Below are 114,121 nucleotides of genomic sequence, written 5' to 3' on the forward strand. Positions count from 1 at the left end.
AGGTTGCGCCCCCGGAAGCGGTACCGCTGCTGGCGGGCGCGTTGCTCAGCGGATCGGACGAGCCGCCACCGCAGGCGGAGAGCACCACGGCGAGGCCAACTCCGGCAGCCAAGCCACCGAATGTCCGCCTGCCGAGGCCTTGTGGTCGGCTTTCTTTCATGATTTACCTCCTTGTGCCACAGACTCCGCAAGGACGGGGTCTGTGCGGTCGACCGTGGCCTGCTGGCCGCGGTGGGATTGCTTCGAGGGCCCTGGGGTCAGGAACAGCCTCTGGAAAAGGGACAGGGCAAGGTCGACGGCGATGGCCAGCACTGCGATGAGCAGCGACCCTCCCAGCATCCGCGGGAAGTCGCTGAGGACGAGCCCGTCGAACAGGTACCTGCCCAGGCCGCCCAGATTGATGTACGCCACCACGGAGACAGTGGCGATCACCTGCAGGACACCGGTGCGGAAACCACCGAACATCACCGTCAGCGCGTTGGGCAGTTCTGCCCGGAACAGGACCTGCAGTTCCGTCATTCCCATGGCGCGGGCTGCGTCCACCACGTTGCGGTCCACGCTGGAAATCCCGGCATAGGTGCCCGCCAGCAGGGGCGGCACGGTGAGGATGACCAGCGCCCAGATGGGCGGCATCAGCCCGATTCCGGCCAGCAGGACAAACAGCGTCAGCAAGCCAAGTGTGGGCAGCGCACGCAGGGCACCGGCGATGGCCACGACCGCCACCCTGCCCTTTCCGGTGTGCCCCACATACAGGCCTGCCGGGACGGCAATGGCGGAAGCGATCAGCATCACGAGTCCGGTGTATTGCAGGTGTTCGGTCAGTCGGGCGGGAATGCCGGCACTGCCGGTCCAGTGCAGGGGATCGGCCAGCCACACGAAGGTATCGGTGAAGACGTTGCTCACGCTGCTCCTCCCCCGGTCTTTGGCTCAGCCAACCGCAGCGCTGCCTCGGCAGCCTCAGCCGGGTCAGTCGTCCACCGCTGCCGGCTGCCCCGCCCGGCCCGTTCCCACGGGGTCAGGATCCGCTCCAGCAGGACCAGGATGGCGTCCATCAGGAGGGCAAGGACCAGGATGGCGACGATGCCCACCACCACTTCGGTCACAAAGTCCCGCTGCAGGCCGTCGGTGAAGAGCATGCCCAGGTTACCGACGCCCAGCAGGGCTGCCACGCTGACCAGCGAGATGTTGCTGACGGACACCACCCGAAGTCCGGCGAACATTACGGGCAGGGACAGGGGCAGGTCGACTTTCAGGAACCGGGACAGGGGCTTGTAGCCCATGGCGACGGCGGCCTGGCTGACGTCCTTGTCCACTGAGTCGAAGGCATCCAGGGCAGCCCGGACAAGCAGGGCCACCGCGTAAATGGTCAAGGCCACCACCACATTGAGCGGATCCAGGATCCGGGTGCCGAGGATGGTGGGCAGGATGATGAACAGTGCCAGCGAGGGGATGGTGTAGAGCAGCGAGGAGGCCGTGAGCACCACCGACCGGAGTACCGGGTGGCGCCGTGCCAGCTGGGCCAGCGGGATGGAGATCACCAGGCCCAGGACCATGGGGACCAGGGCCAGCACCAGATGCTGGCCGGCCCGTTCCAGGACCATGCCGGTGTTGGCCAGGAACCAGTCCATCAGAGCGCTGCCTGCCGGACCTGGCGCGCCTCTTCGATAAGGGCCAGGACTTCCCCGCCCCTGACGACGCCGAGCACCCTGCCTTCGGAATCCACGGCAACACCGAGGCCCGACGGCGAGGACAACGCCGCGTCCAGTGCCCGGCGCAGGCTCTCCCCCGGGCGGAAGAGGGACCCGCCGGGGATGATTCCCGTGCCGGTTCCCGGGCCGGTCCAGCCCAGCGGCCGTCCTGCCTCATCCACCACAAGCTGCCAGCCCGAGCCCGGGCCGGGATCAAAGGCGCCGCTGGCTTCGCGGACCAGGGTTGGCACCTGGTGGAGGGCCACGCCGTCGGACGGTGTGAATCCCAGGTGCCGGAAGCCCCGGTCCCGCCCCACGAAGGAGGCGACGAAATCGTTTGCCGGCGCGCGCAGGATCTCCTCGGGGGTGGCGTACTGCGCGAGCTTCCCGCCGGTGGCGAAAACGGCAACCTTGTCGCCCAGGACGGTGGCCTCATCGATGTCGTGGGTGACAAAAACGATGGTCTTGGCCAGGTCCTTCTGCAGCCGCAGGAGCTCCTGCTGCAGTTCGTCGCGGACCACGGGGTCCACTGCGCTAAAGGGTTCGTCCATCAGCAGGACCGGCGGGTCCGCGGCCAGGGCGCGGGCAACGCCCACGCGCTGCTGCTGGCCGCCCGAGAGCTGCGAGGGGTAGCGCTTGCCCAGTGCGCTGGCCAGGCCAACAACGTCGAGCAGTTCCTCCGCACGCTTGCGGGCTTCGGCCTTCGATACTCCATTGAGCCTGGGCACTGTGGCGATGTTGTCCAGCACCGAGCGGTGCGGCAGGAGGCCGGAAGACTGCATGACGTATCCCATGGAGCGGCGCAGCTGCGGCGCCGGTACGGCGGTGACGTCCTCGCCGCCGACTGTGATGACGCCGGACGTAGGCTCCACCATCCGGTTGATCATGCGCAGCGAGGTAGTTTTTCCGCAGCCGGAGGGTCCCACAAACACGGTGATGGAGCCCTTGCTGATGGACATGGTCAGCTGGTCCACGGCCGGTTGCCCGCCCTGGTACTGCTTGGTGACGCTCTGGAACTCGATCATGGCCTGGTCCATGGTGCGGACTTACCTGTTCTGTTGGACGGCTTCGGAAAGCACCGGAAATTTGTCACAGCACGCTGATAGTTACGGTAACCCAAACCGGGCCGGGCAACACCTGCATCACCCCCCATTTCGGGCAAAGGAATCCACACTGTGACCATTCGGAGCCGCGGCGCCGGTGGATGGGCCTACGCTCGGCGGCGCAGGTGTCCGGCTGCAAGGCGTACCGCGGGGAACCAACCCGGCCTACAGTGGGGAGGTGACCAATTTGGAAGTATCCCCCCAGCAGGAAGTCTGCCCGCCGGCGAGCCCGGAAGGCAGTTCGGGCCCGTGCCTGCAGTTGTGGCCGGAGCGGGAAGTGCCATTGGGCGGCGTGCGGGCCATGAACGTGAAGCGGACACTGCCGCAGCGCGGGTTGCCCACCATTGGGGCCTGGTGCTTCCTGGACAGCTTCGGCCCCGACCGCACCGCCATGTCCGTGCTCCCGCATCCGCATATCGGACTCCAGACCGTCACCTGGCCGCTGGCCGGGACGATTCGCCACCGGGACAGCGTGGGCTCCGACGTTGTTGTCCGTCCCGGCGAGCTGAACATCATGACGGCCGGGCATGGGGTCTCCCATTCCGAGTTCGCCGTGCTCCCTGCCGATGGCGTCCTGCCGCTGCAGCGCGGGCTCCAGCTGTGGGTGGCCCTGCCGAACGGGCAACGGCACCGGCAGCCGGCCTTCGAGCAGCACCGCGACCTTCCAGCGTTAACCGGCGAGGGCTTTACCGCCACCGTGATGGTGGGGGAACTGGGCGGGGTGGTTTCCCCGGCCACGATGTACTCGCCCATCGTCGGGGCAGAGGTCTCCTGCGCCGGCAGCGCCCTAATTCCCCTGAATGAGCATTTTGAGCATGGCATCCTGGTGCTCGACGGCGGCCTGGCGGTAGACGGGCAGGAGATCCCGCCGGGACCGCTGGGCTACTTGGGCATCGGCCGCCGGGAGCTGCAGGTTGAGGCCTCGCCGGGCACCCGGTTCCTGCTGATCGGCGGCGAGCCCCTTCAGGAGGAGCTGCTGATGTGGTGGAATTTCGTGGGCCGCACTCACGAGGAAGTGGAGCAGGCCCGGGACGACTGGGAAGCCCAGGCCGCCATGCCCGCTGCGAAGGCCGCGGCAGCCCGGTACGGGCTGGTCTTGGGCCACGGCCCTGACGCCGGCGCCGAGGCGGGCCGGATTCCCGCTCCCCCGCTGCCCGCCGTGCGGCTTACCCCGCGCAAGAGGGCCGTGTAGGCACTCAGGCCTGTTCGGCCAGCAGCTGCAGCACGCCGAACACCGGATCCTGGTCCAGGACCCGCACGTCTGTCACCCCGCCGTCGGCCAGGGACCGGCGGAAAGCGTCCTGCAGGGGCGCCACGTTCATGCCCAGTCCGCCGCCCAGGATCACCGGGCCCGGGATGCCCAGCTGCCGCAGTACCTGCAGTGCCAGCGCGGCGAGGTCCTTGCCTGCCTGCTCCAGGCATTCCTGGCTTGCTTCATGGCCGGCCGCTGCCGCTTCCACCACGTGCCGGGCCTGCTGCGCCCAGAAGCGGCGGCCGGTGTCCGGGGAATGGAACAAGGCAATCAGCCGGTTCGGGTGCTCCGCTCCGCAGGACTGCAGCAGGGCGGCGGTGAGCTGGTCCACCGGGAGGCCCTGGTTCATCCGCCGCAGGCTGTGCCGCACCGCCTCGCGCCCCAGCCAGTAACCGCTGCCTTCATCCCCCAGAAGGTAACCCCAGCCGCCTGCCCTGGCCTCACCGCCGCCGGCATTCCTGCCCCACGCCGCCGACCCCGTGCCGGCAATCACGGCCACACCGGTGGTGGCGTGGCCGGCAGCCAGCAGCAGCCGTGAATCGTGCACCACTGTGATCTGCGCACCGGGGACGTGCGGTTCAATCAGCGCAGCGAGGGCGGCAGCGTCCTCCTCGGTGTCGATGCCGCCGGACCCGGCGTAAACATGGGAAACACCAGCGCCGCCAATCCGCGCAAACAAACTCGCAAGGTTGCGGGCGGCCTCGTCGCGGGTAACGTTCTGCACGTTCGAGCTGCCCGCAGATTCATCCGCCACCGGGATGCCGTCTTCGAACCGGATACCGTGCGTCTTGGTCCCGCCGATATCCAGGCCGATGACCACCCCGCGCGGGGCGCTGAAGGGCGGGGCCAAAGGATCGGCGGGCAGGGCGTTGGAGTTTTCGGTGTTCGTCACGTCACAACATTACTGGTCGCTGCCGCCATGCACCCGGGACCGCCGTTGGACCAGCCCGGCCAGCAGGCCGGGCCCCTCCGTGAGGACCAGTTCGCGGAACAGCCTGACGCCAAGGGGTTCCAGCCCAGGATTCCGCTGGCGCCAGCTCAGGCCCACGTCGCGGTAGGCCCGGGGCGAGTCCAGTGGTACTTCCACCCAGCCCAGGTTGCCGGTATCGGCGCTGACGCACCGTCCGGGAGCATCCCCGCCCGGAGGCAGGATGCTCACCCCAAGTCCGGCCGAAACCAGGCCCCGTACTGTATGCGTGTCCTGGCTTTCGAAAGCGATCCGCGGCCGGTAGCCGGCTTCGCGGAACATTGCGTCGGTGAGGGACCGCATACCGTACCCGGGACCCAGTGCCACGAACGGCTCCGAACGGATGTCCGCCAACGAAGCCAGCGCGCGCCCTGCGAGCGCGTGCGTGTGGTGGACCACCAGGCGCAGCGGCTCACGGTACAGCAGGGCAGACATCAGGTTCCGCCCTTCGGCAGCGACAGGTGCGGTCAGTGCCAGGTCTGATTCACCGGCCGCGAGCTGGGCCAGGCAGGTATCACGCGCTCCCTGGGTCAATGTGAAAACCGCTTCGGGGTGCCGGCTGCGGAAAGCGCCGATGAGCAGCGGAAGCGTGGACTCACCGAACGTGTGCTGGAAGGACACCGGGATGCGGCCCCGGACAACGTCCGAATCGTTGCGGACAAGATCCAGCCCGGCCTGGAACTCCGCCAGAGCCCGCTCGATGTAGGGCAACAGGGAGCGGGCGGCCGGGGTGAGGCGCACTCCCCTTCCGTCCCTGACCAGCAGTTCAGTCCCGACGACGGCGCTGGCCCGCGACAACGCCCGGCTCACCGTCGACTGGGGTACCCCCAGGAGTTCGGCCGTGCCGGTGACATGTTGCGTCCGGCCCAGCTCGGACAGCAACGGCAGGAGCGGAAGAAGCTGCACCAGCTGCTTATGGTCGGGCTCCATCAGGGCCTCCTGGCTGCGGTCTCAACAAGGAGAGATTGTTCCGGATTTGCTATGAGTCTTGCATAAAAGATGCATTGGAGGCTTCAGTCCGGCCGGGGCTACGCTTGCCGGATGCAGCGCAGTGTCCCCCGCCCCGGTCCCCACGCTTCCGACGCCGGCTGGGACGGGCATGCCAAAGGGTCCAGGGCGTATGGCCGGATCATCCTCGGCCTCGCCTTCGCCGGCGTAGCGACCTTTGCCCAGCTGTACTCAACCCAGGCTGTCCTGCCGATCCTGGCCTCGGACCTGGACATCACCGCTGCCGAGGCCGCGCTCACCATCTCGCTGGCCACTGTGGGCCTGGCGGTCACTGTGATCCCCTGGTCCTTCCTGGCGGACCGGATAGGAAGGGTCAAGGCCATGGCCTGGGGTATCACGGTGGCCACGGTCCTGGGCCTGCTGGTGCCCCTGTCCACCAGCTTCCCCCTGCTCCTGGGCCTGAGGCTCCTCGAGGGCATGGCCCTTGGCGGCATCCCTGCCATCGCCATTGCCTACCTGAACGAAGAGGTCACCAAAGCCCATGCCGCGCTCGCCGCAGGAAGCTACGTTGCCGGCACCACGCTGGGCGGTCTGGCCGGGCGGCTCGTTGCCGGGCCCGCCGGGGAACTGTGGGGATGGCGCGCCGCTGCGCTGTCGGTCTCCGTCCTCGCCACCCTTGCCGCCGTCGCTTTCCTGGTGCTTGTTCCCCGGGCCCGGGGGTTTACGGCCGCCAAGGCGCCAGGACTGCGCGGGGCCGCCCGAACCCTCGGCGGCCATGTGCGCAACATCCGACTGCTCGCGCTGTACGTCCAGGCTTTCCTGATGATGGGCGGGTTTGTGGCCGTATACAACTACCTGGGGTTCCGGCTGTCCTGCGATCCCTTCGGGCTGCCGGCCAGCGTAGTCAGCCTGATGTTCCTGGCGTACCTGTCCGGGACCTTCACCTCCCGCTGGGCGGCGGGGCTCACCATGCGCTTCGGGCGCCGCAAGGTGCTGCTCGCCGGGCTTGCGTTGGCGACGGCGGGGCTCGCCCTCACGCTGACGGCGTCGCTGCCGCTGATCCTGGCGGGGCTGGTGGTCTTCACGGGCGGCTTCTTTGCGTCACACAGCATCGGCGCGGGCTGGACGGGGGCCATTGCGAGCACGGGCCGGGCCCAGGCGGCCTCGCTCTACAACCTCGCCTATTATCTCGGGTCCAGCATTATTGGCTGGGCGGGAGGCCTGCTCTTCCAGTCCCTTGGCTGGAACGCCCTGGCGGCCGCCGTCATGATCCTTGCCTGCCTCACCGCGGCGACCGTCGCCGTCGTCCATCCAGAGGAAGCAGTCCATTCACGGGCAAGAAGCGCAGCCGCCTGAACGACGCCCCGGGGCGTCTAGGATGAACGCAGGAACACTGTGAGGAGCGCCGTGAGCACGAATGCCAGGAACGTCAGGCCGGGGATGCATCTGGAGCCCCTGGATGCCATCGACGAGCGCCTGCTGGCGGCCCTGGTGGAGGACGCACGCATCTCCAACAAGCAGCTCGCTGAACTGGTGGGCATCGCTCCGTCCACTGCCCTCATGCGGACCCGCGCGCTTTCGGAGCGGGGCATCGTGCAGGGTTATGAGGCCAAGCTGAACCTTTCGTCGATCGGCAGGTCCGTGCAGGCCCTGGTCGCCGTGCGGCTTCGGGCCCACGACCGGGACCAGATCGACCGCTTCACGGCCCGTGTTCCGCACCTGCCGGCGGTGCTCTCCACGTTCCATACGTCAGGCTCCGTGGACTACTTGCTGCACATCGCCGTGGCCACAACGGAGGATCTGCGGGACTGGGTGCTGGACAACCTGGCCACTGACCCCGTGGTGGGGCACACGGAAACCACGCTGGTGTTCGAACATATCCAAGGCAACCACGGGCCGCTGCCGGAGTAGCCCGGCTAATCCTGGCTTCGCGCTGCCGGACGCAGCGTAAGGGCCGCGAGGATGAAGGCTGCTGAACCGCACAGCACCACGAAACCTGTAACGGACTGTTCGAGGCCGAATACCCCGGAAGCCCAGCCGAGCCCCAGCACCGGGACCGCGCTGCCCAGGTAGGTGATGACGTACAGCGAGCTGATGGTCTGGGCCTGCCGGGCGGGCTCCACGCGTCCGGCCACGTCATTAAAAACAGTGCGGAAAGCGAGCCCCTGTCCCACACCTGCTGCAAAGCTCGCCGCGACCAGCAGTGCGGCGCTGTTCCAGGCCCCCGCCGCGCCGAGCAGGAGGACTGAAGCGCCCAGGACCGCCAGGCCGCCAGGCACCACGAAACGGCCGCGGGCTGTGACCAGCTGCGTGAGCGCCGAAGCGGCCAGGGTGAGGCAGGCCAGCAGGCCCACCAGTGGGCGGCTCTCCACGGCAAGGATGCGGGCGAAGTAGCCGGGCGCCAGCGAGAGGCAGAAACCGAAGACCGCAAAGCTGAGGAAGCCGACGCCGGAAGCGAGCCAGAATGCCCCCCGCGCGTCCCGCGTCACGGAAGGACGGCGCGGCGCCAGCAGCTGCAGGGGCCTGGGTCCCGCCGGAGGCTGGATGGCCGGGCGGGCCCGCAGCGTGTACAGCGGGACCAGGAGCGCAGCGAGCACCGCGGAATGGACATAGTACGGCGCCGACGTGGCACCGGGAAGGAGGGACAGCAGCCCGCCGATGACCGGGCCTGCCGCCACTCCCCCGGCTGATGCCAGCAGTGTAAAGCGGGAGGCCCATTCCGGCCGTGCGGGGAGCAACTCACGCAGGGCTGCGGCGCTGGCGCCGGTGGCGAGGGCCACCGCAGCTCCTTGCAGTGCACGTGCTGCGCACAGCGCGGCCAGGGTGTGTGCCCCGGCGAACAGCCAGCCGCCTGCAAGGCCGGCAACAACGGCCAGGATGAGGGCGGCCCTGCGTCCGATGTGGTCGGACCAGTGGCCCGCCAGCATAAGCACGGCCACCAGCGCCAGGACGTACGTTGTGAAGGCCGCCGTCACCTCCAGCGGGGAAAGCCCCAGCTGGACCTGCAGCAGGGGATACAGCGGTGTGGCCAGGTTGGCGCCCACCAGGAGCGTGAAAATGACGGCGCCGGCCAGCACCAGGCGTGCGGTGGTGGATGCGTCCCACCCCGCGGTGGTGGCCTGGCCGGACGCATGCGAAGCTCGCTGAAGACCGTCATTTGTGCCGCCTTTGCTGCTTCCGCGGCAGGTGGTCCTTGTGGGAGCCCGGCGCGGATGGATACTGGTAGCTCTAGGGTGGGTCATGATTGCTCTATCGAGCGGCTGTGACCGTAAGAATCGAGCACGATCATCAAAATACTGCTGCGCTCATGACGGAAAGTGATCATTTGAACAATCTGGACGCCACTGACCTGAAAATCCTCCTGGAGCTCATCAGGGATCCCCGGATCCAAATTGGCGACCTCAGCGATTCCCTCGGCGTTGCCCGGAACACCGCCCAGTCACGGGTGCGGCGCCTGCTCCGGGCAGGGGTACTCCGGGCCGGCGGCCGGGAGGTGGACCTCGAGGCCGTGGGGTACGACGTCGTGGCGTTTGTGACCATCGAAGTTTCCCACCGCGAACTGGACGGGGTGGTGGCTGCCCTGCGGCTGATTCCGCAGGTGCTGGAAGTGCACGAAATTTCGGGCCGCGGCGATGTCTGGTGCCGGGTGGTCGCCACTGATACCCATAACCTCCAGGCTGCCCTGCGCCAGGTGCTCAGGATCAAGGGCGTGATCCGGACAGAAACCGTACTGGCGCTGCACACGCATATCCCCTACCGGACCGAACCATTGATCAGCGGCCTGGCCAAGGCGTCCGCGGCCGGCCAACACGTTCTACCCAAGGCTCCCCGGGCCGGCGGCGCAGCGGCTGAGGGCTAGGATTTCCAGAATGACCATTATCGACAACGCCGTTTATGTCAACGGTGTCCGGCACGCTGAACCTGACAGCCTGGAACAGACCTTTGAGACACTGGCGGAGCACGGGGGAATGGCCTGGATCGGCCTGTACCGCCCTACCGCCGAAGAGATGTCGGCGGTGGCTGCGGAATTCGGCCTGCATGAGCTCGCGGTGGAGGACGCTATCTCAGCACACCAGCGCCCCAAGCTCGAACGCTACAAAGACAACCTCTTCACGGTCCTGCGGCCTGCCCGGTACCTGGATGCCACGGAAACGGTGGAATTCGGGGAGCTGCACATTTTTACGGGCAAGAACTTCGTGGTCACCGTCCGGCACGCGGAGACGGCGGGAGTGGCACGGGTACGGCAGCGGCTGGAGGGCAGGCCCGACCTGCTGCGGCACGGGCCCGAGGCCGTCCTGTATGCCTTGCTGGACCGGGTGGTGGATGACTACGCCCCGGTGGTCGCGGGGCTTGAAAACGACATCGACGAAATCGAGGACCAGCTTTTCAGCGGGGACACCGCGGTATCGCGGCGGATCTATGAACTCGCCCGCGAGGTCATCCAGTTCCAGCGCGCCATCCACCCGTTGCCGGACATGATGCACCAGCTCAAGCGGGGTTTCGAAAAGTACGATGTGGAAACCGAGCTGCGGCACAACCTGCGCGACGTGGAGGACCACGTGGAGCGGGTCATCTCCCGGGCAGACTCCTTCCGCGACCTGCTGCAGAACGCCCTGACGCTGGACGGCACGCTCACCGCAAACCGGCAGAACGAGGCAAGCGCAGAACAGAACGAGCAGGTGAAGAAGATCTCCTCCTGGGCCGCGATCTTCTTCGCGCCGTCTTTCGTGGCCGGGGTGTACGGCATGAACTTTGACCACATGCCCGAACTCCACTGGGCCCTGGGCTACCCCATGGCGATCGTTTTGATGGCAGCCACGGCCGCGGCGATGTACGCAATCTTCAAGAAGAAGGGCTGGCTGTAGGCCCGGGTGGAGGAACCTGTGGAGCTAAGGGGATTCGAACCCCTGACCTCTTCGATGCGAACGAAGCGCTCTACCAACTGAGCTATAACCCCGGAACGAGCCGCCCTGCAGCTGCTGGTGCGGCACCGGTGACCTTAGGCTACAAATTTTCCGCGCCCAATGCCAACTGGCACGCAAAAGGCGGCCGGAATGCCCGGCCGCCTCTGCAAAGAATCACGCGCGGCGGCGCTGCAGTACGTCGTCGAGATTGCTGAGCGCGCTCTGCGCCTTGGTGAGCGGCTGCGCTTCGGCGGCCGGTACGGCGGGGACGCCGGCGGCGCCCTGCTTCAGCGACGGCTTGCCGGTGGCCTTGGGCGCCTCGGGCAGTTCAAGGGGTTCGGGGGCGGGACGTTCCGCCTTTGCCGCCTCCACATAGACCGGCTTGGGAACCTCCACTGGCTCCCACGTGGTTCCCGGCGCGGTCTTCACGGCGCTGGTGTCGCCGGCGGCTACCGCAACGGCAAGTGCCGCCTCACGAAGTTCCACCGCCGTCAGGGGTTTAATCTTTGGACGGTCAGCCTCGGCGTCGAACAGGGGGCTTTCGGGCCGCACAGGCGCAGCCTCGGGCTTCGGCGGAACGTGCGTGGCCGCGGGCTTTGTGGCAGGGGCAGACATCGCGGAGCGGAAAGCGGCGTTAACCTTGGCTTTGCGGTCCCGGACGGCAAGGCTCCTGAGCAGCACCACTGCTGCAACGGTCAGGGCGGTGCACGCCAACGGGAGGGCAGGGCTGCCCAGCCCAAAGGCCAGCAGCACAACGGAAACGAACGCTGTCAGCAGGGATAGAAGCCCTACTGCGGCAATGGCGGTGCGGCCGTACCGGATCCTGAACTGGCCCGTTGTGGCGGTGCTGCCTGACGCCACAGCGGATCCGGCGCTCTTCCTGGTGTCCATTACTTTCTCCTGCTGGGCGGCGACCTTAAAAACCATTCCGGCTCGCGGGTCCGGCACGTCCTCGGCAGGGGTGTCTGCCAGGAAGTCGCCGGCGGCCTGGAACTGGTGCCGGCGGTTCCGGAGGACGTAAGGGGCAACCCATACAATCCAGAGCACAACGGCAACCACAAGGATCACTGAGCTGCTAAGGGGGAAGTCCACACTCAAAACCGTATGAGCAACAGCACGGCTGCAGCCGCATTAGCCACGGTGTGTCGTGGCGCCGTTGCAAATGATTGGATTTATGAAGGCCGCGATGCCAGCCAGCGTTTCAACAAGCCCCCGGGGACCTCCTCGGAGGTCAATGCGAAGGTGCGGTGGTCAGCCCACTCGCCGTTGATGTGCAGGAAGCGCGGCCGGTATCCCTCATCCCGGAACCCGAGCTTTTCCACCACCCGCAGGCTGGGCCCGTTCTCGGGGCGGATATTGATCTCCATGCGGTGCAGGCCCAGGTTCCTGAAACAGTGGTCCGTCACCAGCGCCACTGCAGTGGGCGCGATGCCCTGCCCCGCCCGCGTCTGGTCCACCCAGTACCCCAGCGTCGCCATCATGGCCGACCCCCAGACGATCGAGGAAACCGTCAACTGCCCCACGATCACCGGATTCCTGGCCGTAGGTATGCGCTCGGTGATCACGAACGGAAGGGCGGTGGACTGGGCAGCCTGGGCGTTGAGCGAACGGACCATTTGCCGGTAGTCCGGCAATCCCCCGCCAGGATCCGGATTGGAGGCCTCCCACGGCGCCAGCCATTCGCTGTTCCGGGCGCGTACTTCCATCCACTCTTTTTTGTCCCGGTATCTGATGGGCCTCAGGACAAGGTCGCCGCACTCCAGGGTAACGGGCCAGATAGGGCCGGGGCGCACAGGGCTACTTGGACAGGCCGGCAGTGAAACCGGGCAGCCATTCCCGGAGGCCGGGACCGAGGTCATCACTGTCGATGGCGAGCTGGACACAGGCTTTCAGGTAACTGAGTTTGTCGCCGGTGTCGTAACGGCGTCCCCGGAACACCACACCGTAAACACCACTCCCCTCACCTCCTGTGGATGCGAGTTCCTGCAGGGCATCGGTGAGCTGGATTTCGCCGCCGCGGCCCGGGGCGGTGCGTTCCAGCACTTCGAACACGGCGGGGTGGAGCACGTACCGGCCGATGATTGCCAAATTGGAAGGAGCTTCCTCCGGGGAGGGCTTTTCGACCAGGCGGTTGATGCGGACGTAGCCCTCGCCGTCGATTTCCTCGATGTCGGCGCAGCCGTAAGCACTGATCTGGGACTGCTCAACCTCAATGAGGGCGACGACGGAGCCGCCCGTTTTGGCCTGGGCGTCAATCATGGTGGCCAGGAGTTCGTCGCGGGCATCAATGAGGTCATCGCCCAGGAGGACGGCAAAGGCCTCGTTGCCGACGTGCTGCTTGGCACGAAGGACCGCATGGCCCAGGCCGTTCGGGTCACCCTGGCGGACGTAGTGGATGTCACCCAGGTTGCTGGCGGCCTGCACGGACGCCAGTTTTTCCGAGTCGCCTTTGCCCTCGAGAGTGGACTCCAGCGACGGAACGCGGTCGAAGTGGTCCTCCAGGGCACGCTTGTTCCGTCCCGTGATCATCAGGACGTCGTTGAGACCGACGCTAACGGCTTCCTCAACCACATACTGGATGGCAGGCTTGTCCACGACGGGGAGCATTTCCTTGGGCATGGCCTTGGTGGCGGGCAGGAACCTGGTGCCGAGTCCGGCTGCTGGTATGACGGCTTTGCGAACTCTCGGGTTACTGGTAGTCACCCGACTAATCTAACGTCAGCGTCAAGCAATCAGTAATTATTGAAGGGTGGCCCGCCGCGCGGCTAAAGCGGCCGGCCATACCGGCAAGTGATGGAGGAACGGACATGCTGCAGGACGCCAAGGCTGCCAAGGACATCATCCGCAGTGCCCACCGCCAACGACGGGCAGCGTTGACGCCCCCGCAGCTCGAGGCGGCAGGCGCTGCCCTGGCGCGGCACGGTGCGGCGTGGGCCGACACTCTGGCCGGCGGAGCGCCCGCCACGTTCTGCGTGTACTTCGGCGTGGGCGTGGAACCGCCCACGCTTCCGCTGATCAGCACCCTCCATAACAACGGTCACAGAGTCCTGCTCCCCGTGTGCGGGCCGGGCCGGGAACTGGCCTGGGTCTTCTGGGACCCTGATGCCGGCTTCGAACGGAGCCGCTTTGCGCCGATCCTGGAGCCCAGGGGTGAGCGGCACGGGCCGGACGTGGCCGCAACGGCCGCCGGCCTCTTCATCCCCGCCACCGCAGTGGATGTCACGGGCAACAGGATCGGCCAGGGCGGGGGCTACTACGACAAGTTCCTCGGCCACCTGGCCACGGCCGGGAAGAATATTCCGCTGGCCGCCGTTATTTACGACGAGGAACTGCTCCCGGCGGGGCAGATTCCCGAGGAGGAGTTCGACCGTCCCATCCCAGCCGTCCTGGCGCCGTCAGGATTCCAGGCCCTGGGAGGGCACGGCTAGTACTGTTTCCCGGCCCCGCGGAGATGATAGAATTAGCACTCAGGCCCTGCGACTGCTAACGGACGGAACCTCCGACCGGGCAGCACGGGACCTCTCGTTTTGCCCAAGAGGAGGAGCACCAGTGCCAACGTACGCGTACGCCTGCAAGGATTGCGGCCATGCCTTCGACATCGTCCAGTCGTTTTCGGACAGCACTTTGACTTCGTGCCCCGAATGCCAGGGGACGCTGCGCAAGAAGTTCAACAGCGTGGGTGTCGTCTTCAAGGGATCCGGCTTCTACCGCACCGATTCCCGGGACTCCAAGGGGAGCACCGTCTCAGCCAGCACTCCTGCCGCACCGTCCGCGCCGGCTCCGGCCGCGGCACCTGCCGCGTCCACTCCGGCCGCCGCCGCCAGCTAAGCGCCGTCCGCCAGGACCGCTCGACGCCGGCCGTCCGGTTTGTCCACATAGCGCGCCGCGCGCCTGGCGCCGGCAGTCCGGCCGGCCCTAGCGTTGGCGCATGCCTGCAAACCTTCTCCGTCCTGGCCTTCTCCGTGCCAACAGGGGCCAGTCCCGGTATCTGACCGCCACCCGGCACCCCCGTGCCTCCGTGCGCCGGTCAACTGCTTCCCGCCTTGCCGGATGGCTGAGCCGGAACCGCCGGCTGGCTGTGGCCCTGCTGCTGTCCGTGGCCGCCGCGATCACCGTCCATCAGCTCACTCCCGCACCCCTCCAGACCGTTACCGCAATTGCTGCCGCCCGGGACCTCCCTGCGGGCTCGGCGATGGCACCGTCCGACATCACGCGCGTGCAGGTCCCGCCGGACATGGTGGCTCCAGGATTCCTGGACCAGGAAAGCGGATTGGCCGGGAAGCAGTTGGCGGCACCGCTGCGCAAAGGCCAGCTGCTGACGGACGCCCAGCTGCTCGGTCCCGGGCTGCTGGCCGGCACGCCTCCGGGTTCAGCCGCGGTGCCCCTTCGGATGGCGGACCCGTCATCCATCCAGCTCGTCTCGCCGGGGCAGCTTGTCAACGTGGTGCTTACGGCGGCCAACGGCTTCGACCAGCAGGCGCCGTCCGAAGTCCTGGCAGCAGCGGTACCGGTGCTGTGGACCTCGGGCAAGGGCGGGCAGAGCGGGCAATGGCTGGGCACTGCCGAAACGGACGGCCTCATCGTGGTGGCGGCAAGCGCCGAAGAGGCCGCCCGCCTGGCTGGCGCCTCAACGCAGGGGAAACTCTTCTTCGTCCTGGTGGGCCCGTAGCGGTGTGTGTCCCGGCCGAGAAGCTGACGGCCGCGCCGCGGCGCATTGGCAGGCGGCAGGCCTCGGGCTCTTAGCCCCAGTGCGGCGGCTTCTGTTCCTTCAGCCAGGCATCGTGGTCGTCTTCGGCGTCGCCCCAGCGCCGGGGATCGTCTTCCGCAGCCTTGGTGGGCAGGATGCCGTGCGTGCCGGCCTGTCCCGGGTCCTTCACCGGGCCCTGTCCCCTGTGCTGCTCCTGATCCTGTCCCCTGTCCTGGTCCCGGTCCTGTCCCTGGACCGGCTCCAGGCTTTGATCCTGGTCCGTGGCCTGTCCGTCTTGCGGCGCATTGTCGGCCGGGGCGGCCGGCTGCTGCACGGCGTCACTGTTTTGGTCTTCGGTGGCCACGGGGACCGCCTCCTTGCCGTCCTGATGATGTCCCTGGAGGTGGTCCTGGTCCGCGCCGGGCACGTAAAGGGTTGCGCCTTTACCACGCCGGGACCGCTGCTCTCCGGCATGGATGCCGTTGAGGGCCTGGTCCACGTCGTCGTCCAGGAACCCGGTTGACGTATCTGCCCGGCCCGGCAGGACAACCCGCTCGAGGCCCAGGTATCCGGCGATTCGGTCTGCGCAGGCGGACGGGTCGGTGAATACCTCGATGGTCCACAACGGCATGTAACGCCAGCCGAGGCGTTCCAGCAGTTGGGGCCGCAACCGGCTCCGTTCACGCACGCTCATGGTGCGGTACTGCTCGGTGCCGTCGGACTCGATGGCAACCGGCCATGGCAGGTCTGCGTCTTCCTGGCCCATGGTGCCCAGCGGGTCGGCAGCGGCCACCACGTCGATGGCGCCGTCGTACTGGTGCCACACCCGCGCCCCGCGTGCCCGCAGCCTGTCCCCCAGGTCAGCCACCAACGGATCGGCGCCAAGGGCCTGCTCGCTGGCGGCAGCGCGTGAAGCGGGAGTTCCGAGGTCCGTGTTGCCGGCGATCTCGCGGTCCAGCAGCGAGTACAGGTCCACTGCGCCGTGCGTCAGGCGGGTATGGTCCAGGTCCTCCGGCCGGAAGCACGTGAGCACATGCATGGACCGGCGGGCCCGGGTCATGGCCAGGGCAAACTTCTCCCGGCCACCCTCTGCGGAGAGCGGACCGAAGTTATGCAGTGCGCGGCCGTGCGGGGTGCGGCCGAAGCCCGGGGAGAAGATGACGTGGTCCCGCACCAGGCCTTGGGCCCGCTCCAGGTCAACCACGCGGAAGGACTCCGGTCCGGCGCCGAAGAATCCTGCCAGGCCGGGATGGTTCGGCAGCTGCAGCCGGATGGATTCGCCGATCCTGGCGGCATGGCGCAGGCTGGCGGTGACTACTGCCAAGGATGTTCGGGGACGGGTCCGTGCGTGTTCGAATACCAGCTGTACTACACGGTTAACCTCGGCCACCACCGATTCAACGCCTTCATGGTCTGCGCTGGGAAGTCCGGTGCCGTCCGGCAGGTACTCCACCAGGAGCGCGCGGTCCAGGCCGGTGGCGGACTGGCCCTCGGGCAGCCGGCGAAGGCCGCCGTCGTAAAAGTTCCTGCTGAGCTGCAGGACCAGGTCCTCGTCCACCGCGCGGTACATAAAGTTGAGCCGCCACACCGGAAGGACTGCGGACAATGCCTTGAAGGCACTTTCCACCCGCTGGTGGGCCGTCTCCCCTGCCGCCAGGCGCTCCACTCCCACGGTGAAGGTCCGGGGGCTGGCGATCATGGCATCACCGAAGGCGATGACCTGGCCGGCGCGGGCGATGGACGGCAGCACGGCCTGGAGCGACGTTGCCTCGGAATCCAGGATCACCACAGCGTCGAAATGCTGTTCTGCGGGCAGGAGGCCTGTCATCAGGTAGGGGCTGACGCTCCAGACCGGCACCAGGGTCCCGATCAGGTCCGGCGCCTGTGCAGTCAGTGCCGGCAGTGACACCCTGCCGTCCTTGAGCAGGCTCCGCAGCAGATCGGCCTGGCGGGGATGGGCGGCGATGGCAGCCCGCCACCGTTCGGCCAGGTCCCAGCGAAGGCGCGCTGCACCGCTGGCGATGTGGGCGTTGTCCGCCAGCCGGTATTCGGCCTCAAGCTGCCTCAGGGCGTCGCCGTCGGACATCGCCAGGTAGTCATCGCCGCTGATCATGGCTTCGAGGGCGGATTGCCACCACGCCAGTTCAAGTTCTGCCGCAACCGAATGGGCGGGCACCTCGCGCTCCGCCAGGTCGGCCAGGAGTTCACCCAGCCCGTGCTCGCGCATGTTCTCGACCAGGAGCGTGCGCTCGGGCAGGGTCTTGAGGGTATCAGTGTCCGCCACCAGGCGCTCGAGCCGCTCCATGAGCTCCTCGTACCGCACACCGGACAGGTCACCGCCGGCCTCGGTATGCCGCAGCGCCTCGCCCAGCTGTGCCAGCTCAGTATCCAGGGCTCGGTACATCGCACTGATCCCGGCGAGCCCGGACGGAACCGCAGGGTGGCGCTGGGTGGTGGCGTAGCCCGCCCACAGCGCGCGCTGTTCCTGCACCAGGACCAGCGAGCTGTGGAGGTCGGCGATGTGCACGCCCGGCCGGACATATTCCTTGGCAACGCGGCGCAGGCGCGACCGCTGCATGGAGGTCATTTCGATGCCCCGCTCGCGGCGCCAGGCTGACGGCGCGGTTGCGGAAATCAGGTCAGTGACGGGCCGGTCGAAGATGTCCGGAGTGAACTTGTCCAGGCTTCCCCGGACAGCCATCAGGAGCTCGAGCTGTTCGCCCCATTCGGCAAAAGATGCGCCCAGGCGGATTTCGGCGTGCTCTGCCACGGCGTTCATCCGCTCACGCAGGGCCGGCAGGCTCTTTTCGACGGACCGGACCAGGTCCTGCGCTTCCTCTGTTTCCTTCCGCGTGAGCAGCCGGGCGCCGTGCCAGGGGCTGGTGGTGGAAGCCTTGCTGAAGCTTCCCAGCTCTGCCGCGCGTCGGAGCCGTTCGGCCAGCTCGTCGCGGTCCCGGATGCTGTCAAGGACGCTTCGCTTGAGCCGGACGGTGGTGGCCGGCGCTGGGTGGATCGACGTCAGCTCAGCCAGTGACTGCATGGCCTGGTACGGCGAGCAGCCCCAGCGCTGCCGGACGTTGTGCAGTGACGCCACGTGGTCCATCAGGGCGTGCCTGTGCTCGGTCAGGGTGGTGTGCAGGTTCCCCAGCTGGGGCTCCAGGGATTTTTCGTTCCGGACAATCGCCCGGACAAGCTGCCCCTTCAGCTGCTGGGGAGTGACGTTTCCGGACAACTGGAACAGGATGGACTCAAGACCGAGGGTCTCCAGCTGGCCGGACACTTCATTGAGGCTGGCACGGCGGTCACCCACCACCAGGACGGTCTTTCCGGCATCCACCAGGGCGCCGATGGTGTTGATAGCGGTCTGCGTCTGCCCCGTGCCCGGCGGGCTGCTGACCACCAGGGAATCACCCGCACGGGCGGCGTCAATAACGTACTGCTGGTCGACGTCGGCATCCAGCAGGAGCATCTCGTCGCGCGGGTGCCTGCTGTCCAGCGGCGGGAACCGCTTGGGATCGGGGTCCTCGACGTCCACCACTTCGCCGCCGGCGGCGGTGGCAAGTGCGGAGACGATGGGGTTGGTGTCGTTGATCCAGGGGTCGTCCAGGTTCCCGGACAGGTCCGCGAAGGTGGACACCAGGAGGTTGTGCTGTGCCTCGGCACCGTGGATGGGCCGGATGAGGGCAGCCAGCTTGTCCAGCACGGGCTGCGGGTCAAACCGGGCGGTGCTGTAGGCGAGCCGGGTGACGGCGTTGACGTCGAAGACGATGCCGTGGATGTTCTTCAGGTGCCGCACCAACGCAGGGTTGATGTGCGCCTGCTCGGTCAGCTGGAGCTCGTAGTCGTCCTCGCCGGGACGGACCGTGAGGGAAATCGCCGTGAGCATGACCGGCGCGGAGATGCGCTGCGGTTTGCCGCCGACAGCGGAGGTCCACACCACGGTGCCGGCCGAGAGGTAGCCGGCATCGATGCCGCGGTCATTGGCGAGCTCAAATATCTTGGACCGGATGTTCCGGGAAGCCCGGGCGGCCACCACGTACTGCTGGCGGTCCCGGATGAGGGTGGAGAGCCTGGTCCGGCGCCCCGCCATCAACTGGGCCAGGCCGGAGGGGTGGGCGTGGGTCAGGTCGATGGAGCCTTCGGGCGTCTTGGTGAAGCGCAGCATTGTGTCCGCACCGGTAACGGGTTTGAGCCCGGACAGCCATTTACGGAGCTCCTCGGAGCCTTCCGGGTGGCCTTGACCAACTGACACTACTGCCTTCTTTTCTGCGCTTGCGCGTGACGCCCTGGACCATACCGGCATAGATTCGAGAGTAGCCGCTCCGGCGCCGGACTGAGAGACCGCAACACTGGCGGACGCTAAATTGCCGAGGAATTAGGGGATGAAACAGCAGTGGCCGGCCTCATCACCGGAGGCCGGCCACCACTTATGCTGCTATTCCCACTCGATGGTTCCCGGCGGCTTGCTGGTGACATCGAGCACCACGCGGTTGACGCCTTCCACTTCGTTGGTGATGCGGTTGGAGATCCTGGCGAGGAGGTCGTACGGCAGGCGTGACCAGTCCGCGGTCATGGCGTCCTCAGAGGAGACCGGGCGGAGCACGATGGGGTGGCCGTAAGTACGTCCATCACCCATAACGCCGACGCTGCGGACGTCGGCCAGCAGGACCACGGGCATCTGCCAGACTTCGTTGTCCAGTCCGGCTGCGGTGAGCTCGGCACGGGCAATCGCGTCCGCCTTGCGCAGCAGGTCCAGCCGGTCCTTGGTGACTTCGCCAACAATGCGGATACCGAGTCCGGGGCCCGGGAAGGGCTGGCGGCCAACGATCTCCTGCGGCAGGCCGAGCTGGGCGCCCACGGCACGGACCTCGTCCTTGAACAGGGCGCGCAGCGGCTCCACGAGCTCGAACTGGAGGTCCTCCGGGAGCCCGCCCACGTTGTGGTGGCTCTTGATGTTCGCAGCGCCTTCTCCGCCGCCGGATTCAACCACGTCCGGGTACAGGGTGCCCTGGACCAGGAATTTGATCTTCTCGCCGTGCGCGGCAGCCTCGGCGATAATGGCCAGTTCCGCCTCTTCAAAGGCCCGGATGAATTCTCGGCCAATGATCTTGCGCTTCGTCTCCGGATCGCTGACACCGGCCAGGGCGGACAGGAAGCGTTCCTGCTCGTTGGCGACATAGAGCTTCACGCCGGTGGCGGCAACAAAGTCGCGCTCCACCTGTTCAGCTTCGCCTTCGCGCAGCAGCCCGTGGTCCACGAACACGCAGGTGAGCTGGTCGCCGACAGCACGCTGGACAAGCGCAGCGGCGACGGCGGAGTCCACGCCGCCGGACAGGCCGCAGATGACCCGGTCATCGCCGATCTGCTTGCGGATGCGCTCCACCTGCTCCTCAAGGATGTTGCCGGTGGTCCAGTTGGGTTCCAGCCGGGCGCCCTTGAACAGGAAGTTCTCAAGCACCTGCTGGCCGTAGGCGGAGTGCTTGACCTCTGGGTGCCACTGGACACCGAAGAGGCCCTTCTCCTCGTTGGCGAAGGCAGCCACTTCAGCACCCGCCGTCGTCGCCAGCACTTCGAAGCCCTCCGGCGCCTCGTGGACGGAATCGCCGTGGCTCATCCAGGTCTTCTGGTGCTGCGGCATGCCCTCAAGGACTGAGCGGCCCTCGCCCAGGATGGTGGTTTCGGTGGAGCCGTACTCCCGCAGACCGGTCTTGTCCACCTTGCCGCCCAGGGCATTGGCCATGGCCTGGAATCCGTAGCAGATGCCGAAAACGGGAACACCGGCTTCGAACAGGTCGGCCCCAACGCTGGGAGCGCCGTCAGCATAGACGCTGGAGGGGCCGCCGGAAAGGATGATGGCGGCGGGGTTCTTGGCCAGGAGCTGCTCGGTTGTGTAGGTATGCGGAACCACTTCCGAATACACATTTGCTTCCCGGACGCGGCGGGCAATCAGCTGCGCGTACTGGGCACCGTAGTCAACAACCAGCACCGGCTTCTGGGAAGTCTGGGATGCAGTGGGAGTAGTCACCGTAATAGCCTACTTGGCGCCGTTGCACCGGCGCACCTTGAGAAGCCGCGCTGTGACGCAGCAGACGTCCTGCCGCCCGGCAACGCTGGCCTGGAGGTCCTTCAGCCGTGAATCAGTACCGCTGGGGCGCTTGGGGGTTGGCTGCGAGCTCGGCCTCCACCTCGGCATGGAACTTCTTCTCCACGATGAAGGACAGGAACGGGACCACACCGCCCAGTGCCAGCAGGACCAGCTTCAGGAACGGCCACCGCATCAGCGACCACAGCCGGAAGTTGGAGATCAGGTACACCACGTACATCCAGCCGTGGACAATAAGGACGGCCACCGAGAGGTTGACTCCGCCCAGGACGCCCTGGGGTTCAGCGTCAGCGAAGCCGAAGCCGAACGGCTGGCCGGTGACCGCGTTGGTGCCGCCGGCGAACAGGTACTGCCCGAAGCCGTACCTGACGATCAGCTCGGCGCAGAGCAGCAGCAGCATGGTGCCCGTGAGGTAGGCCAGCACCTTGTAGAACTTCAGGGCGGACCGGATCTGGGCCTCGGTGCCACCAAAGCGGCGCTTCTTGCCGCCTGTGTTTTTGCCTGCGGCTGTGTTGGTGCTTCCAGCCGGGCTGGCCGGTTTGGGATCAATCATGGCTGTACCTTTTGCTGGTTCTGTTCAGGTTGCTGGAGCTGGTGTGGTTCGGCGCGAGTATCGCCGTCCCCATCGTCAAGGGCATCTTCGAGGTCCCGGTGGTAGTCGTCCTTGACCAGCCGCCACCAGATGAAGAGCGCGAAGCCGGCGAAGACAACCCACTCAAGGGAATAGAAGAGGTTGAGCCAGTTGATTTTCTGGGCGGGCGGCTGCGGACCGATCTGGAGCGGAAGGATGTCTCCCGGCACCGCAGCGGCACTGACGTCCACGCCATTGGCCACCTCGGCGGTGGCGGCCACAAAGCCGGGATAGCTGCTGACCTCCCAGTAGTTGATGAGCTCCGCCACGGAAACCGCGGTGGCCTGCCCGGGCGCAGCGGCCCTACCGGCCAAGGGTGCCTCGGATGGCAGGAGCCGTCCTGTGAGTTCAACAACGCCCGACGGCGGCGCTCCGACGTCAGCGGGATCAGCCACCCATCCCCGGGCCACCGGGACCCACGTCTGGGGGGAGGCGGCAGCACCGCTCAGGGCGGGCGCGCCGGAGACCGCGAAGGCCGACACCACCCAGTACCCCGTCTTGCCGTCGTGCAGCCTGCCCGGCACCAGGACCTGCTTGGCAGGATCGTAGGTGCCTTGGGCACTGACCATCTGGTCGGCGTCGGCTCCGTGGAAAAAGTCCCCAGGCTGAAGCGTCCCGGTGAGGGGCTGTACCTGCTCGGCGGCCGGATTGACCGGCGCTTCCGGCTGGGTGGAGCGCCCGAACTGCCACTGGCTGAGCAGCACGAAGACCCCGGAGATCACGATCGCAAAAACAAAGCCTGCGATCCACCGGGGTTTAAGGGCTGTTTTCCACACGTCTTAACCGTACTTCGTCCCGCTGTAGAACAACTAAACGCCAGGCACTGTGGCCGTGACGTCAGTGGTCGAAAAACACCAGGCTGGAATTGATGAGTTCCGAGATGACTTCGGGGTCGTAGGCGCGCCGAAGCGATTCGCGGAAGGACTCCTTGGACAGCGAACGGGCCAGGGTGGCCAGGACTTCGAGGTGGTCCGAGAACGAGCTGGCAGGGGTAGCGATCAGCAGGATCACTGTGGCGGGGCCGTCCGCGGCTCCGAAGTCCAGGGCGTGGCCGTACTTGGCGATGCCCACAGCAATCGAGGTGCGGGAGACATATTCGCTGCGGGCATGGGGCAGCCCGATGCCGCCCGGCAGCCCGGTGGCCAGCTGGTGTTCACGGGCGTTGACGTGCTCCAGGAATCCGGGCAGGTCCGAGACGCGGCCGGCGGCGTAAAGGCGTTCGGCGAGCTGGGTGGCGGCGTCTGCCTTGTCCGTTGCCTCCAGCTCCAGGATCACCATGTCAGGGGTGGTGAGGTCGGCATCGTACCGGTCAAGTGGTTCCGCCAAGGCGTATCCCTTCAGTGAGGAGCTGGTGCGGCGGGCCCCTCAGCGCAAGGGCACGATATCTTCCACGCCCAGCCGGGCGGCGTCTGCGGATTCGTCGTCCGGCTGCTGCTGGCTCAGGCGTTCCGCCTCCACCCGTGCAACGTAGTGCCTGATCTCGTTTTCGCGCTGGGCGTCGCTCCAGCCAAGGACGTCACCCATCAGTTTAGCGACTACCGGAACGGCTGCCACACCGCGGTCCCACGCCTCAATCGAGATCCGGGTCCGGCGTGTCAGGACGTCGTTGACGTGGCGGGCGCCTTCATGGGTCGCAGCGTATACCGCCTCAGCCTGCAGGTAGTCATCGGCGCCGGGGATGGGCTCGGCGAGGGCAGGGTTTTCCTTGATGATGGCCAGCACTTCGGGGGTCATGGAGCCGTAGCGGTTGAGCAGGTGTTCTATTCGCGCCACGTGCACCCCCGATTCCTCGGCCGTTCGGTTCCGCCGGTTCCAGGCAGCTTTGAAGCCGCTCGCGCCCAGCAGGGGGATGGTTTCCGTGCAGCTGGGCGGGACCCGTTCGTCCATGGTCCGGGTGGCCTCGTCCACCGCGTCCTTGGCCATGACGCGGTAGGTGGTCCATTTGCCTCCGGCCACCACCACCAGGCCGGGCACCGGATGTGCCACCACATGTTCGCGCGACAGCTTGGCCGTGGAGTCGTTTTCCCCGGCGAGCAGCGGGCGCAGGCCGGCGTAGACCCCTTCCACGTCTTCGCGGGTCAGCGGACGCTTCAGGACCGTGTTGACGTGCTCCAGGATGTAGTCGATGTCCTTGCTGGAGGCGGCGGGATGGGCTTTGTCCAGGTGCCAGTCGGTGTCCGTGGTGCCGATAATCCAGTGCCGGCCCCAGGGAATAACGAACAGCACCGACTTCTCCGTGCGCAGGATCAGTCCCACGGTGGACTGGAAGCGGTCGCGCGGAACCACCAGATGGATGCCCTTGGAGGCACGCACTTTCAACTGGCCGCGTTCAGTCACCATCGCCTGGGTTTCGTCGGTCCAGACGCCGGTGGCATTGATGACCTGCTTGGCGCGGATGTTGAACTGCGTCCCGTCTTCGTGGTTGACCACCTTGGCGCCCACCACCCGTTCACCTTCGCGCAGGAAGCTCACCACGGCCATTTGGTTTACAGCGTGGGCACCGTAGTAGGCAGCCGTGCGGATGAGGTTGGCGACGTACTTGGCATCGTCCACCTGGCCGTCGTAGTACCGGATGGAGCCCACAAAGGCGTCATCCTTCAGGCTTGGCGCAGCACGCAGTGTTCCGCGTTTGGTGAGGTGCTTGTGGAACGGCACTCCCCTGCTGTGCCCGCTGGAGACCGACATGGCGTCATACAGCGCAATTCCGGCGCCGACGTAGGGGCGCTCGATGAAGGGTTTGGTCAGCGGATACAGGAAGGGCACGGGCCGGGCCAAGTGGGGCGCGAGTTCGGAGAGCAGCAGCCCGCGTTCCTGCAGCGCCTCTTTCACAAGCCCAAAGTCGAGCATTTCCAGGTACCGCAGTCCGCCGTGGATGAGCTTGGAAGACCGGGAAGAGGTTCCCGCCGCCCAGTCGCTCGCCTCCACGATGCCCACGTCCAGGCCACGGGTGACGGCATCCAAGGCAGCTCCGGTGCCCACGATGCCCCCGCCGACAATGAGGATGTCCAGCTCCTGGCCGGGCTCGGCCGTCGACCTCAGCCGCCCGATCGCGGCCTCCCTGGCTGCGGGTCCCAAGGCTCCGCCGTTGTCAGGAAAACTCTTCATTGAACGCCTCCACTGCCGCTAGTCCCGGTGTGGAACCACACTACTTCGTTGCGGCACGCTTGGGCAGGGCGGGAAAGGTTCGGGCTGCTGCCCCCTGGGTCAGTTCCCGGAGTAGGGGGAAACGACGACGTCGACGCGCTGGAATTCCTTCAGGTCCGAATAGCCGGTGGTCGCCATGGAGCGGCGCAGGGCACCAACGAGATTCGCCGTTCCGTTGGTGTGGTGGCCGGGTCCGAAAAGCACCTCTTCAAGGGGTCCGACCGTTCCGACGTTGACGCGGTCGCCGCGGGGCAGCTCCAGGTGGTGCGCCTCCTGCCCCCAGTGCCAGCCCTTGCCGGGTGCCTCTTCCGCACGCGCCAGGGCGCTGCCCAGCATCACGGCGTCCGCGCCCATGGCAATCGCCTTAACGATGTCGCCGGAGGTGCCCATGCCGCCGTCGGCGATCACGTGGACGTACCGCCCGCCGGACTCGTCCATATAATCGCGGCGCGCGGCTGCGACGTCGGAGATGGCCGACGCCATGGGCGAGTGGATGCCCAGGGCACGGCGGGTAGTGGTGGTGGCGCCGCCGCCGAAGCCCACCAGCACGCCGGCCGCGCCGGTGCGCATGAGGTGCAGTGCGGGGGTGTAGCCGGCCGCGCCGCCCACGATGACGGGAACGTCCAGCTCGTAGATGAACTGCTTGAGGTTCAGCGGCTCGTGGTCCTTGGACACGTGCTCGGCGGAGACGGTGGTGCCGCGGATAACAAAGATATCGACGCCGGCAGCGACCACCGTCTTGTAGTGTTCCTGGGTGCGCTGAGGGGTGAGGGAGCCGGCCACCGTCACTCCGGCTGCCCGCATCTCAGCCAGCCGTGAGGTAATCAGCTCGGGCTGGATGGGCGCCTTGTACAGCTCCTGCATCCGGCCCGTCACTGCCGGGCTGTTGACCTCGTCCTCGAGTGCGCCGATCTCGTCCAGGATGGATTGGGGATCCTCATACCGGGTCCAGAGCCCTTCGAGGTCCAGCACACCCAGGCCGCCGAGCTTGCCCAGGGCAATGGCTGTTGCCGGGGACATTGCCGAGTCCATGGGGGCTGCGATCACGGGCATGCTGAACTGGTAGGCATCGATCTGCCACGTGACGGAGACGTCCTTGGGGTCGCGGGTACGACGGTTAGGGACAATTGCAATGTCATCCAGGGAGTAGGCACGACGCCCACGCTTGCCACGGCCGATCTCGATCTCGTAAGTCACTGGTCTAGGTTATCCCAGGCGGACGCATCGCCCGCCCGGGTACGTGCCGCCGCGGAGGAAGCTATACCCCTTCGACTGGGCCCACCCCGGCGCGGTTCCCTGGCAGGGCGTGCGAGGCCCGGTCGCCGGTGGGGACGGTGAGCTGGGATTCGAACATGCGGAAGTAGCGGCCGCCCAACGACACCAGTTCCTTGTGCGTTCCCTGCTCCACGATCCGGCCGTCCTCCAGCATGTACACGATGTCCGCCTTCTCGATGGTGGCGAGGCGGTGGCTGATGGCGATGATGGTGCTGCTCCGGTCCGCGAAAAGACGGGTGAAGATGCGGTGCTCAGCCAGGGCATCGATGGCCGAGGTGGGCTCGTCCATCACCATGAAAGAGGCATCCCGGTAGAAGTTCCGGGCCATCGCCAGCCGCTGCCACTGGCCGCCGGACAGTCCACTGCCTTTGCGCCCGCGGGGATCCTCCATCCAGTTGCTGACGTGGTTGTCCAGCCCGTTGGGGAGCTTGTTGATGAAGTCCAGCGCCTCGGCGTCCCCGGCGGCGCGGCGGATGCGGTCGTCGTCCCGCGGAGAGTCGACGTCGCCGAAGTAGATGTTTTCCGCCGCCGTAGCGAACTCGTACTTGAGGAACTCCTGGCTCAGGACTGCCAGATGCCGGTGCCAGGAGGTGACGTCGACGGCGGCGAGGTCCACGCCGTCGAGCATTACCTGCCCGGAATCCGGGCGGTAGAGGCCCGCGAGGATGCGGATCAGCGTGGATTTTCCGGCGCCGTTCTCCCCCACGATGGCGATGTGCTGGCCTTCGCGGATGGTCAGGCTGATGCCGCGGATCACCTCGATGTCGCTGCCCGTGTAGGTGAAGCGGATGTCCTTAAGCTCAACCGTTTTCGGCGATTCCAGCAGCGGCGGGGCATGCTCCGAGTGCACCGGCAACGCCATAAACAGCTCGTAGTCCTTGAGGTTGGCCAGGTCCTCGTCAATGGAGCTGAGGGAGGACACCAGGTTGTTGGCCGTGGACAGCGCCCGGCTCACGATCTGCTGCACGTAGAGGAACTGGCCCACCGGCTGTGCGCGGGTGATGATCTGGCCCACCACCCAGATCAGCGAGACAACCTCCGCGCCGTACTGGAGCGCGTCCGCGGCAAGCTGCTTGGGGATGTAGCGGCGCTGGAAATCAAGACGCCGGCGCTCGTCCGCGTCGCGCAGGCGGGAGCGGAGGTCCATCAGGAAGCCGACGATGCCGTACAGGCGCATCTCCGCAATGTGCTGGGGCCGAAGCAGGTTTTGTTCGATCATCCGGCGCTGCCGGCGCGAGTCCACCTGCGTATTCCAGTGGGCAATCTGCTCCCGCGACAGCTTGAACTGCAGGTACACGCTGGGCACGATGGCCACCAGGACAATCACGGCGATCCACCAGCTGACCAGAAGCAGTGCCCCGATGGCGAGGATGACCGAGACGAGCTGGGTGAAAATCGCGGCAATGCGGTCCAGTACCCGGGCGTACGAGTCGGAGAAGCGCTTGGCACGGTCGTACAGATCCACGGTTTCTTTATCGTCGTAGCGCCAGAACTCGAGGGCGAGGAACCGCTCGTACATCTGGTCGCCCACGATGGCCCCCACCTTAAAGCTCATCAGCTGCTGGATATAGCGGTCCACGCTGTTGAAGGCGCCCCAGAAAAGGCCAAGCGCGGCGGTGATGATCACATAGACGATGGCCAGCTGGCCCGCACCGGCGTCCCCGGCATAGGCGGCTGCCAGCGCCGTGGTGGTGAGCGCGGCGAAGTAGGTGGTCACCAGGGGAAGGACGGCCGAGATCAGGGAGCCGAGTACTTTCATGACCACCGCGCCCGCGGAGGCCCGGAAGCTGACCCGCAGTACCTGGGCTACCGCCCGGGCATAGGGCCGCAGCGCCAACCGGCGCTGCGGGTCGCGTTGGGGGGTGAGTTCCGCCGGATGGCGTGCTGGGGGCATGCCTCAAGCCTAGGACGCGTCGCCGCTTTAAGTAGCCGTGAGGTTGAGCACCGCAGCCAGCCTGCCTGTGCTGTCTGAAGTCCGCCGAGCAACCTATCGGGAAACGGCAAAGGGACGTGACAACGGTGTCTATTGGTCCGTACTAGAAACGGTTTCAGTTGAGTAGATGTGCTCCACTGATCACTCAAGGAGAGTGCGTTGACTTGTCTTCTGGACTTAACTTACGCTCCCTCTCGTATGACATCGTTGTCAAACCAAGCGCGCGACGAAGGGCGGCTTTGCAGTATGCACAGCAAACAAAGTAGAAGTATGCGGATCCTTTCGGCCCTGACCCTCACCGGGTCAATACTGGCGGGAACCTTGGCCGGGGCCGGACCGGCGATGGCAGGAAAGCCGGACGGAAATCCTCCCGCCGGCCCGACCACAGGGAGCACCCTGGGGCAGGAGCAGTACCGGCCCGCGTACCATTTCTCGCCGGCGAAGAACTGGATGAACGATCCCAACGGAATGGTCTACCACAAGGGGGTCTACCATCTTTTCTTCCAGCACAACCCCTCCGGAAACACCTGGGGCAATATGTCCTGGGGGCATGCCACCTCCACTGACCTGGTGCACTGGCAGGAGCAGCCGCTGGCCATCGCCACGGACGACCAGGAAGACGTGTTCTCGGGCAGCGTTGTGGTGGACAAGAACAACTCATCCGGTCTCGGGACCGCAGAGAACCCGCCCCTGATTGCGATTTACACCAGCGCCTACAAGGACGCATCGCCACACCGCGGGTTGCAGGCCCAGTCGCTGGCCTACAGCCTTGACGACGGGCAGACCTGGACCAAGTACAGCGCCAATCCTGTCCTCAACCGGAACTCCGCCAACTTCCGCGACCCGAAGGTCTTTTGGTACGGCACTCCCGACGGCGGCGGCTACTGGGTGATGGCAGCCGTCGAGGCTTTGGACCACAAAGTACTGCTCTACAAATCCACCAACCTCAAGGACTGGAACCAGCTCAGCGAATTCGGGCCGGCCAACGTCACGGGCGGGCTGTGGGAATGCCCCGATCTCTTCCCCTTGGCTGTGGATGGCGACGCCAACAACGTCAAGTGGGTCATGGTGGTCAACATCAACCCGGGCGGCGTAGCAGGCGGGTCGGCAGGCCAGTACTTCGTGGGCAGGTTCGACGGCACCACCTTCACCTCTGAAACCACCAAACCCAGTGATGCATTGCCGGCCGGAACGCCCGTCGCCGGCTTCAACGACGGCACGTACAACGGCTGGACGGTGAACAATGAACCGGGTAACTGGAAGAACGGACCATTCGGGGATGCACCGGCAGCGGGAACACTGCCGGGCCAGAACATCGTGGGCGGATACGCCGGCGCCGGCCTGGTCAACTCCTTCCACGACGGCGACTGGCCTTTGGGAACCATGTCTTCCCCGGACTTCAGGGTGGACAGCGACTACATCAACTTCCTCGTCGGCGGAGGCCAACACCCACGGATCTCCGACAAACTGGACAACACACCCCCGCCTGGAGACCTGTTGTTCAACGGCTTCGAAGTACCTGATGGAACCACGCTCGCCGAAGCCGGCTGGACCGGCACCGGTGACCTCGCGCCGTCGTACCAGCCCGCCACGGCCGGAGGTGACTATTACATCGGCGCCAAACGGATCAACACCTTCGAAACCGGTGGCGCTCCGGGCGACGACCGGCAGGGCACCCTCACCTCTCCCGAATTCACGGTGACGCGAAACCACATCAGCCTGCTGGTCGGCGGGGGCCACCGTGCACCCGAAACCGGGCAGGTTTTGGAGGCCCAGTTGCTGGTGGACGGGAACGTCGTTCGCACCCTCGCAGGAGACGACGCCGGCCAGCTCAACTGGAAGGGCTGGGACGTCTCCGAATTCGCCGGAAAGCAGGCCCGGCTCCGAATAGTGGACCAGGCAACCGGCGGCTGGGGCCACCTCACGCTCGACCACGTTATGCTGACCGATCAGGCGGCGGTGCCCCGGTCCGACGAAACCACGGTAAACCTCGTCGTCGACGGCCAAGTGGTCCGCACGGCGACGGGCGCCAACAGTGAAGTCCTGGACTGGGCGTCGTGGAACGTCGCGGAATACCGCGGCCGCCGAGCACAGATCAGGATCGTGGACAACAACCGCTTCGGCTGGGGCCACATCCTGGCGGACGAGTTCGTTGCATCCCCACGGCCGGCGCAGCCGCGGATCAACACCTACGACTGGCTGGACTACGGCCGCGACTACTACGCCTCCGTCTCGTTCGGCAACATGCCCCAGGACAAGCGTGTGATGCTCGGCTGGATGAACAACTGGGACTACGCCAACAGCATCCCCACTTTCCCATGGCGAAGCGCCATGTCCCTGCCACGCGAGATCGGCCTGACGCAAACGCCGGACGGCCCCCGGCTGAGGCAGCAGGCAGTGAAGCAAGTAGATTCACTGGCGTCGGCGCCCAGCTACCGGAGCACTGCAGGCATGGCCATCGCACCGGGAACCCACGTCCTGCCGTCCCCGGCGTCCGGAAATGTGCAGCGGATCGACGTGACTTTCGCGCCAGGGAGCGCGGCGAAGTCCGGGATCACCGTACTCGGGAACGGAACATCGTCAACGGTCATCGGCTATGACGCCGCCACGAAAGAGGTCTATGTCGACCGCGGGAACTCGGGCAATGCCGGCTTCCACCCGCTGTTTACATCGGTCGATTCGGCGCCGGTTACGGTGGATGCCCAAGGCAATGTGACGCTCCGGATCTATGTCGACAGGTCCTCGGTGGAGGTATTCGCCCAAGGCGGCCTGCAGACAATCACCGATCAGGTCTTCCCGGCCGACGGGGCCAAGGAGGTGGCGCTGTTCGCCGAGGGCGGCGTTGCACAGTTGAAGTCGCTCACTGCCACCCCGATGAAACAGGCCATGTTCCTGGACTCCCTCAAAGCGGTCAACGCCGGAGGGAAGGCCCGGGGCTTACCGGGTAGACTTCGGCAGGCTCAGCCACCGGTGTCCGGTGCCTGGGCCTGCCGAGACCCCAGCGTCACTATTCCACCGGCTGCAGCCAGGTCAGGACCGATCCGTCCCCTTCGATGTGTCCTGCCAGTTCGGCATTGAATTTCGCTCCGTATTCAGCGGTGATGTGCTCCTGGAAGGCGTCGTCGTCCCGGTACACCTCGAAGACGAAGTACTCGCGCGGGTTGGACTCCCGGGTATACGGGAGGAAAACTTCGTTGCCCGGTTCGCGGCGCACGTGCCCGCTCAGTTCCCGCATCATCTCCGCCACCCGCTCTTCGCTTCCGGGCTTAACGGTGAATTCGGCGTACAGGGTTTTGGCCATGGATTTCCTTCTTTCTGTTGTGGTCAGTCCGACGGCGGCAGCTCGCCCGAGCCGCGCACGATCAGTTCGGAGGGGACGACGTACGTCTGGGGAGCGTCGTCGTCGCCGTCCATGCGGGCGAGTAACCGCTCGGCGGCGAGTTTACCGATCCGCTCGGGATGCTGGGCAATGACAGTGATTCCGGGGTCCATCATGTCGGCGAGCGTGAAATCATCGAAGCCCACCAGCGCCACCTTCTGGCTGGCTCCCCGTTCGCGGAGCGCCTTCATAGCGCCGAAGGTCACCAGGTTCTGACTGGAGAAGATGGCTGTGGGCGGGTTGTCGGAGGCAAAGAGCTCATGCGCGGCCAGGCGGGCCAACTCCTCATCATGGAGGCCCTCGCGGACCTGGACACTTGACGTGGCAACACCGGCCCGCGCGAGTTCCTCCATGAATCCCCGCCGCCGCTCCCTTGCGGTCTGAATGTCAGGGCGGTCGCCAAGGTAGGCCACCTTGGTGTGCCCGTGCTTCAGCAGGTGGGCTGCAGCACGCGCGGAGCCGGCTGCGTTGTCCGTCACTACGGCGTCGGCCTCGATCCCCACCGGCTCGCGGTCGATAAAGACCAACGGCAAGTCGCGGGAGTGTTCCGGGATGACGTACGCCTGACTGCGCGCGATCGGTGTTACCACCAATCCATCCACCTGCCGCCCGAGGAATGCAGCAACCAGGGCCTTCTCCCGCTCCGGATCGTCATCAATGCTTGCCGCGAAAACCGCGATGCCCCTCGCCGTGAGCGTGTCCTCCAACGCGCGGTGGATCTCGCTGCTGAACGGGTTGGCGACGCTGGGGAGGAGCAAGCCGATGGACAGGGTCTTTCGGCCGGCCCGCCTTAGGCTTCCCGCCGCCATGTCCAGCTGGTAGTTCAACTGCCGGGAAGCTCCCAGGACCCGCTGGCGCGTGGCTTCAGAAACCCCCGCCTCATCATTCATGACCCGGGAGACGGTTTTGATGCCAACCCCCGCCAGGGCGGCCACGTGGCGCATGGTCGGCCGGCTTTTGTTCATCTCTACTTGATAACGATCTGACATCGTTGTCACAACCTCGCTCTTCATGATCGGTTCTTACTTGACTCTACAGTGTGATGCTGGTTACCTCTTGTTTGACATCGTTGTCAGGCACGGACAGTGCCCTAACACAGGAGATTCAATGTTGAGTTCCAACACCCCGCGGACCGCCGCCACCCGTCTGTTCGCAATGGGAGCAGTCCTGACTCTCGGCGCCCTCAGCCTGTCGGCATGCGGTGGCAACTCGTCTGCCGGCGGATCCACCGAGGGAAGCTCGTCCGATAAAATCGGTGTCTCGCTGATCGTCAAAACCACGTCCAACCCCTTCTTCGTGTCCATGCAGGACGGCGCCAAGAAGGCCGCAGCGTCCGACGGGGTGGACCTCAAGCTCGCGGCCGGCAAGGCCGACGGCGATGAGGATACCCAGATCCAGGCCATCGAAAACGCAATCTCCAAGGGCGACAAAGGGATCCTGATCACCCCCAACGGTCCGTCCGTCGTTGACGCCCTGAAGAAGGCCAAGGACGCCGGGCTGTTCGTCATTGCCCTGGACACTCCGCCGGACCCGGCCGATGCCGCCGACATCACCTTCGCCACCGACAACTTCGCCGCAGGCGAGTTGATCGGCAAATGGACGGGCACGCAGCTTGCAGGCAAGAAGGCCACCATCGCCCTCCTGGACCTGTTTGACGACAAGATCGTGTCCGTGGACTACAACCGCGACCAGGGTTTCCTCTCCGGACTCGGCATCGACACCGCGGACGCCAAGAAGAACGGTGACGAAGCCAAGACCGGCAAGTACACCGCCGGCAAGGGCGGCGAGTACGAGATCGTCGGCAGCCAGGCTTCCGGAGGCAACGAGGACGGCGGCCGCACCGGCATGGAGACCCTGCTGGCCAAGAACCCGAACATCAACGTCGTCTACACCATCAACGAGCCCGCAGCCGCCGGCGCGTACGAGGCCCTGAAGTCGGCCGGCAAGGAAAAGGACGTGCTGATCGTCTCCGTTGACGGCGGCTGCGCCGGTGTTAACAACGTCAAGTCCGGCGTCATCGGTGCCACCGCCCAGCAGTACCCGGTGAAGATGGCCGAACTGGGCGTCAAGGCCATCGTGGATCTCGCCAAGACCGGCAAGAAGCCGGAAAATTCACCCGGCCTGGACTTCTACAACACCGGCGTGGAACTGGTCACGGACAAGCCCGCCGACGGCATCAAGAGCATCACCACCACTGATGCCACCCAGATCTGCTGGGGCAAGTAAGTCCGGACTGTGACAGGAGCAATCGTGACCAAGCAACAGACAGCAGGCCCTCCGGTGACCGGACCGGACCTGGCTGAAGAATTCCTCGACCGCCAAACCCCGCTGAGCCGGATCCGCAATGTCCTGCACCGCTACCCGGCACTGAGCCCGGCGATCGTGCTGCTCGTTGCAGTGGTGGTGTTCGGCCTCCTCAATGACCGCTTCCTCCGGTTCGAAAACCTTTCCCTGATCACCCAGCAGGTTTCCGTCGTCGGGACCCTGGCCATCGCTCAGACCCTCATCATCCTGACGGCAGGCATCGACCTCTCCGTCGGCGCCGTGATGATCCTGTCCTCGATGGTGGTGGCGCAACTGGCGGTCAGCAACGGCGTTCCCGGCCCGCTCGCACTTCTGGGGGGACTCGTCGTCGGGCTGGCAGCAGGTGCGGTCAACGGCTTCCTGGTGACGAGGTTCCGGCTCCCGCCGTTCATCGTGACCTTGGGAACCCTGAACATCTTCATCGCGCTGACGCTACTGTACTCGGGCGGTTCCACTGTCCGCGGCTCCAGCATGCCGGGCCTGCTCACCTGGATGGGCAGCACCTTCCCGGTGGGCCCGGTGCGTATCTCGACCGGCGTGATCATGATGCTCCTGCTCTACGTGGCCGTTGCCTTCATCCTGGGCAAGACCGCCTGGGGACGGCACGTCTACGCAGTGGGCGATGACAAGGAAGCGGCCCGGCTGGCCGGTATCCCCGTGAACCGGGTCCTGATGAGCGTGTACCTTGCAGCGGGCGCCGTCCTCGCGATGGGCGCCTGGATCCAGATCGGCCGTACCAACGCAGCAAGCCCCAACGCGGGCGTGGACCTGAACCTGGACTCGATTACCGCCGTGGTGATCGGCGGAACCAGCCTCTTCGGCGGCCGCGGTTCCGTCTGGGGCTCCCTCCTCGGAGCCCTGATCGTGGGCGTCTTCCGCAATGGGCTTTCCCTGGCCGGGCTGGACGTGCTGTTCCAGACCCTCGCCGTCGGCGTCCTCATCATCATCGCTGTGTCCGTCGACCAGTGGATCCGAAAGGTGAAGTCATGACCTCCACCGGGCTTGAATCCCCCGCCACCGAAACGCGGCAGCCTATCCTCAGGGCGCGCAACCTGGTCAAGACCTTCGGCAGGGTTGTTGGCCTGGACGGCGTCAGCCTGGACCTCTACCCCGGGGAAGTGCTGGCCATCATAGGCGACAACGGCGCCGGCAAGTCCACGCTCATCAAGTGCCTCACCGGCGCTGAAGTCCCGGATTCCGGCGAACTCCACGTCTCCGGGAAACAGGTGCACTTCAAGCGGCCGCAGGACGCCCGAGCCCATGGCATCGAGACCGTGTACCAAAACCTCGCCGTGTCACCCGCCCTGGACGTCGCATCCAACCTCTTCCTCGGCCGCGAGGAGCGCCTGCCCGGACCGCTCGGAAAGGTGTTCCGGGTCCTGGACACCAAGGGCATGCGCCGCAAGGCGAAGGAGGAGCTCACCCGCCTCGGAATTTCGACGCTTCAGGACGTCACCGTCCCCGTCGAGAACCTGTCCGGCGGCCAGCGCCAGGCTGTGGCTGTGGCCAGGGCGGCAGCGTTTGGTTCCAAGGTGGTGGTGCTGGATGAGCCGACGGCGGCACTCGGCGTGCGGGAGTCCAACCAGGTCCTCCAACTGGTCCGCGACCTCCGGGACCGCGGCCTTCCCGTCATCCTGATCAGCCACAACATGCCGCACGTGTTCGACGTCGCGGACCGGATCCACATCCAGCGCCTGGGCAAGTGCGCCGCCACGATCACCCCGAAGTCGCACACCATGACGGACGCGGTGGCCATCATGACCGGCGCGGCCACAGCCTGACCACCGTTTAACCTATCCACCAATTCCCTGTTCGCGGACCTGTTGCCTGCCCGGCGGCAGGTCCGCGTGCGGCTTCACGAAAGTTTGTTCACATGCTCCAGACCCTTGGCTCCGGCTCCAACGCCGGTAATCCCGACGTCATTGTGGTTGGCGAAGCACTCGTCGACGTCGTCAGCACCTCGGAAGGCACGGTGGAGCACCCCGGCGGTTCCCCGGCCAATGTGGCCTACGGCCTGGCACGGTTGGGTGTGCGGACCAGCCTCCTGACCTCGATCGGCGACGACGAACGCGGCGCCCTGATCGAGCGTCATCTCGGCAGCGCCGGAGTTGTGCTGCTGCCCGGGTCAAAGTCGGCAGGCCGGACGGCGTCCGCTACCGCCACCTTGGGTGCTGACGGCTCAGCCAGCTACGACTTCGACATTTCCTGGCAGCTGCCGCCGGTGCACCCCGCCTACCTCCCCAAGGTGCTCCACACCGGCTCGATCGCCAGCTTCCTGGGGCCGGGAGCAAGTTCCGTCAAGAGCCTCCTGGAACAGGCGCACCGCGAATGCCTGGTTTCCTACGACCCCAATATCCGTCCGGCGCTCCTGGGCGGCCACGCCGAGGCCCTCGCTATTTTCGAAGACCTCGCTCCCCTGACGGACGTGGTCAAGCTCAGCGACGAGGACGCCCGGTGGCTCTACCCTGAACTGACGTTTGAGGACGCCGCCGCCCGGATCCTGGAACTCGGTGCCGGCCTGGCCGTGATCACCATGGGTTCAGCGGGTTCGCTCCTGGCAACACCGGCCGCCCGGGTGCAGATTCCTTCCGTTCAAACGGTGGTGGCAGACACCATCGGGGCAGGCGATTCCTACATGGCGGCCCTGATCTACGGACTCCTGTCCCGGAGCACCGATGGTTTGCCGCCGTCCGTCCTCGAAACCCTGGGCAGCACAGCATCAAAGGCCGCCGCCATTACGGTGGGCCGGCCGGGCGCCAATCCCCCTACCCTCGAGGAGCTTTCGCCGGAACTCCAGGCGGCCGTGCAGGGGCATTAAATGCAGGAGGAGGTGGGGAAAGTTCCCCACCTCCTCCTGCATTCAAGCCCGTGGGATCAGCGTGATCCGTAGTTCGGTGCCTCGACGGTCATCTGGATGTCGTGCGGGTGCGATTCCTTGAGGCCGGCAGGGGTAATCCGGACGAACTTGCCGCGGGCCTTGAGCTCGGGGACGGTGGGTGCACCGGTGTAGAACATGGTCTGGCGCAGGCCGCCCACCAGCTGGTAGGCCACCGAAGCCAGCGGACCGCGGTAGGCCACCCGCCCTTCGATGCCTTCGGGGATGAGCTTGTCGTCGCCGGAAACATCCGCCTGGAAGTAGCGGTCCTTGGAGTAGGAGGTGTTCTTGCCACGGGACTGCATGGCGCCCAGGGACCCCATGCCGCGGTAGGACTTGAACTGCTTGCCGTTGACGAAGATCAGCTCGCCCGGTGATTCATCGCAGCCGGCAAGGAGGGAGCCGAGCATCACGGTGTCGGCGCCGGCCACGAGGGCCTTACCGATGTCGCCCGAGTACTGCAGGCCGCCGTCGGCGATGAGGGGAACCCCGGCGGGGATGGCTGCCTTGGCGGATTCGTAGATCGCCGTGATCTGCGGGACGCCCACGCCGGCCACCACGCGGGTGGTGCAGATGGAGCCCGGTCCCACGCCCACCTTGATGCCGTCAGCGCCGGCGTCGATCAGGGCCTGGGCGCCTTCCCGGGTAGCGGCCTGGCCACCGATGACGTCCACGTGCGCTGCCACGGGATCGGACTTGAGGCGGCGGATCATGTCCAGCACGCCCTGCGAGTGGCCGTTGGCGGTGTCCACGAACAGGGCGTCGACGCCGGCATCAACCAGTGCCATGGCGCGTTCCCAGCCGTCCCCGAAGAAGCCGATGGCGGCACCCACGCGCAGGCGGCCTTCGTCGTCCTTCGTGGCCAGCGGGTACTGCTCGGCCTTGGTGAAGTCCTTGGTGGTGATCAGGCCCTTTAGCCGGCCCTGCTCATCCACCAGGGGCAGTTTCTCGATCTTGTTGGTGGCCAGCTTGTGCGAGGCCTCTTCGCGGCTGATGCCCACGTGCCCGGTGACCAGGGGCATCTTGGTCATCACGTCGCTGACAAGCCGCAGCGGGAAGTCGGACTCCGGCACAAAGCGGGTGTCGCGGTTGGTCACGATGCCCAGCAGGCGGTTGTCCTCATCAACGACGGGCAGGCCGGACACACGGTACTGGGCGCACAGGTCATCGAGTTCGCGCAACGTGGCTTCGGGCCGGATGGTCAGCGGGTTGGTGATCATGCCCGATTCGCTGCGCTTCACACGGTCCACCTGGTCCGCCTGGTCGGCGATGGACAGGTTGCGGTGCACTACGCCCAGCCCGCCCTGGCGCGCCATGGCGATGGCCATCCGGGACTCGGTGACGGTGTCCATGGCTGCGGACAGCAAGGGCGTCTGCACGGTGATCCGCTTGGAAATCCGGGAGGAGGTGTCCGCTTCGGAAGGGATGACCTCGGTGTGGCCCGGAAGGAGCAGGACGTCGTCGTAGGTCAGGCCGATGAAGCCAAAGGGGTTGTGTTCGGGCTCGGTCATGAGTGCGCCTCTTACCTTGGTTGCGTGCGGGTAGGGGTTGCAGCCGATGACCAGCCCGTCATTACGGGACTGGCCTGTGCAGAAGAGCAGACCACCGCATGATGCGGCGATCCGGAGGTCAGAAAGTATTGAGTAAATATTAGAACCTCGGCGCCGATCCCCCTATTCCATGCGCCCAATGTGAGCAACCGCACTGCGGCCCACAATTTAGGTCCAGCCGGTCGCGGCCAGGAGGCGCTGCTCAAACATGGGGATCATCGTTTCCACATAGGTGCGGGTGAGGTGGTTGTCGTCCTTATAGACGTACACATTTCCCACCACCCCGGGGCAGATGCCGCGGGCGCAGATGAAGTCGCTCAGGTCCATCAGGTGCAGGCCCTCCACTTTGCCCCGGTAGCCCTCCAGCGGGGACGGTTCCGCCAGGGACTCCTCCACGGGCACGCTGCACTCGTGGGCGTCCGCGCCGTTCCGCTGGACACATTCGGGCATGTTGAACGTGAACCGCGGATTGTCCCTGATCCCCACGATCTCGATTCCCGCGTCAGCGAAAGGCCTGACGCCGTCCAGGTAGCCGGGCACCTCGGTCTCGAACGGTGCTTCCTCATGCGTCAACGAGGCCACCGTGAACACGGCATCCGGACGGTGTTCCAGGACGTATTCGGTGCTGGCCTGGTTGTAGGCGTTGCATTCGGCGTTCCGGGTTCCGGATTCGGCCCCGAAGCGGCAGGCCGGCATCAGCAGCGTCACCAGTTCCCAGCCGCGTGCGGCCGCGATGGGTGCGAGGGCGCCCAGGTACTGCTGTGAGTGCGAATCACCCAGGACCACAATGCGCTTGGTGACTTCCCCTTCAGGCACTTCCTGCCGGCAGCCCTCCAGGATGGGGTTGCCGGTGGCATTGGCCCCGATGCAGGGAGCCTGGATGCCGGCCCAGTCATTGTCCAGCGCGGCGGGGCCCGGAATGATCCTGGCGGCGGGGGCGGGTGCCGCCGCGTTCTCCGGGCTCAGCGCCGCAGCCCCGGGCGTGAGCTCCCGCGGCTGTGCCGCCGTCGCGCTTTCCTCCGCGGTGAGCGTGGTCTGCCAGACCGCCACGGGACCTGCCAACAGCGCGCCGCAGGCAACAATCACGACGGCGGTGCGCCAGGCCCGGAGCTTGGGCCAGTGCCAGTCCCGGAGCGGCTTTTCCACGAAGCGCGTGGTGAGGACGGCCAGGACCACGGAGGCGCCGACAATGGCCAGGCCCTGGCCCAGGTTGGGCGCCTCCACGCCGGTAGCGGCGAGCGCCAACACCAGGACGGGCCAGTGCCACAGGTACAGGGCGTAGGAATTGTCCCCCAGTGCCACCAGTAATTTGCTGCTGAGGATCCTGTCCACGCCGTAGCGGCTGCCGGTCTGCCCGGCGGTGATGATGGCCGCGCCTGCCAGCGTAGGCCACAGCGCGACGTACCCGGGGAAGGAACGGTCCACCGTCAGCAGCAGGCCGCACGAAACCATGGCGGCGAGCCCGGCCCAGCCCAGCACTACGCGCAACGCCCGCCCGGGTTTGAGGCAGGGCAGGGCGAGTGCCAGCAGGGAACCCAGCGCGAACTCCCAAAGGCGGGCACGGGTGTCGAAGTAGGCGTACGCCTGGTTGGTGGCGGTGTGCTCCACCGAGTAGGCAAGCGAAAAAACAAAGACGGCGCCGAGAACCACCGCCAGCAGTCCGCGGTATGTCACGCCCTGGCATGCCGGAGCCCGGCGCAGGAGCGCCAGGAGCCCCGCTGAGCCGGCGAAGATCAGCGGCCAGAGGATAAACACCTGGCCCTGGATGGAGAGTGACCAGAAGTGCTGGAGCGGGCTGGCACCGGCGTGGTCCTGTGCGTAGTAGTCAACTGCGGTGTCGGCGAGCAGCCAGTTCTGGCTGTACAGCAGCGAGGCCCAGGCCTGGTCGAGCACCTGTGGCCAGCGGCTCTGCGGCAGGATCAGCCATGTTCCGGCGAGGACGCCGAGGATCACCACGACGGCGGCCGGCAGCAGCCGCTTGAACAGGTGCAGCCAGTGCGCCGCGAGTCCGAACGGGCGCCCCGCGTCGGCTTTCCGTACGAACGACAGCGTGAGCAGGAAGGCGGAGATCAGCAGGAAAATATCCACGCCGCCGGATACCCGGCCCAGCCACACATGGTAGGCAACCACCATCAGCACGGCGAGCGCCCGGAGCCCCTGCACCTCGGGCCGGAAGGTGGGTTTCCGTTCCTTGGTGCTGGCTCCGGGCAGCGGGTTGGCTGCAGCCTCTGTTCTCGCTATCGACACAAATAGACCTCACTGGTGCACAGGCAAAACATCGATTCTACCCAAAGGGGGTATTTTTCCTGCCAGGTACCGCGCGTCGCGGCCTGCTCCCGGAAGCGTTGCAGATGCCGCGGCGTACAGGAATTCCTGTCCCAGGAAGAACAATCCCGGCACGTTGAGGGCCACTCCGCGGTGCTGCGGCGGCAGCGCGCCGCCGTCGAGCAGCTCCGGATCGATCCAGCTGAAGTCGTTCCGGAACCCGGTGCACCAGATGACGTTGGCGGTGTCCAGCCGGGTGCCGTCCGCAAGGACGGGCTTGCCGTCTTCCACGCCGGCGACCCGTGGCACCAGCCGGACGCCGGCCGCGGCCAGGTCCTTGGTCTTGGTCCTGATCAGGGGCGCGGCGTGTTCCTTGAAAGCAGGTGCTGCTTTGCGTCCCAGCGGCGTGTCGAGGTTGAGGACATGCAGGCCGAGGAAGCGGATCACGGGCAGGGCGAAGCGCGCGGCGGCCCTGCCGTGCTTGACCGGCAGTTCACCTCCGGGCTGGCCGGCAACTGTGGTGGGATGTGTCCGGCTCACTTCGAGGGCAATCTCCGCGCCCGAGTTTCCCAACCCCACCACCAGGACTGGGCCGTCCTGGAGCTGGCCGGGGTTCCGGTAGGCGGCGGAGTGGAGCTGGACCGTGGCAGGTGCCAGCTCCCCCGCGAAGGCGGGAACGTTGGGGGCCTGGCTGACTCCGGTGGCGACGACGGCGTTGCGCGCCTCCCAGCGCCGGCCGTCACGGGAGGCTGCGACGAAGTGGTCTCCTTCCCGCCACAGACGTTCCACCCGGATGCCGTGGAGTACGGGCAGGGCGTTCCGTTCGGCGTAGCCTTCCAGGTACCCGGCCACCTCATCCTTGGTGGGGAAGGACAGGGGGTCCGCAGGGAACGGCTCGCCCGGCAGTCCGTCATATTTTGCGGGGGTGAACAGCCGGAGGGAGTCCCAGCGCTGCCGCCATGCGTCGCCGGTGCGGCGGTTCGCGTCCAGGATGAGGAAATTCCGTTGTTGCTCCTTCAGGTGACGGGCCAGGGTGAGGCCTGCCTGGCCGCCGCCGATGATGATGGTGTCCAGCATGCCGGTCACGTTGCTGTTGTTCATGGCTTTGCTCCTGTTTCACTGGGAAGGGTGCCTGCGGCTGAGCCTTCGTGCTGTCCCGCTGCCTGTAATGCCCTGACGGTGTTGTCCGCTTTCCCGTACCGAAGCCACCAGGCCAGCATCAGCGCGGACGCTGCGAGGTAGGCGATGTGGAGGGCCCAGATGGGTCCTGCCGGAAGGTTGAAGACGTAGATGCAGTGCACGGCGTTGGCCACATTGCTCAGGACCAGGTTCCCCAGGCTGTAGGAAGCAAGGTCCCGCGTACGTGCGGCTTTCACCAGCATTGGCAGCATTCCCGCGGCGAACAGCACCGTGGAAAGCGTGCCGGCGAGGACTGGAAGGTTCATGCTTTGAGGCTACGAGCGGGACAGTGTGCCGCGCGTCGGCCAAACCATGCAACCTTTCCCCAGCTCTGGATGGGTAATTTTGTGCAGGCCCTCTCAGCCTGCGAGCCCGTGCTCGAAGGCATACCTGGTGGCCGCAGCCCTGGAGGAAAGGTCCAGTTTCAGGAAGATGTTGCTGATGTGCCTGGCAACGGTTTTCTCGCTCAGGAACAGTACAGCGGCAATGGCACGGTTCCCCTGCCCGGACGCCACGAGCCGAAGCACCTCCGCTTCCCGGGGCGTCAGCGGCCCTGCAGCTCCGGCGTCGTCCTTCCGCATGAGTGCTGCCGCCCATGTGGCGGCCGGGGCAGCTCCCAGCTCCAGGAACTCCGCGTGCGCGGCTTCAAACTCCATCCTGGCTGACGTTTCGTCCCCGAGGTCGCGGCAGGCCCGTCCGATCAGGACCCGGCAGCGCGCAGCCTCATAGGGCACACCGAGCCCAAGCCAGAGATGCCAGGCCTGACGCAGGGACTGTGCTGCACCACCGGGATCGTGTTCATCCAGCCGTACGGCGCCGTCCGCCTGGTTGGCGAGGGCCCGGATCATGGGCCGGGGGCACTCAAGGGCGAAGCCGGCCAGTTCGTCGGCCCCCTGCCGGGCCGCGGGCAGGTCAGGTACTGCCAGCTCAATGTCCACCAATGCGGGCAGCAGATGCCGGCGGGTGGCAATGTCGGCCAGCCCCGCGGACCTGCGGATCATTGTCTGGGCCTGCTTCGCATCACCGCGCGCAAGGGAAGCCAAGGCGAGTCCGGGCTGTGGTTCATAGCCGCTGCGCGCTGCCTGCATAAACGAAGCTTCCGCCGCATCGAGTTTCCCCGTGAGCCGCAGCACTTCACCCTGCTGGTAATGGCCCCCGTACCGGGCCTGCGGGTCGCCCTGGCCTGACCGTTCCTGGGCCGCCGCCGCTGCCTCAAGCGCTTCTTCCCAGGCTCCGTGCAGCCGGAAGAGCTCGGCCCGGTGAGCCTGGCATTGGCCGCTGAAGGCAACCATATCCGGGCGGTCGCGGCACCAGCGGTCAAGGGTGGCCGTCCATTGCAGGGCCCGCTCCAGGTCGAAGGCAACATGGCAGTTTCCAATCACGGCACAGTAGGCGATCCCCGAGGGGACCGGGGACAGTTCCCCCGCCGTGACCGCCACCATCACCTCGTCGAATAGCCGCAGCCCCTCTTCTGCGCGGCCAAGGGCCAAGGTGGCCTGGCCCGTACCGAGCAGGGCGAGAGCGGACAGGTCCCTGTCCTGGAACCGCTGGCCGATGTCGGCAGCCTGGGAAAACAGCCGGAGGGCTCCCTCCGGATCGCCGCCGTACAGCTTTCCCAGGCACTCCGGGATGAGCAGGAAACCCTGCACCGGGTCAGGTTCCGCAAGTTCAGCTGCCAGCCTCTGGCCCCGCGCCAGCCACCCTCCGGCGCGCGCACCCTCGCCGAGATGAGTCAGGTGCATGGCCATCCAGGCAGCGCACCGGGCAGCGCCGGGGATATCGCCGATCACCAGGTATTCTTCGTGGGCGCGGGTGAGGGAGTCCAGGCCGGCGGCCGCGTTTCCGGTCAGGATTTCCGCCGTTGCGAGGCGTTCAAGGTCCCCCGCCGGAAGTCCTCCGCGCCGGTCCGCATCCCGGAAGCTTTGGAAGGCATCGGTCCAGCGGTGCTCATGGAAAGCTGACCGGCCCTCGTCCAGGCCCGTCTCGGCTGTCACTTTGCCTCCTTTCGGAGTACTTAGCGCCACCGTACGCTTGCCGGACACCTGGGACAAGCAGCCATCCGGCTACGGGCGGAGCAGTCCCCGCAGCGTCTGGATGGTGTCGGCCTCCGCGGCGGTCTTATCGTCCCGGTAGCGCTTGACGCGCGCGAAGCGGAGGGCGATTCCCCCTGGATAACGCGGGGACTGCTGCACGCCGTCGATTGCTATCTCCACCACCGTGACGGGCTCAACCCAGACCGTGCCCGCCGTGCGGCGCACCTCAAGTTCCTGGAACCGCGCGGTCTGCCATTCCAGCAATGCGTCCGTGAGGCCCTTGAAGGTCTTGCCCACCATCACGTAACCGCCCGGCGGGCCGAACTCGCCGGCGGGGTCCAGGGCGCCGAGGTGCAGGTTGGAGAGCAGCCCGGTGCGCCGTCCGGACCCCCATTCACAAGCAAGCACCACCAGGTCGTAGGTAAGCACCGGCTTCACCTTGATCCAGTTGGAACCGCGCCGGCCGGCCGCGTAGGCAGATCCCACTGCCTTCACCATCACACCTTCATGGCCGGCTGCGAGCGCATCGCGGGACACACGTTCGGCAACAGCAGCGTCAGCCGTGATCTCGCCCGGAATGCGATGGCCGGGAGCGACGCGTTCGAGCACGCCGACGCGTGTGGAGAGCGGCTCGTCCAGCAGGTCGCGCCCGTCGATGTGCAGGACGTCAAAGAACCAGGGATGCAGGAGGGTGGTGCGCGCTGCATCCGCCCCAAAACGGGACATGGTCTCCTGGAATGGCCGGGGCCCGCCATCCTCATCCAGGGCGAGGGTCTCGCCGTCGAGGATCACGTCACGCACCGGCAGTCCGCGCACCACTTCCACCACCTCCGGCAGCCGGTGGGTCACCTCGGCAAGGGTGCGCGTATAGATGCGCACCTCGTCCCCCACACGGTGCACCTGGATGCGCGCGCCGTCGAGCTTGTATTCGACCGAGGCTTCCCCCGTAACCTCCAGCGCGGCGCTGACGCTGGCCGCGGTGGAGGCGAGCATGGGCTGTACGGGACGGCCGACGACGAGGCCGACGGCGTCCAACTGGGCCGCCGTCCCCGTCATCGCCAGCAAGGCGGTTTCGCCCAGATCCCCCGACAGCATGGCCGCGCGGCGTACGGCGTCGCCGGGCCGCCCGGCGGCGCGCGCCACCGCATCTGTCAATACTCCTTCCAGCGCCCCGGTCCGAAGTTCTCCCAGCAGCACGCCGGCGATGAATGCCTGCTCGCGTTCGGTGGCTGCCGCGGTCAGCGTCCGCAGGGTTGCGGCGCGCTCCGCTGCGGAGCCGGCACCGGCAGTGGCCAGCAGCCGGTCCAGCGCGGCGTCAAGGTCGGCCACGGTAAGGGCGGGCTCGGCTGCTGGCTCCCCCATGGCTGCCGACATGCCGCGCCACCCGATTCCTACGCGGCCCTGGCGCGGTTTGGCCATCAACAAGCCCACCGTCGTCGCAATCTCCGCGGGCTCCAGCCGGCGCAGCAGGTCCGCCAGTGCTTCCACCTTGGCGAGCCGGGAACGGGTGGACGCGACGGCATCCGAGGTCTTCACAAGCTCGTCGAGCAGCATGGGTTCAGTCTGCCACGCGGCTCTGGACAGGGCGTGAACGCTGCCCCAGACTTGACGCGTGGGAATCATCGTCGCGAACCTGTTCCTTACCCTTGACGGCGTGTACCAGGCGCCCGGCGGCCGCGAGGAGGACACGGAGGGCAACTTCGCCTTCGGTGGCTGGCAGGCGCCCGTGTCCGATGACGAGGCCGGCGCGGCCATTGGCGAGGAGATCGCCAAGATTGATGCCCTGCTCCTCGGCCGGAGGACCTATGACATCTTCGCATCGTACTGGCCCCACCAGTCTGACGAAATCGGCGGCACTCTCAACCGGGTGCCCAAGTTCGTTGTGTCCCACAGCCTCGCCTCTCCTGGCTGGGCCGGTACCACTGTCCTGCCGGATGCCACGGCAGCAGGCAAACTCCGCGAAAAGTATGACCAGGTGCATATGTTCGGCAGCGGCGTCCTCATCCGTTCACTGCTCGCAGCCAACGTGCTGGACCGGCTCCACCTCTGGCTCTATCCGGTGACCCTGGGGCAGGGCAAACGCGTGTTCGACGCCGGGACCATCCCCGCCTCCTTCCGCCTCGCCGAGCCGGCACGCAGCTTCCCGAAAGGAGCGGTATCGCTGGTGTACGAGCGCGCGGGCGGCGTCGAAACACGGGAGATGGGCTGACCGTCTTGGCCAAGGTCATCGCGGCGATCACCACCTCAGTGGACGGCTTCATTACCGGCCCCGACGACGGGCCGGGGTACGGCCTGGGCAACGGCGGCGAACGGCTGCACTACTGGGTCATGGGCGGCCCCTGGACCTACGGCGGCGGACACGCCTTCGCGATGCACGGCCCCGACAAGGACTTTTACGAGGACCTCGTTGCCGGGTTGGGTGCCGGCATTGTGGGCCGCGGGATGTATGACGCTGCCGGAGCGTGGGGCGGGACCAACCCGTTCCCCGGCCCGCTGATGGTGCTCACCCACCGTGTGCAGGACCAGCCCCCCGCCGATTCCGGGTTCACCTTTGTGTCCGGGCTTGAGGATGCCCTTGCACTGGCCATTGCGGGGGCCGGAGGCAAAGACGTGTGGATCGGTGGCGGCGCGGACGTGATCCGGCAGGCGCTGGCTGCCAGGCGAGTGGACGAACTGGTGCTCTCCACGGCACCGGTGATTCTGGGCGCCGGCAAGCGCCTGTTCAACGGCTTCGAGCAGGACGTGGACCTCGAAATCATTAAGACCGTCAGCTCCACATTCGCCACGCACGTGCATTACGCCGTGAAAAAGTAGGGACCTGCCCGGGAGTGGCGCACAACGCGCCATCAGCTTTTGCAGCCTTCCATCCAACGCCCCATCAGCTTTTGCAGCCTTCCATCCGACGCGCCATCAGCTCCTGCGGCTTTTGACTCATCACTCCATCACTTACTGGGAAGGCAGACGGCGGTGCTTTCGCCGGCACTATGGCTTCGGCACCTTCGGTTCATCCCACAGGTGATGGGGCGTTACCCGATTTACTGCAGAACATGATGGAGGGTCCCACATGTGGGCCGAAGGCACAAAAAACCGGCCCAGCAGGTGCTGGACCGGTTTTTTGTTTGCAGTTTCCTGCCGCGGACGCGAAGGTCAGTGGCTGTGGCCTGCGTGCTCGTCTTCCTCGGCAGGCTTCTCCGCGACAAGGGTCTCGGTGGTGAGAACCAGGGCAGCGATGGAGGCTGCGTTGCGGAGGGCTGCGCGGGTGACCTTGACGGGGTCGATCACGCCGGCGGCGATCAGGTCCTCGTACTCGCCCGACTTGGCGTTGAAGCCGTTGTTGGTGTCGAGGTCGGCGACCTTGGCGGTGATGACGTAGCCATCAAAGCCGGCGTTCTGGGCGATCCAGCGCAGCGGCTGGACCAGCGCGCGGCGGACGATGCCCACGGCAGCGGCGGCGTCGCCTTCGAGTGCCTTGACGGCAGGGTCCTCATCCAGTGCCTTGAGGGCGTGGATCAGGGCAGAGCCGCCACCGGCCACGATGCCTTCTTCGAGGGCAGCGCGGGTGGAGGAAACGGCGTCCTCGATGCGGTGCTTCTTTTCCTTCAGCTCAACCTCGGTGGCTGCGCCAACCTTGATCACGCCGATGCCGCCGGCCAGCTTGGCCAGGCGCTCCTGGAGCTTTTCCTTGTCCCAGTCGGAGTCGGTGCGGGTCAACTCGGCGCGCAGCTGTGCCACACGGGCTGCCACGTCCTCAGTCGAACCGGCCCCGTCAACGATGGTGGTGTTGTCCTTGGTGACCGTGATGCGGCGGGCGGTACCCAGCACCTCGAGGCCAACGGTGTCCAGGCTCAGGCCCAGCTCCGGGGACACAACCTGCGCACCGGTGAGGGTGGCGATGTCCTGCAGCATGGCCTTGCGGCGGTCGCCGAAGCCCGGTGCCTTGACGGCAACCACGTTCAGGGTGCCGCGGATGCGGTTGACGATCAGCGTGGACAGGGCCTCGCCGTCAACGTCTTCAGCAATGATGAACAGCGGCTTGCCGGCCTGAAGGGCCTTCTCCAGCAGCGGCAGGAATTCCTGCAGCGAGGAGATCTTGCCCTGGTTGATCAGGATGAGGGCGTCCTCGAGGACGGCTTCCTGGCGGTCCGCATCCGTGATGAAGTACGGGGACAGGTAGCCCTTATCGAACTGCATGCCCTCGGTGAGGACCAGTTCGGTCTGGGTGGTGGAGGATTCCTCGATGGTGATCACACCATCCTTGCCAACCTTGCCGAAGGCCTCGGCCAGGAGCTCGCCAACTTCGTCGCTCTGGGCGGAGATGGCTGCAACGCTGGCCACCTGGGTGCCTTCGACGGGGCGGGCGTTCTCCAGCAGGCGGGCGGCAACGGCTTCCACGGAAACCTCGATGCCGCGCTTGATCTGGCCGGGAGCGGCGCCTGCCGCTACGTTGCGCAGGCCTTCCTTGACCAGGGCCTGGGCCAGGACCGTTGCGGTGGTGGTGCCGTCGCCGGCAACATCGTTGGTCTTGGTGGCAACTTCCTTGGCCAGCTGTGCGCCAAGGTTCTCGTAGGGGTCATCCAGTTCGACTTCGCGGGCAATGGTGACGCCGTCGTTCGTGATGGTGGGCGCGCCCCACTTCTTGTCCAGGACGACGTTGCGGCCGCGCGGGCCCAGCGTCACCTTGACGGTGTTGGCGAGCTTATCAATGCCGGCTTCAAGAGACCGGCGGGCAGCGTCGTTAAACGCAAGCTGCTTTGCCATGGTTCAGTCCTTTCAAGACAGAACCCCGCGCAGCTGACCAGCAGAAGGCATGACCAGCGGCACGGGGATCCGAGAGAGTTACTTTACGACGATCGCCAGGACGTCGCGGGCGGACAGCACGAGGTATTCGGTGCCGCTGTGCTTGACTTCGGTTCCGCCGTACTTGGAGTAGATAACGACGTCGCCCTCGGCAACGTCCAGCGGGACGCGGTTGCCGTTGTCGTCAAAGCGGCCGGGGCCTACTGCAACAACTTCGCCTTCCTGGGGCTTCTCCTGCGCGGAGTCCGGGATGACCAGGCCGGAAGCCGTGGTTTGCTCGGCTTCGAGCGGGCGGACAACAATACGATCCTCAAGAGGCTTAATAGAGACCGACACTCGGACCTCTCCTTTTCGTCAGCAAATTCGTGGACTGGAAAGCTTTCCCGCCCTGGCTGGCAAACCGTCGTCGCGGTGCCGGCAGCAGCCTGGCTGGCAGCTCTTCATGTGTTAGCACCCTCCTAGGGAGAGTGCTAATGAAGACTCTATGTAAGGGTTAGCACTCGGTCAAGGCGAGTGCCAGAGTTTCGTCATGCGCGAACTCTTCCTGTGTACATTTGACCGGTGCGCGCCGCTGTATACCTGATCCTTGCCACCCTCTTCTGGGCCGGAAATTTCGTCGTCGGCCAAGCCGCCATGCAGACCATGCAGCCGCTGCAGCTGACGTACTGGCGGTGGACCCTGGCAGCGGTGCCGCTCCTGGTCATCGCCCATACGGTGGAACGCCCGGACTGGCGGAACGTCCTGCGCCGCTGGCCCGTCCTGCTGCTCCTGAGCTCCTTGGGCATGAGCGCCTACACACTGCTGCTTTACAGCGCGTTGGGCCACACCTCAGCCTTGAATGCCTCGCTGGTGACGGCCGCCAACCCTGCGCTGATCGTGGTACTGGCCGTGGTCCTTCTCGGCGACAGGCCCCGGCCGCTGGGCTGGCTGGGGATCGGCCTTGGCCTGGCGGGCGTCCTGCTGGTCCTCACGGGCGGGGACATCCACCGGCTGCTGACATTCTCCATCAACACCGGCGAACTGCTGATCCTCGCGGCCATCACGGTGTGGGGCCTGTACACGATCCTTGCGCGAAGAGTGGACATCCCCGCCATCACGTCCACCGCTGTCCAGGTGGCGATGGCCGCCGTCGTCCTCAGCCCTGTGGCCCTCGCCACCGGCGCGGGCCTGCCCGGAACGGCCGCCGAGGGCTGGTCCCTTGCCTACATTGCCCTGTTTCCGTCGCTGTGTTCCTACCTGTTGTGGAACCTGGCCCTGAAGCGGACCACGGCAGCGAACGCGGGCAACTACCTGAACCTCATCGCCGTCTTCACCGCCCTTATTACCATCGCCTTGGGCCAGCCCATCACCTTTCCGCAGGTTGCGGGCGGCCTGTTGGTGATTTCCGGGGTCCTGCTGACCAGCGCCGGCCGGCCTCAGCGCCCGAGGTCGTCGAAGTCAACGTCCTCTCCGCCATCGCCCCCGGCGGAATTCCGCGCCCGGTAAAGGAGCGCCCCTGCGGCGGCCGCAGCCAGCAGTGCGGCCACCAGCACGGCGATGCTTCCGGCGCGGGCGCCGTCGTACAGTCCGCGGATGTCCCGCGCTTCCTGCGTATCACCGGAGATATCATTGCCGCCCACCGAGTAGACGGTGGCGTTGAACGTATCCAGGAAGAAGATCACCACCAGGAGCCCGATGCACACGACCGCCACCAAGGCACTGGTAATCAGCGCAGTGCGGGCAAATCTGGCGAGCCCCTTGTCCTTGGCTGGTTCATCGGACTGCCGGGGGCCTGCGCTCTCTTCCATGGTTTCAACACTATCGGCATCCCGCCGGGACCTCCTCCACTAGGCTGGAACCCATGCCTCACGCTCCCCAGGACCAGATCGCGCCGTTGCTCACTCCCGAAGGCTGGGACTTGCTGGCATCCCTGGGACCCTACCGGGAGGACACGTCCTTCGAGCTCAACTCCGCGCTGCGGAAGGCCGGGCACTCCCCCGAATTGGTGTCCGCCGTCCTGACCCAGTCCAGGCTCCGCACCAAGGCCGAAGCGAAGTTCGGCGAATTTGCCCGCCGGATGCTGTTCACCCAGGCCGGGCTGGAGCAGGCCACGCGGCTCAACGTTGCGGCACGGCACGCCCAGCGGTTTGCCGAAGCAGGCATCAGCCACGTGGCGGACCTCGGATGCGGCCTCGCTGCCGACTCCCTGGCGCTGGCATCGCTGGACATTAACGTCACCGCTGTAGAGATGGATGAGACGACGGCGGCCTGCGCCACGGTGAACCTGATCCCCTTTTCCAATGCCACGGTGGTCCACGCGGACGCCATGTCCGTTCCGCTGGACGGGATCGACGGCGTGTGGCTGGATCCGGCCCGCCGGGTCACCTCCACGTCCGGCACCAAACGCATCTGGGACCCCGAGGCCTTTTCGCCGCCGCTGTCTTTTGCCGAGTCGCTGGCGGCGTCCGGCAAAGCGGTCGGGGTCAAGATGGGGCCGGGCATGCCGCATGACTCGGTACCCGCCGAGTGCGAAGCGCAATGGGTTTCCGTGGCCGGGGACGTGACCGAAGTGGCACTGTGGTTCAACGCCGTGCGCAGGCCCGGAATCCGCAGGGCTGCCCTGGTCCTGGGCGTCGCGGGCGCCGCAGAGCTGACCAGCGGCGAGGACTTCGGCGCCGGTCCGGCCGCCCCGCTGGGTCCGGTAGAAGGCTACCTGTACGAACCTGACGGCGCGGTGATCCGCGCAGGGTTGGTGGCCGACGTCGCCCTTCGACTGGGCGGGCACCTGGTGGACGAACACATCGCCTACATCTGCGCCCCGGAACTCGTGGACACACCCTTTGCCCGGGCCTACAAAGTCCTGGACGTGATGCCCTACAACGTCAAGGCGCTCAAAGCCTGGGTGAAGGCGGAGGGCATTGGTGTGCTGGACATCAAGAAGCGCGGCACCGCCGTCACCCCCGAGGAACTGCGCAGGCAACTGCTCCCGGGCGGGAAGGCGGCCGGCAAAAGGGCCGGCACCAAAACGGCCACCCTGGTCCTGACCCGCATCGGGGAGGACCGGGTGGCCATCGTGGTGGAGCCGGTCTAAGCCGCTGCTTCGGGCGCCCGCCGCTACTGGGCGCGCATGAACTCCTCGGCCGCCCGCACCTGCTCCGCGCTGGGCCGGACACCGGTGTACAGCACGAACTGTTCCAGTGCCTGGATGGTGGCCACTTCCGCTCCGGTGATCACGGGCTTGCCGGCGGCCCGTGCCGCCTTGATCAGCGGGGTTTCGGCCGGCAGGGCCACCACGTCGAAGACCACGCGGGCGGCGTCGATGGTTTCCTGCGGGAAGGCCACGGTGTCTGCGTCGGCGCCGGCCATGCCCAGCGGTGTCACGTTGATGATCAGGTCCGCCGTCCCGCCGTCGAGCTCCGGACGCCACTGGAAGCCGTACTGTTCCGCGAGCGCCCGGCCGGTGGTTTCGTTCCTCGCCAGGACGGTGACGTCGGTGAACCCGGCGTCCCGCAGCGCTGCGACGGTCGCTTTGGCCATCCCTCCGGCCCCGTGCACCAGCACGGAGTAGCTGGAGGGGACCTCGTTGGACGCGAGGAGCTGTTCGATCGCGGTGTAGTCGGTGTTGTAGGCCACCAGGTGCCCGTGGGTGTTCACGATGGTGTTCACCGAGTCGATCGCCTTGGCCGAAGGGTCCATCTCGTCAACGAGGGAGATCACGTCCTCCTTATACGGCATGGAGATGGCGCACCCGCGGATGCCCAGCCCGCGGACGCCGGCGATGGCCTGCTCGAGGTTGGTGGGAGCGAACGCCTTGTAGATCCAGTTCAGGTCCAGCTGCTCATAGAGGTGGTTGTGGAACCGGGTCCCGTTGTTGCTGGGCCGGGCCGAGAGCGAGATGCAGAGGGTCATGTCTTTATTCAGAATGGGCACCTGACCATTAAACGCGGTCCTACCCAACTTGGTAGCCAGGTTTAGTTGGGCCTAGGGGCAGCCGGTGCCCGCCGGGTAGCTTCCGACGGCGGCGGGCAGCTTTCCGGGGGCGGTGGCCGTGCCGGCGAGGACGGCAGCGAGGGCGTCGAAAGCGGCCGGGCTGCGGCCGTAGAGGGCCAGCTTGACGGGAGCGGGGCTGTCCTGCAGCGGCCAGGGCGCGTCCAGGGCGACGGCGATGTCCCCTCCGGCGGGGCGGCCGCCGTACCCGATGAGGCTGACCACGGGCCCGGAACCGACCGCGAGTCCGGCGCGGGAAGCAGCAGCGGCGAACCGTTCCCTGTCCGCCGGGCTGCCGCCAGTCACCTGCACGGCACCGGGTGTCAGGGCCCCCGAGCAGGGACCGGCAACAACTGTCACGGCGGCGGCCGAAACCTTGGCGGCGAGCGCCGCGCCGCTCCCGGCCGGGGCGCCTGCCGCTGTACCCGTCCCGGCTGCCGTCCGGGCGTGCCAAGTCATCATGGTTGCCACCCGCACCGCGGCTTCATCGAGCCGCGCGGCCTGGAGGGTACCTGAGGCCACTGCATCGACAATGGCGGCATGGGCCAGCTGGACGTCCGCGGGCATTAGGAGGAGGTCACTTCCCGCCGCCAGGGCTTTTACCGCGGCGGAACCCGCCGGGTACTGCTTGCTCACCGCCCCCATGTTGAGGGCGTCCGTCACGGCCACGCCGTTGAAACCGAGGCCCCGCAAAGCGGTATACGCGGGGGCGGAGAGCGACGCCGGTACCCCGGGTTCCAGCGCAGGCACGGCTATGTGGCCCATCATCACCATGGGCGCGCTGGCCGCGATGGCGGCCTGGAAGGGCTTCCAGTCCCGGGCCTGGAGTTGCGCTACGGTGGCAGGCTGCGAAGGAAGGTTCTGGTGAGAATCAGCGGTAACGGATCCGTGCCCGGGAAAATGCTTCACGGCAGGCAGGACGCCCGTGGCCAGCATGCCTTGGGAGAACGCCACACTGAGGCCTGCGACAGCGCCAGGATCACCGGACATGGAGCGGGCCCCGATGGCCGGATCCGCCGGGCCGATCGTGACGTCAGCATCGGGCGCGAAATCCGTATTGAAGCCCAACGGCACCAGCTCGCCGGCCAGCCCCTGCCCGGCTTCCCTCGCCAGGGGACCGCTGCCTGCGGCACCGTAGCTCATGGGAGCCGGCCATTCTGTCAGCGGTGCCCCCAGCCGCGCCACCATACCGCCTTCCTGGTCCACGCCGATCATCCCGGGCCAGGGCCTGCCATCCGCCCGGGCAGCCTGGGCAAGCCGCTGGGTGGCGGCGGTCATGGCGGCAACGTCCACCTTTCCCTGCGGGTCCAGCGGGACGTTGTCCCCCATGATGATGGCCCCGGCGAGGTGGAGGCGTTCGACGACGGCGGCATGGGCGGCAGCGTCCGTGCCGGTGAAGAAGGGAAGCAGGACCTGCCCGGCCTTCTGTTCGAGGGACATCGCGGCCACCGCTGCGGCAGCTGCTTCCTGGTCGCGTTGCCGGGGGCCCCATCCCAGCGGCCGCAAGCCCGGGTCCGGCGTCGCGGAAGGTGACGGCGATGCACTGCCAGACGCCGGCGTCGTACGCGGTGAAGCGGAAGGTGCGGCGGGCGTGGCAGGCGCCTCCGCAGGGACAGGCGCCGGGCCGGCGGTACAGGACGCGAGAGCAACCGCAGCGGAGGCTGCGGCCAGAACGGGGAAGGATTTGTGAAAACTGTCACGCAGGTGTTGGAACAGGGCCATCATTACGATGCTACCCCTGCACTAGACTTGAACCACCCGTGCGCCCCGCCAGCAGCAGCTTGTCAGCGGCGTGCCCAGCGGCAACCCGGACAGTGAGGAAACGCGTGAAGATTGACTTCGCTTCATCGAGGCAATCAACCCTCGGTGTGGAATGGGAGCTTGCGCTGGTGGACGGCAGGACGGGTGAACTCGCCTCCGTGGCCAACGAGGTGCTCCGCGGAGTGGCTTCCCGGCACCCTGAACTCAACGAGGACGACGAACACCCCCACATCAAGCAGGAACTGCTGCTGAACACGGTGGAACTGGTCACCGGGATCTGCGAAACCGCCGCCGAAGCCAAGGAGGACCTCAACCGGTCCCTCGCGGCGGTGCGTGAAATCACCGATCCCATGGGTGTTGAGCTGTTCTGCGCGGGCAGCCATCCGTTCAGCCCGCCCCAGCTGCAGCCGGTCACGGACAAGGCCCGCTACGCCAAACTCATCGACCGCACCCAGTGGTGGGGCCGCCAGATGGTGATTTACGGCGTGCACGTGCATGTGGGGCTGGACCGCCGGGAGAAGGCGCTTCCCGTGCTGGACGGGCTGGTCAACTACTTCCCGCATTTCCAGGCACTCTCGGCGTCGAGCCCGTTCTGGGGCGGCGAAGATACCGGCTACGCCTCGCACCGGGCCCTGATGTTCCAGCAGCTGCCCACAGCCGGGCTGCCCTTCCAGTTCCGCTCCTGGGAGGAATACGAGTCCTATGTGCAGGACATGTTCACCACCGGAGTTATCGATACCTTGTCCGAAATCCGCTGGGACATCCGGCCCGTGCCGAACCTGGGCACCATCGAGATGCGCATCTGCGACGGCCTGGCCACGCTCGAGGAAGTCGGCGCCATCGCTGCCCTCACGCAGTGCCTGGTGGACGAGTTTTCCACCACGCTGGACAACGGCGGAACCATCCCCACCATGCCGCCCTGGCACATCCAGGAAAACAAGTGGCGGGCCGCCCGCTACGGCATGGACGCCATCATCATCCTGGACGCGGCGGGCAAGGAGCAGCTGGTCACGGAACACCTGCTGGAAACCCTGAACCGTCTTGAGCCGGTGGCCGCCAAGCTGGGCTGCCCCGATGAGCTGGCCGACGTCGAAAAGATCATCCGCCGCGGTGCCGGATACCAGCGCCAGCGCCGGGTGGCCGAGGAACACGGCGGGGACCTCCAGGCCGTGGTCCTGGACCTGGTGAAGCAGATGCGGAACGGCCCCACCGCCTGATTTCCCCCTGCGTTGCGCTATTTTCGCCTGCGTTGCGCTGTCAGTTGTGGTCCCCAAACGGGGCTCTTGGGAACCATAACTGACAGGGCAAACCGGGTTTAAGCGGGAAGGGACACGGCTGTCACGGGCATGGACGAGTCGGGGGCGAAACTGATTCCGCTCGGCGCCACTCCTGCCATGACCAGCTGGGCTCCCAGTGCCGCCACCATCGCTCCGTTGTCGGTGCAGAGGTCCAGCGGCGGCACGTGCAGCCTGATGCCGGCCGAGGCGCAGCGCTGTCCGGTCAGTTCGCGGAGCCTCGAATTTGCCGCCACGCCGCCGCCGAGCAGCACATCCTTGATGCCGTGCTCGCGGCACGCCAGGACGGCCTTGGAGGAGATGATGTCCACCACGGCTTCCTGGAATGCGGCGGCAATATCGGCAACCGGCACCTCCTGGCCACGCGCCTCGAACTGCTCAACGCACCGGGCAACCGCCGTCTTCAGGCCGCTGAAGGACCAGTCGTAGCGGTGCGGGCCTGGTTCTTCGGCGGTGCCCATGTACTTGGGCTGGCTGAGGCCGCGCGGGAAGCGGATGGCCTTGGAGTTGCCGGTCCGGCCGATCTTGTCGATCGCGGGGCCGCCCGGATAGCCGAGACCGAGGATGCGGGCCACCTTGTCGTAGGCTTCGCCGGCGGCGTCGTCGATGGTTGAGCCGAGGAGGACCACGTCGTCGGTGATGCTGTTGATTTTCAGGATTTCGGTGTGGCCACCGGAGACCAGCAGGGCCCCGAGGTTGGCGGGCAGCTCCGGCACCTGCCCGTCCTTGCCGGCGAGCAGGCCCACGCCGACGTGCGCCACGAGGTGGTTGATGGCGTACAGAGGCTTGCCGGTGGCCACTGCCAAGGCCTTCGCAGCGCAGACTCCCACCATGAGGGCGCCGGCCAGGCCCGGGCCTGACGTGACGGCGAGGGCGTCCACCTCGTCAAGGGTCACCCCGGCCTCGGACAGTGCCTGTTCAAGGGTGGGGACGAACGCATCCAGGTGTGCCCGTGAGGCGATCTCGGGGATGACTCCGCCGAACCGGACGTGCTCATCCATCGATGAGGACACCGTGTTGGTCAGGAGGGTGGTCCCCCGGACAATGCCCACGCCGGTCTCGTCGCAGGACGATTCGATGCCGAGCACCAAGGGCTGCGAGGTGTTCATGGCTGGCCTGCTTCCGTTGATGTCTCGTCTCCCTTGTCCTGGCTGGTTTCCTGCCCCGCGGCCTGCCCGGCGGCGCCGGGGAGCTGGAGCCGCATGATCAGGGCATCCACGCCGTCCCGGTAGTAGCGGGGGCGGACGTGGATCTGTTCGAAGCCGAAGCGGAGGTAGAGCTGCTGGGCCCGGGGGTTGTCGGCGCGGACTTCCAGCAGGAGGTCCGCCGCGTGCCTGCGCCGGGCCTCCTCGATAAGCCGGGTCAACAGCGTGGTGCCGATGCCGCGCCCTTCGTGTTCAGGCACGACGGCGATGGTCTGCACGTCCGCGATGGGCTCGATGCACATCAGCCCGGCGTAGCCCACGATGCCTTCGCTGCCCTCGGCTACCAGGTACCAGCGGGTTTCCGGCTGGGACAGCTCGTCGTAGAACATGTGCAGCGGCCAGGCATCCACCGGGAAGAGACGCTGCTCGAGGACGCTGACGGCGATGACGTCGTCGGGGGTCATTTCCCGGATGGAGACGCCGTGGTTACCGGTGTCCGGTGTGGTGCTCACAGTGCCCTCTTCCGTGGCCCGGGGACCTGGGCGTCCGATTCCCGAAGGTACAGGGGGGTGGAGTCCAGGAGTTCATCGCCGGCGGCGAGCCTGGCGAGCGCGAACTGGCCCACGTACAGGGCGTCTGGCTGTTCCAGGGCGAATTCGGGGTCGGCCTTCAAGCTGTCTGCATACAGGCCGGCGCCGGCGCCGAAAGCGGGAAGGTCCGGCAGGTCCGCCGCGAAGCTGACGTGCGGGCCGTCCTCCAAGACCGGAAGCTGGCCTGCCGTAAGGCTGTAGCGGGCCCAGTAGACCTCCTTGCGCCGCGCGTCCGTCACCACCAGGAATTCGGGGGCGGCGGCAGTGGACTCGGCGACTTCCAGGGCCACGGCATCCAGGCTCATCAACCCGTACAGGGGCTTGCCCCACACGAAGGCCAGCGTGCGTGCCGTGGCTATGCCGGACCGCAGCCCGGTGAACGGGCCGGGCCCCACGCCAACCACCAGGGCATCGATGTCAGCGCCGCCCACACCGGCCTCACCCAGCATTTGCTCGATGCCGGGAGCCAGGATCTCCGCGTGGCTGCGCGTGTCCTCGGTGGAGAAGCTGGCCACCACGCCTTCCAGTGCATCATTGGAGACCAGAGCGGCGCTGGCGACGGCGGACGTGTCGATGGCGAGGATAAGCATCAGGGTCTCCCTTCAAAGGTGGCGAGGGCTTCCGGAACGGCGGCCCAGCGCGGACCGTAGCCGCGGACCATAATTGTCCGGGGTTCGTCGGTGTCCTCGTTTCCGAAATCCAGGGCGTCATCCCCGCCGGTTTCGGTGCCGCCCGAACCGGCATCGGGCACGCCGACGGCGGTCGCTCCAACAGCGTCCAGCCCAAGAGCTTCCAGCCCGATAGGCCGGTGCAGGTCGATTTCCAGCCGGCTCTCGCTCAGGTGCTCCACCCGGTCGTGGCCCCACTCCACCACCGTCACCGACGAGTCCAGCGTGTTCTCAAGATCGATATCGTCAATTTCAGCTGCCGACCCCAGGCGATAGGCGTCAACATGCACCAGGTCCGGCCCGCCCGGACGCGGCCCGTCCGGCAGGTTGGGGTGGATGCGGACCAGGACGAAGGTGGGCGAAATGATGCCGGAACGGACGCCCAGCCCCTCCCCCAGCCCCTGCGTGAAGGTTGTTTTCCCGGCACCCAGCTCCCCGGACAGCACCAACAGGTCCCCGGCTTCCAGGACTTCCGCCAGGTGCACGCCGAGCGCATGGGTCTGTTCCGCCGTCGTCGCGGTTATGGTTTCTTCCCAGTTGGGAAGTCCGCCGGGAGCGCCCTCGGCAGGCTGGCTGGCCGCACTCATGCCGCGCCCTCGCCGCCGTGCACGGCCTGCTCATTAATGAAGCGGCGCGGTACCCGGGGACTGATCCGGGTCACGATCTCGTAGTTGATGGTTCCGGCGGCGCGCGCCCAGTCATCAGCTGTGGGGCCGCCGTCGGCTCCGTCGCCGAAGAGCTCTGCTTCGGCGCCAAGCAGGCCTGCACCTGCAGGGCCCAGATGCCCGAGGTCAATCACCATCTGGTCCATGGCGATCCGTCCCACCACGGGGTAGGTCCTGCCCGCCACACGCACCGGGCCGCCGGTGGCCACACGCGGAATCCCGTCGGCATAGCCCACCGGGATCAGGCCCAGTGTACTGGCGCCGTTCGTGTGGTACCGGAGGCCGTAGGACACGCCTTGCCCGTCCGGCACCTCCTTGCACTGGGACACGACAGTCCGGAGCGTCATCGCGGGCCGGAGTCCCAGCTCGGCCGAGGTCTGGCCGTCAAAAGGCGACAATCCGTAGATGCCGAGGCCCACGCGGACCAGGTCAAAATGCGTGTCCGGGCGGGACAGGGTGGCCGGGGTGTTGGCCAGGTGCCGCACCTCGGGATCCACCCCCGCGTCCTCGGCCACCGCCAGCACTTCCCGGAACGCGGCGAGCTGCTGGTCAGTCTCGGGCCGCTCGGGCTCATCGGCCACCGCGAGGTGCGAGAAAATCCCCACTACGCGCAGCAGCCCCTGGTCCTGGTATTCCATGGCTTCACCCACCAGATGGTCCCAGGTATCAAGGGTGGCGCCGTTGCGTCCCAGGCCGGTGTCCACCTTGAGGTGGATCCGGGCCGGGCGTTCCTGCTCCCGGGCGGCGGCGACAATGCGGTCAAGTTCCCAGCCGGAGCACCCAATATCGACGCCGGCCGCCACCGCTGCGCTGAAGTTGCTTTCGGTGGTATGCAGCCAGGCGAGCAGCGGCGCATCGATTCCGGCGGCCCGGAGGGCGAGGGCCTCGGAGATGTGCGCGACGCCCAGCCATCCCGCGCCCGCTTCAAGTGCCGCCCGGGCCACCGGGACCGCGCCGTGGCCGTAGGCGTCGGCCTTCACCACCGCCATGACCTTCGCCGGCGACGCTGCTGCCGCCAGCCGGCGCACGTTGTGCCGGATGGCGTCGAGGTCAATGACGGCGGACCTTTCGTGGCGGGGCTCCTGTGCCGGGGCAGCGTCGAAATTACCTGTTGCAGCGGGGTAAGTCACCCTAGTGATTCTAGTGCTGGGGCTTCGGGCCGAATAATCACGCGTCCGAAAGGTGCGCGATGGTCGCTGCCGCCCTGCGCTGGGCGGCGAGCGGAACGTCTTGGACGATCTCAGCCAGGAAGGAGAAGCGCCGCAGCCACTGGCTCGTCTGCCGTTCAGGCCTGGCGTTGGCGCGTTTCCACCAGTCGGCGATGTCGCCCCACCCCGGGGCAGCCAGCGATCCGCCCACTTCCTGTACCGCCAGGGAGGCGCAGAGGTTCGCGAAACGAAGCCTGTTCCCCAGCGGCCAGCCAGCCAGGCTTCCCACGATGAACGCGGCGTCGAAACAGTCCCCCGCGCCGGTGGGGTCAAAGGCTTTAACGGGCAGGGAAGGCACCCATTCCTCCTCCCCTGTTTCCGAGTCCACGGCCATGGCACCCTGGGGGCCCAGCGTCACCACGGCCACCGGAACGCGGTCCGCCAGCGCGTACAGGGCGGTCCAGGGATCGTCCTTGCCCGTGAAGGCCATGGCCTCGCGCTGGTTGGGCAGGAACGCGTGGAAGTACTGCAGGTTATCCAGCCGCACCGGCGCCCACACCCCGCTCGGGTCCCAGCCGACATCCCCGAACAGCTTCACTCCCGCCTGGTGCGCCGCCTTCGCCCAGGGCTCCACTTCCATTCCCACTTCTGCGATCCCGGCGAGCGCGGGCGGCGGATCACCAATGAGCTCGGAGGATGTGACGGGGGCGGCATGGCCATGGGTTACCAGTGACCGGTCCTTGTCCACACACAGGGACACGGTAACCGGTGAGTGCCAGCCCGGAACCTTCTTTGACAGGCTTAGGTCCACGTGCTCCTGGCCGGAAAGGATCTTCCAGTTGAAGTCCCCATATCCGTCGTCACCGAACGCCGCCGCCAGCCCTGTTCGCAAACCCAGCCGGGCCGCTGCGATCGCCTGGTTGGCCACACCGCCCGGACAGCTGCCCATCCCGTCACTCCAGATCTCCGTGCCCGGTTCAGGCCCGTGGGGCAGGCCGGTGAAGATGATGTCCTGGAACACCGTGCCGGCGAGGAGCACATCGAATCCAGCCTCCGACGGCGACCGTACGGCAGCCAGGGGATCGAACGGGCGTGCTGGAATCGCGTCCATGCCCGCACACTACGCCCTGCGGTGCACAGACGGTAGGGGCGGCGGTAGGTGCTGTGGACAACCGCGCCTAGACTGCTGGGTATGCGGCTCCTGATCGTAGGCGGCGGAGGTTTCCGGGTTCCCTTGATCTACCGGGCGCTGGTCTCCGGCCCTTTCTCCGGCATGGTCACCGAACTCGTGCTGTATGACGTGGACCTCTCCCGCCTGGCCGCGGTAACGGCGGTGCTGCGCAGCATGCCCGGTGCCGGCGCCCGCGTACCGGTCCATCCCACCACCAGCCTCCCCGAGGCGTTGAGGGGCACGGAGATGGTTTTTGCGGCCATCCGCCCCGGGGGTACACAGGGCCGCGTGGCGGACGAAAGGGTTGCCCAGGATCTCGGGGTGCTGGGCCAGGAGACCACCGGGGCCGGCGGCATCTCCTACGCCCTGCGGACCATCCCGCACATGCTGAACCTCGCGCGGTTGATGACGGAGCACTGCCCGGAGGTTTGGCTGATCAACTTCACCAACCCTGCCGGCATGGTCACCGAAGCCCTCGTGCCGGTGCTCGGCCGGCGCGTCATTGGGATCTGCGACTCCGCGGGCGGGTTGGTGCACCGCGCGGCGCGGGCGGCCGGCGTAACCCTGCCGGAGGGAAGGCTCGACGGCGTGGGCTACTACGGGTTGAACCATCTGGGCTGGCTGTACCGGCTGGAGTCCGAAGGGCGTGACGTGCTGCCGGACCTGCTGTCCAGCCCGCGCGCGCTTGAGTCCTTTGAGGAGGGCAGGCTGTTCGCGCAGCCGTTCCTGGCCGGCCTGGGCGCCCTTCCCAATGAGTACCTGTATTACTACTACGAACAGGACAAAGCCCGGGACGCGATGCGGGCCATGGCGCAGACCCGCGGGGAATCCATTCACAGCCAGCAGCAGGAACTCTACCCCCGGCTGGCCGCGGCCGGTTCCGGGGCGTTCGGGCTGTGGGAGGCTGCCCGCCGCTCGCGCGAGGAGGGGTACCTGGCCGAAGCCCGCGGGAAAGACGAGCCGCGCGACGAGCAGGATCTTGCGGGCGGCGGATACGAGCGGGTGGCGTTGGCAGCCATGCGCGCCCTGTCCGGTTCCGGGGAGGAGCAGCTGATCCTCAATACGCACAACGCCCTCCCGGCTGCGGTGCCGGCCGCTTCCCAGCCAGCCACTGCTGCGCCAGCCACTCCTGAAGCAGCCATTCCGGGCCTGCCGCCGGACGCCGTCGTCGAGGTTCCCTGCACGGTGACGGCCGACGGCGCGCTGCCGCTGCCCCAGCAGGAACCGCCGGCGGACCGGCTCAGCCTGTTGCGCCAGGTGAAGGACGTGGAGCGGCTGGCGGTGCGGGCAGTGACGCACGGGGACCGTGACGCTGCATTGCAGGCCTTCGCCCGGCACCCGCTGGTGGCATCGGAAGAAGTCGGCGCGGCGCTGCTGGCCGGCTACGAGCAGGCATTTCCGGTTCTGGGGAAGATGTGGCGCGGCAGTAGGCGTTGACAGAGGAGTAGTGTTTTACCGAATGCCCAGCACTGATCCGGCACAGTAATCTGGGCCGACGGCCGGAAGGAGGGTCCGTGGCACCTGTCCGCAGGGTGGCATTACTGTCCCTCCACACCTCCCCCATGGAACAGCCCGGCTCCGGGGACGCCGGCGGGATGAACGTCTACATCCGGGAACTGGCCTCAGCCCTGGCCGAGGCCGGCGTGGAAGTTGAAATCTTTACGCGCTCCACCTCCGCCAACCAGCCCGCCGTCGAGCATCCGGACCCCGGCGTGTGCGTCCACAACGTGCTGGCCGGGCCGCCGAAGAAGATCCCCAAGGAAGAACTTCCCGGCCTGCTGCACCACATGGTGGAGGAGATCGAGCAGATCCGGCGGCGGCAGCCGCACGGACATTACGACGTCATCCACTCCCACTATTGGGTGTCCGGGATCGCCGGCCTGGAGCTGTCGCAGCTGTGGGGCGTGCCCCTGGTCCACACCATGCACACCATGGCCAAGGTCAAGAACCTCCTGCTCGAGTCAGGTGAGCAGCCCGAGCCGCGGCGCCGTGAGCTGGGCGAGCACCGGATTGTGGACGATGCCGCAAGGCTTATTGCCAACACCAGCGCCGAAGCCGCCGAGCTGGTATCGCATTACGGGGCGTCGTACGACCGCATCGATATTGCGCCGCCGGGGGTGGACCTCAGCACCTTTACCCCCGCTTTCCGGGCCCGGTCCAGGAGAGAGCGGGATATCAGCCCCGACACCTTCCACCTGGTTTTCGCGGGGCGGATCCAGCGGCTTAAAGGGCCGCAGGTCCTGGTGAAGGCTGCAGCACTGCTGCGTGGGCGCCGCCCGGACATAGACCTCCGGCTCACCATCCTGGGCTCGCTGAGCGGGAACAAGGAGTTCAACCTGCGGCGCCTGGTGGCGGAGGCGGGAATGGACGACGTCGTCACGCAGCTTCCGCCGGTGAAGGCCCCTGAGCTGGCGGCCTGGTTCCGTTCGGCCGACGTGGTGGTGATGCCCTCCTACAGCGAGTCGTTCGGGCTGGTGGCGCTTGAGGCCCAGGCCTGCGGTACGCCGGTGGTGGCCACCCGGGTGGGCGGACTGTCACGGGCCATCTTCCACGGCAGGACCGGGTTGCTGGTGGACGGACATCACGCCGCCGACTGGGCGGATGCGCTGGAGGCTTTGTATGACGACCCCAAGACCCGCGAGGACATGGGCCGGGCCGCCGCAATCCGCGCCCAGAACTCAGGCTGGCAGCGCACCGCCGCCATTACGCTGGAAAGCTACCATGCCGCCGTTGACACTTTTGTGCGCCGGCATCTGACCACTGCCCTTCCAGCCTCCTGAATCTGCACCCCTGCCGGTCCGCAGCTGTTAGTTTTAGGTCAGGTAACCGGCGCAGGCCGGTGCGGAAAGGACAACGATGTCTCGTCTTCCCACTGATCTCAAGATCGCCAGGGCTGCCCGGATCCGGCCCATCGACGAGATCGCCGCAGCCGCGGGAATCAACCTGGAAGCCCTCGAGCGGTACGGGCGGTATAAGGCGAAAATCGACCCGGCCGGCCTCGTCGCGCTGGCCCCGCACGGCAAAGTGGTGCTGGTCTCAGCCATGTCCCCTACACCGGCCGGCGAAGGGAAGTCCACCACCACCGTGGGGCTCGCGGATTCCCTCGCCCGGGCGGGGCACCGTGTGATGATCGCCCTGCGGGAGCCCTCGCTCGGCCCGGTCCTGGGGATGAAGGGCGGAGCCACCGGCGGCGGATACTCCCAGGTGCTGCCCATGGATGAAATCAACCTGCACTTCACCGGCGACTTCCATGCGATCACCTCGGCCAACAACGCCCTGATGGCGCTGGTGGACAACCACATTTTCCAGGGCAACGAGCTGAACATCGATCCCCGGCGGATGACTTTCAAACGAGTCCTGGACATGAATGACCGGGCCTTGCGGGAGGTGGTGATCGGCCTGGGCGGGCCCGCGCAGGGGGTACCGCGCGAGGACGGATTCGACATCACCGTGGCGTCCGAGATCATGGCCGTATTCTGCCTGGCGACGGACCTGACCGACCTCCGCGAGCGCCTGGGCCGGATCACGTTCGGCTACACCTATCACCGTGCACCCGTCACGGTGGCCGACCTCGGGGTGCAGGGTGCCCTCACGCTGCTCCTCAAAGAGGCCATCAAACCCAACCTGGTGCAGACCATCGCCGGCACACCGGCGTTGGTGCACGGCGGTCCTTTCGCGAACATCGCCCACGGCTGCAACTCGCTGATCGCCACGCAGACGGCCCGGCGGCTGGCGGACATCGTGGTGACCGAAGCCGGTTTCGGTGCTGACCTGGGCGCCGAGAAGTTCATGGACATCAAGGCGCGGTCTGGCGGCTTGGCCCCGGCGGCGGTGGTGGTGGTGGCGACGGTGCGCGCGCTGAAAATGCAGGGCGGGGTGGCCAAGGACAAGCTCACGGAGCCGGACCCGCCGGCGCTGGAGGCCGGCGTCGCGAATTTGCACCGGCATGTGCGGAACGTGGAGAAGTTCGGTGTGACGCCGGTGGTGGCCATCAACAGGTTCTCCTCGGACTCCCAGGAGGAACTGGACTGGCTGCTGGCCTGGTGTGCTGCCGAAGGGGTCCAGGCCGCCGTCGCCGACGTGTGGGGGCGCGGCGGCGGGGGTGACGGCGGGGACGAACTCGCAGCCCTCGTGGCGCAGGTAGTGTCCGGGCCCAACAGCTTCCGGCACCTTTATCCGCTGGAGTTGCCGGTGGAGGAGAAGATCCGGACCATCGCGCAGGAAATCTACGGAGCGGACGGCGTGGAGTTCTCCGTGCCTGCCCTGAAGCGGCTTGCCGATATTGAACGGAACGGCTGGTCCCACCTGCCGGTCTGCATGGCCAAGACGCAGTACTCCTTCACGGACGACGCTTCCCGCCTCGGGGCACCGAAAGGCTTCACCATCCACGTGCGCGACCTTCTGCCTAAAACCGGGGCGGGCTTCATCGTGGCGCTCACTGGTGCCGTGATGACCATGCCCGGCCTGCCCGCCTCCCCGGCCGCGATGCGCATGGACGTGGACGCCGCCGGCAACCCCATCGGCCTCGCCTGACCCAACGCCCCACCACCTCCCGCACCTTTTCCGCCAACGCCCCATCACCTCCCGCACCTTTCCGCCAACGCCCCATCACCTCCCGCACCTTTTCCGCCAACGCCCCATCACCTCCCGCACCTTTTCCGCCAACGCCCCATCACCTCCCGCAGAGTCCCTCGTCCCTGTGGATAACTTCTGTAGGGGTCCCTCTTTTTGGGCCACAATGCCAACATGCCTAAGCCCATCGATCTGCCCCAGCCGTTGGCTAGCGCCCCTTTCACCTTCACCGCGGCGCGGGCCTTCGGCGTGACGAGCAGCAGGCTGCGGGGGCGGGACTTGTCCCATGTGAGTAGGGAGTTGTACCGCCCGTCGGACTGGAGCTTTGACCTGGAGGCCGCAGCGCGTGCGTTGTCTGAGGTATCGCCGGGGGCCTGGATCTCGCACGTTACTGCGGCACGCCTGCATTGCCAGCTGCTGCCCGCCTGGCTGGCGGACTCCTCCGAACTGCATCTGAGCAAGCCCAAGCAGTTACCCCAAGTGCGCCGAAAAGGCGTGATGGCGCATAACGTCATCGCAAGCGAGGACGAAGTTGAATCAGTGGACGGCATCCGGATAAGGACCCGTTCGCGAACATGGCTCGACTTAGCCCGGCGGTTGTCGCTGTCTGACTTAGTGTGCCTTGGAGATCAAATTATTCGCATCCCTCGAGCACAGTTTGAGGGCAGATCCGAGCCCTTCGACACGTTGGACGGCCTCCGGCTCTTGGTTGCGAGGCACCCCAACCTTCAGGGCATCATCCGCGCGCGGGAGGCACTTGAGCTGATGCGGGTCGGGGCGGATTCGGCACCGGAGTCAATGCTCCGGCTGGCCATGGCAGATGCGAACTTACCCGAGCCCGACCTGCAAATCTCACTTTGGCCGGAAGACTCTGTTTCCCCTACGGCCGACCTCGGCTACCGGCATCGCCGTCTCGCAATCCAGTACGACGGCGGACATCACCTTCTTGACGCGCAGCAATTTAGCGACCGACGCCGTGACAAGGCCTTCGAATCGGCTGGCTGGACCGTGCTGGTTCTCAATAAAGATGACGCCGCTGATGGCTTCGAAGGCGCTATCACCCTGATCAAGCGCTATCTGCGCACCGGATGGATGGATCATCCCTACGCAGCCGGTTTTGTCAGTACTGGATGAAGTAGGGCATGGCACGAAAAGCCGCAGGAGGTGATGGGGCGTTCTGGGAAAAGCTGCAGGAGGTGATGCGGCGTGGCACGAAAAGCCGCAGGAGGTGATGGGGCGTTCTGGGAAAAGCTGCAGGAGGTGATGCGGCGTGGCACGAAAAGCCGCAGGAGGTGATGGAGCGTTCTGGGAAAAGCTGCAGGAGGTGATGGGGCGTGTTAAATGACGACGCTCCCCCACCCGAATAAAAGGGGTGAGAGAGCGTCGGCTGCCGAAAGGAAGGCTTAGCGCTCCAGGTCTCCGCGGATGAAGGCTTCCACCTTTTCGCGGGCCAGATCGTCGTTGAACTGCTCCGGCGGGGACTTCATGAAGTAGCTCGATGCGGAGAGCAGCGGGCCGCCGATGCCGCGGTCCAGGCCGATCTTGGCGGCGCGGATGGCGTCGATGATCACGCCGGCGGAGTTGGGTGAGTCCCAGACCTCCAGTTTGTACTCGAGCGACACGGGGGCGTCGCCGAAGTTGCGGCCCTCGAGGCGGACGAAGGCCCACTTGCGGTCATCGAGCCACTGGACGTAGTCGGACGGGCCGATGTGGACGTCCTTCGCAGCCAGTTCGGCTTCGACGTTGGACGTCACGGCCTGGGTCTTGGAGATCTTCTTGGACTCCAGGCGGTCGCGCTCCAGCATGTTCTTGAAGTCCATGTTGCCGCCGACGTTCAGCTGGTACGTGCGGTCCAGGGTGACGCCGCGGTCTTCGAACAGCTTGGCCATGACACGGTGCGTAATGGTGGCACCGATCTGGCTCTTGATGTCGTCACCCACGATCGGCACGCCGGCGGCGGTGAACTTATCCGCCCACTTTTTGGTCCCGGCGATGAACACGGGCAGGGCGTTGACGAAGCCCACGCCGGCGTCGATGGCGGACTGGGCGTAGAACTCGGCTGCTTCCTGCGAGCCGACCGGCAGGTAGCAGACCATAACGTCAACGGCGGCGTCCTTGAGGGCCTGGACAACGTCCACGGGCTCTTCGGTGGACTGTTCGATGGTCTCGAGGTAGTACTTGCCGAGGCCGTCGAGGGTGTGGCCGCGCTGGACGGTCACGCCGGTGGGCGGCACGTCAGCGATCTTGATGGTGTTGTTTTCGCTTGCCAGGATGGCGTCGGCAAGGTCAACGCCGACCTTTTTGCCGTCGACATCAAACGCGGCGACGAACTCGACGTCACCCACGTGGTACTGGCCGAACTCAACGTGCATCAGGCCCGGAATCGTGGCCTTGGGGTCTGCGTCCTTGTAGTAGTGGACGCCCTGGACCAGCGAGGCGGCGCAGTTTCCTACGCCGACGATTGCAACACGAATCGGATGTGAAGACACGGAACTCCTTTGAGGAAAAACGTCAACCGGCCGGTTTCGGCTTCAGGGAAGTACGACGACGCCCGGCAGGCTTGGCGCCGCGCGGCGCCTTTTCATAGTACCCAACAGAGCGGGGCGGGAACTTGTTCCCCCGTCCCGCCTATTGGACTGGCAGGGCGGACATCAGACGGGCTGTTTCCAGAGGTTGATGTCCGATTCCACGGCGAACTCGTCGATGTCATTCAACTCGTCAGCCGTAAATTCGAGGTTGTTGACGGCGGACAGGGTGTCCTCCAACTGGGCAACACTGGATGCACCCACCAGTGCCGAGGTTACCGGCGAACCCTTTGGCTGGTCCCGCAGAATCCAGGCGATGGCCATCTGCGCCAGCGTCTGGCCGCGGCCTTCGGCAATGGCGTGCAGGCCGCGGATCCGCCCCAGCTTCTCGTCCGTGATGGCGTCCTCGGACAGGAACCGGGCCTTGGCGGCGCGGGAGTCGGCGGGAATCCCGTTCAGGTAGCGGTTGGTCAGCATGCCCTGGGCCAGCGGCGAGAAGGCGATGGAGCCGGCCCCCACCTGGTCCAGTGCCTCATAGAGGTTGGGGCTGCCGTTCTCGGTCCAGCGGTTGAGCATGGAGTAACTGGGCTGGTGGATCAGCAGCGGTGTCCCGAGTTCCTTCAGGATCCGGGCTGCCTCCAGGGTCTGCTCCGGGGTGTAGGAGGAGATGCCGGCGTACAGTGACTTGCCTGAGCGCACGGCGTAATCCAGGGCGCCCATGGTTTCTTCCAGTGGCGTTTCCGGGTCCGGCCGGTGACTGTAGAAAATATCGACGTAATCCAAGCCCATCCGCTGCAGTGACTGGTCCAGGCTGGAAATCAGGTACTTGCGGGAGCCCCATTCACCATAGGGCCCGGGCCACATGTAGTAGCCGGCCTTCGTAGAGATCACCAGTTCGTCGCGGTACGGCTTGAAGTCGTCCTTCAGGTGCCGGCCGAAGTTGGTTTCGGCAGAACCGTCCGGCGGCCCGTAGTTGTTGGCGAGGTCAAAGTGGTTGACGCCCAGGTCGAAGGCGCGCCGCAGGACGGCGCGCTGTTCGTCAAAGCGTTTGTCGTCGCCGAAGTTGTGCCACAGGCCCAGCGAGATGGCCGGGAGTTTCAGGCCGCTGCGGCCGACGCGGCGGTAGGGCATGGTGTCGTAGCGGTTCTCCGCCGCGGAATAAGTCATACATTCCATCCTGCCAGTGGTGACCGGCGTTACAGAGGGTGGGCGGAAAAGTTACGCCGCGGGCTGACAGGCGCCAGCCCGCGGCGTAACTTTCGAGCAGGGATCAGGACTTCAGGATCGCCGCACTCCAGGGCCCCAGGGCGAGGGCTTCGCCGTCAAGGTCGGTTCCCTCATCGGTTGCCAGCAGGAGCGATCCGGAAACGCCCTCCAGCCGCCGCTTGGCGTCGGAGAAGTTCAGCAGTACCTCGACGCTGCCCCGGCGGAAACGCAGCCAGCCGGCGTCGTCGTCGAACGTCACGTCTGTCTCCCCAAAGCCAAGCCCGGCGAGCTCGGAATACTCCCGGCGCAGCGCCGTAAGCGAGCGGTAAAGCTCCAGGAGCCGCGCGTGGTCACCGCCCGAGGCTTCGTCCCAGTTCAGCTTGGACCGGCGGAAGGTCTCCGGATCCTGGGGATCGGGCACGACGGCGGGATCCCACCCCATGCGCTCGAACTCCTTGATGCGGCCTTCCGCGGTGGCCTTACCGAGCTCGGGTTCCGGGTGCGACGTGAAGAACTGCCAGGGCGTGCTCGCGGCGAACTCCTCGCCCATAAACAGCATCGGCGTGAACGGCGACGTCAGCGTGAGCACGGCAGCAACCGCCAACTGCCCGTAGGACAGTGACTGCGAGAGCCGGTCCCCGGTGGCCCGGTTGCCGATCTGGTCGTGGTTCTGGTTGCACACCACCAGCGCCGCAGGATGGGCAAGGGCGGAATTGATGGGCCGGCCGTGGTGCCGCCCGCGGAAGCTGGAGTAGGTGCCGTCGTGCAGGAACCCGTCCTTCAGCACCTTGGCCAGCACCGCGAGGGATTGGAAGTCCTCGTAGTATCCGGTGGTTTCGCCGCTGACGTTCACGTGGACGGCATGGTGGAAGTCGTCGCTCCACTGTCCGTCCAGCCCGTACCCGTTGGCGTCCCGGGGATAGATCAGGCGCGGGTTGTTCAGGTCCGATTCCGCGATCAGGGTTTTGGGCAGCCCGGTTTCCGCCGAGATGGCATCGCCCAGGGCACCGAACTCCTCCAGGATGTGCACGGCACGTTCGTCGCGTAGGGCATGCACAGCGTCCAGCCGGAGCCCGTCCACGTGGTAGTCCCGCAGCCACAGGGCGAGGTTGTCGAGGATGTACTCGCGCACCACGTCGGAACCTGGGCCGTCCAGGTTCACGGAGTCGCCCCAGGTGTTGGCGTCCCCCTGCTTCAGGTACGGGCCGAACTTGGGCAGGTAATTGCCGCTGGGGCCGAGGTGGTTGTACACCACGTCCTGGATGACACCGAGGCCGGCTGCGTGGGCCGCGTCCACAAACCGCTGGTAGGCCGCCGGCCCGCCGTAGCCTTCGTGGACGGTGTACCACTGCACGCCGTCGTAGCCCCAGTTATGCGTCCCGTTGAAACCGTTGACCGGCAGCAGCTCCACGAAATCAATCCCCAGGTCGGCCAGGTAGCCCAGCTTTCCGGCCGCGGCCTCCAGCGTCCCTTCGGGAGTGAACGTGCCCACGTGGAGTTCGTAGATCACCGAGCCGTTCAGGTCCTTGCCCTTCCAGCCCGCGTCCTGCCAGGAGTGTGCGGCCGGGTCGAAGGTCCTGGACAGGTCGTGGACCCCGACGGGCAGCCGCCGCGACCGGGGGTCCGGCACGGGGTGCCCGTCGCCGTCCAGCAGGTAGCCGTAGTCCACCTCGCCCTCACCGGGAGCGTCCGGTGCTGTCCACCAGCCCTCCTGCCCGGGCGCAGTCTCCTTCTTCAGCATCGGATACTGCCGGCCGTCCGCCTGCAGGATCACTGATTGGGCGTCCGGGGCCCACACGTCGAAACGCGCGGGCCCACTGTTGACGAGGGTCATGCCTGTTCTCCATCCACCGGTACCAGCAAAGCCACCGGGTAGGTACCCAGGACGTCCGCCACCGAAACGTTGCCGGCACCGTAGCTGGCGCCCGTGAGCTCGTCACGCATCGCGGTGGGAAGTTCGACGCCGGTGTCCCGCCAGCCGCCGTCGGCAGCCAGTCCGGCGGGCAACCGGGTGGCCAGCGTCAGGGCTCCGGGTGCGCTTTGGCTACCGCGGTGGAACGCGAGCAGGTGGCCGGCCGCGGCGCCGGACGCGGTCACCGGGGTGTAGGCCTGGAACAGTTCGGGCCGGTCGCGGCGAAGCCGGAGGGCACGTGAGGTGACCAGCAACTTGCTCGACTCAGTTCCCGCCGCGGGCAACGTGCCGCCGTCGAGCTTTGCCAGTTCCGCCTGCCGGGCGTTGAAGTCCACGGGCCGGCGGTTGTCCGGGTCGGTCAAGGACTGTTCCCAGAACTCGCTGCCCTGGTAGACGTCCGGGACCCCGGGCATGGTCAGCTGGACCAGCTTGGCGGACACAGAATTGGAGGCCGCGTAGGAATCGATCCGTGAAACGAAGTCCTCCACCACCTTGGTGACCCGCTCGTCGTCGAACACTGCGTCCACCGCCGCCTTGAAGCGCGACTCGAACTCCTCGTTCGGGTCCGTCCAGGTGGTGGAGTTGCCTGCTTCCCTGGCAGCTTTTTCGGCATAGCCCTGAAGCCGCTCCCTGCTGGCCGGCCAAGCCCCGATGATGGCCTGCCACAGCAGGTTTTCGTAGGGACCATCCGGAATTGGCGCCAGGTCGCGCAGCCTGTTCAGGGTGGCAGTCCACTCGGTGGGCAGTTCGGCGATGACTGAAATCCGCGCCCTGGCGTCCTCGCTGCGCTTGGTGTCGTGCGTGGACAGTGTGGTCATGGAGAGGGGCAGCTCCTCCTGCCGGCGGAGCATCCGGTGGTGGAACTCCTCCGGAGACACGGAGAACTCGGTGGGTTCAGCGCCCACCTCCGTCAGTGTGCCCAGCCGGGTGTAGCGGTAGAAGGCCGTGTCCTCCACGCCCTTGGCCATCACCATGCCCGAGGTCTGCTGGAACCGGACCGCAATCGGGTTGGCCGGGTCCAGGAGCAGCGGCAGCAAAGTACCCACCGCAACCTCCAGCTCAGGCCGGTGCGCCGCGGCGGACTCGCAGGCTTCCTTGAGGATCTCCGCGCCGGTGGGCAGGTAGGTCCGGTAGACCGGGAAGGCGGCGATGATTTCCGCCAGCGCATCGGCCGCCTGTTCCACCGAAAGCCCGTGGGACTCGGGAACCAGGCGCGCCAGGCGCAGCACCTCGGAGCGGAGGATGCCGTCGGCAATCATCCGCTTGGTGCCCCGGATCATCTCGGCATAGTCTGCCGGGACATCAGAGCCCCGGAGCTTTGCGTCAAGCTCATTGAGGGGCTGCTCCCCGGCAGGGTCAACAAAAACCCGGTCAACGTCAGCCAGTGCGTCATACCCTGTGGTTCCTTCGGTGGCGAACTCCTCGGGCAGGACTTCGCCCGGCTCCAGGATCTTCTCCACCAGGATGTAGGCCCCGCCGCTGAGGTCCTTGAGCCAGCGCAGGTAGCCCACAGGATCGGCCAGGCCGTCCGGGTGGTCCACGCGCAGCCCGTCCACCAGCCCCTCACGGAACCAGCGGCCCACTTCTGCATGGGCTTCCTCAAACACGCGCGGAGTTTCCACCCGGATGCCGGCCAGCGTGGTGACGGCGAAGAAGCGCCGGTAATTCAGCTCGGCGTCCGCCCGGCGCCAGCCGATCAGCTCGTAGTGCTGGCGGCTGTGCACCTCCCGGGCCGAATCGCCGTCCGAGTACGTGCCTTCGGCGATCGGGAAGCGGTGATCGTAGTAGCGGAGCTCGCCGTCCTTGATCTCCAGCTTGTCCAGGTCGTCGTCCGAACCGAGCATGGGCAGCCGGATCTTCCCGCCGGCCAGGTCCCACTCGACGTCGAAAGCGTCCGCGTAGGGTGAGCCCTGCCCTTCCTTCAGCAGGGACCACCACCAGGGGTTCTGGGCAGGAGTTGCCACGCCAACATGGTTGGGAACGATGTCCACCAGGACACCCATGCCGTGCTCACGGGCTGCCTTGGACAGGGCCAGCAGTCCTTCGGGGCCGCCCCGCTCCGGATCCACGGCGGAGGGGTCGGTCACGTCGTAGCCGTGATCCGAGCCCTGCTCCGCCATCAGGATGGGAGAAAGGTAAACCCAATCCACCCCAAGGGATTTCAGGTACGGAACCTTCTCGGCAGCGTCAAACAGGGTGAAGCTTTTCCGGATCTGCAGGCGGTAGGTGGACGCTGGGACCCTCACTTGCCTGTTTCCTTCCGGGCCCCGATCTTGGTGGTCTTTCCCGGCTCGGCCACCGCAGGGGTACTGATGGATTCCGTCTCGCTGGTGGAGGTCTGGGTCAGCGCGGCGAGGGAGGCAGCAACGGAGTGGTCCGGCTCCACCTCGGGCACAGTGTGGGCACGCAGTACCACCAGGGACTTTGCCTCCACGGGCAGTGGCTGTCCGGCGTTCACTGGCTCCGTGTCAGCGTTCACGCCGGCGGTGTCGATGATGATGTCCCAGGCCGGGGCGTATTCGTCTGACGGCAGCGTGAACTTCACTGTGTCATCGTGGGCGTTGAAGTACAGCAGGAAGTTCACATCGGTGATCCGGCGGCCGCGGCTGTCCTTGCCCTGGATGCCGTCGCCATTGAGGAAGACGCCCACGGACCGGCCAAAGCCGGCTTCCCAGGCCTCCGGCTTCATGGTTTCACCCTCAGGGTCAAGCCATACGATGTCCGGCAGTCGTTCGCCCTCTCCCCGGAGGACGGGCCGGCCATCAAAGAACCGGCTGCGGCGGAAGGTGGGGTGCTTGGCGCGCAGGGCGTTGACCGCCGCCGTGAACTCCACCAACGGCTGGTCAATGGTCTCCCAGTTGATCCAGGTGACTTCGGAATCCTGGCAGTATCCGTTGTTGTTGCCCTGCTGGGTCCGGCCCATCTCGTCGCCATGCAGGAGCATGGGCACGCCTTGGGACAGGAGCAGCGAGGCGATGAAGTTCCGCTGCTGGCGGGCCCGCAGCGACAGGACCTTGGGATCATCCGTGGGGCCTTCCACGCCGCAGTTCCAGGAGCGGTTGTGGGATTCGCCGTCGTTGTTGCCCTCACCGTTGGCGTCGTTGTGCTTCTCGTTGTAGGAAACCAGGTCCGCGAGGGTGAAGCCGTCGTGTGCGGTGACGAAGTTGATGGAGGCCACGGGGCGGCGGCCGGAGTGCTCATACAGGTCTGCGGAACCGGTGATCCGGGAAGCAAATTCGCCCAGGGTCGCCGGTTCGCCGCGCCAGAAGTCGCGGACGGTGTCGCGGTACTTGCCGTTCCATTCGGTCCACTGCGGGGGGAAGTTGCCCACCTGGTAACCGCCGGGTCCAACGTCCCAGGGCTCGGCAATCAGTTTCACCTGCGAAACCACGGGATCCTGCTGGATGAGTTCGAAGAAGGTGGACAGTTTGTCCACATCGTAGAATTCACGGGCCAGGGTGGAGGCGAGGTCGAACCGGAAGCCGTCCACGTGCATCTCGGTAACCCAGTAGCGCAGGGAGTCCATGATGAGCTGCAGCGAGTGCGGGTGCCGGACGTTGAGGGAGTTGCCGGTACCGGTGTAGTCCATGTAGTGCTTTTCGTCGCCGTCCATCAGGCGGTAGTAGGCGGCGTTGTCGATGCCCTTGAAGGACAGCGTGGGGCCCAGGTGGTTGCCTTCGGCGGTGTGGTTGTACACCACGTCCAGGATGACTTCGATGCCGGCTTTGTGCAGCGCGCGGACCATCGCCTTGAAGTCTTGGACCTGTTGGCCGGTATCCCCGGTGGAGCTGTAGGTGTTCTGGGGCGCGAAGAAGCCGATGGTGTTGTAGCCCCAGTAGTTGTTCAGGCCCTTGTCCTGCAGGGTGCCGTCGTTCACGAACTGATGCACAGGCATCAATTCGATGGCGGTGATCCCCAGCTTCTGCAGGTGCGAGATGACCGCCGGGTGGGCGACGCCGGCATAGGTTCCGCGCTGTTCTTCGGGAATCTCCGGGTGCAGTTCGGTGAGGCCTTTGACGTGGGCTTCGTAAATGACCGACTGGTGGTAGGGAATCCGCAGGTTCTGGTCGCCGTCCCAGTCAAAGAACGGGTTGATGACCACACCCATCATCATGTGGCTGGCAGAGTCCTCGTTGTTGACGGAGTCAGGCTCGCCCAGGTTGTAGGTGAACAGAGAGGGGTCCCAGTCCACCTGGCCGTGGATGGCCTTGGCGTAGGGGTCCAGCAGGAGCTTGTTGGGGTTGAACCGGTTGCCGGAAGCGGGGTCGTACGTGCCGTGGACCCGGTAGCCGTACTTCTGGCCGGGCTGGACCTGCGGGATGTAGCAGTGCCAGACGTACCCGTCCACCTCGTCCAGCGTGATGCGGGTTTCCTTGCCGTCGTCATCGAAGAGGCACAGTTCCACTTTTTCTGCTCGTTCGCTGAACAGGGCAAAGTTGGTGCCGGTTCCGTTGTAGGTGGCGCCAAGGGGATAAGCCGATCCGGGCCAGACTTCCATTAATGCTCCTCTTTCTTAGACGGCAGCAAAAGAGCAGGAGCCCCTGCTGCCGGGTGCGAACTAATGCCTACCGTAACGGCTGGCTGTGACTATTACGTTTCCGGGCCCCAGAGTTACTAAGCGTGCTTACTTTACCCCATATATAGGGTAAAGACTCTGCGATTCCGCCAGCAGCGATCGGCCCGCCGAAGCAGGCGTCCGACGCCGCGCTCCCGGCCCTGCCGTGCAGCGCCGCTCCCAGCGCGGCCACCACAGCCCACTGCGACTCAGGCGTTAGGCCCACCTCAAGGAAGGGCCCGACGTCGGAAGCCGCCTGGGCGAGCAGCGCGCCGATGACGCCGGCCAGCACGTCGCCGCTGCCGGCGGTAGCGAGCCACGGTGTCCCGTCGGCCTGGCTGAAGACGCTCCCGGAGGGCGCGGCTACCAGCGTGGTGGCCCCCTTGAGCAGGACGGTGGCGCCGGTCAGGGCTGCTGCCCGGCGGACGGCAGCAAGGGTTTCGGCCTCAACGGAGGCACGGTCGCCGTCGCCGCCCAATCTCTTCAGCAGTGCGGCGAGCTCACCGGCGTGCGGGGTCAGGACCACGTGGGGTGCCAGGACGTCGGGAAGGGCGGGCAGGGCGCCGGCGTCGGCAATAACGGGCAAGCCGGACTCGACCGCGTCCCGGGCGCGTTGGAGCTGGTGGTGATCGTCGGGCCCCATTCCTGACCCCACCAGCCAGGCCTGGACCCGATTGTCGGCTACGCCACCGGTACTGCAGACCACTTCGGGGCAGGATTGCCGCACCAGGTCGGCGACCTCGGGCGGTCCGAGGTACCGGACCATTCCCACTCCGGCAGCGAGGGCGCCGCGGCAGGCGAGGACGGCTGCGCCGGGATAGTCCGCTGACCCTGCCACCACTCCCAGGACTCCGCGCGAGTACTTGTGGGCCCGGCCTGCGGGGTGCGGCAGGAGGCGGGCGACGTCTGCGTCCTCGAGCCGGCGAAGTTCCGGCTTCTTGAAGTTGTCCTCGATGCCGATGGCTACCACGTCCAGCCGGCCGGCATGGTCGGCGCCGGGGTCGGCCAGCAGTCCAGCCTTTGCCGCCCCGAAAGTAACAGTAATAACCGCGGAAAGTACTGGTTCGGAGACTGCGCCGGTATCGGCGTCCACACCGCTGGGGAGGTCGCAGGCGACCACAAAGCCGCTGGTCCGGGTCTCTGCGATGGCTTTGACCAGGTCCGCGGCACTCCCCCGCAGTCCGCCTTTCGCACCTGTCCCCAGGATGGCATCAATCACGACGTCGGAACGCGCGGCCTCAGCGGCGAGGTGACCCACTGCCGCGTCGGCAAGGTGCCGGACCCGGCCGCCTGCCCGCTCGAAAGCAGCCAGCGCCTGGGGATGGGCGGAGTTCGAGGTGAGTATCGCCGTCGTACGCATGCCGCGGGCGGCGAGGAAGGCGCTGGCGTACAGTCCGTCCCCGCCGTTGTTGCCCTTGCCGGCGAGCACGGCGAGGCTGGCACCGTACGTCCGACGGCCGTTTGACTTCAGTTCCCTGATCACCGCGTTGGCCAGTCCGTGGGCCGCGCGCTGCATGAGGACGTCGCCGAGTCCGGCCGCCAGGAGTGGCTGCTCGGCTTCGCGGACCTGGGTTCCGGTGTAGGCGCTGATCACGGTGTCAGTGGCGTGGCCCGCCGGTTCAGCCTTCGGCCAGGACCGTGGCCGTGGCGATGCCGCCGTCGTGGCTGATGGAGAGGTGCCAACGTTTGACGCCCTTGGCCTCGGCGACGGCCAGGACGGTGCCCTTGACCTGGACGGTGGGGCCGTTGTGGTCCAGGCCGATCCAGCAGTCCTGCCAGTTCATGCCGGCCGGCGCACCGAGGACCTTGGCTACGGCTTCCTTCGCTGCGAACCGCGCGGCCAGCGAGCGGGTGTTCAGCTCGCGCTCGGCAGGAACGAACAAACGGTCCCGCAGGCCCGGGGTGCGCTCAAGCTGGCGGCCGAACCGCTCGATGTCTACAACGTCTACGCCAATGCCAACAATCATGCGGCTTATTCTACGGGGACGCTTCCGCCCTCCCGCTCAGGAAACGTCCTGAACAGGACGAAGCCCCGGGTTCGTGTGAACCCGGGGCTTCAAATCCGGCCGGCCGCTGGCCAGCCCTTCAACGATTACTCGACGGTGACGCTCTTGGCGAGGTTGCGGGGTTGGTCCACGTCGTAGCCCTTGGCTGCGGCGAGTTCCGCGGCGAAGATCTGCAGCGGGACGGTGGTCAGCAGCGGCATCAGCAGGGTGGGCGTTTCGGGGACGTAGAAGACGTGCTCGGCGTAGGCCTTCACGGCTTCGTCGCCTTCCTCGGCGATGACCAGGGTGCGGGCGCCGCGGGCGCGTACTTCCTGGATGTTGGAGACCACCTTGGAGTGCAGCGAGTCGCGGCCGCGCGGGGACGGGACCACCACGAACACCGGCTGGCCGTCGTCGATCAGGGCGATGGGGCCGTGCTTGAGTTCCCCGGCGGCGAAGCCCTCGGCGTGAATGTAGGCGATTTCCTTCAGCTTCAGGGCGCCTTCGAGGGCCACCGGGTAGCCGACGTGCCGGCCCAGGAACAGCACCGACTTCTCGTCCGCCATGCTCCGGGCGAGCTCACGCAGCGGGCCTGCGTTGTCCAGGATGGTCTGGATCTTCGCGGGGATCTTGTTCAGGTCCGCGAGGACGTCCTTGATCTGGCCGGAGAAGATGTTGCCCCGCAGCTGTGCCAGGTACAGGCCCAGCAGGTACGCGGCGGTGATCTGGGCCAGGAACGCCTTGGTCGAGGCCACCGCGATCTCGGGTCCGGCGTGGGTGTAGAGCACAGCGTCGGACTCGCGCGGGATGGTGGAGCCGTTGGTGTTACAGATCGAGATGGTCTTGGCACCCTGTTCGCGGGCGTAACGGACGGCCATCAGGGTGTCCATGGTTTCGCCGGACTGGCTGATGGACACCACCAGGGTATTTGCGTCCAGGATCGGGTCCCGGTAGCGGAACTCATGGGCGAGTTCCACCTCAGTGGGGATCCGGCACCAGTTCTCGATGGCGTACTTGGCCACGGTGCCGGCGTAGGCGGCGGTGCCGCAGGCCAGGACGATGATTTTGTTGACCTGCTTCAACAGCGCCGGGTCGATCCGGACCTCGTCCAGGGTGAGGTTGCCCTTGATGTCCGAGCGGCCCAGCAGGGTCTGCGCCACTGCGTCGGGCTGGTCATGGATTTCCTTCTCCATGAACGAGCTGAACCCGCCCTTTTCGGCGGAGGCAGGGTCCCAGTCCACGTGGTATTCCTTGCCCTCGGCCGGGTTGCCGTAGAAGTCGGTGATCTCCACGGAGTCCGCGGTGATGGTGACGATCTGGTCCTGGCCCAGCTCCACGGCCCGGCGGGTGTAGTCGATGAACCCGGACACGTCCGAGCCCAGGAAGTTCTCGCCCTCGCCCAGGCCCACTACCAGGGGTGAGTTGCGGCGGGCGGCCACCACGACGTCGGGCTGGTCGGCGTGGACGGCGAGCAGGGTGAAGGCGCCCTCCAGGCGCTGGCAGGCCAGCTCCATGGCCCGGGTCAGGCCGCCGTTGGAGGCGTCACCGCCAAGCTTGTTCCGGAAGATGTCCGCCAGCAGGGCTGCAGCCACCTCGGTGTCCGTCTCGGACAGGAAGGTGACGCCCTTTTCGAGCAGCTCGAGCTTGAGCTCGGCGAAGTTTTCGATGATGCCGTTGTGGATCACGGCCAGCTTGCCGTCGTCGGCCAGGTGCGGGTGCGCATTCCGGTCGGTCGGCCCGCCGTGCGTGGCCCACCGGGTGTGGCCGATGCCGGTGACCGTCTCCGGGAGGGGACGCGCTTCCAGTTCGGCAATAAGGTTGCTCAGCTTGCCCGACTTCTTGCGGGACTCAATCAAACCCTGGGACACAACAGCGACCCCTGCGGAGTCATAGCCCCGGTACTCAAGGCGGCGCAGCCCTTCAAGGACCACATCCAGCGCACTGTGACTTCCACCGTTAACAGAACGGCCCACGTATCCTACGATTCCACACATAGGGTCAAGACTATCGGCAGGGGTGCCCGGGATCTAAACCGGGACGCTCTGCAGGGGCCGACTTCTGTTGCGTTACTCAAGTGTGTCCAGCGCACACGCATTTCGCTCTCGGCCGGGCTGGGGGCAGAATCTCTAAAGTGACTGTGCAACGCAACGACGCGAACGGCGAAGGTGTCTCCCCGTTCGTTGAGCTGGACCGGCAGACCTGGTCCCGGCTCGCAGACGAGATGGAACAGCCTCTTAACGAGGAGGACATCTTCCGTCTCCGCGGCCTCGGCGACCCCCTGGACCTGAAGGAAGTCCGGGAGGTCTACCTCCCCCTGTCCAGGCTCCTGCACCTGTATGTCGAGGCCGCAGGCCAGCTGCACGCCGCCACCACCACTTTCCTGGGCGAGCAGACCCAGCGCACCCCTTTTGTCATCGGCGTGGCGGGATCCGTGGCCGTGGGCAAGTCCACCATTGCCCGCGTGCTCCGCGAAATGCTGCGGCGCTGGCCCGGCACCCCGAACGTTGAACTCATCACCACGGATGGTTTCCTGTACCCGCTGGCGGAGTTGAAGCGGCGGCAGCTGCTGGAGCGCAAGGGTTTCCCGGAGTCCTACGATCGCCGGGCCCTGCTGCGTTTTGTGAGCGAAATCAAGAGCGGCGCCGAGGAAGTGCGCGCCCCCTGGTACTCGCACGTCACCTACGACATCGTTCCGGGCAAACAGGTGGTGGTCCGCCGCCCGGACGTACTCATCGTGGAAGGGCTCAACGTCCTGGCACCTGCGCGCCCCCGGCATGACGGCAAGCAGGGGCTGGCGCTGAGCGACTTCTTCGACTTCTCCATCTACGTGGATGCCAAGACGTCCTACATCGAAGAGTGGTACGTGGACAGGTTCCGCAAGCTGCGCAGCACGGCGTTCGCCCAGCCGGAATCCTACTTCCACCGGTATGCGAGCCTCTCGGACGAAGAAGCCGAGAGCACCGCGCGGGACATCTGGAAGCGCATCAACGAGCCAAACCTGGAGGAAAATGTCCTGCCCACGCGCGGGCGGGCCCAGCTGGTGCTCACCAAAGAGGCGGACCATTCCATCCGCCGCATGCTGCTCCGGAAGGTTTAGCACAGGTGTGCTACGACTGCGCTCCCGCTTCCGCGCTGGCAGGAACCACGACCAGCCGGCGCAGCTTTGCCCGCTTCCTCGCAGCGGGGGCAGGACTGACTGTGCTGGCTGCTTGCACGCCGGCGGCACCTGAGGCGGTAGCGCCGTCGTCGGCCTCCGCGTCTGCGTCACCGTCGCCTGCCGCTTCCTCAGCCGGCACGACGGCGGAGGGCACCACCGCCGCTCCCCCGCCTCCTGAACCGTCCCCCACGCCGTCGCCGTCCGCGACTTTGGCGCGGCAGTTCTCCCTCACGGATCCGGCCAGTCCGTGGCTGGTAGTGAACAAGCACCGGCCGTTGGCGCCTGCGGATTACGCTCCCGCTGATTTGGTACAGCCGGCCGTGGCCGCCACCGCAGCCGGCGAGGCAGCGCTGCTGAACAGGACGACGGCGGCCGCAGCCGAAGCGATGTTTGCCGCGGCCGCGCAGGACGGCGTAGCCATGGTCCTGGCGAGCGGCTACCGCTCCTATACGACGCAGGTGGCCACCTACAACGGGTACGTTGCCTCGCGCGGCCAGGCGGATGCCGACACGGCGAGTGCGCGGCCCGGATACTCGGAACACCAGACGGGCTGGGCGTTCGACATAGCCGACGGCGGGGGCGCGTGCAGTTTCCAGCCGTGCTTCGCGGACCAGCCCGCTGCGGTGTGGGCGAAGGCGAACGGGCACCGGTTCGGGTTTGTGGTGCGGTATCCGTGGATGTTCCACACCATCACCGGGTATTACTACGAGCCGTGGCACCTGCGGTACATCGGGGTGGAGGCCGCGACCGACATGGCCAACCGCGGCATCAACACGCTGGAGGAGTACTTCGGCGTGGAGGCCGCACCGGGGTATCCGTAGTGCAATGGGCTAGTTTGGTTCCTATGCTGACTGGATTCAAAAACTTCATTATGAAAGGCAACGTTGTTGACCTTGCCGTCGCCGTCGTGATTGGTACCGCCTTCGGCGCCGTGGTCACGGCGCTGGTGAACAAGGTGCTGATGCCCTTTGTTGCCGCGATCGTGGGCTCCCCCAACTTCGACAGTTTCGCCAAGGTCGAGCTCAACGGTAACGCCATCGAGTTCGGCGTCCTGCTGACGGCCATCGTGAATTTCCTGTTGATCTCGGCGGCCATCTACTTCGTCGTGGTGATGCCGATGAACCTAATGATCGAGCGGCGAAACCGCCGGCTGGGGATCAACCAGGAAGTGAAGGAAGTCTCCGCCGAGGATCCCCAGATCGCGCTCCTGACGGAGATCCGCGACGCGCTCAAAGAACGCACGCCCTAATACTTTGTGCTTAAACCCAGCGGCCCGCCTCCGGACGGAAGCGGGCCGCTTTACTTTGGGTCCTACTCGCTGACCAGTTCCAGGGCCAGCTCGGCGCGGACCACCTGAGCGAGGTGTTCCGCAATGGACTGCGCGGTCTCTTCGTCGGCCGCCTCCACCATCACGCGCACCACGGGTTCGGTGCCGGACGGGCGGAGCAGCACGCGGCCGGTGTCGCCCAGGGCGGCCTCGGCCGCAGCAACGGCCTGGGCGAGGACCTCGTTACTCTTGACTCCGGCCCGGTCCACGCCCTTTACGTTGATGAGGACCTGCGGAAGCTTGGTCATGACCGTGGCCAGCTCCTTGAGCGGCTTCCCGGTGAGGGCTATCTGGGCGGCGAGCTGGAGCCCGGTGAGCACGCCGTCACCGGTAGTGGCGTAGTCGGCGAAGATGACGTGGCCGGACTGTTCACCGCCAAGGTTGAAGCCGCCGTCGCGCATTTCCTCCAGGACGTACCGGTCCCCCACCGCTGTTTCGCGGATGCTGATGCCGGCGTTGCGGAGGGCAATCTTAAGGCCAAGGTTGCTCATGACCGTGGCTACGAGGACGTCGTCCTTCAGCTTGCCTGATGCTTTCAGGGCGACGGCGAGGATGGCCATGATCTGGTCACCGTCCACTTCGTTGCCTTCGTGGTCCACTGCGAGGCAGCGGTCGGCGTCGCCGTCGTGGGCAATGCCAAGGTCAGCGTGGTACTTGACCACGGCCTCCTTCAGGGGGCCCAGGTGCGTGGAGCCGACGCCGTCGTTGATGTTGTGGCCGTCCGGGTCGGCTCCGATAACGATGACGTCCGCGCCGGCGTCCTTGAAGACCTGCGGTGAGCACCCGCTGGCGGCGCCGTGGGCGCAGTCCAGGACCACAGTGAGGCCTTCGAGGTTGTGCGGGAGGGTGCGCAGGAGGTGGACGATGTAGCGGTCTTCTGCGTCAGAGAAGCGCTGGATGCGTCCGACGTCGGCGCCCACCGGGCGGACTGCTTCCTTGGACATCTGCGCCTCGATGGCGTCTTCGACGTCGTCGGGGAGCTTCTGGCCGCCGCGGGCGAAGAACTTGATGCCGTTGTCCGGCGCCGGGTTGTGCGAGGCGGAGATCATGACGCCGAAATCGGCGTCCAGGTCGGCCACAAGGTAAGCCGCCGCGGGAGTGGGGAGGACGCCGGCGTCGTAGACGTCAACACCGGAGCTGGAGAGCCCGGCCTCCACCGCCGCGGCGATGAACTCACCGCTCGCGCGCGGGTCACGCGCCACCACGGCCCGCGGCCGGGAGCCGTTGGAGTTGCGGTCATGGCCGAGTACGACGGCGGCCGCCTGGGCCAGCTGCATCGCCAGCTCCGCAGTCAACAGGCCGTTCGCAAGGCCCCGGACACCGTCAGTTCCAAATAATCTAGACACCGGTCAAGTCTAGAGGATGGGGCAAAGCGAGCTGCATCTAGGCGTCACATCCGACAAACCTGTACAGTGTGGCGTCACCCTCCTGGTCAACCTTTATAAAGGCGGATGAACCGTCGGGAACCTTCAGGCCAGGGAAGTCATTCACTTCCTTACGTTTTGGATCCATGTAATGCCCGCCGAAATCAAGGAGGAACTGCACATTTTGCCTTTTTGCAGCCTTGCAGACCTCGGAGTCGGGCCGGCCTTGGTTCAACTCATTGGCGACGAGGAGCCGATCCGCATTGGAGCCCGTATACGCATGCGCAAAGAGTACTCGCCGACCAGCGATGGCATAGACCGTGGAACTGCCGTCCCAAGGGTTATTGGCGATGACCGCGTCCTTCGGCACATGGGCAGTGAGTCTGTCCAGCAACTTGAGTTCGCTAGGGCTCAAGAGCGGAGAACCTTCAGCCATGGAGTAAGTACGTTCGCGGCCTGGGTTCGTCTCCGAGTTTGTTGGCCAAACGACGAAAGAAGCGGCTAATGCAGCTAAGCCGACCGGAAAAATCCATTTGGCCCGGTAACGTGACAAACTCTCAAAGATTTGTGCACCTGCTGCGCCGCCAAATACCGCCCAGAACATAGGCAGGAGTGCCGCAAGCCGCGGCGGGTCGCCGTACCAGGCCCCGATAATAATCTCTCGCACAACTGGGATTGGAACCACGGCAGCGACGAGGTAGAGCGCAACTGCTCCTGCGTAGGATGCCAGAAACCATCGATCTGTAGGTCTAAGTATCAGAAGGACGGTTCCTGCCAAGGTCAGTGCGGCGAGTGCCCATGCGACTTCACCGTGGGTTGGTGCAGTCAAAAACACGCTCCCCGCCGCGGCGGACAGGGAATCAATCGGATCCCAAGTCGTGGTCCAAGGACGGACAGCAGCCCAAATCATGAGACCGGCCGCAAACACGCTAGTCCAAAGAGCCATCCACTGCAGGTATCCAAATGGCTCTGACCGGCGTCGGCGCAGTTCCGCGAACGAGCGTACTGCAGCCATCGCGGCGAAGAAGGATGTCAGCCCGACGAAAGCCACCAGGCCAGACATGTGTGTGCAAACAAGGCCGGAAAGCCCGGTGGCCAGCGTAACCGTGGCCAACGGCCATGGCATCGGTGTTATCTTGCCAAACTTTAATACCGCCGCCAACACCGAAATCAGCGGCGGCAAGAAGGTCACCATCAGCAAATAGGGGAAGAGCGGCCCAAAATCACTCTTCTGGCTTTGCATGACTGTGAACGGGAAGGAAAAGAATCCCCCGCTTGCAACTGCAGCAGTCAGTAGGGCAATAAGCTTCGGCCCAACAACCATATGGACGAAAAGGAGTACGCCGAGTGGCCAGGCGACGGCTACGACGGCGAAATTGAGGGCATTCGCAGCCGGAACGACGGGCAACGATGTCACCTGCGCGGTCAACGCTGCCAACGCATGCCAGATCTGGGGGTAAAACCCGGATGACTCTCCCATTAATTCCTGAACGGAGAACGGCGAGCCATCGCCGGAATCGAGGATTTGCTGAACGAAGTTCAGATGGAACGGTGTATCGATGCCCTGATTGATGTTGCCAGGGCGCTCGACAATCTGGGCGTAACGAAATGTCAGGATTAGCCCGCCCGTCAAAAGCGCGATCCAGTATGCGGTGCCCGCGGTTTGCCCCTCCGGTCTCCAAACTAAACCTGCCGGCCACCGTTTGCTTATCAAATGGACCACAACGAGGAGGACCCCCGCTATTATCACCGAGGCAACACTAAAAACGCCGATATTCCAGGGGATCCCTAACCACCAACAGGCCAGCGTGGATACGGCAACAAGTGCTGCCGTCAGGACGGGCGCCAATGAAACCAACCACACGTGCCGGAGCCCAAGTGCCCACCCCAAGAGCAACCCTGGCATCATGACTACGGCGACTGCGCCTGCAAGGCTTGGCAGTGCAAAAAACCACTCCATCAAGGATTCCCCAAGTTTTCCCTCAGTAATTGCCCAAGATCCCGCTCAACGCTGGCGGGTCGTCCGCACGCGTCTATAGCATACACAGCATGAAACCTAGCCATGGGGGCCTGGCGCTTGAAATTGTTGTACCGGTTTTCAATGAGGAATCAGTACTCGAAAAGAGCATCACAGAGCTCGCGAATTACTTGAAACTGGAAATGCCAGCGTCGTGGCGGATTACCATCGCCGACAATGCCAGCACAGACAGCACCGGTCTTATTGCCACTCGGCTGGCTGAGACCATACCTAACGTCGAGTACCGGCGTTTGGAGATCAAGGGGCGCGGGCATGCTCTTCGAGACGCGTGGAGCGCGTCAGAGGCCGAAGTCTTGGCATATTTGGACGTGGACCTTTCGACTGATCTGGCAGCCCTGCTGCCATTGGTGGCTCCGCTGTTATCAGGTCACTCAGATATCTCCATCGGCACCAGGCTGGGACAAAGTTCTCGAGTCAGCCGGGGCCCCAAGCGAGAGTTTATTTCGCGGTCTTACAACTTTTTACTGAAGCGCACCATGCAGGTCCACTTCTCAGACGCACAGTGCGGATTCAAGGCCATCCGCGCCGACGTCGCCAGAACGCTGCTCCCCCATGTCGAAGACAACGGATGGTTCTTTGACACGGAACTACTGATCATCGCAGAACGCTCAGGCCTGCGAATTCACGAAATTCCGGTGGATTGGGTGGACGACCCCGACAGCACGGTGGACATCCGGCAGACCGCCATCGACGACATTCGCGGATTGGTCCGTGTCGCCGGATCCTTGGTTCGAGGCTCGGTTCCCGTTCAAGCAATTTACGCTGAGCTCGGCCGACGGCCGATAGTTACCCCGTCGCGACCAAGCTTCTTTGGCCAGGTTATTCGGTTCGGGATGGTCGGCGGCATATCGACTATGGCCTTCGCTTTGCTGTTTCTACTGTTTCAAGGGCCTTTCGGGGCTCAACAGGCCAACTTCCTAGCTCTCCTTCTAACCGCTGTCGGCAACACAGCTGCGAACCGGCGTTTTACGTTCGGCATTAACGGCCCGGAAAAGCTCTTCACACAGCAATTCCAAGGCCTTGTTGTATTTGCATTGGCCTGGTCGATCACATCGTCGTCGCTTTTGGCGTTGCATACGATTACTCCTAATTCTTCATCCACGATGGAGCTCGTGACCCTTACCGGCGCCAATATCCTTGCCACGCTGATGCGGTTTGTACTCCTGCGCATCTGGGTCTTCCGAGTTCGCAATTCCGGGAGCGGCGCGCAAACGATACCGTCAAGCGTTAAATTGGCCAGGGCCGCTTGAAGGCAGCGACCGGCAGCCCGATGGATGTTCCCGAGGCTTCAGCAGAAGTAATACCTGCGCCGCCACTCCAGGCACAGCGGCGAAGGATTCTTCCTGGACAGAAGACGGAACGCTTGGCCCTATGTGCACTCTTGGCTCTAACAGCCCTCCTGTACCTGTGGGGCTTGGACCGCAACGGTTGGGCAAATTCGTACTACTCTGCTGCAGCAATGGCGGGCTCGCAGGATTGGACGGCGTTCTTCTTTTCGTCTTCCGATCCCGGAAACGCAATTAGCGTGGACAAACCTCCGCTCAGCCTTTGGGTGATGTCTGTTTCTGTTTGGGCATTTGGCCTCAGTCCGTGGAGCATCCTGGTTCCCCAGGCCCTGATGGGTGTAGCCAGCGTGTATCTGCTCTTCCGGATGGTTCAGACCTATGTCAGCCCCGGTGCTGGCTTCCTTGCCGCTGCGGCTCTGGCCATAACCCCAGTGGCCACGGTGATGTTCCGCTACAACAATCCCGATGCACTGCTCACCTTGCTGATGATCGGCGCTGCCTACGGGGCGTTGGAGTCAGTCCGCCGGGGGCGGGTCCGGTGGCTGTTGCTGGCCGGTTTGCTCACGGGCGCGGCGCTCCTAACGAAACAACTTCAAATAGCCTTGCTATTGCCGGCCATTGCTGCCTCCTACCTCATGTTTGCCAGCGTTCCGATAGTTAAGCGCCTGCTGCACCTCCTAGGTGCGCTGTTGGCAGCAGCCGTTGCAGGCGGTTGGTGGTTCGTCGTGGTGCAGATGACGCCCCCTGCCACCCGGCCCTTCGTGGGAGGTTCCCGCTTCAACAGCGCAGTGGAGCTGACACTCGGATACAACGGTTTGGATAGACTCACCGGTGAGGACGCCAGCCGAACCATGTCTCCGAGTGCGGCCGATCTTGCAGAAAAACTTGATCCGGGATTCCAACGCTTTCTCCAGCCACAATTTTCGGGCCAATTCGGCTGGTTCCTGCCCCTGGCTACCGCAGGGCTTCTGCTTGCGATATGGCACCTAAAGCGCCACAGCGGCAGTAGACAGTACCGGGCGTTCCTCGTACTTTCTGCAGTGTGGTTCCTTACTGCAGCTACCGTGCTTGCCTTCATGTCGGGGATCGTCCACCCTTACTACTCCCTAACCCTTGTCCCCCCACTGAGCTGCCTTGCAGCGATAGCACTGATGCACTTCTACCAGCTGCGGGACCGCCGTTCCGTCCGATTGGCACTTGCTGGCACTTTGCTCGTGACGATGGTCCTGGGCTTTGTCACCGCGGCTCGGTCAACAGCTGATTTCCCAGGAGGCCCTCCCGTTGCACTGGGGCTATGGTCAGTCGCAATCGCGCTGCAGCTTCTTCCTCCACCCGCGCAGATCCTGCGACCCGTCTCCACGGGAGTCCTCGCAGTGGCGCTCATGCTCGGCCCGACATTGTGGTCGGTCAACACCGTAATGAGCCCACATGCCGGCGCAGGTGTTGTGGCGGGGCCCAGCATTCTGGGCATCAGGACAGACCATCCTGATCGGAAGCAAGTGGGTTCTGACGTTCCGCCGAGCTTCATCGCGGTCATGTTCGGCGAAATTCCGGAGGATGAGGTGGTCACCCGGCTGCGGGCTACTCCAGCCCCGGCACAGTGGTCAGCCGCCATGGTGGGATCCGAGACCGCCGCAAACTATCAACTAGAGAGCGGGCAATCCGTGCTGCCTGTCGGCGGTTTTGATGGCACAGACCCTTTCCCGACGTTGGAAGAGTTCCAGGCCATGGTGTACGAAGGCAAAGTGGCATCGTTTGTGATCGAGGAACTGCCTCCATTGACGCTCGACGGACGTGGCGAGTCAGCGAAGATCGTCGACTGGGTGACGACTAATTTTCCCGCGGAGCAGATCGGAAGCGCTCAGTATTACGCGTTCCGCCCGTAAGCATCGTACTGGCGCCTGCTGATCCATTCCTATTAGCTGTGGCCGCAGCTACATCATTGGGACTCATGCGATTCGGCAATAGTCGGGTCACCACAGGGAGCGAGGCAACAGAAAAGCCCGCCCCACCAATGGCGGGACGGGCTATTCGTGCAAGCGGATTTAGCGCTTGGAGTACTGCTGAGCCTTACGGGCCTTCTTGAGACCGGCCTTCTTACGCTCGATGACACGGGCGTCACGGGACAGGTAACCGGCCTTCTTCAGCGTGGCGCGGTTGTTCTCGACATCGATCTCGTTCAGCGAACGGGCGATGCCGAGGCGCAGGGCGCCGGCCTGGCCGGAGATGCCGCCACCGTGAATGCGGGCGATAACGTCGTAGGCGCCTTCCAGATCAAGGATCTTGAAGGGCTCGTTGACGTCCTGCTGGTGCAGCTTGTTCGGGAAGTAGTTATCCAGCGCACGGCCGTTGATGGTCCACTTGCCGGAGCCGGGAACCACGCGAACGCGTGCAACGGCTTCCTTGCGGCGGCCAACTGCAGCACCGGCAACGGTCAGTGCCGGGCGCTCCTTCTTGGGCGCAGCTTCGGCAGCTGAGCTTTCAGAGGTGTAGCTGGTCAGGGTTTCCTCGGCCTCGACGGCCTCGGTGGTCTCTTCGTTCTGAGCCACGATTCTCCTTGTATAGATAAGTTGTTTGGTGGCCAGGACTACTGGGCGACCTGGGTGATTTCGAAAGTCTTCGGCTGCTGGGCGGCGTGCGGGTGCTCTGCACCGCGGTACACCTTCAGCTTGCCCAGCTGCTGTGCAGCAAGGGAGTTCTTCGGGAGCATGCCCTTGATGGCCTTCTCCACGGCGCGGACCGGGTTGGATTCCAGCAGTTCCGCATAGTTGACGGAGGTCAGGCCGCCCGGGTAGCCGGAGTGGCGGTATGCGCGCTTCTGCTCCAGTTTGGCACCGGTGAGGGCTACCTTTTCAGCGTTGATGATGATGACGAAGTCGCCCATGTCCATGTGGGATGCAAAGGTGGCCTTGTGCTTGCCGCGCAGCAGGATTGCGGTCTGGCTTGCAAGACGACCAAGGACAACGTCTGTGGCGTCAATGACGTGCCACTGGCGGTTGATATCGCCGGGCTTCGGGGTGTACGTACGCACGGTGTTTGCCTCGTTCTTGTTCTGGCGTTCTTGTTTAGGTGTCACTAGCTCGTGCACCTACTGTCTGCGCGCTACCGGAACAGAGGTGAGGGCTCTATGTAACCAGTCATCCTGAGGTTCCGAATGTGCACGTTGAGTAGTCATCCTGCAACCGGATTCTCAAGCGGGCACGCACCATCGGAATAGGACACGCACAACGACTACCAAGATTAGCGCGTTAAGGGGTTCAGGGTCAAAATGGGGTAGCCGGGCGCCGCCACAGCGCTTGCCGGCATGACGGACGCAGGGGGTCACAGTGTTTGCAATGGGTAATGACGGTTCCGGGTGGCTCCTGGCCGTCTACGCAGGCATACTTGGCTTTGCCTTATCCCCCCTTGCCGAGTTTCTCATCGCCAGGAGCCTTCCACGGCTGGGTGCACTGCCAGCCCTTCCCGTTCGAACAGCGATGGCGATTCTTACCAGCTTCGCTTGCGTCGTCTTTAGTTTGCGGCTGGGAACGGGTTTTATCCTGCCCGCATTTATATTCTTGGCAATACTGGGAATTCAACTATCCCGGATTGACATCGCACTGCACTTGCTGCCCAACCCACTCATATTGTTGCTGCTTGTGGGTGGATTTCTACTGCTTTTAATGCCGGGACTAATCGATAAGCAACCTGGCAACCTCCTGCGAGCATTGCTCGGAGCCGTCATCATGTTTGCTGGCTACCTTATTCTGGCGCTAATTTCCCCCGGGGGCATCGGCATGGGGGATGTGAAGCTTGCAGCGCCCCTCGGCCTCTACCTTGGGTACTTAGGTTGGAGCCAGCTGCTTTATGGCGGACTCGTGGGCTTCATCCTCAACGGCTGCGTCACCCTCCTCGTGGTGGCCCTGAAAGGCCGGGGTAAAGCGATGGAGGTGGCTCATGGGCCATCTATGTTTGCCGCAACTGCCGCGGTGGCACTGCTACTGGTCTAGCACTGAAGTCCGAAATCGGACGACCCCCTCCACACGGGGCAAGTAGTACCTGAGAGGCGGGGGTCGCCCACCTGAGTACCGGCCCATAGTTTCGGGTACGTACCTCCGGGTCTGCCTAAAAAAGTCGAGTACCACTACGCATTGTTGCTCATGCGGTGAAATGACAATCTCTTCTTAGCGAAGTCCAGCCGCTAAGGAATTATGGGGGCAGCTGGAAATTCGTTGAAATCAAAAGACACCCATTTCACCGAATTAAGGAAACTACAATGACTTCTATCATGGTCTCAATGACTGCTTTCATCGCCGGCGTAAAGGACCGCTTCACCCGGGAAGAAAAGGGCGCTACCGCCGTCGAGTACGGTCTCCTGGTGGCACTCATTGCGGCAGTGATCGTAGTGGTCGTCGCCACCCTCGGCACGCAGATCAACACCGCGTTCAACACAATCTCCGGCAAGCTCTGACGGCAACGATCCACTAACGGAGGAGAAAGAAATGTCAGCGCTTATGATCTCAGTTCTAGCTCTGGTTGCCGGCGTGAAAGATCGCTTTGCATCAGAAAGGGGAGCAACGGCCGTTGAGTACGGTCTCCTGGTTGCTCTGATCGCTGCAGTGATCATCGTGGTTGTTGCAACACTCGGCACTCAGATCAACACCGCGTTCAACACGGTTTCAGGACAGCTGTAAAGCAAGCCGAATTCTGGAAGCCCAGGGACGGTGGCGGGCGTTTGGGCAACTTGCCCCCGTGCCTGTCGCCGCCTTGGGCTTTCCGTTTCTCGGCACGCCCAGCCTGTCCCGGTGATCAACGAATAGACACCAATAACTGTCCCGCCGGACCGTCGTCCGGCCCTTTTAGAATCCGGTCATCATCATGAAGTCCCTTGCTAAGCGGATACCGCGCCCTCGGGGTATGAGGGAGACAGGCGCTGTTGCTGTCGAGTTTGCGTTAATTCTGCCGATCTTTTTGGCGCTTGTCCTGGGCATCGCGGAGATGGGGCGAGCGTTCAATATCCAAGTGTCGCTGAGTGAAGCCGCTCGCCAGGCATCCCGTTATGCCGCGGTCCACTGTTCTGATGCGTCCTACACCCACTCGAACGCCCAGGCGGCCGGAGTGGCGGCAGCTCCCTCCGTAGCTCTCACCAATGCAAATATCGCGATCGCCTACACGGGAACGGGCAGCTGCGCCGAGGGCAATGATGTGTCCGTCAACGTCAGCTACACGACTACATGGATGACCGGCTTTCCAAACCTGATTCCTGGTATGCCGGCCGGACTTAGTGTTCAAGGAAAAGGTGTAATGCGATGCAACGGATGAAATCAAGAAAATCAGAACGCGGTGTCGTTGCACCGATGACTGCACTCATCATGGTCGTGCTCCTCGGCATGGCAGCATTTGCAGTTGACGTCGCCACTATGTATTCGGAGAGCGCGCAACTTCAAAATGGCGCAGATGCCTCTGCCCTGGCGATTGCGAACCAGTGTTCGAAAGCGGCCACTCTTTGCGCCGCCGATCAGTCCTCAGCCGCATTGGGATACGCAAACGGCAATGCTGTCGATGGCCACAGCAACGTGTTCAGCGCTGTGGCGGATGCCACCGCAGGTACCGTGGACGTCACAATTCAGTCGCAGACGGCTGACGGCGGCAGCAACCACTTCTCTTTGCAATTCGCACGTGCCCTCGGCATTCAGACAGCTGACATCCGGGCTTCTGCCCGCGCAAAGTGGGGTCACCCAAGCAGCGGCAAAGGATTCCCGCTTGCATTCTCGCAGAGTTGCTGGAATTTGGGGCCGGCAACGCCGACAGGCGGTGACGTCCAGAAGATCACGTGGAAGCCTGGAACGCCATCCTGCACGAACGCCTCTGGTCACACTATTCCCGGCGGATGGGGATGGCTGGATGACACAGCAACAGATCCCTGCACAGCCGTTACTTCGGTGGGAAACTTCACCACAAGCAACCCTGGCAACAATCCGCCCACGACTTGCGCGACTATCCTGCAGGGCTGGAAGGACACGTTACTCGCTGGTGGGACGGTAAAGAGTACATTTCCCATCTTTGATACAGCCTCCGGCACTGGGAATACGGGCGTATTCCACATCGTCGGGTATGCAACGTTCAACATCTTGGGCTGGCATTTCGGAAATGCCTCAGGCTCATACGAATTCCGCGACAGTTCGACGGACCCTGGCATGAACGCCAATCTGGCCTGTTCGAGTGGAAATGACCGCTGCATCATCGGCCAATTCGTCGAATACAGCACCTCTGCAGGAGGCAGCGGCGGGTTGGATTTCGGGACAGACAGTGTCTCACTCACCAAATAGGAACCAACTTAGGGGATAAATTGAAAACTCGCCTTCTGGGAGGCATCGTCGCGCTAGTGCTCGCTGTAGTCGGCACACTGCTTCTCATCTCATACGTCCAAGGTTCTGAAGCCAGAGCCCAAGCAGATCTGCAACCCATTGACGTTTTGGTGGTGGAAAAGCAGATTCCACAGGGTTCGACACTGGACCAAATCAGGTCTGCGGTGAAACTCACCTCTCTCCCGTCCGCGTCGGTACCCAACGGTGCGCTGAAAAACCTGGACGGCCTGGACGGGAAAGTGACTTCTGCTGATCTGGTCCCGGGCGAACCTCTTCTTGGGGTCCGCTTGGTTGATCCGACAAGCTTGGCCGCCCCGGGCTCTGTCCCTGTCCCCGACGGTATGCAGGAGATCTCAGTCCAGCTGGATGCGCAGCGCGTTGTGGGTGGACGAATTGCTGCAGGTGACACAGTCGGCGTCATCGCATTGTTTGCCGGCGACAGTACGGATGGCGGAACAGCACAGCAGGTCTTCCACAAGGTGCTGATTACCAGCGTTCAGCGCGCCGCCACTCAAGGTTCGGGGGGCAGCCAGGCAGCCTCTGCGGAACAGGCAAACACACAGCTGCCGAGCGGCCAACTCCTGATCACATTCGCGCGGACCGATTTGGACGCGTCCAAAATCGCTTTCGCCGCCGAGTTTGGAAAGCTGTGGCTCACGAAGGAACCGACATCAGCTACTGAAAGCGCTCCGACTATTATCAAGAAGGCAGAACTGATCAAATGACCAGGTTCGTGGTGGTAACACCTGACAACACTTTTGCGCAGAGGACCAAGCAGGCCACTAACGGCTTGCACGGGAGTCTTCAGACGCTTCAAGCCGACTACTTGCCGCCGAGCCCGGACGACATCCTCCGTGCCATCAGCGGAGATCCAGCCGAGGTGGTCCTCCTCGGTCCTGGACTTCCCATTGATGACGCGATCCGGCTGGCCAGTCTTTTTGATCTCCAATTCCCGGAAATCAGCGTGGTACTGGTTACCGACGGCGGATCCGACATTGCCCTGCCCGCCATGCGAGCGGGTATTCGTGACTTGCTAGCTCCCGACGCTCCAGTTGAGGACATCCGCGTAATGCTGGAAAGGGCCAGCCTGGCCTCTGCCGGACGACGGCGCGGATTGGGAGCGTCCGTGACGGAGACGCCGACGGGCTCACGCATTGTCGCGGTCATGTCCCCAAAGGGCGGCGTCGGCAAGACAACTGTGACCACCAATCTGGCTGTTGGGCTGGGCAAGATGGCGCCAACCAGTGTCGTGGTAGTTGACCTGGACCTCCAATTCGGGGATGTGGCATCTGGCCTCATGCTGGAGCCGGAACGTACGCTGGCTGATGCGGTCACCGGCGCAGCGGTCCAGGACAGTATGGTGTTGAAGTCGTACTTGACGTTGCACCAGTCAGGCGTCTACGCACTTTGTGCCCCCCACAACCCTGCCCAAGCCGAGCAGATCAGCGGCGAGCAGGTTGGGCATCTCATCGCCCAGCTGGCCAGTGAATTCCAGTACGTCGTTGTCGATACAGCCCCCGGTTTGGGCGAGCACGTGCTGGCTACTTTGGATCGTGCCACTGACGCTGTCTGGGTTTGCGGTATGGATATCCCGAGCATCAGGGGTCTCCGCACCGGATTCCGAATTCTCGACGAGCTGAACCTGATACCAGAAAACCGCCACGTTGTCCTCAACTTCGCCGACCGCAGGAGCGGCCTATCGGTTCAAGATGTGGAAGCCACGATTGGATGCCCGGTCGACGTTGTTCTTCCCCGTTCCCGTGCAGTTCCATTTTCCACCAATAAAGGCGTGCCCCTACTGCAGGATGGCAGTCGAGACGGCGCCGCACGCGGTCTGGCGCAATTGGTGGATCGCCTCAAGCCAGATTGGAAGGAAAGACAACACAAGAAGCTTCATCGAAGGGCGGTAGTCCAATGAACCTGGCACGGCGGTTAGAAGTAGTTCGGGGACAGTCGGAGAATACCGACGGTTCCACCGTTTCGGCATCCCCAGCACCATGGAGCGCCAACGCAAGACCGGCGCCAGAAGCGACGCCCAGCTATTCCATCGAACCGAACGAAGCGCTCAGCGCCGTGAAAGACCGCGCTGGCGTTGCTCTCTACGAACGTATGGGCAGCCGCATTACAGACAATTCAATCGATGACGCCGAACTGCAGCAGTACGTTAAGGACGAGCTGAAGAAGATCATCGAAGAAGAAGACATCCCGCTCACGCTTACCGAGCGTAACCGGCTGGTTCAGGAAATCATCGACGACGTCCTGGGCCTTGGGCCACTCGAAAAGTTCCTCAAAGACGACGCCATCAACGAGATCATGGTCAACGGCGCAGACAAGATCTACGTCGAACGCCAGGGGAAGCTCGGGCTCAGCGGATTCCGGTTCAACGATGAGGATCATCTTAGAAAAGTTATCGAACGAATCGTGACGAAGGTAGGCCGGCGGATCGACGAATCCTCGCCACTCGTCGATGCACGGCTGAGCGATGGGTCGCGCGTCAACGCGATCATTCCACCTTTGGCCGTGAACGGGTCTTCCCTCACAATTCGTAAGTTTGGCCAGGTACCGCTGACTGTTAGTGACCTAATCGCCTTGGGATCAATGTCTCCCGAGATTGCCGAGCTGCTCCATGCATGTGTTCGGGCGCGTCTGAACATTATTGTTTCCGGAGGTACGGGCACTGGTAAGACAACCATGCTCAACGTGCTGTCGTCCTTCCTCCCGTCTGATGAGCGCATTGTCACGATCGAAGACGCTGTAGAACTGCAGTTGCAGCAGGAGCACGTGGTCCGGTTGGAAAGCCGGCCACAGAATATTGAGGGCAAAGGTGAGATCACCATCCGCGATTTGGTGCGCAACTCGTTACGTATGAGGCCTGATCGGATTGTTATCGGTGAGGTTCGCGGCGGCGAATCCCTGGATATGTTGCAGGCGATGAATACGGGTCATGACGGGTCCATCTCCACGGTGCATGCCAACTCCCCCCGTGACGCTATTTCCAGGCTCGAGACTCTGGTTCTTATGGCCGGCATGGATCTTCCGCTCCGCGCCATCCGGGAGCAGATTGCTTCAGCGGTGAACCTAATTATTCATATTTCGAGGCTCCGCGATGGCTCCCGACGAATCACCCATGTAACCGAAGTCCAGGGAATGGAAGGGGACATCGTTACGCTTCAAGACGCCTTCGTGTTCGACTACAGTGCAGGTGTCGATGCCCATGGGAAATTCTTGGGCCGGCCGGTGGCGACCGGTGTTCGGCCCCGCTTTGTCGATCACTTCGCTGAACTTGGAATTCCCCTCTCCCCCGCCATATTCGGATCGTCTCCAGTTGGCGGTGGTTTCCGGTGACCGTGACTAACCCTATCTTTCTGGCCTTTGGAGTGGCCCTCTGCTTGGCAGCCGGCGCCGTGCTCTTCCTTGTCACTTTCAAGGATGTCCGCGGAGAGATTGCCGTATCGCGTCGACGTCCCGGGGTAGTTAGCGGTCCCACGTTACTCACGCGTGCGACAGATTCGGTTACCAACTACTTGGAGAAAAACATCAGTAAGAATGCGCGGTTCGGCAGTAGGGCTTCCTTGGAACAGGCAGGCCTGAAGATGCGCCAGGCAGACTTCCTGTTGCTCGTTGCCTGCACGGCAGTTACGGCAGGCTTCATTGGCCTCATTCTTGGGGGGCTTCTGCCTTCCCTTCTCCTTGTCGTGGCGACACCCTTCGTGGCCATGTTGGTCTTGAATGTGCTTTCATCCCGACGCCGGGCCAAGTTCGAGGCGCAGCTGGGCGATACTCTTCAGATGCTCTCAGGCGGTCTCCGCGCGGGTCACAGCCTCCTTCGGTCTGTGGACGCCGTGTCCAAAGAGGCGGAGGCTCCTACATCGGAAGAGTTCGCCAGACTGGTCAATGAAAACCGGCTGGGGCGCGACCTCAGGGATTCGATGCTTGACGCGGCCCACAGACTTCGCAGCGAAGACTTTGAATGGGTCGGTCAGGCCATAGAAATCCATCGCGAAGTCGGTGGGGACCTGGCGGAAGTCCTCGACCAGGTCGGGGAAACTATCCGGGAACGTAGCCAGATCAAAGGTCAGGTCAAGGCTCTCAGCGCCGAAGGCAGGCTTTCTGCATACATCCTGGTCGCTCTACCAGTCGGCATGTTCCTGTATATGTCCGTCGTCAATAGCTCCTATATCGCGACGCTCTACACGAATCCGATCGGCTGGATCTTGCTTGGAGTAGCTGTCGTGCTCCTGGTCGTCGGGTCGTTCTGGCTTAGCCGTGTCGTCAAGATCAAGTTTTAGGAGGAGAAATGACATCCATGGCATGGCTTATCGTTGGCCTGATAGTATTCCCGGTTTCCTTCTTGGCGTGGTCGTTTCTCTCTGTAGACAGGAGGGGCTTCGCTGCAGTTCGCAGCAACCTCGGTAGAGGCATCCGCCTCATCGACAGAGGGATGCCTGGTGCGGCGCTTGCCGAGCTGGCTGACTCCAAGCAGACGATTCCTCTTGGCGTGAGAGTCACACCGAAGGGTTACGTTGCGTGGCTCGACAAACTATTGGCCCGTGCAGGACGCCCCGCTCAGCTCCCGCTCCCGCGATTGCTAATCGCAAAGCCCGCCCTCGCGCTTCTCGTCGCAACAGTGGGAATCATGGTCATCAGCAAGAACGTAACGCCTTCCGCCTCGCTGTTAGTGTTTTTGGCCGCGTCCCTGGCCTACTTCGTCCCGGACATTTTGGTCCATGGAAGAGGAGCCGAACGCCAGAAAGCCATCGAGTTGGAATTGCCCAATACCCTCGACCAAATGCTCATTTCGGTGGAAGCCGGTTTAGGCTTCGAAACTGCAATGGCCCGCGCCGGGCAGAATGGAAAAGGTCCACTGGCTTTCGAACTCATGCGGACTCTACAAGACATGCAAGTCGGCCGGAGCCGGCGCGAAGCATACGAGGCACTCGCGACGAGGACCGATGTGCCCGACCTTCGGGCTTTTGTCCGGTCCGTCGTCCAAGCGGACATTTACGGGATTGCTATTGCCAAAGTCCTCAAGACTCAGGCTAAACAAATGAGGATCAAACGGCGGCAGCGGGCAGAAGAAAAGGCCATGAAACTGCCTGTCAAAGTACTCTTTCCTCTGATGTTCTCCATCCTCCCCGTCCTGTTCATTGTGATCATCGGCCCCGCCGCCATCAATGTCATGAAGAACTTCGCCGGCGCCTTTTAGTAGTTCCCGCTTAGCGCCCCATAGACCGGACCCCCTCGGCACCCAGAACCGAGGGGGTCCCTTTGTGCGCCCACTTAGGAGTCCCAGCGTTAGCGCAGAAAAAACCAAGCAAAAGCGCAGGAAAAGTACCGGCGGAAAAGCCTTCGCGCAGGATGTCCCAAGATCCGGATTCCGGGGTACAAATCGTTGCTAACTTCGTTCTAGAGCTGGTGCAGGGCCAGCCATCCGACTCGCTCAGGAGTACAAAATGCTTTCTCTTATCGCTACCCTTCAGACCCTCGGCTTCAACCTCAAGAACCGCCTCCACAACGAAAAGGGCGCAACCGCTGTTGAGTACGGCATCATGGTTGGCCTCATTGCCGTCGTCATCATCGTGGCCGTCAACCTGCTGGGCACCAAGCTGGACGGTCTCTTCGACACGGTCAACAACCAGCTCTAGCCTGCGGCGTTCGCCCATTTGCCGGTTCCGGACCCCATATCGGAACCGCACCGCCTCCGCGACAGGGGCAGACACGAAACACTAAAGAGGAGGAGCAGCAGGTGTCACACGATGCGGAGCGCGGCGCGGCCGCAGTCGAATTCGCGATCCTGCTGCCCCTCCTCTTACTACTTGTCCTGGGCACGATCGAATTCGGCCGCGCCTACAACGCCCAGATCACGCTCACAAACGCAGCCCGTGACGGCGTCCGCGTTATGGCAATAGCCAACGACCCAGCAGGCGCCAAAACCGCGGCAAAGACCGGCGCCGCGTCGGTCAGCACAACCATCACCACGTCTGACATCGCTCTGAGCACCAACGCATGCACTACCGGCGCCCAAGTCACGCTCACCATCAAGTACAACCTTTCGACCATAACTGGTATCGCTGGGCCGTTCCCGATGACCGGCAAGGGGGTCATGCTGTGCGGCGGCTAAGCAAGGACCAGGCATCGGACGAACGTGGTGCCATCACTGTCATTGTGGCCATCCTCCTGGTCGCCCTCCTCGGCTTCGCGGCGATCGCCGTCGATATAGGTGTCATCTACTCGGAACGCGCCCAGTTGCAGAATGGTGCAGATGCGTCAGCAATCGCCTTGGCTCAGAAGTGCGCCAAAGATACTGCAGACGCAGACTGCGCTACTACCTCGGTACTCGCCACCACCCTCGCAAACCAGAACGCCCTGGACGGCATGAGCAAGGTCTACAACATCGATCTGGACAAGACAGCCCGGAAGGTCAGCGTCACCACGTCGGCCAAGGAAACCGGGGGCGCAGACAACTCGGTCTCCCTCTTCTTTGCAGACGTTCTGGGCATCCCCACCAAGGAGGTGGGAGCCCGCGCGTCCGCCATCTGGGGAAGTCCCAAGGCTGGCCGGACCGCTTTTCCATTGGCATTCTCCGTCTGCCAGGTCAAGGACAACATCGGCGGCTCGCTTCAGCTCCTCCAGGAACACGGCAAGAACCAAAACGCCGACTGCAACTACGGCCCGTCCGGGGCAGCGGTCGAGGGCGGTTATGGCTGGCTGGTCCAGGATTCCGGCGTATGCGGAGGAACCATCGACCTCGCGGTGAGCGAAGGTGGCAGCGACCCCGGCAACAACGCCCCGGGCAACTGCTCAACCGAACTCAACCGCTGGGCCAGCGAAATGATTGCGGGACGGAAAATCGTCGTCCTCCTGCCGGTCTTCAACAAGGTCACTGGAACCGGCTCCGGCGCCATCTATGGCCTGGTGTCCTTTGCGGCTTTCGAAGTCACTGGCTGGAAGTTCAGCGGTGGAACCGGCCTGCCCTACGAGTATCAGGCTGAAAAGTCGACGACGACGGGTGTCACCACCGCGACAGAGTGCAAGGGTGAGTGCCGCGGCATCATCGGCAAATTCGTCAAATACGTTTCCCTCGCCGACGGCTACACACTCGGGCCCGTAGACGCGTACGGCGCCACGATCGCCCGCCCAGTCCTTTGATAACCAGAACCAGTACTTCCCCTTATCCAGGAGTTGAAATTGAAGTCTCGCCTGCTCGCCGGAACGGCCGCGGTCGCTTTGGCGATTGTGGGAGCCCTCCTCATCGTCTTCTACGCCCAGGGCGCCGACCAACGGGCACTGGCTTCCACGCAACCCAAGGACGTCCTGGTTGTCAAGGCCGCCATACCGGCCGGTACTCCCGTCGATAACATGGCCGGCTCGCTGGTCTTGGAAAAAATGCCAGCCGCCGGCGTTTCAGAAACCGCTCTGAGCAGCCTCGACAGCAAGGCGGGCACCGTCACCTCGGTTGACTTGGTGCCTGGGGAGCAGCTTCTGGCCGAGCGGCTTGTCGCCCCCGATGAAGCCAAGGCAGAAGGCAGCGCGAAGGTTCCCACCGGCATGCAGGAAGTCTCCTTCCAGCTCGAACCGCAGCGCGTCGTGGGTGGCCGAATCGAAGCCGGTGACCATATAGGCATCGGGTTCAGCTTCACCGCCGGCGCAGACAAGGCCAAGACTGGTGAGGCCACCACCCAGCTCACCCTCCGCAAAGTCCTGGTCACCGCCATCCAGCGTGCCCCACAACCGGCTGCCACAGCCAAACCGACAGACGGAACCGATCCGCAGGATACGACTCTCCCGGAGGGTTCGCTCATGGTCACCGTCGCCGTCAACGACATCGATGCCACCAAGATCATCTACTCGTCCAACAATGGCGACCTTTGGCTCACCAAGGAACCCCTCGACGCGCAAGACAACGGCGGTTTTATCGCCAGGAAAGACACGGTGTACAAGTGAGCCGCTTCGTCCTGCTCTCCCCCAACGGAGACTTTGACCAGAAGCTGCGCGCCGCCGTCGCCAACGGCCTCCGTGGCTCCGTCCAGACCATCGCTTCTGACATCCTCCCGGCCGGCCCGCACGAACTCTTCGCCCTCCTCAACCAGGAACAGCCCGAAGTCCTCATCATCGGACCGGACGTGCCCTACGAGGAAGCACTGCGCTTCGCCAAGGTCTTCGACGTCCAGGTCCCAGGCCTCAGCCTGGTGCTGGTCAGCGACGTTGATCCCGCGCATCTCCTCAACGCCATGCGCGCCGGCATCGGGGACATCCTTAGCCCGCAGGCGGACGCCGCAGAAATCCGGGTGCTGCTTGAACGGGCCTGCCAGTCCTTCGCCACCCGGCACCGCGGCCCCGAAAGCAACCAGGAAACCAACGGCAAGGGCCTGGTGATCGGAGTCTTCTCCCCCAAGGGCGGCGTCGGCAAAACCACGCTGGCCACGAATATCGCCATCGGCCTGGGGCAGATCGCGCCCATGAGCGTCGTCATCGTTGACCTGGACCTCCAGTTCGGCGACGTCGCATCTGGCCTCTACCTCAACCCGCAGCACACCGTTACCGATGCCGTCACGCCCGCAGCCGCCCAGGACTCCCTGGTCCTCAAGGCCTTCCTGACCGTGCACCCGGCCGGCATTTACGCTCTGTGCGCTCCCCCCAACCCGGTGGATGCGGACCACATCACCCCGGAACAGGTCAGCCGCCTGGTTGAACAGCTGTCCCACGAATTCCAGTACGTGGTTCTGGACACCGCCCCCGGCATGCCCGAAATCGGTCTCGCCGCCATGGAGCAATGCACCGACGTGGTCTGGGTCAGCGCCATGGACATCCCCAGCCTGCGCGGCCTCCGCTCCGGCCTCGAGGTGCTCCGCCAGCTCGAGATCATGCCCGAATCACGCCACGTTGTCCTGAACATGGCGGACCCCAAGGCCGGGCTGAACGTCCGCGACGTCGAATCCACCATCGGCGCGCCCGTGGACGTCAGCGTCCCCCGGTCCCGCGCCGTGGCACTGTCCACCAACCGCGGCATCCCCGTCCTGCAGGAATCCAAAAAGGACCCCGCCGTCAAAAGCCTCCGCCAGCTCGTGGAACGGTTCAACCCGGCATGGCGTGCCCAGGCCCAGCGCAAACTTCACCGAAGGGTGGTCATCTGATGAAGCTCTCCGAACGGATCAGCGCTGTCCAGGACCGCGCCCAGGCGACCGGCAGCAACGTTGCCGTGCTCGAGCCGCCGCGTCCCGCCGTCGTGCCCCCCTCTCAAGACGGCGGGGTGCGGCACCTTCCTGCCCAGCAGGCTCCCGTCACGCCAACGTACGACGCCGGCACCCCCTCAGTGCCCACCTCACCGAAGGTGGATGTCTTCGCAGCCATGAAGGACAGGGCAGCCACCGCTCTGTTCGAGCGAATGGGAACGCGCTTCAACGACGCAGCCGTCACCGAGCAGGAACTCCGGGCCACCGCCAAAGAGGAACTGACCCGTATCATCGACGCCGAGCAAGTACCCCTCTCTCCAGAGGAACGCACGCGGCTGGTCCGCGACGTCGCGGACGACGTGCTGGGCTACGGCCCCCTCCAGCGCCTGCTGGACGATCCCGCCGTCACGGAAATCATGGTCAACCGGATGGACCAGATCTACGTGGAGCGCAAAGGCAAACTCACTCTCACTGAATCCCGCTTCAGCTCCGAGGAGCACCTGCGCAAGGTCATCGAGCGCATCGTCTCGAAAGTGGGCCGCCGCATTGATGAGTCCTCTCCTCTCGTGGACGCGCGGCTCGAGGACGGCTCCCGTGTAAACGCCGTGATCCCGCCGCTGGCTGTCGGCGGCTCCTCGCTGACTATCCGAAAGTTCAGCAAGACACCGTTGACGGTCCAGAACCTCATCGACTTCGGAACCCTGACCCCGGAGATGGCCGAGCTGCTCAACGCCTGCGTCAAAGCCAAGCTCAACATCATCGTCTCCGGCGGTACCGGCACCGGCAAGACCACCCTGCTCAACGTGCTGTCCTCCTTCCTCCCGTCCGACGAACGGATCGTCACCATCGAGGACGCCGTGGAACTCCAGATCCAGCAGCAGCACGTGGTCCGTCTCGAAAGCAGGCCGCCGAACACCGAAGGGAAGGGCGAAGTGACCATCCGCGAGCTGCTGCGCAACTCCCTGCGTATGAGGCCGGACCGGATCGTGGTGGGTGAGGTCCGTGGCGGGGAATCGCTGGACATGCTCCAGGCCATGAACACCGGCCACGACGGCTCCTTGTCCACCGTGCACTCCAACTCGCCCCGCGACGCCGTTGCCCGACTTGAGACGCTGGTGCTGATGGCCGGCATGGACCTGCCGCTGCGGGCCATCCGCGAGCAAATTGCCTCCGCCGTCAACCTTATCGTCCAGATCTCCCGGCTGCGCGACGGCTCCCGCCGAATCACCCACGTCACCGAAGTCCAGGGCATGGAAGGGGACATCGTGACCCTCCAGGACGCCTTTGTGTTCGATTACTCCGCCGGTGTGGATGCCCAAGGCCGCTTCCTGGGCAAGCCCGTTGCCACTGGAATCCGGCCGCGCTTCATCGACCGATTCGAGGACCTCGGGATCCATGTCTCCCCCGGCGTCTTCGCCGGCCCCCAAAATCCCGCACACCAAATTCCCGGAAGATAGGCACGGCCGTGATCCTCGCTGTTGGAGCAGTCATCCTGCTGCTCGCCGTCACCCTCCTAGGCGTGGCCGCGCTCCTGCCCAGCACTCCGGACGTGCCGCTGGACCGCCGCCGTCCGTTCGAACCCGAGCCGCCGTCGTCGATCTCCCGCTTGGCTCTCTCCGGCGTACGGTCCTTTGAACGCCTCCTGCAGGGTAGGAACGTCCGCCTCTTCTCCCCGACCGAACTCGAAAACGCCGGGCTGCGCCTGAGCCAGGCCGAGTTTTTCCTGCTGGTGGGGATCGGGGCCTGTGTGGGAATGCTGGTGGGTGTCGTCACTGTGGGACCGCTGATGGGAATCCTCCTGGCCCTGCTCGCACCCTTCGTGGGGAAGCTGGTCCTGGGATTCCTGGCCGGAAAACGCCGTGCCGCGTTCGACAGCCAGCTGGGCGATACCCTCCAGCTCCTCTCCGGCGGCCTGCGTGCCGGCCACAGCATCCTGCGCGCCATCGACGCAGCCGGCGCCGAGTCGCAGAAGCCCACGTCGGAGGAGATGCGGCGGGTGATCACCGAAACCAGCCTCGGCCGTGACCTGCTGGCTGCGCTCAACGACACGGCGGACCGGATGAAGAACGAGGACTTTATCTGGATTTCCCAAGCGATCCAGATCAACCGCGAGGTAGGCGGCAACCTGGCAGACGTCTTGGACCAGGTAAACGAAACCATCCGCGAGCGCGCTGAAATCAAGGGACACATCAAGGCTTTGGCGGCGGAGGGCAAGTTCTCCGCCTACATCCTCATCGCCATGCCGTTCGGCATTGTGGCCATGCTCCTGTCCGTGAGCCCGAACTACATGAACTCCATGTTCACCCATCCCCTGGGCTGGGTGATGATCGGTGCATCATTCGTCCTTATGACCATTGGCGCGCTCTGGATGCGCAAGATCATCGACCTGAAGTTCTGAGGATGCCATGAACCTGATAGTTCTCCTCTCCGTCCTGCTGGTCTGCGTCCCCGTCGGTGCGCTGGCTTGGTCGGTCCTGACGTTGGACAAGCAGGGCCGTGTGGCGGTCAACGATCTGCTGTCCCGCGGCGCCATTCCCCTGGCTGCCGCTCCGGCTGGTAAGCCCGGCCTACTCGAAGGCATCGGCCGCCGGCTCACCCCGCCCGCCTATGTCGCTTTCCTGGACCGGCTGCTGGGGCTGGCCGGTCGGCCTGCCTCCATGCCCCTGGGAAAGGTACTCGGGTCTAAGCTCGGCATCGGCCTGGCCGGGGTGACCGCAGGCCTCTACCTGAGTTCTGTGGGAAGCAGTCCCATGATGAAACTGGCAGGGCTGTTCCTGCTCTTCCTGGGCTATTTCATCCCCGACCTCCTCCTCTACAGCAAGGGGAAGGAACGGCAGAAAATCATCCAGCTGGAACTGGCCAACACCCTTGACCAGATGCTGATCTCCGTGGAGGCCGGCTTGGGATTCGAAGGCGCGATGGCTCGCGCCGGGGACAACGGCAAGGGACCGTTGGCCGAGGAACTTGTCCGCACGCTGCAGGACATGCAGGTGGGCCGCAGCCGCCGGGAATCCTACCTCGCCCTAGCCGAGAGGACCAATATTCCAGAGCTGCGGAGCTTTGTGCAGGCCGTGGTTCAGGCGGACACTTACGGCATCGCGATCAGCCGGGTGTTGCGGGTCCAGGCCAAAGTCATGCGGGTAAAGCGCCGCCAGCGAGCCGAAGAGAAAGCGATGAAACTTCCTGTGATGATCTTGTTTCCGCTGTTGTTCTTCATTTTCCCGGTCCTCTTCATTGCAATTCTGGGACCGGCTGTCATCAACACCGTCATGACATTCAGCGGACAATAGGAACCCAAAAGTCTCGGTGCAAGGATCGCTCAAGGTTTACACAGGATCACCCGAAATAGGACAACCATCTAACTCCAGGAAGTAGCCTTGAAGAATGCAAAGTCCAGATCCCGGCTCCAGCGGCAGGAGCGCAGCAGCGGAACCACCGCGGCCCGGGATCACAGCGTCAGCCAAATCCGCAATCTCACAGGAAGCGGCCGGACTCTTGCCGCTCGTTGACGCCGCCGTCCTCGAGGAGCTGGAAGACGAACTGGCAGGCTCCGGCCTCGCGCAGCGCTTCGCCCGTGACTACGCCGCCATGTGGGACCAGCGTTGCGCCCGGCTTGCGGCCGCTGTACACAGCCACGACATGGACTCAGCCCTGGACGCCGCCATCAGCCTCAAAATCAGTTCCGCCATGGTGGGCGGGGTCCGCCTGGCCAGACTGGCGGAGCTCTTGGAGACGCTGATCCGGCAAGGTGACTTCGGCCAGGGCCAGGCATTGATGGAGCGGGTTGCCCAGGACGGCGGCCAGACGGTCTCCGAGCTGCAGGCCACCTACATCCTCAAGAACGGCTGACGCGCTTCACCCGGCGCCCTGCAAGAACAAGTCAACCCTGCGAGGCATCCTGTCTGCTGGGCGCCAACCTGTAGCCCACGCCGCGTACCGTCTGCAGCCAACGAGGTGCGATGGGGTCCTCTTTCAGCTTGCGCCGCAGGTTGCCGATGTGAACCTCGACAGCCCTCTCGTCCGCCTCGCTGATGTAAGTGTCGTCGTCATAGAAATCCCCGCGGACCGCCCGGACAAGGTCCGTCCTGGTACAAACTGCCCCGCCGCCCTTCAGGAGCACGTGGAGCAGGTCAAACTCACTGCGCGTGAGGCCCAGCGGTTCCCCATTAACCTCCACGGTACGGGTCCGGTGGTTCAGTTCCAGCCCGTTGTGCTGCAGCACCGCCCCGTCCTCAGGCCGGGCTGCCGTTGCGGGCGCCACTCCCCAGCCAGCCAACGCAGGCTGGTGCCCGGTGATCTCATGCCTCGGCCTGCGCATCATTGCCGACACCCGGGCGCGCAACTCACGCGGCCGGAAGGGCTTGGCGATGTAATCGTCAGCGCCGGCGTTGAGGGCGGACAGCAAGTCCGGCTCGTCTGTGCGGCCCGTGAGCATCACTACATATGCATTACTGAAATTGCGGATCCGCCGCAGGACTTCGAGGCCATCGATGTCCGGCAGCCCGATGTCCAGCGTCACCACGTTGGCCTGCTTGCTGCGGACCACTTCGACGCCGGCCCGCCCGTCAACTGCGGTATGCACCTCAAAGCCCGCCTGGCTTAACACCCCTTCAAGGAGGTTCCGCACATCGGCGTCGTCTTCAATAACTACAGCCACACCAAGATCGTCCATTGATATCCCTGCGCCAGGCGGTTATGGCCCCCCATTAGCCCAGCGCCAATGCCATACCCGCTCCAACCCTTTATACGCTACTAGTAAGCCGGGCTGATGACACCTGGTTCAACATTGCATTTTAAAAGTCAATTATCATGACAGGGAATGTAGATCACGAGTCAGAGAGGACGTGTGCCAGGGTGCCCTACAGGAATCTGGATGCACCTGCGCCGGGAATCTTTTTAATGGCCCCGCTGGACCCGGGCAGGATTCATGGCTGAGCACCTTTTTGCGCGCAGGTCCGCCCGGATCTTCCAGCGCCTCGGCCCGCGTTCCCAGGTTGCCCTGTGCCAACTGCCCCTCACCCTGATCGTGGCCGGGCTGGCCATTGCTACGCCGTTTGCCTGGCCCGCCCTGCTGCACAGCCCGCTCTATATCGCCGGGCTCATTCTTTCGTTCGCGCTCTTCCTCGGTTGCCTCTTAGTCCCCTGGGAACGGCTCGCGCACCGCCCCTACCTGCTGATTCCCGTCCTTGACTTCGTGGCGATCGGGCTTCTCCGCAATGGCGCCGCACCCCTTCTCCCCGGTCTGGCGGTTCTGGCAGTATTCCCGGTCATCTGGCTCTCCGCCTCCGGAAGGCTCACCCGCAGCAGCCTGGTCCTCAGTTTCTTCGGGCCCATGTTCATCATGGTCCCCCCAGTGGCAGGACGGTTCCCCAACCTGACGGCTTCGGACGTCACAGGAGTGTTCCTCTTTCCCCTCATGACGCTGGCGGTCTCCCTCGCCATCCGGTTCGCCACCATGAATGTCCGGCTCCAGCAGCGCGAACTGGCGGAGAAGGACAGGGAACTCCGCGAACTGCTGCGCGAGAGCAGGGAACGGGAAAAACTCCTGGAGACGGTACTGGACGCCACCGACGTCGGAATTGCCGCCGTCGACCGATCCGGCCGCTTCCTGGTGTCTAACAGCAGGCAACGGAACTTCCGCCAGGCCACGCATGCCGATGATGCCTTTCCCGGACAGGGGCACCAGCTGGTCTTCGGCCAGGACCGGCGCACCCTGCTGCCGCCGGAGAAGCGTCCCATCAGCCGGGCCATCGCCGGCGAATCCTTCGCCGACTATCTAGTGTGGGCCGGGGAGGGACCTGAACAACGCGCGATGTCCACCGCAGCGCGGCCGCTGGTCAGCGAGGACGGCCAGCTCACCGGCGCGGTGGTGGTTTACAGTGACGTGACCGGCTGGGTGGAGGCTCTGGCGACCAACCAGGAACTCGTCTCCAACGTGACCCACGAGTTCAAGACCCCGCTGAACTCCATCATCGGCAACGTCGATCTGGTGCTCGACGACGTCGCCGTCCTGCCCCCGCAAGTGGCCCAGCGCCTGCTGGTGGTGCAACGGAACGCCGAGCGGCTGATGGCCCTCGTCGCAGACCTGTCCACCTCGGCGTCTGCTGCCTTGAACGTGCACCCCAAGCGGACGGACCTGGCCAGCCTGGTGGAGACCAGCATCGGGTCCGCCCGGGCGCAGGCCGAGCTGGCGCACATCCAGCTTTCGGCGGATGTTCCCTCACCCCTGTGGGCCTACGCGGACCCGCTCCGGATCGGGCAGGCGCTGGACAATCTGGTGTCGAATGCCATCAAGTATTCGCCCGACGGCGGGAACGTCAGCATCAGCGCGCACACCACCAACGATTGGGTGCAGCTCAGCGTCAGCGACACCGGGATGGGCATCAGCGGTGAGGACAGGGAGCGGATCTTCAAGCGCTTTTTCCGGACCGAGTCCGCCAAGGAGGCGGCGATCGGCGGCGCCGGGCTGGGCCTGTCCATCACCAAGATGATTGTGGAACGCCACGGCGGGCAGATCACGTGTGTCAGCGGCGAAGGACGCGGCAGCACGTTCACCCTGACCCTGCCGGCCGAGGGCCCCCCGCCCTCGTTCTAGGCTGGGCCCACGCCCGCAGGGTTCCCTGGCCAGGAGCCGCTCCGGCGAGGGCCCCGTCCCGAGCTGCGAGGGCAGGGCGCCGGATGGAGCGTGCGAGGTTAAGGTGCGGGTGGGGACTAGTACTCCCGCAGCGCCCGGGTGAGCTCGGCTCGGGCCAGGAGCTCGTCGTCGGACGGGTAGGCCACTTCCTCCAGCACCAGCGGGTGCGGCGCTGCCAGCACGGACTTGGCGTCACGCTTCCTGGCCTGCAACCGCTCGTACAGCCAGCCGGGCTCCTCCACGCCCTCCCCCACGTACAGGGCGGAACCGATCAGGGCGCGCACCATGTTGTGGCAGAAGGCATCAGCCTGGACGGTGGCCACAATAACGCCGTCTTCAGCGCGGGCAAACTCGAAACGTTGCAGCTCCCGGATGGTGGTGGCGCCCTCCCGCGGCTTGCAGAAGGAGAGGAAGTTTTGCAGCCCCAGCAGCTTCGCGGCGCCCTCGTTCAGCAGGGACACGTCCAGGGGGTTCTTGTGCCACAGCGTCCAGTAACGGCCCAGCGGGTCCCAGAGCGCGGGGCCATCCGCGATGCGGTAGCTGTAACGCCGCCAGAGCGCGGAGAACCGGGCGTCGAAACCCTCAGGCGCCAGCGAGATCCGGGAGACCTCCACGGCACCGGTGAGCTCTCCGAGGATACGGCTCAAGGCGCCGCGGATCCTGCGGAGCATGGCGACGGCGGGATCGAGCTCGTGCCCACGCGGCAGGCCCAGCCACTCGGCTTCCGTGAGGTCCAGATGCACCACCTGACCCCGCGCGTGGACTCCGGCGTCGGTCCGGCCGGCGACCGTCACGCGGATCGGGCGCCGGACCAACAGCTCCAGGGCCTCCTCCAGGACGCCCTGGACCGTCCGCAGTCCTGGCTGCAGTGCCCACCCGTTGAAGGGGCCGCCGTCGTACGAAACATCAAACCGGACACGCAAAAACCCGCCGCCCCCAGTAACGGGAGCCGCGGGTTTTTGGTGGTTCATAGACATAAGTCTATGCGAAGAAAATCAGCGAATTACTTCGCGTCCTTTTCCTCAGCAACAGGTGCTTCGGGAGCTTCCTCAGCGGCCGGAGCCTCTTCGGTTGCAGTTTCCTCGGCCGGAGCCTCAGCAACTTCAGCCTCTGCAGCTTCGGTCTCAACAACCTCAGCCTCGGGAGCTTCCTCGGCAGCCGGAGCAGCCTTCTCGGCGTCGCGCTTGGCAGCGGAGGTAGCCTCAGCGACTACAGCCTGCTTGGCGGAAACCGGCTCGAGAACCAGTTCGATGACAGCCATGGGAGCGTTGTCGCCCTTGCGGTTGCCGATCTTGGTGATGCGGGTGTAGCCGCCGTCGCGGTTCTCCACTGCCTGGGCAATGTCGGTGAACAGCTCGTGGACGACGCCCTTGTTGCTGATCAGGCCCAGGACGCGGCGGCGGGAAGCCAGGTCGCCGCGCTTGGCGAAGGTCACCAGTCGCTCTGCGTACGGCTTCAGGCGCTTGGCCTTGGTCACCGTGGTGGTGATCCGCTTGTGCTCGAACAGGGATGCTGCCAGGTTCGCGAGCATGAGGCGCTCGTGAGCCGGGCCGCCTCCGAGGCGCGGACCCTTAGTGGGGGTAGGCATAATTGTTTCTCCTCATGTGGAAGCCGTGGGCCGCACACCATGGTGCGGCCCGGCGGCCAAGGTCTGGTTTAGAGTTCGTCGTCGCCGAAGGCGGCGTCGTCCTCTTCGATTGCTGCGGCGCGTGCTGCGAGGTCAAAACCGGGAGGCGAGTCCTTGAGGGACAGGCCCAGTTCAACCAGCTTTGCCTTGACCTCGTCAATGGACTTGGCACCGAAGTTGCGGATGTCCATCAGGTCAGCCTCGGAGCGGGCAACGAGTTCACCCACGGTGTGGATGCCCTCACGCTTGAGGCAGTTGTAGGAACGGACGGTGAGGTCCAGATCCTCGATCGGCAGTGCCATGTCGGCTGCCAGGGCAGCGTCGGTGGGCGACGGGCCGATCTCGATACCTTCAGCTGCGGTGTTCAGCTCACGTGCCAGACCGAAGAGCTCCACCAGGGTGGTGCCTGCGGAAGCAACAGCATCGCGCGGGGCGATGGCCTGCTTGGTCTCAACGTCGACAATCAGCTTGTCGAAGTCGGTGCGCTGCTCAACACGGGTTGCTTCCACGCGGAAAGTAACCTTCAGCACCGGCGAGTAGATGGAGTCGACCGGGATACGGCCGATCTCTGCGTCGCCGGACTTGTTCTGAGCTGCCGAAACGTAGCCGCGGCCGCGCTCGATGGTCAGTTCGAGTTCGAACTTGCCCTTCGAGTTCAGCGTGGCGATGTGCAGATCCGGGTTGTGGAATTCGACGCCGGCCGGCGGAGCGATGTCCGCGGCGGTGACGACTCCGGGGCCCTGCTTGCGCAGGTATGCGACAACCGGCTCATCGTGCTCGGAGGAGACCGACAGGCTCTTGATGTTCAGGATGATCTCAGTGACATCTTCCTTGACACCCGGAACCGTGGTGAACTCGTGCAGCACGCCATCGATCCGGATGCTGGTTACAGCGGCACCGGGGATGGAGGAAAGCAGGGTACGGCGGAGGGAGTTTCCGAGGGTGTAGCCGAAGCCCGGTTCCAGCGGTTCAATGATGAAACGCGAACGGTTTTCGGAGACTACCTCTTCGGAGAGGGTGGGGCGCTGTGCAATGAGCACTTAGGTTTCCTTTCGGCGAGCATCCGCTATATGACGCAACACAGGTGGTGGAAATTCGGTCTGAAGACTTAACGCGCTGGGCTTGCCCGGACCATCAGCGGTCCGGGCAAGCTCATAGGCGTCGGAAGCCTTAGACGCGGCGGCGCTTCGGCGGACGGCAGCCGTTGTGGGCAGCGGGGGTGACGTCCTGGATGGAGCCAACCTCGAGGCCTGCGGCCTGCAGCGAGCGGATCGCGGTTTCGCGTCCGGAGCCCGGTCCCTTGACGAAAACGTCAACCTTGCGCATGCCGTGCTCCTGGGCACGCTTTGCAGCAGCTTCGGCAGCCATCTGGGCTGCGAACGGGGTGGACTTGCGCGAGCCCTTGAAGCCAACCTCACCTGAGGAAGCCCAAGAGATAACAGCGCCGCTCGGATCCGTGATGGAAACGATGGTGTTGTTAAAAGTGCTCTTGATGTGCGCCTGGCCAAGCGCGATATTCTTCTTGTCCTTCTTACGCGGCTTGCGAACCGCGCCACGAGTCTTCGGGGGCATTTTTTCTCCTACAGAAAGTTATTGGGGAAGTCCGTTAATCCCGGCGGGGATTTTAACGGGCCTTCTTCTTGCCGGCGACGGTACGCTTCGGGCCCTTGCGGGTACGTGCGTTGGTCTTCGTACGCTGACCGCGTACGGGCAGGCCCTTGCGGTGGCGCAGGCCTTCGTAGCTGCCGATTTCAACCTTGCGGCGGATATCTGCTGCTACTTCGCGGCGAAGGTCACCCTCAACCTTGTAGTTGCCTTCAATGTAGTCACGCAGCTCAACCAGCTGGGCATCAGTCAGGTCCTTGACGCGAACGTCAGCGCTGATCCCAGTGGCAGCCAGGGTTTCGTGTGCACGGGTCTTGCCCACGCCGTAGATGTAAGTAAGCGCAATTTCCAGCCGCTTTTCGCGGGGAATGTCTACGCCAGCGAGACGAGCCATAGTGGCAGTACTCCTTGATAAACCGGAGGTCGTAGGCAGTACACCCGCACGTTCTGTGCGGCCCCAGCCTCCGACCGGGGGTAAGCTGCCCGGGCTCCATACGTCCCAGATCAGCTTGTGCTGCCTTTATTTACTTGCGTGGGTTAGCAACCCAGGAATTCCCGATGAAGGGAATTAGCCCTGGCGCTGCTTGTGGCGCGGGTTCTCGCAGATCACCATGACCCGGCCATTACGGCGGATCACTTTGCACTTTTCGCAGATCTGCTTGACGCTCGGCTTGACCTTCATGGCATTCCTTTGCGTTAACAGTTGGTCAACTGGAGCGGCGTTCAGTTCGCACTGAGGCCGCCCAGCAATTTACTTGTAGCGGTAGACGATACGACCACGGGTGAGGTCGTACGGGCTCAGCTCCACCACTACGCGGTCCTCAGGGAGAATCCTGATGTAGTGCTGACGCATCTTTCCAGAGATGTGTGCCAGAACGATGTGCTTGTTGGTGAGCTCAACGCGAAACATCGCGTTAGGCAGCGCCTCGGTCACAACGCCTTCGATCTCAATGACCCCGTCCTTCTTGGCCATACCCTCCGCTAACTGTTGTTGCCGCAGTCCCGCCGGATTGCACCGGGCATGACCACGAACGTTTTTGTTGGATCGATTGTCAGCTCCAGGACCCAAAAGGGCGCGGCAGTCCAGACAACCAACAGACAACACTACTCTGTCCGGCTGTAAAAGTTAAATCGGCCATAGTAACCTACCGGGTGCCGAACGCACCATAATCCCCGGCCGGAGTACTCACGGCCTCAGCGCTGGCCACGCCGTCGAGGATGGCCAAACGTACGACGTCGGCTGCCGCGCTTTGCAGCGTGATGAGGCTGATCTGCCGCGCAGTTTCGTCAGAGCGGTCGAGTGCCACAGCTTGAGTAGCGAGGCAAAAAACCGTGTCCCCGTCGCCCAGGGTATGGCTCGGATTCAAGGCGCGGGCAATCCC

General features: G+C 64.9%; 104 protein-coding genes, 1 tRNA gene and 1 pseudogene (2 of these 106 only partly in view). 47 read left to right on the forward strand and 59 right to left on the reverse strand.

All coding sequences use genetic code 11. The features are described 5' to 3' along the window. The 4 genes in view from AC5RVY_RS00750 to AC5RVY_RS00765 are tightly spaced (each overlapping or abutting the next) and all read right to left on the reverse strand, a layout consistent with a single transcriptional unit that may run on beyond the window. Positions 1-160: the 5' end (the start) of an ABC transporter substrate-binding protein gene (locus AC5RVY_RS00750; protein WP_493952814.1), read on the reverse strand. It extends 806 nt beyond the left edge of the window; 160 of the gene's 966 nt are visible here — the first part of the coding sequence; it begins with the start codon at positions 158-160; its stop codon lies beyond the left edge, outside the window. Next, positions 157-903 (reverse strand): ABC transporter permease, encoded by a 747-nt coding sequence (locus tag AC5RVY_RS00755; protein ID WP_493952815.1) that lies wholly within the window; start codon positions 901-903, stop codon positions 157-159. Before AC5RVY_RS00755 ends, AC5RVY_RS00750 begins: the two co-directional genes overlap by 4 nt. Next, a complete protein-coding gene (locus AC5RVY_RS00760) occupies positions 900-1,628 on the reverse strand; it encodes an ABC transporter permease (protein ID WP_493952816.1) in 729 nt (242 codons plus the stop codon). The genes AC5RVY_RS00755 and AC5RVY_RS00760 overlap by 4 nt, the downstream gene beginning before the upstream one ends. Further along, positions 1,628-2,725, reverse strand: a complete 1,098-nt coding sequence (locus AC5RVY_RS00765; RefSeq protein ID WP_493952817.1) for an ABC transporter ATP-binding protein — start codon at positions 2,723-2,725, stop codon at positions 1,628-1,630. Before AC5RVY_RS00765 ends, AC5RVY_RS00760 begins: the two co-directional genes overlap by 1 nt. A 244-nt stretch (positions 2,726-2,969) precedes the next feature. Between AC5RVY_RS00765 and AC5RVY_RS00770 the strand changes: the two genes are divergently transcribed. Continuing rightward, a complete protein-coding gene (locus AC5RVY_RS00770) occupies positions 2,970-3,983 on the forward strand; it encodes a pirin family protein (protein WP_493952818.1) in 1,014 nt (337 codons plus the stop codon). A gap of 4 nt (positions 3,984-3,987) precedes the next feature. On the opposite strand, the gene AC5RVY_RS00775 is transcribed toward AC5RVY_RS00770, so the two are convergent. Together AC5RVY_RS00775 and AC5RVY_RS00780 are read right to left on the reverse strand one after the other, a co-directional pair. Next, on the reverse strand, positions 3,988-4,935 hold the full coding sequence (locus AC5RVY_RS00775; protein WP_493952819.1) for an N-acetylglucosamine kinase: 948 nt from the start codon (positions 4,933-4,935) through the stop codon (positions 3,988-3,990). A 9-nt stretch (positions 4,936-4,944) separates the two neighbouring features. Continuing rightward, on the reverse strand, positions 4,945-5,940 hold the full coding sequence (locus AC5RVY_RS00780) for a LysR family transcriptional regulator (protein WP_493952820.1): 996 nt from the start codon (positions 5,938-5,940) through the stop codon (positions 4,945-4,947). A 111-nt stretch (positions 5,941-6,051) separates the two neighbouring features. On the opposite strand from AC5RVY_RS00780, the gene AC5RVY_RS00785 reads away from it, so the two are divergent. Both AC5RVY_RS00785 and AC5RVY_RS00790 read left to right on the forward strand, forming a co-directional pair. Continuing rightward, the gene (locus tag AC5RVY_RS00785; protein ID WP_493952821.1) at positions 6,052-7,314 is read left to right on the forward strand and encodes an MFS transporter; all 1,263 of its coding nucleotides are present in this window, start codon (positions 6,052-6,054) and stop codon (positions 7,312-7,314) included. Between the two features lie 51 nt (positions 7,315-7,365). Further along, positions 7,366-7,869 (forward strand): Lrp/AsnC family transcriptional regulator, encoded by a 504-nt coding sequence (locus AC5RVY_RS00790; protein WP_493952822.1) that lies wholly within the window; start codon positions 7,366-7,368, stop codon positions 7,867-7,869. A gap of 5 nt (positions 7,870-7,874) precedes the next feature. Here AC5RVY_RS00790 and AC5RVY_RS00795 read toward each other — a convergent pair. Further along, positions 7,875-9,115 (reverse strand): annotated as a pseudogene (locus AC5RVY_RS00795) (MFS transporter). A gap of 150 nt (positions 9,116-9,265) precedes the next feature. Here AC5RVY_RS00795 and AC5RVY_RS00800 point away from each other — a divergent pair. Further along, the gene (locus AC5RVY_RS00800; RefSeq protein ID WP_493952823.1) at positions 9,266-9,817 is read left to right on the forward strand and encodes an Lrp/AsnC family transcriptional regulator; all 552 of its coding nucleotides are present in this window, start codon (positions 9,266-9,268) and stop codon (positions 9,815-9,817) included. 10 nt (positions 9,818-9,827) lie between these two features. Next, the gene (gene corA, locus AC5RVY_RS00805; protein ID WP_493952824.1) at positions 9,828-10,823 is read left to right on the forward strand and encodes a magnesium/cobalt transporter CorA; all 996 of its coding nucleotides are present in this window, start codon (positions 9,828-9,830) and stop codon (positions 10,821-10,823) included. A 19-nt stretch (positions 10,824-10,842) separates the two neighbouring features. Here corA and AC5RVY_RS00810 read toward each other — a convergent pair. The 4 genes from AC5RVY_RS00810 to galU form a co-directional block, all read right to left on the reverse strand. Beyond that, positions 10,843-10,915: transfer RNA gene (locus AC5RVY_RS00810), tRNA-Ala, on the reverse strand. 121 nt (positions 10,916-11,036) lie between these two features. Next, complete coding sequence (locus AC5RVY_RS00815; RefSeq protein WP_493953673.1) at positions 11,037-11,930, reverse strand: hypothetical protein; 894 nt, start codon at positions 11,928-11,930, stop codon at positions 11,037-11,039. Positions 11,931-12,034: 104 nt separating this feature from the next. Next, positions 12,035-12,655 (reverse strand): GNAT family N-acetyltransferase, encoded by a 621-nt coding sequence (locus AC5RVY_RS00820; RefSeq protein ID WP_493952825.1) that lies wholly within the window; start codon positions 12,653-12,655, stop codon positions 12,035-12,037. A 4-nt stretch (positions 12,656-12,659) separates the two neighbouring features. Next, positions 12,660-13,565 (reverse strand): UTP--glucose-1-phosphate uridylyltransferase GalU, encoded by a 906-nt coding sequence (gene galU / locus AC5RVY_RS00825; protein ID WP_493952826.1) that lies wholly within the window; start codon positions 13,563-13,565, stop codon positions 12,660-12,662. Between the two features lie 104 nt (positions 13,566-13,669). On the opposite strand from galU, the gene AC5RVY_RS00830 reads away from it, so the two are divergent. The 3 genes from AC5RVY_RS00830 to AC5RVY_RS00840 all read left to right on the forward strand — a co-directional run bounded on the left by AC5RVY_RS00830 (position 13,670) and on the right by AC5RVY_RS00840 (position 15,531). Continuing rightward, positions 13,670-14,290, forward strand: a complete 621-nt coding sequence (locus tag AC5RVY_RS00830) for a 5-formyltetrahydrofolate cyclo-ligase (protein ID WP_493952827.1) — start codon at positions 13,670-13,672, stop codon at positions 14,288-14,290. A gap of 121 nt (positions 14,291-14,411) precedes the next feature. Beyond that, positions 14,412-14,690, forward strand: a complete 279-nt coding sequence (locus AC5RVY_RS00835; protein WP_493952828.1) for an FmdB family zinc ribbon protein — start codon at positions 14,412-14,414, stop codon at positions 14,688-14,690. 100 nt (positions 14,691-14,790) lie between these two features. Next, positions 14,791-15,531 carry an RcpC/CpaB family pilus assembly protein gene (locus AC5RVY_RS00840; protein ID WP_493952829.1) on the forward strand — a complete coding sequence of 247 codons (741 nt, stop codon included), beginning with the start codon at positions 14,791-14,793 and terminating at the stop codon, positions 15,529-15,531. Positions 15,532-15,601: 70 nt separating this feature from the next. On the opposite strand, the gene AC5RVY_RS00845 is transcribed toward AC5RVY_RS00840, so the two are convergent. The 8 genes from AC5RVY_RS00845 to AC5RVY_RS00880 form a co-directional block, all read right to left on the reverse strand. Continuing rightward, entirely contained in the window at positions 15,602-19,852 is a 4,251-nt protein-coding gene (locus AC5RVY_RS00845) for an AAA family ATPase (protein WP_493952830.1), read from the reverse strand. Between the two features lie 132 nt (positions 19,853-19,984). Further along, the gene (guaA, locus tag AC5RVY_RS00850; protein WP_493952831.1) at positions 19,985-21,574 is read right to left on the reverse strand and encodes a glutamine-hydrolyzing GMP synthase; all 1,590 of its coding nucleotides are present in this window, start codon (positions 21,572-21,574) and stop codon (positions 19,985-19,987) included. Positions 21,575-21,686: 112 nt separating this feature from the next. After that, the gene (locus tag AC5RVY_RS00855) at positions 21,687-22,205 is read right to left on the reverse strand and encodes a DUF3817 domain-containing protein (protein WP_493952832.1); all 519 of its coding nucleotides are present in this window, start codon (positions 22,203-22,205) and stop codon (positions 21,687-21,689) included. After that, entirely contained in the window at positions 22,202-23,059 is an 858-nt protein-coding gene (locus AC5RVY_RS00860; RefSeq protein ID WP_493952833.1) for an SURF1 family protein, read from the reverse strand. Before AC5RVY_RS00860 ends, AC5RVY_RS00855 begins: the two co-directional genes overlap by 4 nt. 61 nt (positions 23,060-23,120) lie before the next feature. Further along, positions 23,121-23,609: a PTS sugar transporter subunit IIA gene (locus AC5RVY_RS00865; protein ID WP_493952834.1), complete on the reverse strand. Its 489-nt coding sequence runs from the start codon at positions 23,607-23,609 to the stop codon at positions 23,121-23,123. Positions 23,610-23,648: 39 nt separating this feature from the next. Then, on the reverse strand, positions 23,649-25,388 hold the full coding sequence (locus AC5RVY_RS00870; protein WP_493952835.1) for a glycerol-3-phosphate dehydrogenase/oxidase: 1,740 nt from the start codon (positions 25,386-25,388) through the stop codon (positions 23,649-23,651). Positions 25,389-25,487: 99 nt separating this feature from the next. Beyond that, positions 25,488-26,624, reverse strand: coding sequence for a GuaB3 family IMP dehydrogenase-related protein (locus tag AC5RVY_RS00875; RefSeq protein ID WP_493952836.1), 1,137 nt, complete (start codon positions 26,622-26,624; stop codon positions 25,488-25,490). A gap of 61 nt (positions 26,625-26,685) precedes the next feature. Then, a complete protein-coding gene (locus AC5RVY_RS00880; protein ID WP_493952837.1) occupies positions 26,686-28,596 on the reverse strand; it encodes an ABC transporter ATP-binding protein in 1,911 nt (636 codons plus the stop codon). Between the two features lie 309 nt (positions 28,597-28,905). Between AC5RVY_RS00880 and AC5RVY_RS00885 the strand changes: the two genes are divergently transcribed. Then, positions 28,906-31,713, forward strand: a complete 2,808-nt coding sequence (locus AC5RVY_RS00885) for a GH32 C-terminal domain-containing protein (protein WP_493952838.1) — start codon at positions 28,906-28,908, stop codon at positions 31,711-31,713. On the opposite strand, the gene AC5RVY_RS00890 is transcribed toward AC5RVY_RS00885, so the two are convergent. Then, positions 31,643-31,936 carry a putative quinol monooxygenase gene (locus tag AC5RVY_RS00890; RefSeq protein WP_493952839.1) on the reverse strand — a complete coding sequence of 98 codons (294 nt, stop codon included), beginning with the start codon at positions 31,934-31,936 and terminating at the stop codon, positions 31,643-31,645. The two genes, AC5RVY_RS00885 and AC5RVY_RS00890, sit on opposite strands and share 71 nt — an antisense overlap. Positions 31,937-31,959: 23 nt before the next feature. Continuing rightward, the gene (locus AC5RVY_RS00895) at positions 31,960-32,958 is read right to left on the reverse strand and encodes a LacI family DNA-binding transcriptional regulator (protein WP_493953674.1); all 999 of its coding nucleotides are present in this window, start codon (positions 32,956-32,958) and stop codon (positions 31,960-31,962) included. Positions 32,959-33,121: 163 nt separating this feature from the next. Between AC5RVY_RS00895 and AC5RVY_RS00900 the strand changes: the two genes are divergently transcribed. The 4 genes from AC5RVY_RS00900 to AC5RVY_RS00915 all read left to right on the forward strand — a co-directional run bounded on the left by AC5RVY_RS00900 (position 33,122) and on the right by AC5RVY_RS00915 (position 37,136). After that, positions 33,122-34,240 (forward strand): substrate-binding domain-containing protein, encoded by a 1,119-nt coding sequence (locus AC5RVY_RS00900; protein ID WP_493952840.1) that lies wholly within the window; start codon positions 33,122-33,124, stop codon positions 34,238-34,240. 24 nt (positions 34,241-34,264) lie between these two features. Continuing rightward, positions 34,265-35,308: an ABC transporter permease gene (locus AC5RVY_RS00905; protein WP_493952841.1), complete on the forward strand. Its 1,044-nt coding sequence runs from the start codon at positions 34,265-34,267 to the stop codon at positions 35,306-35,308. Next, positions 35,305-36,099, forward strand: coding sequence for an ATP-binding cassette domain-containing protein (locus AC5RVY_RS00910; protein WP_493952842.1), 795 nt, complete (start codon positions 35,305-35,307; stop codon positions 36,097-36,099). The genes AC5RVY_RS00905 and AC5RVY_RS00910 overlap by 4 nt, the downstream gene beginning before the upstream one ends. Positions 36,100-36,191: 92 nt before the next feature. Next, complete coding sequence (locus AC5RVY_RS00915) at positions 36,192-37,136, forward strand: carbohydrate kinase family protein (RefSeq protein ID WP_493952843.1); 945 nt, start codon at positions 36,192-36,194, stop codon at positions 37,134-37,136. 56 nt (positions 37,137-37,192) lie between these two features. Here AC5RVY_RS00915 and guaB read toward each other — a convergent pair whose 3' ends face one another. From guaB to AC5RVY_RS00945, 6 genes are all read right to left on the reverse strand, one after another. Then, complete coding sequence (guaB, locus tag AC5RVY_RS00920) at positions 37,193-38,704, reverse strand: IMP dehydrogenase (protein ID WP_050054391.1); 1,512 nt, start codon at positions 38,702-38,704, stop codon at positions 37,193-37,195. A 207-nt stretch (positions 38,705-38,911) separates the two neighbouring features. Then, complete coding sequence (locus AC5RVY_RS00925; RefSeq protein WP_493952844.1) at positions 38,912-40,990, reverse strand: acyltransferase family protein; 2,079 nt, start codon at positions 40,988-40,990, stop codon at positions 38,912-38,914. A 9-nt stretch (positions 40,991-40,999) separates the two neighbouring features. Further along, a complete protein-coding gene (locus tag AC5RVY_RS00930; protein ID WP_493952845.1) occupies positions 41,000-42,109 on the reverse strand; it encodes a flavin-containing monooxygenase in 1,110 nt (369 codons plus the stop codon). Then, complete coding sequence (locus AC5RVY_RS00935; RefSeq protein WP_493952846.1) at positions 42,106-42,453, reverse strand: hypothetical protein; 348 nt, start codon at positions 42,451-42,453, stop codon at positions 42,106-42,108. Before AC5RVY_RS00935 ends, AC5RVY_RS00930 begins: the two co-directional genes overlap by 4 nt. A gap of 93 nt (positions 42,454-42,546) precedes the next feature. Beyond that, positions 42,547-44,181 (reverse strand): LuxR C-terminal-related transcriptional regulator, encoded by a 1,635-nt coding sequence (locus AC5RVY_RS00940; protein WP_493952847.1) that lies wholly within the window; start codon positions 44,179-44,181, stop codon positions 42,547-42,549. A 69-nt stretch (positions 44,182-44,250) separates the two neighbouring features. Further along, positions 44,251-45,774: an ATP-dependent DNA ligase gene (locus AC5RVY_RS00945; protein WP_493952848.1), complete on the reverse strand. Its 1,524-nt coding sequence runs from the start codon at positions 45,772-45,774 to the stop codon at positions 44,251-44,253. A gap of 58 nt (positions 45,775-45,832) precedes the next feature. Between AC5RVY_RS00945 and AC5RVY_RS00950 the strand changes: the two genes are divergently transcribed. Both AC5RVY_RS00950 and AC5RVY_RS00955 read left to right on the forward strand, forming a co-directional pair. Beyond that, complete coding sequence (locus tag AC5RVY_RS00950; RefSeq protein ID WP_493952849.1) at positions 45,833-46,429, forward strand: dihydrofolate reductase family protein; 597 nt, start codon at positions 45,833-45,835, stop codon at positions 46,427-46,429. A gap of 5 nt (positions 46,430-46,434) precedes the next feature. Further along, positions 46,435-47,034 (forward strand): dihydrofolate reductase family protein, encoded by a 600-nt coding sequence (locus AC5RVY_RS00955; protein ID WP_493952850.1) that lies wholly within the window; start codon positions 46,435-46,437, stop codon positions 47,032-47,034. 333 nt (positions 47,035-47,367) lie between these two features. On the opposite strand, the gene groL is transcribed toward AC5RVY_RS00955, so the two are convergent. Beyond that, positions 47,368-48,978 carry a chaperonin GroEL gene (groL, locus tag AC5RVY_RS00960; RefSeq protein ID WP_493952851.1) on the reverse strand — a complete coding sequence of 537 codons (1,611 nt, stop codon included), beginning with the start codon at positions 48,976-48,978 and terminating at the stop codon, positions 47,368-47,370. 78 nt (positions 48,979-49,056) lie between these two features. Continuing rightward, positions 49,057-49,353 carry a co-chaperone GroES gene (groES, locus tag AC5RVY_RS00965; RefSeq protein ID WP_050054380.1) on the reverse strand — a complete coding sequence of 99 codons (297 nt, stop codon included), beginning with the start codon at positions 49,351-49,353 and terminating at the stop codon, positions 49,057-49,059. A 225-nt stretch (positions 49,354-49,578) separates the two neighbouring features. On the opposite strand from groES, the gene AC5RVY_RS00970 reads away from it, so the two are divergent. Further along, on the forward strand, positions 49,579-50,502 hold the full coding sequence (locus tag AC5RVY_RS00970) for a DMT family transporter (RefSeq protein WP_493952852.1): 924 nt from the start codon (positions 49,579-49,581) through the stop codon (positions 50,500-50,502). On the opposite strand, the gene AC5RVY_RS00975 is transcribed toward AC5RVY_RS00970, so the two are convergent. Further along, on the reverse strand, positions 50,433-50,804 hold the full coding sequence (locus AC5RVY_RS00975) for a hypothetical protein (protein WP_493952853.1): 372 nt from the start codon (positions 50,802-50,804) through the stop codon (positions 50,433-50,435). The two genes, AC5RVY_RS00970 and AC5RVY_RS00975, sit on opposite strands and share 70 nt — an antisense overlap. 53 nt (positions 50,805-50,857) lie before the next feature. Here AC5RVY_RS00975 and AC5RVY_RS00980 point away from each other — a divergent pair, with 53 nt between their 5' ends. After that, positions 50,858-52,087 carry a THUMP-like domain-containing protein gene (locus AC5RVY_RS00980; protein ID WP_493952854.1) on the forward strand — a complete coding sequence of 410 codons (1,230 nt, stop codon included), beginning with the start codon at positions 50,858-50,860 and terminating at the stop codon, positions 52,085-52,087. A 23-nt stretch (positions 52,088-52,110) separates the two neighbouring features. On the opposite strand, the gene AC5RVY_RS00985 is transcribed toward AC5RVY_RS00980, so the two are convergent. Both AC5RVY_RS00985 and AC5RVY_RS00990 read right to left on the reverse strand, forming a co-directional pair. Next, positions 52,111-52,926: a shikimate 5-dehydrogenase gene (locus AC5RVY_RS00985; RefSeq protein ID WP_493952855.1), complete on the reverse strand. Its 816-nt coding sequence runs from the start codon at positions 52,924-52,926 to the stop codon at positions 52,111-52,113. Between the two features lie 51 nt (positions 52,927-52,977). Beyond that, positions 52,978-54,423, reverse strand: coding sequence for a glycoside hydrolase family 3 N-terminal domain-containing protein (locus tag AC5RVY_RS00990; RefSeq protein WP_493952856.1), 1,446 nt, complete (start codon positions 54,421-54,423; stop codon positions 52,978-52,980). Between the two features lie 386 nt (positions 54,424-54,809). On the opposite strand from AC5RVY_RS00990, the gene AC5RVY_RS00995 reads away from it, so the two are divergent. Then, positions 54,810-55,961: a glutamate--cysteine ligase gene (locus AC5RVY_RS00995; protein WP_493952857.1), complete on the forward strand. Its 1,152-nt coding sequence runs from the start codon at positions 54,810-54,812 to the stop codon at positions 55,959-55,961. Positions 55,962-56,059: 98 nt separating this feature from the next. On the opposite strand, the gene tsaD is transcribed toward AC5RVY_RS00995, so the two are convergent. Genes tsaD through AC5RVY_RS01025 form a run of 6 tightly spaced genes read right to left on the reverse strand, consistent with a single transcriptional unit; the run spans position 56,060 to position 61,366 of the window. Next, positions 56,060-57,148, reverse strand: a complete 1,089-nt coding sequence (gene tsaD, locus AC5RVY_RS01000) for a tRNA (adenosine(37)-N6)-threonylcarbamoyltransferase complex transferase subunit TsaD (RefSeq protein WP_493952858.1) — start codon at positions 57,146-57,148, stop codon at positions 56,060-56,062. Further along, positions 57,145-57,648 (reverse strand): ribosomal protein S18-alanine N-acetyltransferase, encoded by a 504-nt coding sequence (rimI, locus tag AC5RVY_RS01005; RefSeq protein ID WP_493953675.1) that lies wholly within the window; start codon positions 57,646-57,648, stop codon positions 57,145-57,147. Before rimI ends, tsaD begins: the two co-directional genes overlap by 4 nt. Before the next feature lie 44 nt (positions 57,649-57,692). Next, a complete protein-coding gene (gene tsaB / locus AC5RVY_RS01010) occupies positions 57,693-58,364 on the reverse strand; it encodes a tRNA (adenosine(37)-N6)-threonylcarbamoyltransferase complex dimerization subunit type 1 TsaB (protein ID WP_493952859.1) in 672 nt (223 codons plus the stop codon). Beyond that, positions 58,364-59,029, reverse strand: a complete 666-nt coding sequence (gene tsaE, locus AC5RVY_RS01015; protein ID WP_493952860.1) for a tRNA (adenosine(37)-N6)-threonylcarbamoyltransferase complex ATPase subunit type 1 TsaE — start codon at positions 59,027-59,029, stop codon at positions 58,364-58,366. Before tsaE ends, tsaB begins: the two co-directional genes overlap by 1 nt. Then, positions 59,026-60,237 carry an alanine racemase gene (gene alr / locus AC5RVY_RS01020; RefSeq protein WP_493952861.1) on the reverse strand — a complete coding sequence of 404 codons (1,212 nt, stop codon included), beginning with the start codon at positions 60,235-60,237 and terminating at the stop codon, positions 59,026-59,028. The genes tsaE and alr overlap by 4 nt, the downstream gene beginning before the upstream one ends. A 37-nt stretch (positions 60,238-60,274) precedes the next feature. Next, entirely contained in the window at positions 60,275-61,366 is a 1,092-nt protein-coding gene (locus tag AC5RVY_RS01025) for a carbohydrate kinase family protein (RefSeq protein ID WP_493952862.1), read from the reverse strand. 81 nt (positions 61,367-61,447) lie between these two features. On the opposite strand from AC5RVY_RS01025, the gene AC5RVY_RS01030 reads away from it, so the two are divergent. The 4 genes from AC5RVY_RS01030 (at position 61,448) to AC5RVY_RS01045 (ending at position 67,132) form a co-directional block, all read left to right on the forward strand. Further along, the gene (locus AC5RVY_RS01030) at positions 61,448-62,863 is read left to right on the forward strand and encodes a family 4 glycosyl hydrolase (RefSeq protein ID WP_493952863.1); all 1,416 of its coding nucleotides are present in this window, start codon (positions 61,448-61,450) and stop codon (positions 62,861-62,863) included. Positions 62,864-62,940: 77 nt separating this feature from the next. Further along, on the forward strand, positions 62,941-64,206 hold the full coding sequence (mshA, locus tag AC5RVY_RS01035; RefSeq protein WP_493952864.1) for a D-inositol-3-phosphate glycosyltransferase: 1,266 nt from the start codon (positions 62,941-62,943) through the stop codon (positions 64,204-64,206). Between the two features lie 76 nt (positions 64,207-64,282). Then, positions 64,283-65,959 carry a formate--tetrahydrofolate ligase gene (locus AC5RVY_RS01040; RefSeq protein WP_493952865.1) on the forward strand — a complete coding sequence of 559 codons (1,677 nt, stop codon included), beginning with the start codon at positions 64,283-64,285 and terminating at the stop codon, positions 65,957-65,959. Between the two features lie 213 nt (positions 65,960-66,172). Continuing rightward, positions 66,173-67,132: an endonuclease domain-containing protein gene (locus tag AC5RVY_RS01045; RefSeq protein ID WP_493952866.1), complete on the forward strand. Its 960-nt coding sequence runs from the start codon at positions 66,173-66,175 to the stop codon at positions 67,130-67,132. 269 nt (positions 67,133-67,401) lie between these two features. On the opposite strand, the gene AC5RVY_RS01050 is transcribed toward AC5RVY_RS01045, so the two are convergent. From AC5RVY_RS01050 to glmS, 8 genes are all read right to left on the reverse strand, one after another. Beyond that, the gene (locus AC5RVY_RS01050) at positions 67,402-68,487 is read right to left on the reverse strand and encodes an inositol-3-phosphate synthase (protein ID WP_493952867.1); all 1,086 of its coding nucleotides are present in this window, start codon (positions 68,485-68,487) and stop codon (positions 67,402-67,404) included. 162 nt (positions 68,488-68,649) lie between these two features. Beyond that, a complete protein-coding gene (mgrA, locus tag AC5RVY_RS01055) occupies positions 68,650-69,690 on the reverse strand; it encodes an L-glyceraldehyde 3-phosphate reductase (RefSeq protein ID WP_493952868.1) in 1,041 nt (346 codons plus the stop codon). A 103-nt stretch (positions 69,691-69,793) separates the two neighbouring features. Continuing rightward, the gene (gene treZ / locus AC5RVY_RS01060) at positions 69,794-71,563 is read right to left on the reverse strand and encodes a malto-oligosyltrehalose trehalohydrolase (RefSeq protein WP_493952869.1); all 1,770 of its coding nucleotides are present in this window, start codon (positions 71,561-71,563) and stop codon (positions 69,794-69,796) included. Continuing rightward, positions 71,560-73,887 (reverse strand): malto-oligosyltrehalose synthase, encoded by a 2,328-nt coding sequence (treY, locus tag AC5RVY_RS01065; protein WP_493952870.1) that lies wholly within the window; start codon positions 73,885-73,887, stop codon positions 71,560-71,562. Before treY ends, treZ begins: the two co-directional genes overlap by 4 nt. After that, complete coding sequence (glgX, locus tag AC5RVY_RS01070) at positions 73,884-76,139, reverse strand: glycogen debranching protein GlgX (RefSeq protein WP_493952871.1); 2,256 nt, start codon at positions 76,137-76,139, stop codon at positions 73,884-73,886. The genes treY and glgX overlap by 4 nt, the downstream gene beginning before the upstream one ends. A 67-nt stretch (positions 76,140-76,206) precedes the next feature. After that, positions 76,207-77,790, reverse strand: a complete 1,584-nt coding sequence (locus AC5RVY_RS01075) for an NAD(P)H-hydrate dehydratase (RefSeq protein ID WP_493952872.1) — start codon at positions 77,788-77,790, stop codon at positions 76,207-76,209. Between the two features lie 25 nt (positions 77,791-77,815). Beyond that, on the reverse strand, positions 77,816-78,163 hold the full coding sequence (locus tag AC5RVY_RS01080) for a holo-ACP synthase (protein WP_013601780.1): 348 nt from the start codon (positions 78,161-78,163) through the stop codon (positions 77,816-77,818). 125 nt (positions 78,164-78,288) lie between these two features. Then, complete coding sequence (gene glmS, locus AC5RVY_RS01085) at positions 78,289-80,175, reverse strand: glutamine--fructose-6-phosphate transaminase (isomerizing) (RefSeq protein ID WP_493952873.1); 1,887 nt, start codon at positions 80,173-80,175, stop codon at positions 78,289-78,291. A 137-nt stretch (positions 80,176-80,312) separates the two neighbouring features. On the opposite strand from glmS, the gene coaA reads away from it, so the two are divergent. The 3 genes from coaA to mscL are packed head-to-tail and all read left to right on the forward strand — an operon-like array spanning position 80,313 to position 82,587. Further along, positions 80,313-81,278, forward strand: coding sequence for a type I pantothenate kinase (gene coaA / locus AC5RVY_RS01090; RefSeq protein ID WP_493952874.1), 966 nt, complete (start codon positions 80,313-80,315; stop codon positions 81,276-81,278). 5 nt (positions 81,279-81,283) lie between these two features. Next, positions 81,284-82,159 carry a M15 family metallopeptidase gene (locus AC5RVY_RS01095; protein WP_493952875.1) on the forward strand — a complete coding sequence of 292 codons (876 nt, stop codon included), beginning with the start codon at positions 81,284-81,286 and terminating at the stop codon, positions 82,157-82,159. Between the two features lie 23 nt (positions 82,160-82,182). Further along, positions 82,183-82,587, forward strand: coding sequence for a large conductance mechanosensitive channel protein MscL (mscL, locus tag AC5RVY_RS01100; protein WP_493952876.1), 405 nt, complete (start codon positions 82,183-82,185; stop codon positions 82,585-82,587). 62 nt (positions 82,588-82,649) lie between these two features. Here the strand turns inward: mscL and glmM are convergent, their stop codons facing one another. After that, on the reverse strand, positions 82,650-84,011 hold the full coding sequence (gene glmM, locus AC5RVY_RS01105) for a phosphoglucosamine mutase (RefSeq protein WP_493952877.1): 1,362 nt from the start codon (positions 84,009-84,011) through the stop codon (positions 82,650-82,652). A gap of 37 nt (positions 84,012-84,048) precedes the next feature. Beyond that, entirely contained in the window at positions 84,049-85,989 is a 1,941-nt protein-coding gene (locus AC5RVY_RS01110) for a DUF6541 family protein (protein WP_493952878.1), read from the reverse strand. Positions 85,990-86,078: 89 nt separating this feature from the next. On the opposite strand from AC5RVY_RS01110, the gene AC5RVY_RS01115 reads away from it, so the two are divergent. Both AC5RVY_RS01115 and AC5RVY_RS01120 read left to right on the forward strand, forming a co-directional pair. Further along, the gene (locus tag AC5RVY_RS01115; protein ID WP_493952879.1) at positions 86,079-87,317 is read left to right on the forward strand and encodes a glycosyltransferase; all 1,239 of its coding nucleotides are present in this window, start codon (positions 86,079-86,081) and stop codon (positions 87,315-87,317) included. Positions 87,318-87,526: 209 nt separating this feature from the next. Next, positions 87,527-89,239 carry an ArnT family glycosyltransferase gene (locus tag AC5RVY_RS01120; RefSeq protein WP_493952880.1) on the forward strand — a complete coding sequence of 571 codons (1,713 nt, stop codon included), beginning with the start codon at positions 87,527-87,529 and terminating at the stop codon, positions 89,237-89,239. 159 nt (positions 89,240-89,398) lie between these two features. On the opposite strand, the gene rpsI is transcribed toward AC5RVY_RS01120, so the two are convergent. Together rpsI and rplM are read right to left on the reverse strand one after the other, a co-directional pair. Further along, on the reverse strand, positions 89,399-89,902 hold the full coding sequence (gene rpsI, locus AC5RVY_RS01125) for a 30S ribosomal protein S9 (protein ID WP_050054349.1): 504 nt from the start codon (positions 89,900-89,902) through the stop codon (positions 89,399-89,401). Between the two features lie 38 nt (positions 89,903-89,940). Beyond that, positions 89,941-90,384, reverse strand: a complete 444-nt coding sequence (gene rplM, locus AC5RVY_RS01130) for a 50S ribosomal protein L13 (protein WP_015937805.1) — start codon at positions 90,382-90,384, stop codon at positions 89,941-89,943. 304 nt (positions 90,385-90,688) lie between these two features. Here rplM and AC5RVY_RS01135 point away from each other — a divergent pair, with 304 nt between their 5' ends. From AC5RVY_RS01135 to AC5RVY_RS01225, 19 genes are all read left to right on the forward strand, one after another. Further along, complete coding sequence (locus AC5RVY_RS01135; RefSeq protein ID WP_493952881.1) at positions 90,689-91,342, forward strand: prepilin peptidase; 654 nt, start codon at positions 90,689-90,691, stop codon at positions 91,340-91,342. A gap of 266 nt (positions 91,343-91,608) precedes the next feature. After that, positions 91,609-91,803 (forward strand): Flp family type IVb pilin, encoded by a 195-nt coding sequence (locus AC5RVY_RS01140; RefSeq protein WP_493952882.1) that lies wholly within the window; start codon positions 91,609-91,611, stop codon positions 91,801-91,803. Positions 91,804-91,834: 31 nt separating this feature from the next. Beyond that, positions 91,835-92,026 (forward strand): Flp family type IVb pilin, encoded by a 192-nt coding sequence (locus AC5RVY_RS01145; RefSeq protein WP_493952883.1) that lies wholly within the window; start codon positions 91,835-91,837, stop codon positions 92,024-92,026. 184 nt (positions 92,027-92,210) lie between these two features. After that, a complete protein-coding gene (locus tag AC5RVY_RS01150; protein WP_493952884.1) occupies positions 92,211-92,654 on the forward strand; it encodes a TadE/TadG family type IV pilus assembly protein in 444 nt (147 codons plus the stop codon). Continuing rightward, positions 92,642-93,661, forward strand: a complete 1,020-nt coding sequence (locus AC5RVY_RS01155; protein ID WP_493952885.1) for a pilus assembly protein TadG-related protein — start codon at positions 92,642-92,644, stop codon at positions 93,659-93,661. The genes AC5RVY_RS01150 and AC5RVY_RS01155 overlap by 13 nt, the downstream gene beginning before the upstream one ends. 20 nt (positions 93,662-93,681) lie before the next feature. Then, positions 93,682-94,425: a Flp pilus assembly protein CpaB gene (gene cpaB, locus AC5RVY_RS01160; protein ID WP_493952886.1), complete on the forward strand. Its 744-nt coding sequence runs from the start codon at positions 93,682-93,684 to the stop codon at positions 94,423-94,425. Continuing rightward, entirely contained in the window at positions 94,422-95,618 is a 1,197-nt protein-coding gene (locus tag AC5RVY_RS01165; RefSeq protein ID WP_493952887.1) for a CpaE/TadZ family protein, read from the forward strand. Before cpaB (AC5RVY_RS01160) ends, AC5RVY_RS01165 begins: the two co-directional genes overlap by 4 nt. Next, positions 95,615-97,045, forward strand: coding sequence for a TadA family conjugal transfer-associated ATPase (locus AC5RVY_RS01170; RefSeq protein WP_493952888.1), 1,431 nt, complete (start codon positions 95,615-95,617; stop codon positions 97,043-97,045). The genes AC5RVY_RS01165 and AC5RVY_RS01170 overlap by 4 nt, the downstream gene beginning before the upstream one ends. A gap of 2 nt (positions 97,046-97,047) precedes the next feature. After that, positions 97,048-97,989, forward strand: a complete 942-nt coding sequence (locus AC5RVY_RS01175) for a type II secretion system F family protein (RefSeq protein WP_493952889.1) — start codon at positions 97,048-97,050, stop codon at positions 97,987-97,989. Between the two features lie 8 nt (positions 97,990-97,997). Further along, entirely contained in the window at positions 97,998-98,906 is a 909-nt protein-coding gene (locus AC5RVY_RS01180; protein WP_493952890.1) for a type II secretion system F family protein, read from the forward strand. A gap of 247 nt (positions 98,907-99,153) precedes the next feature. After that, positions 99,154-99,345, forward strand: a complete 192-nt coding sequence (locus tag AC5RVY_RS01185) for a Flp family type IVb pilin (RefSeq protein WP_493952891.1) — start codon at positions 99,154-99,156, stop codon at positions 99,343-99,345. A 101-nt stretch (positions 99,346-99,446) separates the two neighbouring features. Then, the gene (locus AC5RVY_RS01190) at positions 99,447-99,821 is read left to right on the forward strand and encodes a TadE/TadG family type IV pilus assembly protein (protein WP_493952892.1); all 375 of its coding nucleotides are present in this window, start codon (positions 99,447-99,449) and stop codon (positions 99,819-99,821) included. Beyond that, positions 99,809-100,849: a pilus assembly protein TadG-related protein gene (locus AC5RVY_RS01195; protein WP_493952893.1), complete on the forward strand. Its 1,041-nt coding sequence runs from the start codon at positions 99,809-99,811 to the stop codon at positions 100,847-100,849. The genes AC5RVY_RS01190 and AC5RVY_RS01195 overlap by 13 nt, the downstream gene beginning before the upstream one ends. Before the next feature lie 39 nt (positions 100,850-100,888). Beyond that, positions 100,889-101,644 (forward strand): Flp pilus assembly protein CpaB, encoded by a 756-nt coding sequence (gene cpaB, locus AC5RVY_RS01200; protein ID WP_493952894.1) that lies wholly within the window; start codon positions 100,889-100,891, stop codon positions 101,642-101,644. Next, positions 101,641-102,834 carry a CpaE/TadZ family protein gene (locus AC5RVY_RS01205; protein WP_493952895.1) on the forward strand — a complete coding sequence of 398 codons (1,194 nt, stop codon included), beginning with the start codon at positions 101,641-101,643 and terminating at the stop codon, positions 102,832-102,834. The genes cpaB (AC5RVY_RS01200) and AC5RVY_RS01205 overlap by 4 nt, the downstream gene beginning before the upstream one ends. Then, entirely contained in the window at positions 102,834-104,330 is a 1,497-nt protein-coding gene (locus AC5RVY_RS01210) for a TadA family conjugal transfer-associated ATPase (protein ID WP_493952896.1), read from the forward strand. The genes AC5RVY_RS01205 and AC5RVY_RS01210 overlap by 1 nt, the downstream gene beginning before the upstream one ends. An 8-nt stretch (positions 104,331-104,338) precedes the next feature. Beyond that, the gene (locus AC5RVY_RS01215) at positions 104,339-105,271 is read left to right on the forward strand and encodes a type II secretion system F family protein (protein ID WP_493952897.1); all 933 of its coding nucleotides are present in this window, start codon (positions 104,339-104,341) and stop codon (positions 105,269-105,271) included. Between the two features lie 7 nt (positions 105,272-105,278). Next, entirely contained in the window at positions 105,279-106,163 is an 885-nt protein-coding gene (locus tag AC5RVY_RS01220) for a type II secretion system F family protein (RefSeq protein WP_493952898.1), read from the forward strand. A 94-nt stretch (positions 106,164-106,257) separates the two neighbouring features. Next, positions 106,258-106,722, forward strand: a complete 465-nt coding sequence (locus AC5RVY_RS01225; protein WP_493952899.1) for an Hpt domain-containing protein — start codon at positions 106,258-106,260, stop codon at positions 106,720-106,722. Between the two features lie 31 nt (positions 106,723-106,753). Here the strand turns inward: AC5RVY_RS01225 and AC5RVY_RS01230 are convergent, their stop codons facing one another. Then, on the reverse strand, positions 106,754-107,545 hold the full coding sequence (locus AC5RVY_RS01230; RefSeq protein WP_493952900.1) for a response regulator transcription factor: 792 nt from the start codon (positions 107,543-107,545) through the stop codon (positions 106,754-106,756). Between the two features lie 255 nt (positions 107,546-107,800). Here AC5RVY_RS01230 and AC5RVY_RS01235 point away from each other — a divergent pair, with 255 nt between their 5' ends. After that, a complete protein-coding gene (locus tag AC5RVY_RS01235) occupies positions 107,801-109,468 on the forward strand; it encodes a sensor histidine kinase (protein WP_493952901.1) in 1,668 nt (555 codons plus the stop codon). Positions 109,469-109,584: 116 nt separating this feature from the next. Here the strand turns inward: AC5RVY_RS01235 and AC5RVY_RS01240 are convergent, their stop codons facing one another. The 8 genes from AC5RVY_RS01240 to AC5RVY_RS01275 all read right to left on the reverse strand — a co-directional run. Next, a complete protein-coding gene (locus AC5RVY_RS01240; RefSeq protein ID WP_493952902.1) occupies positions 109,585-110,478 on the reverse strand; it encodes a tRNA pseudouridine synthase A in 894 nt (297 codons plus the stop codon). A 32-nt stretch (positions 110,479-110,510) separates the two neighbouring features. Further along, on the reverse strand, positions 110,511-111,095 hold the full coding sequence (gene rplQ, locus AC5RVY_RS01245; RefSeq protein WP_493952903.1) for a 50S ribosomal protein L17: 585 nt from the start codon (positions 111,093-111,095) through the stop codon (positions 110,511-110,513). Positions 111,096-111,163: 68 nt separating this feature from the next. After that, on the reverse strand, positions 111,164-112,174 hold the full coding sequence (locus AC5RVY_RS01250; RefSeq protein ID WP_013601812.1) for a DNA-directed RNA polymerase subunit alpha: 1,011 nt from the start codon (positions 112,172-112,174) through the stop codon (positions 111,164-111,166). A gap of 130 nt (positions 112,175-112,304) precedes the next feature. Continuing rightward, on the reverse strand, positions 112,305-112,706 hold the full coding sequence (gene rpsK / locus AC5RVY_RS01255; protein WP_018760435.1) for a 30S ribosomal protein S11: 402 nt from the start codon (positions 112,704-112,706) through the stop codon (positions 112,305-112,307). Positions 112,707-112,758: 52 nt separating this feature from the next. Beyond that, complete coding sequence (gene rpsM / locus AC5RVY_RS01260) at positions 112,759-113,133, reverse strand: 30S ribosomal protein S13 (RefSeq protein WP_003803743.1); 375 nt, start codon at positions 113,131-113,133, stop codon at positions 112,759-112,761. 174 nt (positions 113,134-113,307) lie between these two features. After that, the gene (rpmJ, locus tag AC5RVY_RS01265) at positions 113,308-113,421 is read right to left on the reverse strand and encodes a 50S ribosomal protein L36 (protein WP_009358722.1); all 114 of its coding nucleotides are present in this window, start codon (positions 113,419-113,421) and stop codon (positions 113,308-113,310) included. Between the two features lie 69 nt (positions 113,422-113,490). Next, positions 113,491-113,712 carry a translation initiation factor IF-1 gene (gene infA, locus AC5RVY_RS01270; RefSeq protein ID WP_009358723.1) on the reverse strand — a complete coding sequence of 74 codons (222 nt, stop codon included), beginning with the start codon at positions 113,710-113,712 and terminating at the stop codon, positions 113,491-113,493. Positions 113,713-113,884: 172 nt separating this feature from the next. Further along, positions 113,885-114,121, reverse strand: the 3' portion of a protein-coding gene (locus tag AC5RVY_RS01275) for a P1 family peptidase (RefSeq protein ID WP_493952904.1). 837 nt of this gene lie beyond the right edge of the window; only the last 237 of its 1,074 coding nucleotides appear in the window; its start codon lies off the right edge, out of view; the stop codon is at positions 113,885-113,887.

Source organism: Arthrobacter sp. Ha26, from assembly GCF_059091705.1.

What these genes read in the sequence shown, in the direction of transcription:
- AC5RVY_RS01080 (WP_013601780.1), bottom strand. Translation starts at nt 78,163, where the DNA reads ATGATTGTTGGCATTGGCGTAGACGTTGTAGACATCGAGCGGTTCGGC.
- AC5RVY_RS00910 (WP_493952842.1), top strand. Translation starts at nt 35,305, where the DNA reads ATGACCTCCACCGGGCTTGAATCCCCCGCCACCGAAACGCGGCAGCCT.
- AC5RVY_RS00855 (WP_493952832.1), bottom strand. Translation starts at nt 22,205, where the DNA reads ATGATTGATCCCAAACCGGCCAGCCCGGCTGGAAGCACCAACACAGCC.
- AC5RVY_RS01025 (WP_493952862.1), bottom strand. Translation starts at nt 61,366, where the DNA reads ATGGACGCGATTCCAGCACGCCCGTTCGATCCCCTGGCTGCCGTACGG.
- AC5RVY_RS00930 (WP_493952845.1), bottom strand. Translation starts at nt 42,109, where the DNA reads ATGAACAACAGCAACGTGACCGGCATGCTGGACACCATCATCATCGGC.
- glgX (WP_493952871.1), bottom strand. Translation starts at nt 76,139, where the DNA reads ATGGAAGTCTGGCCCGGATCGGCTTATCCCCTTGGCGCCACCTACAAC.
- tsaD (WP_493952858.1), bottom strand. Translation starts at nt 57,148, where the DNA reads ATGAACACCTCGCAGCCCTTGGTGCTCGGCATCGAATCGTCCTGCGAC.
- AC5RVY_RS00890 (WP_493952839.1), bottom strand. Translation starts at nt 31,936, where the DNA reads ATGGCCAAAACCCTGTACGCCGAATTCACCGTTAAGCCCGGAAGCGAA.
- AC5RVY_RS01220 (WP_493952898.1), top strand. Translation starts at nt 105,279, where the DNA reads ATGAACCTGATAGTTCTCCTCTCCGTCCTGCTGGTCTGCGTCCCCGTC.
- AC5RVY_RS01165 (WP_493952887.1), top strand. Translation starts at nt 94,422, where the DNA reads ATGACCAGGTTCGTGGTGGTAACACCTGACAACACTTTTGCGCAGAGG.
- AC5RVY_RS01210 (WP_493952896.1), top strand. Translation starts at nt 102,834, where the DNA reads ATGAAGCTCTCCGAACGGATCAGCGCTGTCCAGGACCGCGCCCAGGCG.
- AC5RVY_RS00915 (WP_493952843.1), top strand. Translation starts at nt 36,192, where the DNA reads ATGCTCCAGACCCTTGGCTCCGGCTCCAACGCCGGTAATCCCGACGTC.
- AC5RVY_RS00980 (WP_493952854.1), top strand. Translation starts at nt 50,858, where the DNA reads ATGCCTCACGCTCCCCAGGACCAGATCGCGCCGTTGCTCACTCCCGAA.
- treZ (WP_493952869.1), bottom strand. Translation starts at nt 71,563, where the DNA reads ATGACCCTCGTCAACAGTGGGCCCGCGCGTTTCGACGTGTGGGCCCCG.
- AC5RVY_RS01110 (WP_493952878.1), bottom strand. Translation starts at nt 85,989, where the DNA reads ATGGAGTGGTTTTTTGCACTGCCAAGCCTTGCAGGCGCAGTCGCCGTA.
- AC5RVY_RS01225 (WP_493952899.1), top strand. Translation starts at nt 106,258, where the DNA reads ATGCAAAGTCCAGATCCCGGCTCCAGCGGCAGGAGCGCAGCAGCGGAA.
- AC5RVY_RS01180 (WP_493952890.1), top strand. Translation starts at nt 97,998, where the DNA reads ATGACATCCATGGCATGGCTTATCGTTGGCCTGATAGTATTCCCGGTT.
- AC5RVY_RS01040 (WP_493952865.1), top strand. Translation starts at nt 64,283, where the DNA reads ATGTCTCGTCTTCCCACTGATCTCAAGATCGCCAGGGCTGCCCGGATC.
- rpsM (WP_003803743.1), bottom strand. Translation starts at nt 113,133, where the DNA reads ATGGCTCGTCTCGCTGGCGTAGACATTCCCCGCGAAAAGCGGCTGGAA.
- glmS (WP_493952873.1), bottom strand. Translation starts at nt 80,175, where the DNA reads ATGTGTGGAATCGTAGGATACGTGGGCCGTTCTGTTAACGGTGGAAGT.
- AC5RVY_RS01230 (WP_493952900.1), bottom strand. Translation starts at nt 107,545, where the DNA reads ATGGACGATCTTGGTGTGGCTGTAGTTATTGAAGACGACGCCGATGTG.
- AC5RVY_RS01145 (WP_493952883.1), top strand. Translation starts at nt 91,835, where the DNA reads ATGTCAGCGCTTATGATCTCAGTTCTAGCTCTGGTTGCCGGCGTGAAA.
- AC5RVY_RS00935 (WP_493952846.1), bottom strand. Translation starts at nt 42,453, where the DNA reads ATGAACCTTCCAGTCCTCGCCGGCACGCTTTCCACGGTGCTGTTCGCC.
- AC5RVY_RS00785 (WP_493952821.1), top strand. Translation starts at nt 6,052, where the DNA reads ATGCAGCGCAGTGTCCCCCGCCCCGGTCCCCACGCTTCCGACGCCGGC.
- AC5RVY_RS01235 (WP_493952901.1), top strand. Translation starts at nt 107,801, where the DNA reads ATGGCTGAGCACCTTTTTGCGCGCAGGTCCGCCCGGATCTTCCAGCGC.
- AC5RVY_RS00800 (WP_493952823.1), top strand. Translation starts at nt 9,266, where the DNA reads ATGACGGAAAGTGATCATTTGAACAATCTGGACGCCACTGACCTGAAA.
- AC5RVY_RS01135 (WP_493952881.1), top strand. Translation starts at nt 90,689, where the DNA reads ATGGGTAATGACGGTTCCGGGTGGCTCCTGGCCGTCTACGCAGGCATA.
- AC5RVY_RS01170 (WP_493952888.1), top strand. Translation starts at nt 95,615, where the DNA reads ATGAACCTGGCACGGCGGTTAGAAGTAGTTCGGGGACAGTCGGAGAAT.
- AC5RVY_RS01045 (WP_493952866.1), top strand. Translation starts at nt 66,173, where the DNA reads ATGCCTAAGCCCATCGATCTGCCCCAGCCGTTGGCTAGCGCCCCTTTC.
- AC5RVY_RS00975 (WP_493952853.1), bottom strand. Translation starts at nt 50,804, where the DNA reads ATGGAAGAGAGCGCAGGCCCCCGGCAGTCCGATGAACCAGCCAAGGAC.
- rplQ (WP_493952903.1), bottom strand. Translation starts at nt 111,095, where the DNA reads ATGCCTACCCCCACTAAGGGTCCGCGCCTCGGAGGCGGCCCGGCTCAC.
- AC5RVY_RS00880 (WP_493952837.1), bottom strand. Translation starts at nt 28,596, where the DNA reads ATGCCCCCAGCACGCCATCCGGCGGAACTCACCCCCCAACGCGACCCG.
- rimI (WP_493953675.1), bottom strand. Translation starts at nt 57,648, where the DNA reads ATGACCCCCGACGACGTCATCGCCGTCAGCGTCCTCGAGCAGCGTCTC.
- rpsK (WP_018760435.1), bottom strand. Translation starts at nt 112,706, where the DNA reads ATGCCCCCGAAGACTCGTGGCGCGGTTCGCAAGCCGCGTAAGAAGGAC.
- AC5RVY_RS00900 (WP_493952840.1), top strand. Translation starts at nt 33,122, where the DNA reads ATGTTGAGTTCCAACACCCCGCGGACCGCCGCCACCCGTCTGTTCGCA.
- rpmJ (WP_009358722.1), bottom strand. Translation starts at nt 113,421, where the DNA reads ATGAAGGTCAAGCCGAGCGTCAAGCAGATCTGCGAAAAGTGCAAAGTG.
- AC5RVY_RS00760 (WP_493952816.1), bottom strand. Translation starts at nt 1,628, where the DNA reads ATGGACTGGTTCCTGGCCAACACCGGCATGGTCCTGGAACGGGCCGGC.
- AC5RVY_RS01120 (WP_493952880.1), top strand. Translation starts at nt 87,527, where the DNA reads ATGGCGGGCTCGCAGGATTGGACGGCGTTCTTCTTTTCGTCTTCCGAT.
- AC5RVY_RS00780 (WP_493952820.1), bottom strand. Translation starts at nt 5,940, where the DNA reads ATGGAGCCCGACCATAAGCAGCTGGTGCAGCTTCTTCCGCTCCTGCCG.
- tsaB (WP_493952859.1), bottom strand. Translation starts at nt 58,364, where the DNA reads ATGCTTATCCTCGCCATCGACACGTCCGCCGTCGCCAGCGCCGCTCTG.
- AC5RVY_RS01140 (WP_493952882.1), top strand. Translation starts at nt 91,609, where the DNA reads ATGACTTCTATCATGGTCTCAATGACTGCTTTCATCGCCGGCGTAAAG.
- AC5RVY_RS00870 (WP_493952835.1), bottom strand. Translation starts at nt 25,388, where the DNA reads ATGAAGAGTTTTCCTGACAACGGCGGAGCCTTGGGACCCGCAGCCAGG.
- AC5RVY_RS00945 (WP_493952848.1), bottom strand. Translation starts at nt 45,774, where the DNA reads ATGCTGCTCGACGAGCTTGTGAAGACCTCGGATGCCGTCGCGTCCACC.
- AC5RVY_RS00990 (WP_493952856.1), bottom strand. Translation starts at nt 54,423, where the DNA reads ATGTCCCTCGAACAGAAGGCCGGGCAGGTCCTGCTTCCCTTCTTCACC.
- mgrA (WP_493952868.1), bottom strand. Translation starts at nt 69,690, where the DNA reads ATGACTTATTCCGCGGCGGAGAACCGCTACGACACCATGCCCTACCGC.
- corA (WP_493952824.1), top strand. Translation starts at nt 9,828, where the DNA reads ATGACCATTATCGACAACGCCGTTTATGTCAACGGTGTCCGGCACGCT.
- groL (WP_493952851.1), bottom strand. Translation starts at nt 48,978, where the DNA reads ATGGCAAAGCAGCTTGCGTTTAACGACGCTGCCCGCCGGTCTCTTGAA.
- AC5RVY_RS01240 (WP_493952902.1), bottom strand. Translation starts at nt 110,478, where the DNA reads ATGAACCACCAAAAACCCGCGGCTCCCGTTACTGGGGGCGGCGGGTTT.
- AC5RVY_RS00840 (WP_493952829.1), top strand. Translation starts at nt 14,791, where the DNA reads ATGCCTGCAAACCTTCTCCGTCCTGGCCTTCTCCGTGCCAACAGGGGC.
- AC5RVY_RS00895 (WP_493953674.1), bottom strand. Translation starts at nt 32,958, where the DNA reads ATGCGCCACGTGGCCGCCCTGGCGGGGGTTGGCATCAAAACCGTCTCC.
- AC5RVY_RS01185 (WP_493952891.1), top strand. Translation starts at nt 99,154, where the DNA reads ATGCTTTCTCTTATCGCTACCCTTCAGACCCTCGGCTTCAACCTCAAG.
- AC5RVY_RS01155 (WP_493952885.1), top strand. Translation starts at nt 92,642, where the DNA reads ATGCAACGGATGAAATCAAGAAAATCAGAACGCGGTGTCGTTGCACCG.
- AC5RVY_RS01115 (WP_493952879.1), top strand. Translation starts at nt 86,079, where the DNA reads ATGAAACCTAGCCATGGGGGCCTGGCGCTTGAAATTGTTGTACCGGTT.
- AC5RVY_RS00845 (WP_493952830.1), bottom strand. Translation starts at nt 19,852, where the DNA reads ATGCCGGTATGGTCCAGGGCGTCACGCGCAAGCGCAGAAAAGAAGGCA.
- AC5RVY_RS01150 (WP_493952884.1), top strand. Translation starts at nt 92,211, where the DNA reads ATGAAGTCCCTTGCTAAGCGGATACCGCGCCCTCGGGGTATGAGGGAG.
- mscL (WP_493952876.1), top strand. Translation starts at nt 82,183, where the DNA reads ATGCTGACTGGATTCAAAAACTTCATTATGAAAGGCAACGTTGTTGAC.
- AC5RVY_RS01030 (WP_493952863.1), top strand. Translation starts at nt 61,448, where the DNA reads ATGCGGCTCCTGATCGTAGGCGGCGGAGGTTTCCGGGTTCCCTTGATC.
- infA (WP_009358723.1), bottom strand. Translation starts at nt 113,712, where the DNA reads ATGGCCAAGAAGGACGGGGTCATTGAGATCGAAGGCGTTGTGACCGAG.
- AC5RVY_RS00830 (WP_493952827.1), top strand. Translation starts at nt 13,670, where the DNA reads ATGCTGCAGGACGCCAAGGCTGCCAAGGACATCATCCGCAGTGCCCAC.
- AC5RVY_RS00765 (WP_493952817.1), bottom strand. Translation starts at nt 2,725, where the DNA reads ATGGACCAGGCCATGATCGAGTTCCAGAGCGTCACCAAGCAGTACCAG.
- guaB (WP_050054391.1), bottom strand. Translation starts at nt 38,704, where the DNA reads ATGACCGAGCCCGAACACAACCCCTTTGGCTTCATCGGCCTGACCTAC.
- AC5RVY_RS00885 (WP_493952838.1), top strand. Translation starts at nt 28,906, where the DNA reads ATGCGGATCCTTTCGGCCCTGACCCTCACCGGGTCAATACTGGCGGGA.
- tsaE (WP_493952860.1), bottom strand. Translation starts at nt 59,029, where the DNA reads ATGAGTGCGGCCAGCCAGCCTGCCGAGGGCGCTCCCGGCGGACTTCCC.